Consider the following 115,343-nt stretch of genomic DNA (forward strand, 5'->3'; position numbering starts at 1 on the left):
TCGTGGTGGAAGCGCTTGCAGCCGCGGCACACGAGATCGCCGTAAACCGTGGAGCAGAGGCCGACGCAGGGGGTCTTGATGGCTTGGTTGGACATGGGCAGCAACACACAAATCAGCGAAACAGTGCGCCATGTTAGCCCTTTGTCTAAGGTTGATCACCCAGCAAACTTGGCGAGGTAACTTACCTTTAGATTTTTTTTGCCGTAGAATCATCCGGCCTTGTAAGGCGCCAATAATCCGCTGGAAGCTGTTTTCAAAGCGTCACGAGCACAGTCGTTCCTTCAGAACGGTGTTGGCGCAGGTTCGACCCGCCAGGTCAGAACCCGCGCCAACCCTCATCAGCTCCGTTCTGCAGGCGTAAAACTTTGAAAGCAGCTTCTGTAAGGAATGCCGGCAGCGCTGGCTTTGCGGCCCAAAAAGCCCCCGAGCGCATGCGTGCCGTTCATTTCTGGATGAGCGTCCCGTGGGACCACTGATGAGGGTAATAACTGTGCTTGAAGCCTACCGCAAACATATCGAAGAGCGCGCAGCACTGGGTATCGTTCCCCAGCCGCTTAACGCCGAACAAACCGCAGGCCTGGTCGAGCTGCTGAAAAATCCTCCGGCTGGCGAAGAAGAATTCCTCGTTGACCTGATCACCAACCGCATTCCACCAGGCGTTGACGAAGCTGCCTACGTCAAGGCCGGTTTCCTGTCTGCCCTGGCCAAGGGCGAAGCCACTTCCCCCCTGATCGACAAGAAACGCGCTGTTGAACTGCTCGGCACCATGCAGGGCGGCTATAACATCGTGACTTTGGTCGAGCTGCTGGACGACGCCGAACTGGCGCCTGTCGCGGCCGCCCAACTCAAGCACACCCTGCTGATGTTCGATGCGTTCCACGACGTCGCCGAAAAAGCCCGCAACGGCAACGAACACGCCAAAGGCGTGATCCAGTCCTGGGCTGACGGCGAGTGGTTCCGCAACCGCCCGACCCTGGCCGACAAGATCAGCCTGCGCGTGTTCAAGGTTACCGGCGAAACCAACACCGATGACCTGTCCCCTGCCCCGGACGCCTGGTCCCGCCCTGACATCCCGCTGCACGCCCTGGCCATGCTGAAAATGGCCCGCGAAGGCATCGTGCCGGACGAGCAAGGCAAGACCGGCCCGATGAAGCAGATCGAAGAAATGCGCGGCCAGGGCTTCCCGATCGCCTACGTCGGTGACGTGGTCGGTACCGGCTCTTCGCGTAAATCCGCGACCAACTCGGTACTGTGGTTCTTCGGCGACGACGTTCCTTACGTGCCGAACAAGCGCGCCGGCGGCTTCTGCTTCGGCAGCAAGATCGCGCCAATCTTCTACAACACCATGGAAGATGCCGGCGCACTGCCAATCGAATTCGACGTGACCAACATGAACATGGGCGACGTGATCGACCTGTACCCTCATGCTGGCAAAGTCTGCAAACACGGCACCGACGAAGTCCTGACCACCTTCGAAATGAAGACCCCGGTCCTGTTGGACGAAGTTCGCGCCGGCGGCCGTATCCCGCTGATCATCGGCCGTGGCCTGACCGACAAGGCTCGCGCCGAGCTGGGCCTGGGCCCTACCGACCTGTTCAAGCTGCCTGAAGCACCAGTCGACACTGGCAAGGGTTTCACCCTGGCCCAGAAAATGGTCGGCAAGGCCTGCGGCCTGCCGGAAGGCAAAGGCGTTCGCCCAGGTACTTACTGCGAACCGAAGATGACCACCGTGGGTTCCCAGGACACCACCGGTCCGATGACCCGTGACGAACTGAAAGACCTGGCGTGCCTGGGCTTCTCGACCGACCTGGTGATGCAGTCCTTCTGCCACACCGCGGCGTATCCAAAGCCGATCGACGTGACCACCCACCACACCCTGCCTGACTTCATCATGACCCGTGGCGGTGTATCGCTGCGTCCAGGCGACGGCATCATCCACAGCTGGCTGAACCGCATGCTGCTGCCGGATACCGTCGGCACCGGTGGTGACTCCCACACCCGTTTCCCGATGGGCATCTCGTTCCCGGCCGGCTCCGGCCTGGTCGCGTTCGCCGCAGCCACTGGCGTTATGCCTCTGGACATGCCGGAATCGATCCTGGTGCGCTTCAAAGGCAAAATGAAACCTGGCATCACCCTGCGTGACCTGGTTCATGCCATTCCTTACTACGCGATCCAGTCCGGCCTGCTGACCGTAGAGAAGAAAGGCAAGAAAAACGCCTTCTCCGGCCGCATCCTGGAAATCGAAGGCCTGAACGACCTGACGCTGGAGCAGGCTTTCGAGCTGTCCGACGCCTCGGCCGAACGTTCGGCTGCCGGTTGCACCATCAAGCTGTCGAAAGAATCCGTCACCGAGTACCTGAACTCCAACATCACCCTGCTGCGCTGGATGATCGGCGAAGGCTACGGCGATGCACGCACCCTGGAACGTCGTGCCCAAGCGATGGAAGCCTGGGTTGCCAACCCGGAACTGATGGAAGCCGATGCCGACGCGGAATACGCCGAAGTCATCGAGATCGACCTGGCCGAAATCAACGAGCCGATCCTCTGCGCACCGAACGACCCGGACGATGCCCGTCTGTTGTCCAGCGTTGCCGGCGAGAAGATCGACGAAGTGTTCATCGGTTCGTGCATGACCAACATCGGTCACTTCCGCGCTGCCGGTAAGCTGCTGGAGCAGGTCAAGGGTCAGCTGCCAACCCGTCTGTGGCTGTCGCCGCCGACCAAGATGGACGCTCACCAGTTGACCGAAGAAGGCTACTACGGCATCTACGGCAAGGCTGGCGCGCGCATGGAAATGCCGGGCTGCTCGCTGTGCATGGGTAACCAGGCACGTGTAGAGCCGAACTCGACCGTTGTATCGACCTCGACTCGTAACTTCCCGAACCGTCTGGGTGATGGCGCGAACGTCTACCTGGCTTCGGCTGAGCTGGCGGCAGTCGCCTCCACCCTGGGTCGCCTGCCGACCGTTGAAGAGTACATGGGCTACGCAGCGAAACTGGACACCATGGCCAGTGACGTCTACCGCTACCTGAACTTCGACCAGATCGCCGAGTTCCGCAAAATCGCAGCAAGCGCCAACATCCCGGTGATTCAAGCTTAACCGTGTGTTGATGTGAAAGACGCCGCGTATCGCAAGGTACGCGGCGTTTTTTATGCCTGGAATACAAACACATTCAGTTGATGCATCTGTCACTGACCCACCGCTATCGGGGGCAAGCCCCACGCGTTACGCTTTGCCCACTTCAAGCGCCAACTGCACCGCGCCATCGACGCTCAAGCCACTGAGCAGCACATGGGGCGCCAATGCTTCAGGCAACCCCTGCAACACCTCGCGGGCGTCATGCCGCACGCGAGCGAGCACCAGGCGCTTGCCCTCCCCGTGTACCTGGGCAAAAAACGCCGCCAGCGCTTCGATGCTGGTGCCGTCGAGGTCCGGCGATTCTTCCAGGCTCAACACCACCGCCTCGACCGGCGACTGACGCATCAAGCGCAAGGCCGCGCCAAGGATGCGCTCGGCATTTGCAAAAAACAGCGCCTCGCTGGGCCGTACGATCAATACCCCCGGCACGGCCAGCGCATCGACATGGTGCTGACGGTCGACAAAGTCATGGCTGTCACCCAGGCGGCCCAACACTTGAATGTCAGCTGACGACATCTGGCGCAGCATCAGCATCACACTGATAGCGACCGCGAGCAGCAAGCCATCCAGCACGCCGAGCACCAGCACTGCCGCCACCGCACAGATCACCAGCACGCGATCGCGCCGCCACAGGAAATAACGCCCCAGCGGCTGCACGCTCAAGCCTCGACCCAGGGCATAGATGACCACAGCCGCCAGCACCGGCTCCGGCGTGAGTGCCACATAGGGCAGCACCGTCAGCACAATCAGCAATATCACCAGCGCCGCGACAATCCCCGCCAGGCGCGAATAGGCGCCGGCCGCCTCATTGGCCGAGGTCGCCGAATACCCGGCACCCGCCGGCATGCCGTGGAACAGCCCGGAGACCAGGTTGGCCACACCCAGCGCCAGCAAGTCACGGTTGGAGGACACGCGGTCGCCATGCTTGAGCGCAAACGAACTGATAGAGCCGTAGGACTCTGCATAAAGGATCATCACTAGCGCAAACGCCAATTCCCCGAGGCGCAGCCAGTCGGCAAACGGCAATACCGGCAAATGCCCCAGCTCCAGGCGCAGGTCGATCATGCCGATCTGCGCCACACCATAGGCCTGCAGGTCCAGGTACTGCCCGGCAGCGATGCCGAGCACCACGACCACCAAGCCACCGGGCAGACGCGGGACGCGTGCGCACAGCCACAACACCAGCAACGCCAGCGCCGCCACCATTGCCGCAGGCCAGTTCCAGCGCGGTAGCTGCTCCAGCAACTGCGGCAGAAAACGGATCAGGTTGTTATCGGTCAGGTGCACGCCCACCACACTGGCCAATTGCTTGAGGATGATGGTCAGCGCCAGGCCGAAGGCAAAGCCACGCAACACCGGCTTGGCGATAAACGAGGTGACGCCGCCAAGCCTGAACAGGCCGGCCAGCAGGAAAAACACCCCGGTAAGCAACACCAGCCCGAAGGCCAGGGAAAGCCTCAGTGCCGGGTCATCCCCCGCCATGCTCGCCGTGGCTGCCGCTAACACCGCTGCCGACGACGAGGTGGCCGAGACAATCGCAAAGCGGCTGGTGCCGAACAGGCCGTAGCACACCAGCCCGGCAAACAATGCGATCACCCCGGCCTGGGGCGGCAGCGCGGCAATACTGGAATAGGCCACTGCCTCCGGCAGCAGCAAACCGGCAATGGATAAGCCGGCCAGCAGGTCTTGGCTGCGGTTCGACGGTACGGCAACGGGTGCATCGGTTTCAGTCTTCAATCGGCCCAACCCATCCTGGCAAAAAGCGTGCGTAAGCTTAGCCCTCATTGCCTGCAGGCGGTTGAGCCGCGTCAGCTTTTGCGCAGGCAAAAAAAAGCCGATTCGCGGTGTGCGCGAATCGGCCTGTCTGCGTGAGCCCTGAGGTCAGGACAACAACGAGTAAATCAATGCGGTAATCGCCACCAGGCCCACCGCCGTGACAAACACGTTGGACGCCTGCCCACGGTACTTGGCCATGGCCGGCACCTTGCGGATCGCGTACATCGGCATCAGGAACAGGATCGAGGCAATGATCGGCCCGCCCAGGGTCTCGATCATGCCGAGGATGCTGGGGTTCAGCGTGGCAACGATCCAGCACACCACCAGCATGAAGGCGGCGGTCATGCGGTCCAGGGTCTTGGCGGCCGGGCGGCGACCGCTTTTGAGCACCAGGCCCTTGAGGCCTTCGCTGGCGCCGATGTAGTGGCCCAGGAACGACTTGGCAATCGCCACGAACGCGATCAACGGCGCGGCAAACGCGATGGTCGGGTTATTGAAGTGGTTGGCCAGGTACGACAGGATCGACAGGTTCTGCGCTTTCGCCTCACCCAACTGCGCCGGCGACAGGGTCAGCACGCAGCTGAACACGAAGAACAGCACCATCACCACCATCAACAGGTGCGCGCGGGACAGGATCTGCGAACTGCGCTCATCGGCGTGTTCGCCGTACTGGCGCTTCTGGTCGACCGCAAACGCCGAGATGATCGGCGAGTGGTTGAACGAGAACACCATCACCGGAATCGCCAGCCACAGGGTATTGAGCAGGGCCGAAGGCGCCGGGATCTCACTCGCAGTGCGGAGGATGCCACCGTTCCAATGCGGGATCAGGTACACCGCGAGGAACAGCAAGGCGACGATAAACGGGTACACCATCATGCTCATGGCCTTGACGATCACCTGTTCACCGCAACGCACCACCGCCAGCAGGCCGAGGATCAGCACAAACGCCAGCAGTACCCGTGGTGGCGGCATGATGTGCAACTGGTGCTCCATGAAGCTGCTGACCGTGTTGGTCAGGGCCACGCTGTAGATCAACAGGATCGGGAAAATCGCGAAAAAGTACAGCAGCGTGATCAACGCACCGGCCCTGATGCCGAAATGCTCTTCGACCACATCGGTAATGTCGGAGCCCGCACGACCGGAGAGTACGAAACGCGTCAGGCCACGGTGGGCAAAGAACGTCATCGGAAACGCCAGCACCGCCAGGATCACCAGCGGCCAGAAGCCGCCCAGGCCCGCATTGATCGGCAGGAACAAGGTACCGGCGCCAATGGCGGTGCCGAACAGGCCAAGCATCCAGGTGGTGTCCTGTCGGCTCCAGCTTGTGAGGGTTGCAGGTGTCGTTGCATAGCGTTCGTCGACGCTATTGGCCTGATCATTCATCCGGTCGGATCTCCGCATTTACACGGCCGGGACGAGTCAGAAAAACCTGACAGGCAGCGCCCCAACCATAGAAGGGGCGCGATTGTCCGGGATTCTCTTGAATAAGCAAAGACTTAGCTGAGGAACGGTTATGCGGTGCAGACGCTCAATCGCGGCCCTGGGCAGTGGTTTCGGGGGAGTTGTCACTGGTTTCTCGAACGACGGCCAAGTTGCATTAATGAGTTCGGCCAAGTTTCTGATCATTACTTTTTAGAGAAGTTACCTACAGCAAAATCGGACTTCGTTTGCATTCAAATAAAATTCTAACCACAACACCCGTGCAATTGTTACACAACCTTACATTGCCATTGAGCAACCGCCAAACTGCAAACTAACATCACCCCGCAACATCCGAAAAACAGCACACTTATATAAAACCACAAGGATTCGAAAATGCGCAGACTCACTATTGTTTTTGCCGGTTTATTAATCACGGGGCTCTTCAATTCGTCCGAAAGTTACGCCAAACCCGCGGCACCTGAACCGGACGTTTTTGCACTGGCCTCTTCACCTCAATGGCTGACCACCAAAGTCTATATCGAAGGCGAGCCGGACAAGGACGTCAAGGCCAGTTACCCCGGTGTGGTAGGCCTATCGATGTGGGACCCGCAGCGCAATCGCTATGAGTTCTTCTACACCGATACAGGCCGCTCGAAATATGCCGATGGTGGCGGAGGTTATTTCCTGGTCACCGGCGACAAAAAGACCCACATCCTGGTGCCTGACGTCGGGCCGAACAGGTCCATTGTCAGAAGGCTCGAGAAACTCGACAACAGCGAGTTCACCTATTCTCGCGAAGTGCCGCGCGATATGGTCAGCACTAACCCGCCCGTTCGAATTTATGTGGTGCACGCGCCCTACACCGGCCCCATGAAGACAGCCATGTCGCACTGATTGAACATTCATGTTTATTAATAAAGTCCAATAACAAGCAAGGTACCTGATAATGAATATGCGCAAACTGTTAATGCCTGTATTACTCGCCGCGACCCTGTTACCCGGCGTGGTGATTGCACAAAACACAGCAGCACCTGTCGCCAAAAACGCTGCTGCCACGCCGGACGACACCGTCATGTTGACCGTATTTCTTAAACACGATCAATCGCGACCACTGGGCGAGTTGAAACAACAACTGGCCAAGCAGGAGTTTCACAAGGTATTCCCGCCTGCCGGTGTGGAGGTCGTCAGCTGGAACATAACCATGGGCATCGGACAGGTTGTCGTGCTGCGCCTGCCGGCGTCGCGCCTGGCAGAAGTCAACCTCGCAATCGAAAACACCGCATGGGGTGTCTACACCACGGAATTCTTTCCAACGTACAATTTCATGCCAATAGCACAAGCAGAGCAAAACAAGGCTCGACAGACGACACAGTAGTCAGGTCCTACGCCTCCAGCGCCCCGCCCCTGGCGGGGACGCGACGTTCCGATACGCTCTCAATTCCAGAATCCAGCTCATTGCCCTTAGGCTGTATGAAACATCCTATTGCCCGTTGACAGCCCTTCGCCTACCCCACCACCACGACCGCTGCCGGCGGGACGTGTGGATGCCCAATAGTGGTTGTAGGGAGCAGGTAAATCCAATTGACGACAATTCATTTACGTCAGGAACGAAAAATCCCCAACCACCCACCCAGAGGACGCTTTATCACAAAATCTGGAGATTCAACCATGATGACCTTATGCACGTACCTGTTCAACGCCAGCCATTTGGGCAATAGCGATCCTTCCTACGGCAACGATCAAATCGCTGCAAAAGATAAGACCAAGCCAGAGCAGACCAATACCTTCGCGTTCAACGGTAATGAATATCCTGCCGCGCCCAAACCTCCCGATACCATGATCCCCATTCCGCGGATTGGCTAAAGATCAGTGATTCACCTGGGCGATGGATCCATGCAATGGATTCATCGCCCTCTCACCGCGCCTTGACGCCCCTCACGCCACCATCACGGGAAATGTCGCATACTCTCTCTTCCATCCTGCCCCTTAGGAAGAGCCGCCTCATGCCCGCAACCGTTTTGGTCCTGGTTGAAACCATCAACGATTACCTGCCGATCATCGAGAGCAATGACTTTCATGTGATTCTGGCACCCACGCCTTCCGAGCGCGCCCAGGCCATCAAATCCCATGGTGGGCAGATCAAGGCCGTGCTCACCCGTGGCCCGCTGGGGCTGTATGCCGAAGAAATCGCCGCTCTGCCACTGCTGGAGATCATCTGTGTGATCGGCGCCGGCTATGAGCACGTGGACCTGCAGGCCGCGAGCAATCGCGGGATCGTCGTCACCAATGGCGCCGGGGTGAATGCGCCGTCGGTGGCCGACCACGCCATGGCACTGCTGCTGTCGCTGGTGCGCGGCATTCCCCAGACGGACGCTGCGGTGCGACGCAACGAATGGCCCAAGGTGATGCGCCCGTCCCTGGGCGGCAAGCAACTGGGCATCCTCGGGCTGGGTGCCGTGGGCCTCGAGATCGCCAAGCGCGCTGCCCTCGGCTTTGGCATGGAAGTGAGCTATCACAACCGCCAGCCCCGAGATGACGTGGACTACACCTACTGCGCCACCGCCGTGGAACTGGCGCGCACGTCGGACTTCCTGATCCTGGCCACCCCCGGCGGCGCCGGCACTCGCCACTTGATCGACCGCCACGCCCTGGACGCCCTCGGCCCGAACGGTTACCTGGTGAATATCGGCCGTGGCAGCGTGGTGGTCACCAACGACCTGGTCGCCGCCCTTGAGCAACGCCGTATCGGTGGCGCCGCGCTGGACGTGTTCGACGATGAACCCAAGGTGCCGGACGCCCTCAAGCGCCTGAGCAATACCGTGCTCACCTCCCACGTCGCCGGCCTGTCACCGGAAGCCGCCCACGACACCGTGCAGCGGGTGGCCGACAACCTGGTGGAGTACTTTGCCGGCCGTCCGGTGCTCACGCCGGTCGCCTTGCCCCCGCCCGTAAAATGACCAATCAGGCACGCTGATCACCCTTCAACACGCTAACCTATTAAGCCGCCCCGACCTTGTCGCTGGGTGGCTGCGCGCATTAGATTAGGAAATAGTCCGACGCCTTTAGAATAAGCAGAAGGGATAAGCATGGCGCTTAACGACCAATCGACCCAGATTCGCCCAGGCGAAGAACTTGATGCCAACCTGATCGATCCCTATCTCAAGGCCCATATCCCGGGCCTGAGCGGCACCCCCTCGATCAGCCAGTTCCCCGGTGGCGCATCCAACCTCACCTACCTGCTGGAATACCCCAGCCAGGAATTCGTGCTGCGCCGCCCGCCCTTTGGCCACAAAGCCAAGTCCGCCCACGACATGGGCCGCGAATACCGCATTCTCAACCAACTCAAGGACGGCTTCCCGTACTGCCCCAAGGCCTATGTACACTGCACCGACGCGTCGGTGATCGGCGCTGAATTCTATGTGATGGAACGGGTCAACGGCATTATCCTGCGCTCCGACCTGCCGACCGAGCTGGGCCTGGACGCGACCCAGACCGAGGCACTGTGCAAAAGCTTTATCGACAAGTTCGTCGAACTGCACCAGGTCGACTACAGGGCCTGCGGCCTGGCCGACCTGGGCAAGCCTGAAGGTTATGTGGCACGCCAGATCGGTGGCTGGAGCGATCGCTATGAAAAAGCCCTGACTCCCGATGCCCCCAAATGGGAGGCCGTCCGCGCCTGGCTCAACGACAAAATGCCCGCCGACCACCCTACGTCGAGCATCGTGCACAACGACTACCGCTTCGATAACGTGATCCTCGACCCGCACAACCCGATGCAGATTATCGGCGTGCTTGACTGGGAACTGACCACCCTCGGCGACCCGTTGATGGACCTGGGCAACACCCTCGCCTACTGGATCGAAGCCGGCGACCCGGCGCCGGTGCAACTGATGCGCCGCCAGCCGAGCAATGCCCCCGGCATGCTCACCCGCCGCGAGTTCGTCGACTACTACGCCGAACGTGCCGGGATCCAGATCGACAATTTCGACTTCTACTACACCTACGGCCTGTTCCGCCTGGCCGGCATCGTGCAGCAGATCTACTACCGCTTCTTCCACGGCCAGACCCAGGACAAACGCTTTGCGCAGTTCATCCAAATGAACAAGCTGCTGGAGCAGATGAGCCTGAATGTCATCGGTAAATCAGCCCTCTAAGGAATCGCTAATGTCCAAGACCCACCTGTTCGACCTCGACGGCAAGATTGCTTTTGTGTCCGGCGCCAGCCGTGGCATCGGCGAAGCCATCGCCAAGTTGCTGGCCCAGCAAGGCGCCCATGTGATCGTCTCGAGCCGCAAGCTCGAAGGCTGCCAGCACGTGGCGGACGCCATCATCGCCGACGGCGGCAAGGCCACGGCGGTTGCCTGCCATATCGGTGAAATGGAGCAGATCACCCAGGTGTTCGCCGGGATTCGCAAGCAGTTCGGCCGCCTGGACATCCTGGTCAACAATGCCGCGACCAACCCGCAGTTCTGCAACGTACTGGACACCGACCTCGGCGCCTTCCAGAAGACCGTTGACGTGAACATTCGCGGCTACTTCTTCATGTCGGTGGAAGCCGGCAAGCTGATGCGTGAGAACGGCGGCGGCAGCATCATCAACGTGGCGTCGATCAACGGCATATCGCCGGGGGTGTTCCAGGGCATCTACTCGGTGACCAAGGCCGCCGTGATCAACATGACCAAGGTGTTTGCCAAGGAATGCGCCGAGTTCGGCATCCGCTGTAACGCCCTGCTGCCGGGCCTGACCGACACCAAGTTCGCCTCGGCGCTGGTGAAAAACGATGCGATCCTGAAAATGGCCCTGGCGCAGATCCCACTCAAGCGCGTCGCCGACCCGAGCGAGATGGCCGGTGCGGTGCTGTACCTGGCCAGCGATGCGTCGAGCTACACCACCGGTGTGTCGCTGAATGTGGATGGCGGCTTCCTGTCCTGAGTGCACCTGGGTTTCTGCAGATCGATTTACGCGTAACCTTGACGCAGATCGATCTGTCTCAGGATGAAACATGGAACTCCACATCGTCATCAACGGGCGCAAGGACCTGGCTGCCCAGCTGTATCAGCAGTTGCGTGAAGCCATCGCCACCGGGCGCCTCTCGGCGGGCGCGCAACTGCCACCCAGCCGCCTGCTGGCCGAGCAACTGGGCGTATCGCGCAAGACCGTGTCCGACACCTACGCCACGTTGACCTATGAAGGCCTGCTGGTGGGCAAGATTGGCCGTGGCACTTTCGTCAACGCGTGGGCGCTACAGCCGAATCGCGTGCAAACCGCCACCGACCTGGCCTGCGCCGCCAACCTGGCGAAATGGCAGGCGCTGCCCTCGCCCATGCACCACCCCACACGCGACACCACGTTGCGCTACGAATTTATCGGCGGCGCCACCAGCCGCAACCAGTTCCCCCAGGATGAATGGCGGCGCTGCACCCAGGACGCGCTGCGGCGCATCGTCCAGAACAGCGGGTTCTACAGCCAGCCCGAAGGGTTGGCGGCACTGCGCAGTGCCATCGCCGGGCATATCGCGTTTTCCCGTGGGGTCAAATGCCGCGACAGCGACATCGTGGTCACCAACGGCGCGCAACAGGCCTTGGATCTCATCGCCCGTGTGGTGCTGGAACCCGGCAGCATCGTCGCCATGGAAGACCCCGGCTACAGCCCCGCGCGCCACTTGTTCACGGCGATGGGGGCCTTGGTCATCGGTGTTCCCGTCGATGAGCAAGGCATCCAGGTCGACCTGATCCCCGATGGCGCACGGCTGATCTACGTCACGCCCTCCCACCAGTTCCCCCTCGGCATGCCCATGAGCCTGCCACGTCGAGAGGCGCTGTTGGCGCGCGCCTTCGCGCTGGGCGCGATCATCATCGAGGACGACTACGACAGCGAGTTCCGCTACGAAGGCCGCCCCACCGATTCCCTGCAAAGCATGGACAGCCGTGGCGTGGTCACCTACGTCGGCACCTTCTCCAAAACCCTGCTGCCCGAGCTGCGCCTGGGCTATGCGGTGCTGCCACCGGCGATTTACGGCGCGGTGCTCAAGGCCAAGCAATTGACCGACCAGCACAGCTCCACGTTACCGCAATGGGCGCTGGCCAAGTTCATCAGCGAAGGCTATTTGCTCAAGCATATTCGCCGCTGCCACACCGTGTACGCAGGGCGCCGCGAGCGCATTTTGCAGCGCCTGGCGGCAGACCTGTCGCCGTGGTTCGAAGCGGTGCCCACCGTGGCCGGGTTCCATATGGCGGCGTTGTGCAAAGTACCGGTGAATATCCCGCTGCTGATGGAATTGGCGCGCCAGGTGGAAGTCGGCCTGTACCCGCTGGACGTGTTCTTCCACGACACGCCGGTGCGCCCGGGCCTGATCATCGGGTTTGGGGCCATCGAGACCCTCGACATAGACCCGGCGCTGGACAAGGTGCGCGATATTCTCCAGCAGATTGGCTAAGGGGGGGTTCCAGCGGATTGGTCATTGGTCGCTCCCGAGCCTCAGCGCCGTTGCCCACGAGCCCCTGTACAACCACGAACAGGTACTGACCCCTCTTCCACAATAATCAGCCGCCTCCCCAATCAAAAATGCGGCCGGGGGCTGCCCCCCTCTCACAGTTTTAACTGCGTTGGGTCAGCGGCTATGGGCGTTTGAATATGCGGCGCAGCGCTTCAATCTTTGGGCGGCATGCACACCCTTCAAGGTGATCATTGACCATCCCCATCGCCTGCATCAACGCATACATCGTGGTCGGCCCCACGAACGTCCAGCCACGTTTCTTCAAGGCTTTGGATAACCGCACCGAGGCCGGTGAAGTGGGATTGCCCGTCCAGTAAGCCAGGTCCACCGCTGCCGGGCGCTCTTCAGGGCCGGGTTCGAACGCCCACAACCACTGCGCCAGCGAGCCGGTCTCAGCCACCAGCTCACACGCCCGGCGCGCATTGTTGATGGTGGACACAATCTTCGCCCGATTACGCACGATGCCCGGGTCCTGCATCAACCGCGCGACGTCCGCCTCGCCGTACTGCGCCACGCGGCGAAAATCAAAGCCGTCGAACGCCGCCCTGAACTGCTCGCGCTTGCGCAGGATGGTGATCCAGGCCATGCCCGCCTGGAAGCCTTCCAGGCAAATTTTTTCGTACAGCTGAACATCATCCGCCACCGGCACGCCCCACTCGTGATCGTGATAACGGGGGTATTCCGGCGCGGCCGTGCGCCAGGTGCAGTGGGTCTGCCCTGCTTCGTCGGTGGTCAGTCCTGGTTTGTCCATTCATCACCTCATGTGCCTGGCGGCGGATGATAAGCGAAAAAATTTGCGCCCCGCCAACCGCTCAAGCATCAACCTTCGCGACCAACTGGTCAGACCGCGACCTGTCAACCGACGAAGAATGACTTGTTATTTCAAAAATACCTGGCCTAGACTGGCGACGCACTGGACTTACCGGTATGACCACAACAATTAAGCCCTGGAACCACCAGGGCACCGAATAGAGATCCCTCCCATGCTCAGATGGTGCTCGCGTTCGATTTTCCTGCAAGTCGTGATTGGCCTGATGCTCGGCATCGTCTGCGGCCTGGCCCTTCCCGAATTCTCCTCGCAACTCAAACCCCTGGGTGACGGCTTTATCAAGCTGATCAAGATGCTGATCGGCCTGATCGTGTTCTGCGTAGTGGTCAGTGGTATTTCCGGTGCCGGCGACTTGAAGAAGGTCGGGCGCATCGGCCTCAAGTCGGTGATCTACTTTGAAGTGCTCACCACCATCGCCCTGGTGATCGGCCTGATCATGGCCTTCAGCACCGGGATCGGCACCGGCGCCAATATTCACCTGGAACAACTGTCCTCCGCCGGTCTCAATGAACTGGCCGACAAGGGCCAACACATCAAGGGCACCAGCCAGTTCCTGATGGACCTGATCCCCAACTCGGTGATCGGCGCCTTTGCCGACAACAACGTCCTGCAAGTGCTGCTGTTTTCGGTGCTGTTCGGCAGCGCCTTGAACCTGGTGGGCGAAGCGGCGTCGGGCATCACTCGGCTGATCAATGAACTGAGCCATGTGATCTTTCGCATCATGGGCATGATCGTGCGCCTGGCGCCGATCGGCGTGTTTGGTGCAATCGCCTTCACCACCAGCACCTACGGGCTGGACTCCCTGCAACACTTGGGCAGCCTGGTGGGCCTGTTCTACCTGACCTGCTTTGCATTTGTCGCGCTGATCCTCGGCCTGGTGATGCGCCTGTCGGGCCTGCGCATGCTGCCGTTGCTCAAGTACCTGCGCGAAGAACTGCTGATCGTGATGGGCACCGCGTCCTCCGACGCCGTGCTGCCGCAGGTCATGCGCAAACTCGAACACCTGGGCATTGGCAGCTCCACCGTGGGCCTGGTGATTCCGACCGGGTACTCCTTCAACCTCGACGGTTTCTCGATCTACCTGACCCTGGCCATCGTGTTTATCGCCAACGCCACCGGCACGCCACTGTCGATGACCGACTTGCTGACCATCCTGCTGGTGTCGCTGATCACCTCCAAGGGCGCCCACGGGATTCCGGGGTCCGCGCTGGTGATCCTGGCGGCAACGCTTACGGCCATCCCGGCAATTCCGGTAGTCGGCTTGGTGCTGGTGTTGGCGGTGGACTGGTTCATGGGCATCGGTCGCGCATTGACCAACCTGATCGGCAACTGCGTCGCCACCGTAGCCATCGCCCGTTGGGAAAAAGACATCGATATACAGCGCGCCAACAAAGTGCTGGACGGCCAGCAAGGCTATGCCTTCCAGGCCAAGAAGCCGGTACTGCCGGCGCATCAGGAGTTCTAACGCTGTCTCATGGGCAACCCTGGCTAATGTGGGAGGGGGCTTGCCCCCGATGAGGACGGTCAGTTGATATATCTGTAACTGATCCACCGCCATCGCGGGCAAGCCCCCTCCCACATGACTGTATTAGCAACATTAAGGAAGTATCGACGTGATCAGCACCTCAACCGTCGTCAATTCAGTCGTAGAAAAACTCCGCGCCGCCCTGGCACGAGGCCAGTGGCGCCGCGGCGAAATGTTGCCCGGCCAGCGCGAACTGGCCGAACAGATGGGCATCAGCCGCCCCAGCCTGCGTGAAGCGGTGATCGTGCTCGAAACCCTCGGCCTGGTGCGCTCCATGCCCGGCAAAGGCGTGGTCGTGCTCGAAACCAGCATCAGCGAACCGCAATCATCCGACGCCGTGGCCGACGCCAGCCTCGAAGACATCCTGCAACTGCGCTACACCCTCGAACCCTTCATCGTCGGCCTGGTAGCCCAGTCCATCAGCAGCAAGGAAGTCGGCCAATTGCGCCTGACCCTGATGGACATGCGCGAAGCCCTGGATGCCGGGGACGCCGAAGCCGGCATGAACGCCTACCTCGACTTTCATGAAGAACTGTTCGCGCTCACCTCCAACCCGATCTTCCAGAACGTGGTGCAGCAAACCAGCAACGCCCTCAAGCAAAGCGCCCAGGTGCTGCGCAACTCCCCCGAGCACCTGGCGGAGCGCTTACAGGAAAATGAAGCGGTGGTACGCGCCATCCGCAACAAGAACAGCGCCCTGGCCAGCGCCGAGATGCGTCGGCATATCCTCCAGGAAGGCCTGCGCATGGGCATTCACTTGAACATCCCGGACGACCACCTGGGCAGTTGATTTTTTGGAGACCGGCCATGACCGCTCACGCCCTGCAATACGACCCCTTCCTGCCCACCCTGCGCCTGGTGGCCGGCAAAAAACCTTCGGTGGATGACATCTATCCACGGTTGTTCGACGCCATCCTCGAGCAACGCATCGCCCCGTCCAGCCGCTTTACCGAAGAAGGCCTGGGCGAAAGCTTTGGCGTGAGTCGCAGCGTGATCCGTCGGGTGCTGGCCAAGCTGTCCCACCAGCAAGTGGTCATTCTGCGCCCCAACCAGAGGGCCCAGGTGGCGGCGCCGGATGCCCAGCAGGCGCGGCAGATTCTGGAAGCACGGCGCATGACCGAGATCACGGTGGTCCAATTGGCCTGCGCCCAGGCAACATCCGCGCAGATACGCCAGTTGCGCGAGCTGATAGCACGGGAACGCGACTGTATAGAACGCAACCAGCGTGGGCCGGCGATTCGATTGTCCGGGGAGTTTCACCTGCAATTGGCGGCGATGGCAGGTAATGCGCCGTTGGCGCAGTTTCTCAACAGCCTGGTGCCGTTGACGTCGCTGATCATTGCCCAGTTTGAAGCGCAAGCCTGCACGTACTGTGCGTGGCAGGAGCATGCAGCGATTGTCGATGCGGTCGAACAGCGCGACGGGAACGGCGCGGTAAGCCTGATGACGCAACACCTGGATCACCTGGAAGCCAAGCTACTCAGTGGCGATGCGCGAAAGAGCACACGCTGACTATCTGCGATAAACAAGGCAATTTGCGAAATGGCCGACAATACCGATTGGCACTGAACTGCAAAATTCATTCAGTGCCGAGTTCGTTACAGACCACGGCCCTTTTTCCAAAAAGCTTTACACGCGGATGAATACATCTATGCAAGCCCCCGTCTTTACACTGTTCGCAGCCCTTTTTATTACCAGTGCACAGGTATCTGCCGAGTCAGTTGCCGAGACTCATATCATCACTCCAGCGCATCCTATCTGGCTGCTTGAACGACCCTACGCAGACGGCCCGATGCTGACCGCACGTACTTTTGGAGGGAGTGCTTACGGCGATTACCACGGGAAGGCCAACCTTGCGATCAGCTGTCACCCACAGAACCCAGAAGCCTACCTGACGCTGGAAATCAGCCCGCAATCGCTGGGCTTTGACATCGATCCATTTGAAGGCAAGGATGCCAGCGCCAATGGGCCACTGAGTATCACGACAGGACGACGCACCGCCGTCGATCACTCGGTAAATGGCGTCTGGAATGACGGTGGGGCTTTCCAGATAGATACGATCTTTGCGCTCAGCACCTTTGTCCCGCGAAATGAATTAGCCTACTGGGCCAGCGATGCCTCGCGCGGGCAAACACTGACACTCTCACTGGCGCCCGCGAAAGAGGGTGGCAAGCCATTGACTGCAACGTTCTCATTACCAGCAAACAATAGTGGGTTGAAAAAAGCCATCCAGCCTTGCCTGGGTGCTGCCAGCGCGTGAGAACACTCGGTCACCCTGTAGGAACTGGCTTGCCATTGATGATGCCGGTGGGTTCGCCGAAAGGCTAAGGGCTTCATCGCCGGCAAGCCGGCTCCTACAGGAATTCAGCGCACACAAAAAAGCCCCCGCATCTCACAATGTGGGGGCTTTCGTTTTACCAAGGCATCAAGCCGGTTGCAGCACCGACTGTCCACTCAACGCCAGGTCCAGCAACTCACGGTTGGCCACCGCGTACATGGCGTAGTCCGTGCCGACCGCAGCACGGATTTCCACCATCATTGCGACCCAACGATCGGCCATGTCCTTGTGCTGCTCAAGCCACAAGGCCACGCGGGCTTCCATGTCTTGCGGCGCGTCGGCCATTTGCAGGACGGAAATGGTGATCGCCCGTTGCTGCCAGTCCACATCGTCGCGGAACGCTTCGCGCGCCTGGGCCTGCCAGTTGTTGGCCACGGGCAGATCGCTGATCTGCTGCAGGTACCACGGCAAGTCCAGGGCGCTGCCGACGGCGAAGTAGGCCTTGGCCACTTCGGCGGCGTCATGCCCGGTGACGTCGGCGGCTTCGATGATCGGCAGCAAGGTGTACAGGTGGGTAGTGCCTGCAACCATGCGCGCCAACAACTCCGGCACGCCGGCTTCGGTGTAGGCCTGGTAGCGGGTCTGCCAGCCTTCGCGGGTCGGACCTTCCAGCAGTTCGTCGAGCTTGAGGCCCAACGCGGCCAGGTGCGGACCGAAGTGCGCGGTGTCACGGCCAGCGTCCTGCTCGTTGCGACGGCTGCGCAGGAACCAGCGCGTGGCGCGACGGCCCAGGCGCATCAGCTCATCCATCAACTGCAATTGCACGTCAGCGGAGACCTGGTGGTCCAGGGCTTCAATCTGGCGGAACCAATGCGGGAGGTGGAAAATGTCACGCACGATCACATAAGCACCGGCCACGTTCGCCGGGCTCATGCCCGTCGACTCCTTGAGTCGCTGAACGAAGGTGATGCCCATGTGGTTGACCAGGTCGTTGGCGATCTGGGTGCTGACGATCTCGCGCTTCAGGCGGTGGCGACGCATGGCCTCGCCGAACTTGGCGACCAGGCTCGGTGGGAACGCGGTCTCCATGTCACGGGTGAGGTATTCGTCATCCGGTACCAGCGACTTGAGCAGCGCTTCCTTGAGGTCGATCTTGCTGTAGGAGATCAGCACCGACAGCTCCGGACGGGTCAGGCCCTTGCCGGTCGCGGCGCGCTCGGTGAGCTGCTCCTCGGTCGGCAGGTACTCGATGGCGCGGTCCAGCTTGCCACGGCCTTCCAGGTCGCTCATCAGGCGTTTGTACTCGGCGGCACGCTCGTAGGCACGGCGCGCAGCCAGGGACAGGGCCTGGGTCTGCTTGTAGTTGTTGCCCAACACCAGGCTGCCGACTTCGTCGGTCATGCTCGCCAGCAACTGGTTGCGTTGCTTGTCGGTCATGTCACCGGCCTGCACCACTTCGTTGAGCAGGATCTTGATGTTCACTTCGTGGTCGGAGCAGTCCACACCACCGGCGTTGTCGATGAAGTCGGTGTTGGAACCGCCGCCATTGAGGCCGAACTCCACACGACCCAGCTGGGTCATGCCGAGGTTACCGCCCTCGCCCACCACTTTGCAGCGCAGCTCGTTGCCGTTGACACGCAGCGCGTCGTTGGCCTTGTCGCCCACATCGGCATGGCTTTCAGTGCTGGCCTTGACGTAGGTACCGATACCGCCGTTCCACAACAGGTCCACCGGCGCCTTGAGCAAGGCGTTCAGCAGTTCGGTCGGGGTCAGCTTGTCGGCCTTGATATCGAAGCGTTCTTTCATCTGTGGCGAGATGGCAATGCTCTTCGCGCTGCGCGAGAAGATACCGCCGCCTTCGGACATGATGCTGGTGTCGTAGTCGGTCCAGGCCGAACGCGGCAGCTCGAACATGCGCTGGCGCTCGACGAAGCTGGTGGCCGGGTTCGGGTTCGGGTCGATGAAGATATGCAGGTGATTGAAAGCCGCGACCAGTTGCAGCTTGTCGGACATCAACAGGCCGTTACCGAACACGTCACCGGCCATATCGCCGACGCCCACCACAGTGATGCTGTCTTCCTGCACGTTGATGCCGCGCTCACGGAAGTGACGCTGCACACCGACCCACGCGCCCTTGGCGGTGATGCCCATTTTCTTGTGGTCGTAACCGGCGGAACCGCCGGAGGCGAACGCATCGCCCAGCCAGAAGCCGTAGTCGATGGCGATGCCGTTGGCGATGTCGGAGAAGGTCGCAGTGCCCTTGTCCGCAGCGACTACCAGGTACGGGTCATCGTCGTCATGGCGCACGACGTTGGCCGGCGGCACCAGGGCGCCGTCCTTGAGGTTGTCGGTGATATCCAACAGGCCGGAAATGAAGATGCGATAGCAGGCGATGCCCTCGGCCGCGATCTCGTCACGGCTGCCGCCCAGTGGCAGGCGACGCGGCAGGAAGCCGCCCTTGGCGCCCACCGGCACGATCACCGAGTTCTTCACTTGCTGGGCTTTTACCAGGCCGAGCACTTCGGTCCGGAAGTCTTCTTCACGGTCGGACCAGCGCAGGCCGCCACGGGCAACGTTGCCAAAGCGCAGGTGCACGCCTTCGACACGCGGCGAGTAGACGAAGATTTCAAACTTCGGAACCGGCTTGGGCAGCTCAGGGATCGCGCGCGGGTCGAACTTGAAGCTGAAGTACGATTTGTTCTGGCCGTTGGCGTCGGTCTGGTAGAAGTTGGTGCGCAGGGTGGCCTTGATCAGGTCCAGGTAGCGACGCAGGATGCGGTCTTCGTTGAGCACCTGGACGTCGTCCAGCGCCGTGAGGATCGCTTGTTCCAGGCGTTGCTGCTTGTCTTCCAGGTCATCGGCGGTGAGCTTGCGCGCCAGGTAAAAGCGGGTCTTGAACAACCGGGTCAACTCGCGGGCGATGTCGGTGTGATTGTTCAGGGTGCTGGCGATGTAGCCGAGGTCGAAGCCCAGGCGGATTTGTTTCAGGTAACGGGCGTAGGCACGCAGCAGCGCGACGTCGCGCCATGGCAGGCCGGCGGTGAGTACCAAGCGGTTGAACGCATCGTTCTCGGCATCGCCATGCACGATGTGCACGAACGCGTCCTGCAGGGTGTCGTTGAGCTGCTGGATGTCCAGGTTCACGCCTTCGGCGGCGATGAACGCAAAATCGTGGATCCAGAACTCGCGGCCGTTGGCATGGCGCAGGCGGTACGGGAACTCACCGAGCACGCGCAGGCCAAGGTTTTCCAGGATCGGCAACACGTCGGACAGCGCCAGCGGGGTATCCGCGTGGTAGAGCTTGCAATGCAGCTCGCGCTGGCCGGAAACCTGGCCCAGCGGCTGATAGAAGCTCATCACCAGCGGGTTGGCTTCGGTGAGGCTGAGCAGGTGCTGCATATCGACCACGGCCGAGTGCGCAGCGAAACGCTCGCGGTAGCCGGCCGGGAAGCCTTTCGGAAAGTCGGCCAGCACGTTGGTGCCGTGGGCTTCGCCGAAGCTTTCCACAACGAGGCTGGAGTAGTCGTCCTGCCAGCTGCGGCAGGCCTGCACCACTTCTTTTTCCAGTTGCAGTGTGTCGATGTCCAGGCGGTTCTTCGGGTCGACCCGCAGAATCAGTTGCACGCGCGCCAGCACCGATTCGGAGAAGAAGGTCCAGAATTCGCAGTCCGAGGCCTTCAGGCGATCCATCAGCACTTGCTGGATCTTCTGGCGCACTTCGGTGGAATAGATGTCACGCGGCACGTAGGCCAGGCAGTAGCAGAAACGACCGTACGGGTCTTTGCGCAGGAACACGCGGATCTTGTTGCGCTCCTGGATCTGCACAATCGACATCACGGTGCTGAACAGCTCGTCGACCGGGGTCTGGAACAGGTCGTCACGGGGCAGCACTTCAACGACTTGAGCAAGCTCCTTGCCCAGGTGAGCCTTGGCCTGGAAGCCCGAACGGCGTTCTATTTCCGCAACCTTGCGACGGATATAAGGGATGACGCGCACGCTTTCGCCGTACACCGAAGAGGTGTAGAGGCCCATGAAGCGGCATTCCTTGATCACCTTGCCGTCGGCATCGATCTGGCGGATCGACACGTAGTCCGGGTAAGCCGGGCGGTGTACGCGGCTTGGGTGCGCGGCCTTGGCGAACGACAGCACGGTCGGCTCGCGCAGGTACGCCACGGCGTAGTCTTCGATGCGCAGGTCGTCGGCGGTCAGGCCGGCGCGCAGCAGTTTGGTCAGACCGAGGAACGAGCTGGCGTCATATTCGATATGACCGCCGTCCGCCTCGTCACGTACCACGAATTCTTCATAGCCAAGGAAGGTGAAGTGGTTACCCACCAGCCATTCCAGGAAGTTCTTGATCTCGGCTTTCTCTTCGCCGTCGATGCCGAACGGGCTGGCGTCGATACCGTCCAGCAGCTCCTGGACCTTGGCCTTCATCGGTTCGAAATCGGCCACGGCCACGCGCACTTCGCCCAGTACCTGCTCAAGCTCTTTGCTCAGCACGTTCAGTTCGGCGGCATTGGCGCAGCGGTCGATTTCCAGGTACATCAGCGATTCTTGCTGGATGCCTTCGGCCTGGGTGCCTTTGGGCAGGATTTCCAGCAACTCGCCCTTGCTGCCACGACGCACACTGAGCACGGTGGTTTGCAGGGTATGGATGCTGTAGCCACGGCGGTTCAGCTCGGTGCGTACCGAGTCCACCAGGAATGGCAGGTCATGGTGCAGCACTTCGACCGCAGTGTGGGTCGATTGCCAGCCATGACGCTCGTAATCGGGGTTGTAGACCCGCACTTGCGGTTGGGTGTGATCAAAGCGCTCAAGCAGGCGCCAGGCAGACAGGGTGCAACCGGCCAGGTCGGACAGGCGACGCTGGGTCAGTTCATCGAGGGAAATGATGCCGAAGAATTGTTCAGCGAACAGCGCCACTTGTGGCAGTGCCTGTTCACTGATGTGCTGCGCCAGTGCCGCTTGCAGTTGATGCTGGAAGTCGGCCTTGCTGGCTGCGGTGAAGAACGCCATCTGTGGTACTCCGCTTGGGCTTGTTATTGATGGAAGCGTCGCGTGTTATCCCCTTGCGGGGAGACCGTCAACTCTGTTCGCAGGTAACGAGTTAAGCACCATAAACGAATCAGAGTGACAGGTGGGTGAAGCTGGACAAGACAGTCAGGTCACATACAACTTCCATAAGATGCGCACCTTGCCGGGTGACGGTACGACGGGCAGGTCAGACGCTCGGCACAGGGCTCATCCGTTGCGCAGCTTAACGAGTGTAGGAAGACAGCTGCTTGCGATGCTGCGACATATTCGGTCATCGGCACGCAGGGTTGCGGTTGCGACTTGTGCAACCCGGAATTTTCGGTAGAAAAACCGACTATTTCCCACGCCACGAGTACCAAAAATGACTGGTATTGCCCGCCAGGTCATGCGTTGGGTCTGACACAGGATGCAGCACAAAATTCGCCGCAATGGCACAATTGCCTACGTAACGCCCTACCCCAGACAGGATTTCCCATGCTGCAACTGAAAACCGACGCATTGATGGCCACCCCGTGCGACGAAGAAGAAGACAACATGGCCATGCTTTGCTGCCACGGCAAGAACGGCGAGATGTTCATGCTCACCCGCTACCCCGACGAAGACGAAGTGGAGCTGACCTGGGACTACGAACCGTCGACCCTGGACGGGCTGAAAGTCACCCTGAGTGATACAACCCTGCGGGTGGAACTGGCCGCCGGTGATGCCGATGCCCTGGGTGGCAAGGACCATCTGCAAATCAGCCACGCCACGGCACCGGCAGATCTGTCAGAAGTGGAAGAAACCCTGCAAAACATCCTCAAGGGCACGGGCGTCTACATACGTGCCTGAATAGCTGCGGGCGCGGACACGACCGAACCTGGAACCGTTTGTCGCTACTGTTATTTCTAACAGTATCGGTACCGATGTTTTGCGCCTTAGCTGATCGAAGTCACAGTGACTGCACGGGTGTCTTCGATGAAACTCATCAGCAAGCTTCTGGCTATTGGCCTATTGGCCACCGCTTCATCGGTGCTGTCGGCACCCGTGGCCGACAGGGACTATTCACACTTGATCCTGCTGATCAAGGACGACGGATCCAGATCGCGAAACTTTCAGGACAATATCGACCCCTCAAGCACGTTCCAACACCGCGTGCCCAACATCAAGCCGCTGGTGCCCCCCACCATGGCCCGCACGCAAGAGAATGTTCAAGCCCTGCAACGGCATCGGCTGGACCGCTACTACATCATCGATACGCGCCACCTGGCTCCCGAACAGGCTCAAGCATTGGCCGCGCAACTCAAGCAAGACCCCGCCATAGAAGACGTCGACTTTGAACCGAGAGTGGACGGCATGCACAACGACAAGGCCGAACCCGTCGAACAAAGCCCGCGCAACAGTATTCCGGACTACACCCAACGCCAGAATTATCTGTTTGGGCCGCAAGCCGTAGCGCCCTACAAAATCGGCGGTGTAAATGCCGTACAAGCGTGGAAAGTGCCCGGCGGCAAGGGCGAGAATATGCGGGTGATCTCTTCGGAGATTGATCATTGGTCCTATGATCATGTGGACTTGCCCAAACCTTTTCTGGAAGTCAGCGACGATGCCATACCCGGCAGCCATGACACTGCCAGCGTCGGCACCATCAGTTCAAAGGCGAATGGGTTTGGCACCACCGGCATCGTACCTTCCGCACAACTGGGCTATATGCAATATGGCACTGAACGGTTGATGCAAACGGCCGAGCACCTCAGGGCGGGCGATGTGGTGCAATTAGGGGTGCACTTCGGGTACGCGACAATTCCCGGGGTAGGGTGCACTTTCGACTGTTTTATGCCCCTTGAGTACAGCCGGCCGGTACGCGACATCATTACCTACCTGACCGAAGAAAGAGGCGTGCACGTCGTACTGGCCGCAGCGAACGGCAATATCAATCTGGATCACCCCTTCTTTAACGGCTGGTTCGATCGGCATAAATTCGACTCCGGCAGTATTTATGCCGGAGCGGTTGAGCCCAAATCCGGGGTGAAAGCGTGGTTTTCCCAATTTGGCCGCCGCGTGGATCTGTTCAGTTGGGGCGGCTCCGTCAGCACGACCACCTGGAGCGCCGCCAACCCAACCACGGGTTATACCCACACGTACAGCGGCACCTCCTCGGCCAACCCAATCATTGCCGGGGTGATGGCGTCGTTACAAGGTGTCGCACGGGCCCACGGCCTGGGCAACATTGCGCCCAAGCGACTGCGCGAGATCCTGGTGGAAACAGGCTACCCACAGGCCGACGGCAATAGCACCCAAATCGGTGTGCAGCCAGACCTGGACGCCGCCATCAAGAAACTTCTCGCCGATGGCGTCGGCCAGCCGCCCACCGGCCGCCTTGCGCTTCCCGAGGAGGTGAAATCGGGAGAGGCCTTCAGCGCCCATGTCTACGCCGAGTCGCCCGCCCAGAAACCGCTGAGTTTTCTCTGGTGGGCACCCACCTTGAGCCCTCCGGAAGGGACTTCGCAAACCATGCAATTCAATACACAAGTCGTGCCCGTGGACACCCCGACCTCGATTTCCGTTGATGTGTCCGATGGCACGAACACCCTGCGCCTGACCGAAAGCCTCATCCTCAAGGCGCCTGATACCCCGCCGATCGGTGACTGCGCCGCGCCCTGGGTCGCGAGTAAAGCGTACGCCTCCGTCAGCGAAAAAGTGTCCTACAGCGACTACAACTACCGAGTGGCGCACTGGTCGCAAAACGCGCGACCCGATCTGAATTTTGTCGAAACAGGCGCCGCCAAACCCTGGTTGCGCCTGGGCACCTGCGGCGGCGGACAACTCGTCGCCAGGATCACAGGGCCATCCAGTGTCGAAGCCGGCAAGGGGGTGCTGTTGTCGGGGGTCTCGTCGAGCGGTCAAGGCCTGAGCTTTGCCTGGGCGGCCAATGGCTTCAACCCGTCTTCATCGCCTCAGGCATCCAGCACGTTCATTGCGCCGACTACCACCGGCATACGCAGTATTACGCTGACGGTGACAGACACGCATGGCGTGACGGCAACCACCAGCCACAGCCTGACGGTGACCGCTGGCACACCCACCAACCGCCCCCCCGTGGGCAACCTGCAGGGCAACGAGACGGTCGAATCGGGCAAAACCGTGAACTACATCGCCAGCGCCAGCGATCCGGATGGCGACCCCATGACCTACGCCTGGACGCTTGGAGACGGCCTCACCGCCGCCATCCGCAATACCCGCAGCGTCAGCGTGACCGCCGGCCCTGTCAGCAGCGACACCCGCACGACGATCAGTGTCGCGGTCAGTGACGGGCGCGGCGGTGTACTGCGCCGGGATAAACAGATCACCGTTAAAGCAGCGCCGGGCTCAGGCAATTGCGAGGGGATTGCGCCCTGGTCGGCCACAAAGATCTATTCGACCTACGCAGAGTCGGTCTCGTATAGCGGCAAGATCTACAAACAGAACTTCTACAACCTCAACAAACCGCCAGACGTCAACTCTGCCGCCTTCGGCAAGGAATGGCAGCAGGGGGTGCCTTGCCCTTGAAACGACGGGGGTGAGCGGTGCAGTCCGCTCACCCCATTTGTGCCTCCCAGACAAAATTCCTACAAGTTTTGCTAAAAATACCCCGCGCGCCGTTAGTCGCCACCCCCCGCCATGCATTAAAGTAGCTGCCCCAGACTGTCGTTTGTTACATGACGCACAGGCTTATCTCTCCAGGAACCGTCATCGATGGAACATCGTGAAGCGCTGCTTGCGCTGCGAACCTTTCTTTCTACGCAGATTCTCGGCCAGGAAAAACTTATCGATCGCCTGCTGATCGCCCTGCTCGCCGACGGCCATATGCTGGTCGAAGGCGCACCGGGCCTGGCCAAGACCAAGGCCATCAAAGAGCTGGCCGAAGGTATCGAAGCGCAGTTCCATCGTATTCAGTTCACCCCCGACCTGTTGCCCGCCGACATCACCGGCACCGAGATCTATCGCCCGGAAACCGGCAGCTTCGTGTTCCAGCAAGGGCCGATCTTCCACAACCTGGTGCTGGCGGACGAGATCAACCGCGCCCCGGCCAAGGTGCAATCGGCCCTGCTGGAGGCCATGGCCGAGCGCCAGGTCAGCGTTGGGCGCAGCACCTACGAACTGTCCCCACTGTTTTTAGTGATGGCCACGCAGAACCCCATCGAGCAGGAAGGCACTTACCCGCTGCCCGAGGCCCAGCTCGACCGTTTCCTGATGCACGTCAAGATCGGTTTCCCCGACGCTGCCGTCGAACGGCGCATCCTGCAACAGGCGCGTGGCGAAGCGTTGAATGGCGAAACCAAGCCCGAGCGCCGCGTCAGCCAGCAGGCGATCTTCGCCGCACGCAAGGAAATCCTCGGCCTGTACATGGCCGATGCGGTGGAGGAATACCTGGTGCAACTGGTGATGGCCACGCGCACCCCGGCCAAGTTCGATCCCGAGATGGCCGAGTGGATCGCCTACGGCGCCAGCCCACGTGGCTCCATCGCCCTCGACCGCTGCGCGCGTGCCCATGCCTGGTTGGCCGGGCGCGACTTTGTCAGCCCGGAAGACATCCAGGCCGTGCTGTTCGACGTGCTGCGCCATCGCATCATCCTGTCGTTCGAAGCCGAAGCGGCCGGGATTGACCAGGATCGCGTGGTGCAACGCATTCTCGACGTCGTTGCCGTCGCTTGAAGTCGATGAATGCCAGCGATGGTGTGCGCGTCACGCTCAGCGAATTGATTGAGATGCGCCACCGCGTGCGCGAAGTGCAGCTGTTTTCGACGCCCAGCCAGCGCAGCCCGCTGATCGGCCTGCACCATTCCAAGCTGCGCGGGCGCGGCGTCGACTTCGACCAGGTGCGCGTGTACCAGGCCGGCGACGATGTGCGCACCATCGACTGGCGCGTGACCGCGCGCACCCAGGAGCCGCACACCAAGCTGTTCCACGAAGAGCGCGAACGCCCGATCTTCATCATGGTGGAGCAAAGCTGCCGGCTGTTTTTCGGCTCGGGGCAGATGTTCAAGTCCGTGCTCGCGGCCCAGGCGGCGAGCCTGATCGGCTGGGCGGCCCTGGGGCATAACGACCGGGTCGGCGGGCTGGTGTTCGGTGACAGCGAGCACTACGAAATCAAACCCCGGCGCAGCAAACAAAGCCTGCTGCAACTGCTTAACCGCCTGGTGCGCGTCAACCAGAGCCTCGACACCGAAAGCCGCCCCGAAGCCGACGCCCTGGGCATGGCCCTGCGCCGTGGTCGCGAAGTGCTGCGCCCCGGCAGCCTGGTGATTGTGATCTGCGACGAGCGCGCCCTCACCGAAGGCGCCGAACAGCAACTGAGCCTGCTGTCACGCCACTGCGATTTGCTGCTGTTGCCGGTCTCCGACCCACTGGACCACGCCCTGCCCGCCGCCGGGCTGCTGCGTTTCGCGCAGCGCGGCGCGCAGTTGGAACTGGATACGCTGAACGTCGACTTGCGCCAAGCCTACAAGGCCCAGGCCGAAGCGCGCATCGCCCGCTGGGAACTGCTCGCACAAAAACTGCGGGTATTGCTGATGCCCTTGAGCACTCAGAGTGAGATGGTCGAGCAACTGCGCGAATACCTCAACCCGCAACGCCCGGCCAAAAAACAATGAGCAGCCTCGACCAACTGCAACCGCTGATCGCCCCGCCGACCATCGGCTTCTGGCCACCCGCGCCGGGCTGGTGGCTGTTGCTGCTGGTGATTCCGCTGATCGGTTGGGGGCTATGGTCACTTCGGCGCTTGCTGCCCACCCGACGCCCCCTGGCGCGCGCCGAACAACCGCTGGACCCACTGCGCATCGCCGCCCTGGCCGAATTGGCGCTGATGCCCAAACCCTACGACGGTGCGCCCGCCGGTGCCTGGCTGCAACAACTCAACGGCCTGCTCAAGCGCCTGTGCCGTAACGACTACCCCTACAGCCAGAGCCACACCCTCAATGGCCGCAAATGGCTGGCATTCCTCGACAACCGTTGCCCGGCTGCCGGCCTCACGCGCTGGATGGTGCTGGTGGAAGGTGCCTACAAACCCGAATGCAAACTCGACGACAAGGCCATCGCCGGCCTGACCCAAGCGGTCGACACCTGGATTCGCAAACATGTTTGAGTTCGCCTGGCCGTGGATCTTCGTCCTGTTGCCCTTGCCCTGGTTGATGCGCTTGATCCTGCCGGCGGCTGACAGCGGCGAGCCCGCCCTTAAAGTCAGCTACCTCGGCGATCTCGAAAGCCTTGCCCGCCGCCGTGCGCGGGTGAACCTGCCGGGCTGGCGCCAACAGGCGCCCTTCGTGGTGCTGTGGCTGCTGCTGTTGACCGCCGCCGCGCGCCCGGAATGGCTGGGCGAGCCACTGCCGATTGCCGCCAGTGGCCGCGACTTGCTGGTGGCGGTGGACGTGTCCGGCTCGATGGATTTTCCCGACATGCACTGGCAGGACGAAGACGTCAGCCGCCTGAACCTGGTCAAACACCTGCTCGGTGACTTCCTTGAAGGCCGCGAAGGCGACCGCGTGGGCTTGATCCTGTTCGGCAGCCAGGCCTACCTCCAGGCGCCGCTGACCTTTGACCGCCGTACCGTGCGCACCTGGCTGGATGAAGCGCGCATTGGCATTGCCGGCAAAAACACCGCGATTGGCGATGCCATTGGCCTGGCGCTCAAACGCCTGCGCCAGCGTCCTGCGCAAAGCCGCGTACTGATCCTGGTCACCGATGGCGCCAATAACGCCGGGCAGATCGACCCGCTGACCGCCGCGCGCCTGGCGGCCGAAGAAGGCGTGAAGATCTACCCCATCGGCATCGGTGCCGACCCTGAGCAAACCGGCTCCCTGGGCATCCTCGGCGTCAACCCGAGCCTGGACCTCGATGAGCCGGCGCTCAAGGCCATCGCTGAAGCCACCGGTGGCCAGTACTTCCGTGCCCGCGATGGCGAGGAGCTGGAAGCGATCAAGCAAACCCTGGACCAACTTGAGCCCGTCGAACAGCAACCCACCCAGGCGCGCCCGGCGCAGGCGCTGTACAGCGGACCACTGGCCCTGGCGCTGATCCTGAGCATGTTGCTGGTGATCCAGGAACGCTGGCCGAACAACGCCTTGCAACGCGGGTTCAACAAACTGTCGAGCAAGGGGATCTTCCTGCAACAGCACCCCGAATGGCGCCAGCGCCTTAAACGCCTGCGTTTGCGGAGGCGTCGATGATCGATCTCTGGCCGCACTGGTTCCGCCCCTGGTGGCTGTTGCTGCTGCCGCTGCTCGGCTGGTTGCTGTGGCAGCTGTGGCACCGGCAAAAACGCGCCGGACGCTGGCAGATGATCCTGCCGCCGGCCTTCCACGCCGTGCTGCTCAGCGGCGGCAACGGGCGCGAGAGCAAATCACCGTGGGTGTTGCTGGGCCTCGCCTGGCTGTTGGCGGTGCTGGCGTTGCTGGGTCCCAGCTGGCAGCGGGTTGAACAAACCAGCCAGAAACCCTCCGACCCGTTGGTGGTGCTGCTCGAACTGACCCCGCAAATGCTCGCCACCGACAGCCCGCCCAACCGCCTCGAACAGGCACGGCGCAAGCTCTATGACCTGTTGCAGGCGCGCACCGATGCGCAAACCGCCATCGTCGTGTATGCCGGCAGCGCCCACACCCTGGTGCCGCTGTCGGACGACCTGGCCACCAGCCGCAACCTGCTCGAAGCCCTGCGCCCCTCGATCATGCCCGAGCCCGGCCACCGCGCCGACCTGGCCGTGGAGAAAGCCCTGGACCTGCTCAAGCACGGCGGCCTGGGCCAGGGTCGCCTGCTGCTGGTCGGCTCATCGCTGTCCAAACAGGAACGCCAGGGCATTCGCCTGCTGCTGCAAAGCAACCAGGCGCCGAGCCTGTCAATCCTCGGCATCGGCAGCCGTGAAGGCACGCCGGTGACCCAGGAAAGCGGCGAATTCCTCAAGGATGAACAAGGCGCGATCCTCGTGCCACGCCTCGACAGCCCGACACTCAAGGCCTTCGCCAGCGAAATGGGCGGCCGTTACCGCGCCGCACGCCTGGACGATAAAGACCTGCGCCAGCTCGGCGTGCTGGACCCGCCGCAAGCGCTGCGCAACGACGGCCAGTTACTGCACCTCGACACTTGGGCCGACCAGGGTTACTGGTTGCTGCTGCCACTGTTGCTGCTCGCCGCCTGCGCCGGGCGGCGCGGCTGGTTGTTCTTTTTACCGCTGCTGCTGTTGGGCGCGCCGCAACCCAGCTACGCCTTTGAATTCCAGGATTTGTGGCTGCGGCCGGACCAGCAAGGCCAATACCTGCTGAAGAAAAAACGCCCCGCCGAAGCCGCCGAACATTTCGAGGATGCCCAATGGCAAGGCGTCGCCCTGTACGAGGCCGGCAACTATGCCGAGGCCATCAAGCGGTTTGCCCAGGGCAATGACGCCTATTCCCACTACAATCGCGGCAACGCCCTGGCCAAGTCCGGTGAACTCGAAGCGGCCATCGACGCCTACGAACAAGCCCTGGAAGCCCAGCCCGACCTGCAACCGGCGCTGAAAAACAAGGCCCTGTTAGAAGCCCTGATCCAGGAACAGGCCGAGCCTGAGCCTGAACAGCCGGCAAAAAACGAGGATGACGAAACCACCCAACCCGGCCAAACTGCGCAACCGGGCGCCACTGGGCAAAATGCCACAGGTGGCGAGCAGTCGTCCCAGGGCCAGGGCGAAGCCGGCAGCGGCGATGCCCAGGCCGGCACCCCGCCGCAAGCCGGCGGTAACGAAGTACCGGGCAGCGAATTGGGCGATGAGCAAACCACCACCCCGCCGCTGCGTCCCACCGACGCCAACCTCGACGGTGAACACCGCCAGGCCCTGGAACAATGGCTGCAGGAGATCCCGGACAACCCCGGCGAACTGCTGCGACGTAAATTCTGGTACGAACAGCAACAGCATCAGGACAAGACTCGATGAGCCGCCGCACCCCCCTTCTGCTTCTGCTCGCGTTGTCGGCAGGCCACGCCCAGGCGGCGAACCTGGTCGCCAGCGTCGACCGCAACCGCCTCAATTCCGGGGAAACGGTGGAACTGACGGTGGAATCCAGCGATGTCACCCAGTTCGGCAAGCCTGACCTGTCGCCCCTGGATGCGCAGTTCGAAGTCAGCGGCACGCGCCAACTCAACCAACTCACCACGCTGGGTGGCGATAACCACGCGACCACGCGCTGGATCATTACCCTGCTGCCCAAGGAAAACGGCACGGTGGTGATTCCGCCGCTGCAAGTGGGTGAGTACGCGACCCAGCCGATCAGCCTGCAAGTGCTGGAGACCACCAGCCAGGACACCAACGCCGAGCTGGCCCCGGTGTTTATCGAAGCCAACCTCGACCAGACCAGCGTGTACGTCCAGGCCCAGGCATTGTTGACCGTGCGCGTGTACCACTCGGTGTCGCTGTACGACGACAGCAGCTTGACGCCGTTACAGATCCCCGATGCCCGTGTCGAACAGTTGGGCGAGTCGCGCACTTATGAAAAGGTCATCAACAGCATCCGCCATGGCGTGATCGAAACCCGCTACGCGATCTATCCGCAACACAGTGGCCCGCTGGAGATTCCGACGCAGACGTTCAGCGCCACGCTGGTGGAGTCGCGCCCGCCCCAGGAAAACACGCTGCAAGGCACCAAGCCCGGCAAACTGATCCACGTGAGTTCGGCGGCGCTGCCACTGGTGGTCAAGCCCAAGCCGGCGCTGTACCCCGTCGATACCCCCTGGTTGCCGGCCCGTAGCCTCACCCTCACCGAGAGCTGGGCCCCGGAGCCTGAGCATGTACAAGTCGGCGACTCCCTGACCCGCAGCCTGACCGTCAAGGCCGAGGGGCTGTCCAGCGCCCAACTGCCAGCCCTGCCCAGCACCGACATCAACGGCCTGCGCCGCTACCCGGACCAGCCGGTGCTCGGCAACCAGACCAGCGACCGTGGCCTGATCGGCAGTCGCGAAGACCGCGAGGCGCTGGTGCCCAACCGGGTCGGCGCCCTGGAACTGCCTGCCGTTGAAGTGGTGTGGTGGAACACCCACGAGGACCATCTGGAACGCACCAGCCTACCCGCCCGCACCTTGCAAGTGGCCAACAACCCCAGCCTGGCGGTGGATACGCCCGCCACGCCGACCATCATCACCGCACCGGACGACAGTCGCCTGTGGCTGTGGCAACTCAGCACACTCATCCTCGCCTGCACCACCCTGCTGGGCTTCGGCCTGTGGTGGCGTGCCCGCTGGCAGCCGGCGGTCCTGCGTGCCGCGCAAACCGGTCCGAGCCCACGCACCCTGCTCGACGACCTCAAGCGCGCGACCCAGGCCAACGACCCCCAGGCCACCCGCCAGGCGCTGGATGCCTGGGCGCGGCAACAGCCGGAAACGTTGGCGGACATGGCGGCGCGGTTTGTGCCGTTGTCGGATGCGTTGGATGGGCTCAATGGCGCGCTGTACAGCGAGAGCGGTCAGTACTGGCTGGGTGAAGAGCTGTGGCGCGCGGTCAAAGCCATCCCGATGGCCGAGCGCGAGCAGGACCCGGCGACGGATACCACCAGCTTGCCGCCGCTGTATCCCAAGTAACCCCCGCTGCATCCCCGACACGCCACACATCAAAATGTGGGAGGGGCGGTGCGACGATTCGACTTGCCCCCAACGGCGGTGGGTCAGCCAGCTTATCTATAACTGCTCCGCCGCGATCGGGGCATAGGTATCAACACAACGTTGGCTCGACGCTGAATGCCCGGCAGGTAGGGCTGTTGTGGCCACAGGGAGATGGGTCAGGGTCTGCAAAGTTGTGTAGATACCCATGGCCATCGGGGGTAAGCCTCCTCCCACCTTGGATCTGCGTCGTCTGGAGCAGCGTGTTCGCAATACAGGTAAACTCCCCTCCTTTTCATCTTCTCCACGGAGTTCGCCTTGCGTCTGTTTCACACCTCCGACTGGCACTTGGGCCAAAACCTCCACGGCCAGGAACGCGACTTCGAACACGCCTGCTTCCTCGAGTGGCTGCTGCGCCAGATCGCTGCCCAGCAACCCGATGTGCTGTTGATCGCCGGCGACATCTTCGACACGGTCAACCCGCCGCTCAAGGCCCAGGAGCGGCTGTATGACTTCATCATCAGCGCCCACGAACAAAACCCGAAGCTGACCATCGTGATGATCGCCGGCAACCACGATTCCGGCTCACGGATCGAACTGCCCGCGCCGTTGATGCGCCGTTTGCGTACCCATGCGCTGGGCCGCGTACTGTGGCTGGACGATGGCCAACTGGATGCCGAGCGCCTGCTGATCCCACTGCCGGATGCCAAGGGCAAGGTCGCGGGCTGGTGCCTGGCGCTGCCGTTCCTGCGCCCGGCGGAAGTTACCGGTGCGCACCTGGGTGACGACTACCTGCACGGTATCGGCCAGGTCCATGAATGGCTGATCGCGGCGGCTAACGCCAAACGCAAAAAAGGCCAGGCGCTGATTGCTATCAGCCATGCACACATGGCCGGTGGCTCGGTGTCGGAAGACTCCGAGCGCAGCCTGATCATCGGCAACGCTGAGGCACTGCCGGCGAAACTGTTCGACAAAAGTGTCGGCTATGTGGCCCTCGGCCATTTGCACAAGCCGCAAAAGGTCAATGGCGAAGAGCGCATTCGCTACAGCGGCTCGCCGATTCCGCTGTCGTTTTCCGAAATCGGCTACAAGCACCAGATTCTCGACGTGACGTTCCAAGGCGAACGACTGGTCAGCGTCGAACCGCTGCTGATCCCGCGTTCAGTCAACCTGCAACGTCTGGAAGCCGCGCCCCTGGCCGACATCCTCAAGGCCCTGGCGGAGTTGCCCGACATCGACCTGCTCGCCGAAACCCAGCGCCACCCCTGGCTGGAAGTGCGCGTGCGCCTCGACGAGCCGCAACCCGACCTGCGCCAGCAGATCGAATCCGCCCTGCAAGGCAAGGCCGTGCGCCTGGTGCGCATCGCCGCCGAGTACGCGGGCAAACGCGGTGAAGACACTCACGATGAGCGCCTGATCGAACTCGACCAGCTCACGCCCCAGGAGCTGTTCAGCCGCGCCTGGCAGGACAGCTACGGCAGTGAAGTGGATGAACAGACCTTGAAGGATTTCGCCGTGCTGCTCCAGGAAGTGCAACAGGAGGGTGAACAGCCATGAAGATCCTCGCCATCCGCCTGAAAAACCTCGCGTCCCTGGCCGGCCCGTTCGAGATCGACTTCACCGCCGAACCCTTGGCCAGTGCCGGGCTGTTCGCGATTACCGGGCCGACCGGCGCCGGTAAGAGCACCCTGCTGGATGCCCTGTGCCTGGCGCTGTTTGGGGCGGTGCCACGCCTGGGCGATACCGGCCAGGCCAAGATGCCGGATGCCGACAGCGATATTTCCATCGGCGACCCACGCACCCTGATCCGTCGCGGCACCGGTGGCGGTTATGCCGAAGTGGATTTTGTCGGTGTCAGTGGCCGTCGCTACCGGGCGCGCTGGGAAGCCAATCGCGCCCGCGACAAGGTCAGCGGCAAGTTGCAGAACAGTCGGCAAAGCCTGATCGACCTGGACAGCGACCAACTGCTGGCCAGCCAGAAGACCGAATACAAGACCCAGCTGGAATTGGCCCTGGGCCTGAACTTCGAGCAGTTCACCCGCGCCGTGCTGCTGGCCCAGAGCGAGTTCAGCGCTTTTCTCAAGGCCAACGACAACGAACGCAGCGAACTGCTGGAAAAGCTCACCGACACCGCGCTCTACACCCAGCTAGGCCGCCGTGCGTTTGACAAGGCCAAGGACGCCAAGGACACGCACAAACACCTGCAGGACCAGGCCACCGGCGTGGTGCCCCTGGCCCCTGAAACGCGCGCCGAACTGGATCAGCAATTCGACGCGGCCCAGCAGCAGCTCAAGACCCAGCAGGCCCAGCTCAAGCAGTTGGAATTGCAGCACACCTGGCTCAAGGAACTGCGCGAGTGGCAGGACCGCCAGCGCAGTGCCACCGAGCAGCTCCAGCGTGCGCAAGCGGAGTGGGACCACCAGGCCACGCAGCGCCAGGACCTGAGCCGCCTCGACCAACTGGCACCGCAACGCCATCAGTTTGCACGCAGGGCGGAACTCCTCACCTTGCTGACGCCGCTGGCCGCGCAGATTCAGGCGCACATCGAGCAACAGGCCGAGTTGCATACCCGCCAGGCACAGGCCCAACAGCAGCAGGCAGCCGCCCAGGCCGCATTGGCCGAAGCCCTCAAGGCCCAGGGCGACGCCGTGCCGTTGCTGCGCCAGGCCTTCGAAGCGCAAAGCACCCTCGCTCACCTGACCAAAGACCTGGCCAAGCGCACCGAGGACAAACAGCAGCAAGAAAGCGCCTGCGCCGAAGGCCAGACGCTGCTCAAGGGCTTACAGGACAAGCACACCCACGTTGCCGAGCGCTTGCAACGGCTGGCCGCCGAGCTTGAGCGCAGCAGCGCCCTCGCCCCGCTCAGCGAGGCCTGGAGCGCCTACCGCGACCGCCTGCAACAGCTGATGCTGATCGGCAATCGCCTGAAGAAAGGCCAGGCCGAACTGCCACAACTGGAACAGCGCGCCACGACTGCCGCAGACAAGTTCGCCCAGCAACGTGACGCGCTGGACCTGCTGTATCAGGAAGCCGGTGCCGAGCCGCACGCCGTGGCCGAGCAGATCCAGCTGCTGGCCAGCCTGCTGCAAGACAATCGCAAGCAGCAACGCGCCTTCGAAGACCTGACTCGCCTGTGGGACAGCCAACAGCAGTTGGATCAGCAAGCCGCGGCCCTGACGCAAAAACTCGCCGACGCCCAGCAGCAGCGTGAACAACTGAACCAGACCGGCCTGCAAACCAAAGCTGAACTCACCGTTGCCGAACAGACCCTGGCGGTGACCAAGCAACTGCTGGAACGCCAGCGCCTGGCCCGCAGCGCCAGCGTCGAGGAATTGCGCGAACAATTGCAGGATGGCCAGCCCTGCCCGGTGTGCGGCAGCCATGAACACCCGTATCACCAGCCCGAAGCCCTGCTGCACAGCCTCGGTCGCCACGACGACAACGAAGAGGCCACGGCGCAGAAAGCCGTCGATACCCTCAAGGAAAAACTCACCGAGCTGCGCGGTGAAGTCGGCGGCCTGATCGCCCAGCAAAAAGAATTCCTGCAACAACAGGAACACCTGGTCATCCAACAGCAGGCGCTCCAGCCCAGCCTGGATGCGCACCCGCTGTCGGCCTCGTTGTTCAATCAGGACGCAACCAAACGCAGCCATTGGTTGGCCCAGCAACTCAACCAACTGACCCAAAGCATCAGCCAGGACGAACAACGCCAGGGCGCCCTGCTCAACCTGCAACAAAACGCCGGGCGCTTGCAGCAACAGCTGCAAGCCGCCCAGGACGCGAGCCATCAGGCGCGCCAATTGCTGGTGGACCAGCAGCGCGAGCTGTCCAACGACCGCGAACGTCTCGACGAAGAACTCAACGCCTTCGCCAGCCTGCTGCCCGCCGAGACCCTGGAAGGCTTGCGCAGCGAACCCGCCGCGACCTTTATGCAATTGGACCAGCAGGTCAGCCAGCGCCTTGAGCAGCTTGGCCATCAGCATGATGAGCTGGCCGAGCAGCAGGAACGCCAGCAGGCCATCGAGAAAGAACACACGCACCAGCAGCATCGCCAACAGCAGCTCGACGTGTTGCATCAGCAGGTCACCGAGTTGAGCGCCCAGCAGCAGGCCGCCCAGGCGACACTCACCGCGCTGTTGGGCGAGCACGCCAGCGCCGAACACTGGCAGCAGCAGCTGGAACAGGCCGTGGTGCAGTCACGCCAGAGCGAGGCAGACGCCAACCAGCAGTTGCAGGACATCCGCAACCAACTGATCCAATTGGCCGCCGACCTCAAGGCCCAGCAGGAGCGCCAGCAATCCTTCGAAGCCGAACAGCACACCCTCGATGCCCGCACCCACGAATGGCGCGCCCTGCACCCCGAGTTGGATGACGAGGGCCTGGCGCGTCTGCTGGCTTTCGATGACGCGCAGATCACCGCGCTGCGCCAGCATCTGCACAGCAGCGAAAAAGCCGTCGAGCAAGCCAAGGTGTTACTGCAAGAGCGCGAACAACGCCTCGCCGACCACCTGGCCCTGCACAACGGCAACCTGGACGCCGAACAACTCGATGACGCCCTGGCCGCGCTCAATCAACAATTGGCCGAAGGCGAGAAGCAATGCGCCGAACTGCGCGCGCGCCAGTCCGAGGACCAGCGTCGCCAGGACGCCAACAGTGCGCTGGCCGAGCAGATCGCCAAGGCCTATGAAGAGTGGCAACGCTGGGCGCGCCTGAACGCGCTGATCGGCTCGGCCACTGGCGATACTTTCCGCAAGATCGCCCAGGCCTACAACCTCGACCTGCTGGTGCACCACGCCAACGTGCAGTTGCGCCAACTGGTCCGCCGCTACCGCCTCAAGCGTGGCGGCAGCATGTTGGGGCTGTTGGTGATGGACACGGAAATGGGCGATGAACTGCGCTCGGTGCACTCGTTGTCCGGCGGCGAGACGTTCCTGGTGTCGTTGGCGCTGGCCCTGGGCCTGGCGTCGATGGCGTCGAGCACGCTGAAGATCGAATCGCTGTTTATCGACGAAGGTTTCGGCAGCCTCGACCCCGAGTCCCTGCAATTGGCAATGGACGCCCTCGACGGGTTGCAGGCCCAGGGGCGCAAAGTGGCGGTGATCTCCCACGTGCAGGAAATGCACGAACGCATCCCGGTGCAGATCCAGGTCAAGCGCCAGGGCAATGGCCTGAGCACCCTGGAGGTGAAGTGAGCGAGGCGCTGCTGTATTCGTTCAGGCGCTGCCCCTATGCAATGCGCGCACGCCTGGCGCTGCGCTACTCGGGGGTCGCGGTGCGCATCGTCGAGGTGAGCCTCAAGGCCAAGCCGGCCGAGATGCTGGCGCTGTCGCCCAAGGGGACGGTGCCGGTATTGAGTGTGGCGGGCGAGGTCATCGATGAGAGCCTGGCGATCATGCAATGGGCCTTGGCCCGGCACGACCCGGATGACTGGTTGTTGCAGGGCGATCCGTCGGTGCTGGCACTGATCGCCGAGAACGATTCAACCTTCAAACATCATTTGAATCGATACAAGTACGCCGAACGCTACCCCGAGCAGCCGATGGAACATTATCGGACGCAAGGCGAAGTGTTCTTGCAGAAGCTGGAAGGTTTGCTGGCAGAGAATGGCTACTTGCTGGCCGACCACTTGAGCCTGGCCGATATGGCACTGGCGCCGTTTGTGCGCCAGTTTGCCCATGTGAATCGCGAGTGGTTTGCTACGACGCCGTATCGGCGCTTGCATGTGTGGTTAGAGCAGTTTCTGGAGTCGCCGCTTTTTACCGCAGTGATGGCCAAACCCTGAGCCCTACGCAAATCACAATGTGGGAGGGGGCTTACCCCCGACGAGCATAGGTATCGACACGCCGTTGTAGCTGCCACCGCTAACCACGATGCGAAGCGAGCCGCCCTTGATCTTGCTTTTGATCTTGATCTTGATCTTGATCTCAGGCGCCCCGTTAACCACGCTGGCCGGAATTCGATAGTGATTTGGGGGGTAAACCGGCAGGGATGCCGGTTTAGCCGCCCCGCGCCATGGATGGCGCGTGGCGGCGGCCCCCCAAATCACTGTCGGATTACGGGCACACCGAGCCTGGGCGAGGTGCCGAGTGGTGGGGCGAAGCGTTTTTGGTTACTTTTGGCGCTCTTCCAAAAGTGACCCGCTGTAAGAGCGGAACCCTAAGTCGCCGTTACCGCAGCAACGGATATGTACTCGGTCTGATCCAAAAAAATGGTCGGCCCAGAGGCCGCCATCGGGGGCAAGCCCCCTCCCACATTAGATCTCCGGCATCTGTCGTTCATTGCTGGGTCTTGTGATCCAGTGCAGCGTAGAAGTTGGCGCTTTGTTGCAGGTATTTCTGGGTGTAGGCACTGGTGCTGGATTTTTTGCCGGTGACTTCCACACTGGCGGCGGCAGGCAAAGCCACGGTGGCGGAAACAGCGGAAGCAGCGATGACGGAGAAGAGATTCAAGTTCATGTCGGTAACCCTTGTGTTCGTTTGGTTGGGTGGCCGGGGAAGGCCTTGGAACCCAACTTACGCCCGAGGGTTGAACCTTAGAAATGCTTTGAAACAGTAGCCGCTATTAATACAATTAATACAAAGACTCAGGCCCCGCGTTGCGGGGCCTGTGGCTTATTGACGCACCAGGAACTTGAGGTCGCTGGGGGCATCGATCGGCAATTTCTGCACGGTTTTACCCAACAGGCCGGTCTTGGGGTCACGTTCGACCACCACAATTTCATTGCTCTTCTGGTTGGCGATCAGCAGGAACTTGCCGCTCGGGTCGAGGGCAAATTCACGCGGGTGGTCGCCTTCTACGGAGCGGCGCTGCACTTCCTTGAGGTGTGCAGTGGCCGGGTCGATGCTGAACACCACGAGCTGATTGGCCGTGCCTCGGTTGCTCACATACAGGTATTTGCCATCGCCGGAGGCATGCAGCGCCGCGCCGGCTTTATCCGACACCGGCTGCCCGGCGGCGTAGTCGACCAGCTGGGTCTGTGTCAGCGTGCCGTTTTTGTAGTCGAACACTGCCACCTGCGCACTCATCTCGGTGGTCAGCCAGGCATGTTTGCCATCAGCGCTGAACAGCAGATGACGCGGGCCGCTGCCCGCAGGCAATTGCACCGAGGCCGGCGTGGCCGGGGTCAGTGGCTGCTCGTGACTGACCTTGGGGTCGTAGTGGTAGGCGAACACCTTGTCCGCCCCCAGGTCCTGCACGAACACATACTTGCCATCCGGCGCCGACACCACCGAATGCACATGGTTGGAGGCCTGGCGCTCCGGGTTTACGCGGCTGGCGGGGTGCCCACTCAACTGCACCGGTGCCGACAGCTTGCCCTCGGCGTCCACCGGCAAAATGGCCAGGCTGCCACCCGGATCTTCCAGCACTGAATAGTTGGCGACGAACAGATAACGGCCGTCAGCGGCCACGCTGGAATGGGTCGGCTCATTGCCCAGGCTCTGGACCTGGTTGATCAGGGTGAGCTGATGATTGCGCGGGTCAATGCTGTAGCTGCTGACGCGCCCGACCGGGTCTTTCTGGCCGGGGCCGTTTTCATTGACCACAAACAGGTGCTTCTGGTCCTTGGAGACCGTCAACCACGAAGGGTTGGCTGCCTTGGCCGCCAGCACCGGCGAGCCTTGGAACTGACCGGTACGGCTGTCGAATTGCAGACGGTAGATACCTTCACTGCTGCCGGCTGTGTAGCTGCCCACCAACAGTTCGTAGGTGTCGGCCGGGGCGGCTTGCACCGACATCGAACCGACACTGCCCGCCATCAACAGGGGCCAGAATTTACGCATCATCATCGGCTTCATCCTCGTCGTTATTGTTGCCGGTGAAGGCGCTCATGCAGATCAGGCGGTGCTCGCCCGAATCACCGGTAAGGGTCCAGCTTTGCAAGGTGGTGTCGAATGTGGCCGCCTGCACCTGAGCCAGGCTGAATTCCCAGCGTTTTTCAGCACGGCCGTCCATGGCGGTGATCAGCAATTTCTGGGCATCGAGATGGAAGTCAAAGGCATGCAGGCCATCGATTTCAAGCATGTCGCTGGTGGCAAGTACAGCCGGCAGGGTCTTAGCAGTCATCAGGGTCATTCATTGGCAAGAAAGACGCTGATGATAGGCCAATCCTTCACGCCTTTCTTCCCTCGCGTTGCCCGGCCATAGCCGGCTACCGCCTGCGGCCCGCCCGCAGACACCATGCTTGGCTGAAATGACCTCGCCTGATCCAGGCGGCGTTCCCCAGAAAAGGACTTTTACACCCATGCCCTCTCCTGCCCTCCCTGAAAACCTGACGGCCCAGGTGGTGAGCCAGCAATTTGCTGGCCTCGCGCCCCTGGAAACAATCATCCGCCCTCTGCTCTTGCGTGCTATCAATGAACGCTACCCCTCATTGGCGATCGACCTGTCCCTTACCCAACTGGCCATTCCACAACCCTCCGGTGGCTGGAAACTCCAACCCTTGATAGACGTCGTCTACCAGTACCTGTGCAGCAATGGCCCGCTGGACTTCAGTGACGTCAATGACACCGCCTATTACCTGTCCGACGCTCCGCCCAAGCGCCTGAAGCTGCCGGGCACCACTGCGGAAAAGCTGGACATGAAGGTCATCGAGGACGTGATCCGGGAATTGCCCGCCACCCTGCCGATTGCCCTGCAGGACGCGTTGATCCACTTCTGGAATGAGGGCGCGGACAATAGTGTCAGCCGCTGGCGCTGGCTCAGCGACATGCTCAGGAGCACCTTGCAGGCCGCCGCCCTCGGCCAGCCGGCGCTGGATGAGACAGCCCGCCAAACCCTCGACCAGCTCACCACCACCCCAGACCGCGCCCAGCGCATGGCACGCCACGGTGAGCATGCCGTGATGGCCTACGGTATCGAGACCACACTGCACAACAAGGGCCAAAGTGCTCGCCTGCTCCCTGAGCACCTGCTGCTGACCCGCGTCATCAACGGCCAAGCGCCAGTACTGCTGTGTACACCCAGTGGCCGGGTTGAACATTTTACGTCCCAGGATGACTTCACCACCGCCTGGGAACAGCGCATCAGCGCGCAGTATCAAGCCCAGACAATCACCTGCAACCGCTACGAACCCGAGGGCTCGATCTTCGACCACCAGGCAGCGATCATCCTCAACCAACAACTGGAAAATCTTGCCGACCTGAACCTGCCACTGATTCAAAGCCCAGCGACATTGCAAGCGTTGTACCGCGAATTCACCGACCCAGGGCGGTACTTTATCGATGCCCCGCCAGACCGCCTGCCGCACCTCAGGACCGTGCGGGCGCTCATGCCCGACCCATTGCGCGATGCGCTCCCCGCCGATCGTTCCCGTTACCGGCAATACAGCCTGGCCCTGGCCAGCGCAAAGCAGCGGGCGCAAGGACGCACTTTCCTCAGTGACATTGACGACATCCACACCTACACGGTCCGCGCCTTGCAGCAAGCGTTGCAGCGCGAGGCCGCCAGGGCCGCAGCCCCCGCGCCCCAGGCCACATTGCATCCCGATGATGTGATGTTGACGTTCGTGGTGGCCGCCGGTTACCCCGGCGGCGCCGGTATCGTCGAGCACGTGAACATGAGCCTCACCGAACTGGCCATCAATAACCTGTCCGCCCGTCCCAGCGGCCAACTGTCGATTGCCCATCGCCACGGCACCATGCTGCCGGAGTGGTTGACGGCGGAGTACCTCACGGGCAGTGATGGCTTGATCGAACAAGTCGACATCGGCAAACACTACCCCCTGCGGCTTAAACAAGCACTGCTGAGCGACACACCTGACGCACAGCGACGCGAAGTCCTGTTTACCGATCAACAGCGAGTGCAGTTGCCGTTGCTGGCCTTGGAGCTGAGCCTCCAGGGCGCGGCCGGCGTAACGCCCCAAGGCGCCAGCATGGTCGACGCGTTGATGCAGCCCGAGAGTACAGACCAGCACGTCAACAACCATCCCGTGGCGATTCGTCACCTGGCATTCTTGCGTGCCCCAGGCGCCCCAGCGGATACGGTCAGCGCCATGTACCTCATCGAGTACCAAAATCTTGAGAGTGGCCCGCACCTCCTGTATCGACCGCTGTATGCCGAACCGCTGCGCGAGTTCGCCAACCGTGCTGCGCTGTTCGAGGCCATCGCCGAGCCCGGAGCGTTACAAACCAGCGTGCTGACCTGGCTGCCCGACAACGTGCGGCCAATCTACGACCGGGGCGGTTTTCGCCAACCCCATTACGTGCGCTTTGGCCAAGGCGACGAATTCGCGCCACTGCACACGCCGCAGCCGGCGACCCTCGCCCGCAATGGTCTCAACGATGAACTGCAGCAATGCCTGGTGACCGGGCAGTTGATGCGCTACCTGTTCAGCGACCACGCCCGGGCGCTGGTGGATCAGGCCGAACGCGCGTCGGTGTCCAACAACGAAAGCCGCTGGCAAGTGTTGATGGAAGGGGCAAGCTTGCTGTTCGGCAGCCTATTGGTGCCGGTACTGCGTGGCCCGGCGATGCTTACCGGATGGTTACTGACCATGTTCGCCAGCGTTACCCGCGATGTCCAAGCCCTCAGCAGCCAGAACCCCCTCGACCGGGAACAGGGCGCCATCGACTTGTTACTCAGCGTCGCGATGGCGTTGCTGGACTTCCCATCGGTGCAGGCACGACGACCACCGTTGGCCGCGGCCATCCGGCAACGGGCTTTGCACGCACCAGTACCTCGACGTGATGCCTCGCGCTGGCCGCCCCTGCCTTCCCCGCAGCACCGCCAAGGCACCGTGGCCCTGGCCGGAGAACTGCCGCGCGACAACCGCACGGCTCTGGATTTCAGTTTCGCCCAGGCGCGCCAGCGCCTCACACCGAGCCAGCGTATGCGCCTTACGGCATTTAAAGTCGCCACGCCCCCCACCTTGCCCCAGCCCGTGTTGAACGGCCCACGCAGAGGCTTGTACCTGATCGAAAACCACTGGTACGCCCAGATTGAGGGGGACCTGTTCCGGGTCGTTCTGGACGACGATGCCAGCGTGGTGATTGTCGACCGTGCCGATAGCAAGCGGCGCGGCCCCTACCTGCGTACCAACGCACAGGGTGTCTGGTCCGTCGATACCCGGCTGCGGCTACACGGGGGCATGCCGCCCAAACGGATTGCCGCCGAACGCCAGCGCAAGGCCCTGCGTATCAGTGAGTTGCAAGGCGACTATGAGCAGATGCTGGCAAACCAACAGGAACGGCAACGCACTGTGGACGCGGCCCAGGCCGCGATGGAAGACGCCGAACAGAATGCCCGATTCAGCGAGGTGCAACGGGCCAACGTGCGCAAGCACTTCGACGATGCCCTGAAAACCCAGACCCGCGATTACCTGAAGATCCTCAACAGCGCCCAAGAACGCAACGAGCTGAACATTCCACTGCCGCTCAAGAACACCCTGGTGCTTTTGGAGAACACCATCAATAACACCCGCAAACATGTGGTAATCGCAGAAGCAGACAGGCGAGCGCTCTACCGCGCCCACCCCCGGTTCACCCGTGAAGGTGCCGCCCTGTACCTGGCAGTGCTCAGCGAACCGATGGGTTATCGGCAGTTCCTCCATCAGATGCTGGACATCAATGACCGCAGCATCCGCGGGCTTGAGTCCACGGATCGTCATCTGGAGCAGTTGTTCAATCTCGGCTCCTCCGGTGCTGACGTGTTCAAACGCTTGACCCAGGGCCGACCGAACGAGATCAGTGCCCTGGCCATCAAGGATCTGCAAATTCGCTGCCTGAAACGGCTGATCGTCAAAGACATCCAGCATCCGCTGTTCATTGCGCTGGACACCATTGTCGAACCGCTGCAACAGCATGTGCGCACCCACAGTGAACTCAACAGCCTGGAGCTGTCGGCCAGTGATCGCCTGAGTGTGCTGGAGAGCCTGGTGGAGCATTATGGTCGCGCCCTCGATTCGTTGCAGGGCTTGGGCATCGTCGATGCCGGCGTGCTGGACCCGAGCTACAACAGCAAACTGTTCACCTTGCTCGATGAGCTCTACCAGGACGTCACGCGACGTTTGGCCAGCGAAGTCAAACCGCCTGCGCAAACCAGCCGACGGCCACCCCGGCGCCCTGTCGCGGTCACGGGAAGACCCGCGAAAAAGGTTATTCGGACCCGAAAAAAGGCCACGCTTATCGGCGAGGTGAAACCCGTTGGCAACGTGGAAATGGTCGAGGTGCGAGACGAAGCCAACGACCAACTGCTGGGAATGTACTCGCAGGACGGTGAGGACTGGGTCGAGTTCGTCGAAGCAACGCCTGCCCAATCGCCTGCTGCCCCGCGCGAGTTCGGCCTGGTCAAAGGCAAGGCGCGCAAGCTGCTGGCGATGGTTGAAGAGCACCTGCGTCGGGGCGACGACTACACCAAAATCTGCAAGCATCCGCAGGAGGTTGAGGAGATCCTGCAGTACGAAGCGGTCCGCTACGACAAGCTGGCCACGGAGCTGGACCGGCTGGTTCAGGCCCAGGCCGAAAGCGCCCGCACCGCCGCGGACCAGACGCTGGTGACCGACCTGCGCGAAGCCGGGCGACGCCTGAGCGCTCGCGGCAAGGCACTGCGCATCCAATTGAGCCTGGAACTGCCACCGACTCACGGCAACCTTGAATACCTGATCGGCGAAAAACAGGTCAGCGTGTCCAGGTGGAATGCACGGTTTCAACTAAAAGGCGAACGTCGGGACTTCATCCAGGAATACGCGGTGAATGACCAGCAAGGCAACCCGCTGTGGTTCGCGCACTTTCATTACCCGGCTGCCAATACACCCAAGGCTGGCTACACCGCCGCCCACTTGAAAACCCGTGCGCAACAAACGCAGAGCTACTACTCGTTACTGGCCCAGGCTCAAAGCCCGCAGACGGTGGTGGATGTACACCGTGGGCTGATCGGCAAGGCGTTGGCCGAGCGCTGGTTTTTGTCGCTCGAACCCTGAGGCCAGAACATCCCACTAACAGCGAGCGCGCATAAGCACTGGCATGCCTGGTCGTTACTACGCGCGCGGGGTTGATCCACCTCGCGCGCGTGGCCATAAAGCCTTCCGATAATATCGGGCTACCACATCGGGCGTGCTGTTGATCTTACTTTACGAAGGCATTCACTTATCCAACGTAAAGGAAGATGTCCATGCCTGTCATCCCGCCAAGTCCGGCCGAAAACCTGCTGAAAAAAGTCGTAGCTGCGCAATTTTCCACGCGGCCCTCACTGCGCTCAGTTGTTGCTCAAATGCTGGCCAGCAGGCTGGAAGAGTACTATCCGCCGCTGTTATCCATTCCCCTTTCAGGTCTTTGCCTGGCGCTACCTCGCGAAGGTAGCGGCCGAGGTCTGCATCCGCTACTGGATGTGGCGCTCCAACATCTTGCCGACGGCAGTTTTCCCGACCTGTCGTTTCGCTACGGACTGGACGCTTACCTGAGCGACACAACCGGTACCCGGCTCACCTTTCAAGCCAATGGCGAGCGCAACTATGACCTGCATGTCTTTGAAGACGCGATACGCGAGCTGCCCCTGATTCTGTTTGTCGGCGCGCAAGACGCGCTGGCCACTTACTGGGAGCAGGACAGCGATGCTGGCGGCAGCCGCTGGCAATGGTTGGCAAGTGTGCTGCGAGGCCGGCTGAGCACCTCGGCCGTACGCCAATCCGGTGATGATGCCCAGCAACTGCAAATACTCAGCACCCTGGCCGACTGTCCCAGCCGAGAAGCCAGGTCCGAACGGCCATGGCCCGATAACGCTATTCACGCGTACACCCTGGAAACCCAGCTGGTGCGGGGGAATACCACGCTGACGCTGCAGGCCAGCGATATCCTGGTGGTCAGCGGCAGCCGCGTGTTCTGGTGCGGCTTGTCAGGCCAGATCCTGTCCTATGCCGGCCTGGATGCTTTCGGTGAAGCCTGGGGCAAGCGCATGCAAGCGCAATGGATCGCCGATACGATCACCTGGCGGCAGTACGAACCCGACGGCGATATTTTCGAGGTGCAAGCCGCCCTGGTCTTGAATCAACAACTGGACGCGCTGGCTCGCATACGCCTGCCCGCCGACAGCACCGTCCAACGACTGGAGACGCAGTTTGACGCCCTTACTGATCCGGCCGAACTGTTTAGCCATGCGCCGCGCGTGCCCGGCCAAACACGCCTGCCGATCCAGGCCGCCCTTCCTGACTGGCTACGCGACGCCTCGTCTGCCGACCGCTTTGCCTTTCATCAACGCCTGCTCGAACAAGCCAACCTCAGGCGCCTGACACACGGCAAAGGCTACCTCGACGGGCTGGACGATATCCGCACCTACGCCACCCGGCACCTGGACCATCAACTGTGCCTGGACCGAAATGCCGCCCTGCATGGCGAGCGCACCTGCACGGACATTGCCCACTCGCCCTACACGGCCGACACCCTGCACCTGACCTTCCATGTGCCCGTGGGCACGTTGCAAAGTGGCTATATCGAGAACGTCCCGATGAGCCTGGTCGACCTGGCCCTGAAGAACCTCAGCGGAACACCCGCCGGGCGCATGACAGTGCAGCACACGGGAGGGCTGCCAATCGAACCCTGGCTGACCCCGGAATACCTGCTCCAACTGGTGCAACGCGTTGATGTCGGCCGCAATTACCCGGCTTACATTCAACAGGGCCTGCTCAGTGATGAAGCAGAGGCGCAACAACGCAAGCGCCTGTTCTGCCAGCAACGCCCCATCGACCTGAAAAGCCTGGCCCTGGAGCACAAAATAAAGGGCGAAGCCGGGCTGACGCTGAGCGGTTTGCGCTATGTCAACGCAGTGCTCGGCGCCCACAGTACAGAGCGTTGGGCGGGTGCCGATGAAGTCGTGATGCGCGTGCTGGCGTTTCAGCGCAAGCCCGGCGCCAGGGCGGATACGGTACAGAATATGTTCATCATCGAGCCCCGCAACGGGCAGCCGGGGCCGCGTCTGCTGTATCGCCCCGCATACCGCCAGTCGCTGATGGAATTCGTCGACCGGGAGAGCCTGCTGGCGGCCATCATCGAACCTGGGGCGCTCCAGGACAGCGTATTGGCCTGGTTGAAAGATGACGCCCGGTCTATCTACAGCAACGGTGGGTTCAAGGAGCCCCATTACGTGCGTGTCAGCGGGATCGGTTCAGAGTTCGATCCCTTGCCCAGGGTTCCGCCTCCCGCCACCCTTGCCCTGCCTGGAGATGAAAGCAACGATCGGATTCTGCAAGCCCTCAATGCCAACCAACTGATGGAGTACCTGTTTGAGTGCGAAGCGCGTCAGTTGCTGGACCAGGCCGACCGCGATTCAACCTCCAACGCTGAAAGCCGTTGGGCGTTAATCCTCGAAGGCATGCAACTGGGCTTCAATACGTTGTTGATGCTGGTACGCGGACCGTTGGCGGCCGTGGGCTGGTTCATGCAACTGGCACAAAGCCTCAAGCAAGACGTGCCGGCACTGGAGAGCGACGACCCGACTGCCAGGGAACTTGCCTGGGTCGACCTGTTGCTCAATACCAGCATGGTGTTGCTCCACTTCGGCTTGCCCACCCAGGCAGCAAAAAAGCCCGCCGTCGCCGATGAGCCGGCTCCACCGGCCCTTGAACAATGGCCATTGAGCCGCCCATCCACTCAAACGCCCCCCGCCTCTGCCGTGGTTCAGCGGGGCATCGTCGGCTTACCCTCCGAGCCCCCCGGTGGTGGCCGCACGCTGTTGGACATTGACCGCTCACTGGCCGGCGACAGTGCTTCGGCGCGCCTGCTGAAAAAACTGTTGGGGTTCAATATTCCCTGGCCTGAACCGGCCCCGGAACCCGTCGCGCTCGGCCCGCAACGGGGGCTGTTCAGGCTCAACCAGCGCTGGCATGCCTCGGTGGGTGGCCTGCTGTTTCGCGTCAGCATCGTCCCGGGCTTTGACGAGGTGTTCATTATTGACCCCGAAAAACCCGACCACCCTGGGATCAAGCTGCGAACCGATGGCTCCGGCCACTGGACCCTGGACCGCGGGCTGAAACTGACCGGCGGTGGCCCCAAGCGCGTGGCGGCTTTACGTGAAGCGAATCGGCTCCAAAGGGAGCAACTGCTGGGCCGCATTCAAGTGCTCAGTGTGGAGATCACCCCCACGATGCACGCGTTCAGGGCATTGCTCGATGGGCTAAACAGCGAGCGCAAAACCCTGCTTCAACACATCAGCACGTTGAAACTGGTATGGAACCTTCTGGATAAAGCCACCGACACGCAAAAACCGGCCCTTGAAGCTCGCCACGAGCAAGAGATATCAAGCTATTCAAAGGTACGCACACGCTATGAAATTGCTCTGGAAAAGGCGGAACAACAGTACGCACTGTTACTGCCCAAGCGTATTGAACTGTTCAAGGCGGGACAGGACCTGGAAAAGTACGCAGGCGCTCGTGGCCACGTGCAGGACCGGGCAGCTACCCTGAAAACACTCTGGGAGGACCAACTGCGCCTGCATATCCATCTGCAAAAATGGGCAGAGACGTTTCTATTCACCGATCGTGGCGAGCCCATGAGCCAACTGATTCAACGGATGTTGCCTGAGATGCAGAGCGGGCGCCCTTGGACGTACAAGGAACACGTGACCCGATCGATTGAACTGGCAGACGTCATCCACCGTATGGCCGCTCGCTCCCGCGAGATGGAAACCACCCTTGAGTTATTGGAACAGGACTCTGTAGCAGGACGTGTGATTCGTGAAGAGTTGCTGGCAAACATTGACACGCTCCAACACTTTTTTTCAGAGAACCTGGAGCTCCACGCGCTGATCCCGCTATCGTGGGCAGTGGTCAAATTATCAGCACTTGAGCCGCCGCCACTGGAGGCGCTGTACATCGAACATCTTGCCGATTCGAACCTGAGCCAAACCTTGCTTTCGCACACCGAAGTACGCAGCAGCACCGGCTACCCTCTCGATCAACAGCGCATGCTATATGACACGCTCCTCGGTAAATACCGCAGCTACGAGCGCGCCATTGAGGCCCTCACGTTTATCAATCCAGAACGCGTCCACCCTGTCTCCGAACGCCTCATGAATGGGCTCAGGCAGGCGCGGATGCTGGCCGAAAACGAGCTGGAAAGCGTGGTGCGCAGCCAAGAGGCACTGGAGGTCGAAGCGTTGTCTTCAAGCTTGCGCAGACCGAAAGCGCCTACAAAGCGCATATTCAAAACCCGCAAAAGAAACTACCTGGTCGGTGACCTGAAGCCTGCTGACAGCCAACACCCTCAGGAACGTCTGATCATCACCAACACCTTTACCGGTGAAACCGTGACCTCGTTCGAGCCCTATGATGCTGACAGCTGGGTAGAAACAGTCCAACAACCCCTAGCCACACCAGCGCCCGCCGCAAGTATGCGCCCCCTGGCAACGCTCAAGACTCAGGGCGAGAAACTGATCCGGCAACGCACAGAGATCGAACGGGTAATCACCGCACAACAACAGAAGCTGGAATCTCCCATTACCCGGCAAGACATCAACCCCGCGGACTGGGACGAGTTGCTCACCGGACAGGCGAAAAAACTCACCGACCTCGCCGATGAAGTCGCGCACGCTCACCACAACCAACCTTCAGCGCAGGACCTGATCGACACCTATCGGGCACACGCCAGGGATATGGAGCGCATGGCGCAGCGGGTGTGCAGTGAGGCCTATAAACGCCAGTGGCCAAGCCTGGAAAGCCTCGAGTATCTATGGGGGCAAAAACAAATCGATATCAACCTTACCAGCCGGGCAGATCCGCAGCGGCCCACCCTGGGCGGCGATTTCTTCACCGAATACGCCGTGTATGACAAAGCGCAAAAGCCGCCGGCGGTGCTCTGGTACGCCCACTTTCACTACGCCACCGCCGATGCACCGCCAGCCAGCTACACCCGGGCCCATCTGAAACTCGCCAGCCAGCGTAAATACACGCAAAAGGACCTGCTCAAAGAGCATGTACAAACACGATTACGCAACCAGCAGTCGCCTGGGGCCGAACCTATCGAGAAAATCCTGTATGTGTTGATCATGCCGCCTCAGGATCAGCTGTTTTTAGCCATCGCCCCTTCAGCCACCTGATCACCTACGCCCGATGATGCTGACATCGGGCGTCTCTGCGCAGCTGACGGAATCAGTGCGCAAACAACGAGTTGCCCTTCTGCCCCGCCAGCTTCTCGGGCTTGATCAGGAAACGCGCGAGTGCCGGCAGCAGCCACAGTGCACCGAACATGTTCCACAGGAGCATGAAGGTCAGCATCAGGCCCATGTCGGCCTGGAACTTGATGGCCGAGAAGATCCAGGTGCACACGCCGATCGCCAGGCACAAACCGGTGAACAGCACGGCTTTACCGGTGGACTTGAGGGTCTGGTAATAGGCTTCCTGCAACGGCAAACCGGCACGCAGGAAGCTTTCCAGGCGGCTGTAGATGTAGATGCCGTAGTCCACGCCGATGCCCACGCCCAGGGCTACCACCGGCAAGGTCGCGACCTTGACACCGATGCCCATGAACGCCATCAGCGCGTTGCCCAGCACCGAAGTCAGCACCAGTGGCAGCACGATGCACAGGGTCGCCGCCCAGGAACGGAAGGTGATCATGCACATGGTCGCCACACACAGGTACACCAGGACCAGGATGGTCAGCTCGGACTCCTTGATCACCTCGTTGGTGGCCGCCTCGATCCCGGCGTTACCGGCGGCAAGGATGAATTCCAGGCCGTCCTTGTTGTTGTCCTTGGCGAAGTCCTGCACCGCATGCACCGCGCGGTCGAGGGTTTCGGCCTTGTGGTCGTTAAGGAACACCAGCACCGGCGCCAGCGAGCAATTGTTGTTGTACAGGCCATCGGCGCGGGCGATGGAGTTGTTCAGCACATCGGGGTTACGCGACAGGGTTTCCCACTTGAGGTTGCCCTCGTTCATGCCCTTGATCATCTGCTTGGACACGGTCACCAACGAGATCGCCGACTGCACGCCCTCGGTGTTCTGCATCTTCCACATCAACTGGTCGATGGGCGCCATGGCTTCATAGCGCGAGCAGCCTTCGGCCTTGGTCTTGACCATCACCACCAGCACGTCGGAACTGGTGGAGTAGTTGCTGATGATGAAGTTGTTGTCTTTGTTGTAGCGCGAGTCCGGACGCAGTTCCGGCGCGCCCTGGTCGAGGTCACCGATCTTCAGGTTCTGGCTGTACCAGAGGCCGCCGCCGAAGGCGATCAGCGCGAGCAGGACCGATACCGGCGCGACTTTGGCGCTGGCGAATTTGGACAGCAGGCGCCAGAACGGATGTTCGCGGTGCGCGTCCTTCTTGCTCCGGGCGATGGCACGCTTGCTGATGCCCGCATACGAAATCGCCACCGGCAGCAGGATCAGGTTGGTGAACACGATCACCGCCACGCCGATGGACGCGCCGATGGCCAGCTCACGGATCACGCCGATGTCGATGATCAGCAGTGTGATAAAGCCCACGGCGTCCGCGAGGATCGCGATCATCCCCGGCAGGAACAGTTGCCGGAAAGTACGCCGCGCGGCCGTCAGCGCGTTGTCCGCCTCACTGGATTGCAGGGCGATACCGTTGATCTTCTGCACACCGTGGGAAATCCCGATGGCGAAGATCAGGAACGGCACCAGCATCGAGTACGGGTCCAGCCCGAAGCCGAAGAAGTGCATCAAGCCGAGCTGCCAGACCACCGCCACCAAGGTGGTGCTCAACACCGCAATGGTGCTGCGCAGGCAATTGGTGAACCACAGTAACAGGACCAGGGTGATGACGAACGCGACGCCGAAGAACAGCACCACCATCACCAGCCCGTCGATCAGGTCGCCGACCTTCTTGGCGAAGCCAACGATGTGGATCTTGACGTTGGGGTTCTGGGCTTCGAACTTGTCGCGGATCTTGTCTTCGAGTTCATGGGAAAACTTGCGGTAATCCAGGGCCAGCAACTTGCCCTGGTCCTGTGGGTCCGGGTAGGACTCCAGCAGCGGAATATCGACAATGCTTGATTTGAAGTCGTTGGCCACCAGACGCCCGACCTGGCCGGACTTGAGCACGTTGTTGCGCAGTTGATCGAGGCTTTGCGCCGAGCCGTTGTAGCTCTGCGGGATGACTTCACCGCCGGCAAAGCCCTCTTCGGTGACTTCGGTCCAGCGTACGCTGGGGCTCCACAGCGACTTGAGGCCCGAACGGTCGACGCCGGAGATGTAGAACACCTCGTCGTTGATCTGCCTCAGGGTCTCCATGTACTCCTTCGTGAAGATGTCACCGTCCTTGGCCTCCACCGAGATACGCACCGTGTTGCCCAGGTTGGCCAGGTCGTTGCGGTGCTCCATCATCTTTTCGATGAAGGGGTGCTTGAGCGGGATCATCTTTTCAAAGCTGGTGGACGGGCGAATCAACGTCGCCTGCCAGAACAGGAAAACACTCACCAGCAGGCAGATGACGATCACTGCCGGGCGGTTGTTGAAGATCAGGCGCTCAAGAAAGGTCGCTTTATCGTTGTGATGACTGCTCATTCTTTGCCCGCCTTCTTATTGTTTTGTCGGTTCAGCGCCGGTTGGCGCGGCCACACGAACACCGCCCTGCCCGACCAGAATCAAGTTGCCATTGCCTGCCGCCGTGACGGCCGACAACGAAATGCGGTCCGGGCGGTTGAACACGCTGAAGGTCTGGCCGTCGTCATGGCTGACCACCACGCTGCCGCCGTTACCGACGACCACGATGGCGCCGTCCTCCAGCAACGTCGCCCCCGACAAGCCGAACTCCAGGGCGCCGCGTGCGGCATTCAGTTCGACCTGTTCCCAGGTGCTGCCGAAATCCGTGGAACGGTAAAGGTTGCCGCGCAAGCCGTAGGCCAGCAGGGTCTGCGGTTGTGCGGTGCTGATCACGCCAAACAGCGAGCCCTCGTAGGGGCCTTCGAGTTTTTCCCAGGTCTGGCCGTCGTCGCTGGAGCGGAACATGCTGCCCTGCTCGCCGACGATAAACAGCCCGGCGTCCTTGATCTGGGCGATGGCGTTGAGGTGGAACTGGTCTTCGTTGTCGAGGCGGTCGCTGACGTCTTCCCAGGTCTTGCCGCCGTCGGTGGTTTCGATCAGCGCACCGTAGGCGCCGACGGCCAGGCCGTGGCTGGCGTCCTTGAACCAGATGTCGAGCAGCGGGGATTCGCGCTTGAGGTCCTGGTATTGCTGGGTCCAAGTGGCGCCGCCGTCGGAACTGGCGAGGATTTGCGCATCATGGCCGACCGCCCAACCGTGCTGGTCATCGACGAAATACACCGCCGTCAGCAGTTGCCGGGTGGGGACCTTGGCTTGAGTCCAGGTACTGCCCTGGTCATCGGAATAGAGGATGTGCCCGCGATCACCGACCGCCACCAGCCGCTTGCCGGCATGGACAACATCGATCATCAGGCCTTTGGCGGCCTTGGGGGATTCAATCGCAAAAGTGGTATCGCTGGCGGCCTGGACGACCGTCGGCAATGCGACAGCGCCAAACAGCGAGAGCGCTGCGGCCAGCAACGCAACCCTGCGTGCGGCGCGTGGGCGGCAAACAACCCAACCCATGACAGGCTCACTCATAGACCTTTCTCCCATTTATTATTGTTAGGTCGTCTCGCCTTCCCGGGCCCTGAAACCTGCAATCTAGAGCGCCTGGAGGAAGCAGGGGCCATCCTATCGGGCTTTCGAATCGTCTGACAATCGGTGCTACGTTATCTTTTGTTAACTGGCGGCGTTTAGCCATGCCTGAATAGCAGGGTATTAGCCAGGCTGATTAATGAATTTTTATTCCATATCTTGAATTATAGGAATTTTTATTCCATTAATAGCCTTCCTGAAAACAATAATCCAAAGGACCACGGCTATGCGTGAACTCGGAATCGGCTTGATCGGCACAGGCTTCATGGGCCGCGCCCATGCCTTGGCGTTCAACAATGCCCGGGCGGTATTTGAACTGCCGGTACACCTCAAGCTGGCCGCCCTGGCCGATGCCGACACCGAACGCGCCCAGCGCTGTGCCACGGCCTGGGGGTTTGCCAAGGCCCACGGCGACTGGCAAGCGTTGATCAACGACCCGTCGGTGGACGTCGTGGCCATCACCACTCCCAACCACCTGCACTACCCCATGGCGATGGCGGCGATTGCAGCGGGCAAGGCGGTGTATTGCGAAAAACCCCTGGCGGTCAGCCTCGAACAGGCCGACGCCATGCGCCGCGCCGCCAGTGCGGCCGGGGTGGTGACGCGGGTGGGCTACAACTATCAGCACAACCCGATGATCGGCCTCGCGCGGCAACTGATTGCCAAGGGCGACCTCGGCGAAATCATCAGTTTCCAGGGCGAGTTCAGCGAAGACTTCATGGCCGACCCGGCGTCACCGTGGTCGTGGCGCTGTGAAGTGGCACACGCCGGTGGCGCCCTGGCGGACCTGGGCAGCCACTTGCTGTCGATGGCGCGTTATCTGATGGGCGACGTGACCCGCGTGTGTGCCGACACCCAGACCGTCCACGCCCAGCGCCCGGCCGTCAACGGCAGTGCCGAGCTAAAAGCCATCGCCGTGGATGACCAGGTACATGCCTTGCTGCGCTTCGCCAACGGCGCGCGCGGCACGGTGAGCAGCAGTTGGCTCAAGCACGGTTACAAGAACCACCTGAGTTTCGAGATCAGCGGCACGAAGGGTACGTTGGCGTTCGATCAGGAACGCTTGAATGAACTGCGCCTGTGTCGTGTCGGCCAGGACGGTTTCCAGCGTTTGCTGGCCGGCCCTGCCCTGCCCGGCTACGCGGCCTTCAGCCCGGCTGCCGGGCATCAGTTGGGTTACAACGAACTGAAGACCCTGGAAGTGCAGGAATTGATCATGGCGCTGGCCGGCCAGGGCGCGGATGGCACCGACTTTGAAGCGGCGTGGGAGGTGGAGCGGTTGGCGACGGCGATTCGCGTGGCTGCCCGTGAAGAGCGCTGGGTCAACGTGAACTCGGTTTGAACATGTGAGAGGGAGGCCCCACTACCTCTGTGGCGAGCGGGCTTGTCCCGCGTTGGGGTGCGAAGCGCTCCTGATGAGGACGAATGCGGTGTATCAGGCGCTCCACTGCGGCTGGTTTTGGGGCTGCTCCGCAGCCCAACGCGGGACAAGCCCGCTCGCCACAGGGAGATTTGTCAGGGTCTGAAAAGTTGTGTGGATACCTATGCCCCGATGGCGGAGTGTCAACCAATGTATTTTTAACTGATGCACCGCTATCGGGACATCGCTATCTACACAACGTTGTAGCAGCCAACGGCAACCACGATGCGAAGCGAGCCGCCCTTGATCTTGATCTTAGGCGCCCCGTTAAACCACGCTGGCCGGAATTCGATAGTGATTTGGGGGGTAAACCGGCAGGGATGCCGGTTTAGCCGCCCCGCGCCATGGATGGCGCGTGGCGGCGGCCCCCCAAATCACTGTCGGATTACGGGCACACCGAGCCTAGGCGAGGTGCCGAGTGGTGGGGCAAGAGCCCTTTGCTTACTTTGGGGCTTTTCCAAAGTGAGCCGCCGTAAGGGCGGAACCCATAGCCGCCGTTACCGCAGCAACGGATATGTACTCGGTCTGATCCAAAAAAATGGTCGGCCCAGAGGCCGCCATCGGGGGCAAGCCCCCTCCCACATTTAGGTAGGTCACCTACACACATTTAAATCAGCGCAAGGCTCGGCGCAGTACCTTACCCACCGTAGTCTTGGGCAACTCGGTACTGCGAAACTCCACATACCTGGGCACCTTGTACCCCGTGAGGTACTCCCGACAGTGCGCAAGAATCTGTTCCTGGGTCAGCTTCGGGTCCTTGCGCACCACGATGATCTTGACCCTCTCGCCCGTCACGCCATCTTCCACCCCGATGGCCGCCACTTCGCCAACCCCCGGGTGCAGCGCCACCACGTCTTCGATTTCATTGGGGTAAACGTTGAAGCCCGAGACCAGGATCATGTCTTTCTTGCGGTCCACCAGGCGGATATAGCCGCGTTCGTCCATCACGCCGATGTCACCGGTCGACAGCCAGCCCTCGGCGTCAAGCACCTCGGCGGTTTCCTTCGGACGCTGCCAGTACCCCTGCATCACCTGCGGACCGCGCACTTGCAGTTCGCCCTGCTCGCCAATCTCGGCCAGTTCGCCGTCTTCACGCATGAACCGCACCCAGGTCGACGGCAACGGGACGCCGATGCTGCCGGTGAACTCCATTTCGCGCATGCGCGCAATGTTGATCGGGCTGATGCTCACCACTGGCGAGCACTCGGTAAGGCCGTAGCCTTCGATGATCGGCAGCCCGGTGACTTCCTTCCAGCGCTTGGCCACCGCAGTGTGCGTGGCCATGCCGCCGGCGATCACCATGCGCAGGTCGGAGAAGTCCCGCGCACAGAACTCCTTATTCTCCAGCAAGCCGTTGAACAGCGTATTAACCCCGGCGATGCCATTGAAGCGTTCCTTGCGCAGGATCATCTGCACCCGTTTCACATCCCGAGGGTTGGCGATAAGGATGTTGCGCCCGCCCAGGCACATGAACATCAGGCAATTCACCGTCAGCGAAAAGATGTGGTACAGCGGCAGCAGGGTGACGTTGGTTTCCTGTTTGTCCTGGTCCAACTGGTCGCCGACCCAAGCCTTGGCCTGCAACAGGTTGGCGATGATATTGCGATGGCTGAGCATCACGCCCTTGGCGTCCCCCGTGGTGCCGCCGGTGTATTGCAGGAAGGCCAGGTCGTCGAGGTGCATGTCCACCGGGAAGTGGTTGAGCGCGCGGCCCTGTTTCAGCACCTGGTTGAAGCGCACCGAGCCAGGCAGGTTGAAGGCCGGCACCTGCTTTTGCACGCGGCGCAGGATGAAGTTCATCGCCGCGCCCTTGAAGGTGCCGAGCAAGTCGCCGATGGCGGCCACCACCACGCGCTTGACGCTGCTGCCGGCGATGACTTTTTCCAGGGTGTGGGCGAAGTTTTCGAAGATCACCACGGTTTCCGCGCTGCTGTCCTTGAGCAGGTGCTTGAGCTCGTGGGAGGTGTACAACGGGTTGACATTCACCACCACCGCGCCGGCCAGGATGGTGCCGAGCAAACAGATCGGGTACTGCAAGCAGTTGGGCATCATCAGCGCCACGCGGTCGCCCTTCTTCACGCCCTGGCCCTGTAGCCAGCCGGCAAACGCAATGCCTTGCACCTGCCAGTCGGCGTAGGTCATTTCAGTGCCGATGCTGACGTAGGCGACCCGCTCGCGAAATTTCTCCAGATGCTCCAAGAACACCTCGCGCAGCGACGGGTAGTCCTCGATAGCGGCATCGATGTCTGCCGGGACGCCGGGCAGGTAAGCGTTCAACCAGACCCGTTCGGTGTGTTCCAGGCTGATAGCGTTCATGGCAGTCTCCTTATTGTTGTTTTTGATAGCGCTACTTTTCGACGATGGCGGTAATGCCCAGCCCGCCCGCCGCGCAGATGGAAATCAGGCCGCGACCGCCGCCCCGTTCGTGAATGGCCTTGGCCAGCGCCGCCAACTGCCGGCCACCGGTGGCGGCAAACGGGTGGCCGCAGCCGAGGGAGCCGCCATTGACGTTCATTTTGGCGCGGTCGATGGCCCCCAGCGGCGCGTCCAGACCCAGGCGCTCGCGACAGTAATCGGCGTCTTCCCAGGCCTTGAGCGTGCACAGCACCTGGGCAGCAAACGCTTCGTGGATCTCGAAGAAATCGAAGTCGGCGAAACTCAGCCCTTCGCGCTTGAGCATGCGCGGTACGGCGTAGGCCGGGGCCATCAGCAGGCCTTCGCTGCCGTCGACAAAATTCACCGCCGCCGTCTCGCCCGTGCGCAGGTAGGCCAACACCGGCCAGCCATTGGCGGTCGCCCATTCTTCGCTGGCCAGCAGCACCACCGAGGCGCCATCTGTCAGTGGCGTGGAGTTGCCCGCCGTGAGAGTGCCGTTCTGGCGGTCGTAGGCCGGGGACAGCCCGGCGAGTTTCTCCAGGCTGGCGTCGGCGCGCAGGTTGTTGTCCCGCGCCAGGCCGCGATGGGGGCTGATCAGGTCGTCGAAGAAACCGCGCTGATAAGCGGCATCCAGGCGCTGGTGGCTGGTGAGGGTCAGCTCATCCTGGGCCAGGCGCTTGATCTGCCAGCGCTGGGCCATTGCCTCGCAATGCTCGCCCATGGACAAGCCGGTGCGCGGCTCACCATTGCGCGGCAACAGTGGCTTGAACAACATCGACGGACGCACCTTCAGCAACGCCTTCAACGTGTCGCCCATGCCCTTGGCGCGGTTGGCCGCAAGCAAGGTGTGGCGCAGGGATTCATTGATGCCGATGGGCGCGTCGGAGGTGGTGTCGGCACCACCGGCGATGCCCACCTCGATCTGGCCGAGGGCGATTTTATTCGCCACCAGCAAGGCCGCTTCCAGGCCGGTGCCGCAGGCTTGCTGCACATCGTAGGCCGGGGTCTGCGGCGACAAGGTGGTCGACAACAGCGACTCACGCGCCAGGTTGAAATCCCGCGAATGCTTTATCACCGCGCCGGCGGCAAACTCGCCCAGACGCTGGCCGTGCAGGTTGTAACGGTCGACCAGGCCTTGCAGCGCCGCCACCAGCAGGTCCTGGTTGCTGTCGTGGGCGTACACCGTGTTGGAACGGGCAAACGGGATGCGGTTGCCGCCGATAATCGCCACGCGGCGGGTCGGGGACGGGTTGAAGCTGTAGTCACTCATGGATGGCTCTCATTCCAGACAAATAGCCCGCGCATATGCGGTTTGTCGCCGGCGAAATTGCGCACTTCGAATTCGCGGCGCGGGCCGCTCACGGGGTGCTGCCACAGAGCGACCTGGCCGGGCAAAAAGATCGGCAGTTTGAAGTCGCAATGGGCTTGGGCCTGATCCAGGCCACCGGGCGGTTGTTGAGCGGCCAATGCGCGGCCGAGGGTCCACATGCCATGGGCGATGGCGCGGCGAAAGCCGAAGAGCCTGGCGCCGATCAGTGAGGTGTGGATCGGGTTGAAGTCCCCCGAGACCTTGGCAAAACGCCGGCCCAGGTCGGCGGGCAGCATCCAGCGCTGGGTGCGCAACAGGCCCTCCTCCTGCAACGCCAGCGCGTCCTCCCACGGCTCGCCGACGGGACCTTTCACCTCGCGGCGCAGGTACAGGCTGTCGCTTTCCCACACCAGGGTGCCGCTGCTGTAGGCACGGGTGGCGATGCTCAGCGCCTGGCCCTTGGCATGGGCCACCCAGCGTTCGCAAAAGACTTCCAGGCGCAGCGCCTGGCCTTCATGCAGGCGCTGGTGCTGTCGGATACGGTTGGCCAGGTGCACCATGCCGCTGGCCGGGTACGGAAAACTCGGACGGGTCAGCAGCATCAGGTGCAGGGGGAACGCCAGCACATGGGGGTAGGACAGCGGCACGCCCTGCTCGCGGCGAAAGCCACAGGCACGGCCGTAAGCCGAAATGCCCGCAGCAGACAATTCCACCGCCGAGCGCACCAGGCGCTCCTTGGGCAACAGCGGTGCGCCCTCGAGCTTGGGTTTGCGCAGGCCACGCACGCCGTCCAGCAGCAGGCGCGTGCGCGATGGCGGTGGGTCGACGATCTGCGTCACGTAGTCCATGGACTCAGGCTCCCAGCAGGCTTTGGCCGCACACGCGCACGACCTGACCGTTGACCCCGCCCGATGCAGGGTGCGCCAGCCAGGCAATGGTTTCGGCCACATCGATCGGCTGCCCGCCTTGGGACATCGAGTTCATGCGCCGCCCCGCTTCGCGAATCATCAGCGGGATTCTTGCGGTCATCTGGGTCTCGATAAATCCCGGCGCCACCGCATTCACCGTGACCTGTGCCGCCGCCGCACGCGGCGCCAGGCCTTGCACCAGACCAATCACGCCGGCCTTGGAGGTGGCGTAGTTGCTTTGCCCGAGGTTGCCGGCAATGCCGGAGATCGACGACACACACACGATGCGCCCGCCGGGGTTCAGACCCTGGCATTCCAACAGGGCGTCGCTCAGGTGCAACGGAGCTTCGAGGTTGACCGCCAGCACACTGCGCCAGGCCGCTTCAGTCATCTTGGCAATGGTCTTGTCGCGGGTGATCCCGGCGTTGTGCACTACCACGTCGAAGGCGCCGTATTGGCTGACATGGGCTTGAAGCTGTGCAGCGGCATCCGCCGCCGTGATGTCCAATGGCAGCGCCGAACCGTCCACACTGGCGGCCGCCTGTTGCAGCGATGCCTGGGCCTGGGGCACGTCCACGCAGACCACATGGGCGCCATCGCGGGCGAGTACCTGGGCGATGGCTAGGCCGATGCCACGGGAAGCCCCGGTAACCAGCGCGCGTCGGCCGGCGAAGGGTTTATCCCAGTTGACGCTGGGGTGACCGTCCACCGGTTTTTCCACCCGCACCACCTGCCCGCAGACGTAGGCCGAGCGGCGCGACAGGAAGAAACGCAGGCTGCTGTCCAACGCCGCTTCGGCACCCGGCGCGACGTAGATCAACTGCACGGTGATCGCGCGGCGCAGCTCCTTGGCCAGCGAGCGCACCAGCCCTTCGAGGGCACGCTGGGCGATGGCCTGGGGCAAGTTCGCGCAGTGTTCGGGCGCCGTGCCCAACACCACCACGCGACCGTGCTGGCCGAGGCGTTTGGCGTTGGCGTGAAAGAATTCGTACAGCTCATCCAGCTGTTTCAGGTCGACCACAGCGCTGGCGTCGAACACCGCACCCTGCACCTTGACCGTGGACGGCGCCTTAGGCGTCGCCGGGGTGGCGGTGACCGTGTCGGTGGCGCTGAAAACCTGTTGCACCTGCGCAACCAGGCGCCCTGCCCCGGCGACAATCACCGGGTTGACCAGGCCTGGCTGGCCGCTGCGATGGCGCTGCAACGGCACGGGCTGAGGCAAGCCCACCGCCTGGGCCAGGCGACGGCCCCAGGGGGAATTGACGAACGATAGGTAGCTGTCACTCATATCCGCATTCACTCACAACACATTCTGACCTTGTAAACCCGATCCAATGTGGGAGGGGGCTTGCCCCCGATAGCGGTGATTCAGCCAATGAGCCGGCGACTGATGGATTGCTATCGGGAGCAAGCCCCCTCCCACACTGACCGCGTTTGTCCTAGTTGACCGAGGCGTTTTCACCTTGGGCGGTTCGGCGCTTGGGCGCCGGTTCCAACGCCTGTTTGCGCTGCTGCAACGCCTCCAGCAAACCGAAGTCCTGGGGGAAGTCATCCACCTGGATAGCGTGGTCGGCGTATTCCACATAGCGCGCCAGCAAGGCATCTTCGTCGTCGCTGATCAGGTCCAGCGCCCGTGCCTTGACGCGCCAGCCGGTAAAGGCCGTGGTGGAGATCGGCATCGGTTCGAGCAGGCCTTGCTTGATGGCCGGCTTGAGTCGAGCGTCGATCAGCTCCACCTGCGGCAACAGGCGAAAGCCCAATTCGCCGTAGGCCAGCTTGTCGATTTCCGGGCGTGGAATGTAGGAATTGGCCAGCAGGCGGTCGCGGGTTTCGCCGGGGGTCTGCACCACATCGGCCACCTGGGCCAGCAGGTGATCCGAGGGTTTGCGCAGCGGGATACCGAACGGGAACGTCAAACCTCGCAGCACCGCAGCCGCTGTTGTGGAGGGGTAGTTATCCAGCACTTCGGCGAGGGCTTCATGGGCACGCAGCAACGCGTCCTGTGCCGCCCAGTGCACCAGCGGCAGGTCTGCCTGGGGTCGGCCGTCGTCCTCAAAGCGCTTGAGCACGCAAGACAGGATGTACAGCTGCGACAGAATATCGCCCAAGCGCCCGGTGATACTTTCCTTGCGCTTGAGGGCACCGCCCAGCACGCCCATGGAAATATCCGAGACCAGCGCCAACACCACCGACAGACGATTGGCCTGGCGATAGTAGGACGCCAGCGCGGGGTCGGTCTTGGCCGGTACGGAAATCAGGCGCCCGCCGGTCAGAGAATGCACCGCCGCACGTACGGTGTTGGCCAGCACGAAACTCACATGGCCGAACATCGCGCTGTCGAACGCTTCCAGCGCCTTGCGCCGGTCCGGGTTGCGGGCGGCTTCCATTTCGCGGAATACATAGGGATGGCAGCGGATCAGGCCCTGGCCAAAGATGATCAGGCAGCGCGTCATGATGTTCGCGCCTTCCACCGTAATCGCGATGGGGCTTTGCTGGTAGGCGCGAGCCAGGAAGTTATTGGGGCCCATGCAGATGCCCTTGCCGGCAACAATGTCCATGCCGTCGTTGACGATCATCCGCGCGCGTTCGGTGACGTGGTACTTGGCGATGGCCGAGATCACCGAGGGTTTCTCACCGGCATCCAGGGACGCCACCGAGACCTTGCGCACCGCATCGCAGGCATACAGGTGCCCGGCCATACGCGCCAGCGGCGCCTGCACGCCTTCGAACTTGCCGATGGGCAGGCCGAACTGTTTACGCATCGCCGCGTAGGCCGTGGTACCGCGCACCGCGACCTTGCCGAGGCCGACGTTGGCCGATGGCAGCGAAATCGCCCGGCCGGCGGCCAGGCACTCCATCAACATGCGCCAGCCGTTGCCGACTTGCTCGCGGCCACCGATAACCCATTCCAGCGGGATAAACACATCCTTGCCGGTGGTCGGACCGTTCTGGAACACCGCGTTGAGCGGCCAGTGGCGACGGCCGCTGTTCACGCCGGGGTGGGAGGTAGGAATCAGGGCGCAGGTGATGCCGAGCGAACCTTTCGGCCCCAGCAAACCGTCCGGGTCTTCGGCACGAAACGCCAGGCCAAGCACGGTGGCGATCGGCCCCAGGGTGATATAGCGCTTGTCCCAGGTCACGCGAAACCCCAGCACTTCCTGGCCTTCATGGGTGCCTTTGCAGACGATGCCCAGATCTGGAATCGCCCCGGCATCAGAGCCGGCATACGGGCTGGTCAGGGCAAAGCACGGGATGTCTTCACCCCGCGCCAAACGCGGCAGGTAGTAATTGCGCTGGGCGTCGGTGCCGTAGTGCAGCAGCAGTTCGGCCGGGCCCAGGGAGTTGGGCACCATCACCGAAATCGCCGCCGCCGAGCAGCGCGTCGAGAGTTTCATCACCACCTGGGAATGGGCGTAGTGGGAGAAGCCTTTGCCGCCGTACTGCTTGGGAATGATCATGCCGAGAAAGCCGGCGTCCTTGGTGTACTGCCAGCCTTCGGGGGACATGTCCTGCCAGACCTGGGTGGTTTCCCAGTCGTTGGCGATGTCGCACAGGGTTTCCACTTCATTGTCGAGGAAGGCTTGCTCCTCGGCGCTCAGGCTCGCCGGGGCCGCTTGCAGCAGGCGCTGCCAGTCGGGTTGGCCGCTGAACAGCTCAGCGTCCCACCACACCGTGCCGGACTCGATAGCGGCGCGTTCGGTGTCGGACATCGCCGGCATGATCGTGCGAAACAGGTTGAGGGCCTTGCTGGTCAACAGCGTGCGGCGCAGCGGTTTAAGGGTCATCAACAGCGCCGGTAACACCACCAGCACTGCTGCGACGGTGGCGCCGAAAGCCACCACTACGTTGAACAGGTAACCAATCGCCAACCAGACCAAGCCAGCGCCCAACCACAAGGTGGCGGCGGCTTGTCGATACGCCAGGGCAATCGCAGCTGCGAAACCCACCAATAACCAGATAACCATGGGATACCTCTACTCGATTCAGGGCGTGGTTTACGTGCGGAAGGTCGGATTGACCTGCGGCGTAAAGCCACACTACAAACTTGGAAAGCTAAATTCAAATTTTGTTTTGAAATTTTTATTTAATGCTTTGGCGAAAAAATTGGCGGCTGAATGGGTCAGCCTGATGGGTTGATGGGATGAGAAAATCGGAACGGGTCGCGCGGGCAACCCGTCGATGCATGACCGGTGTGAAACCGTGCAGAAAGATGCGCTGACGGCAGGTTTACACCGGTATTGCGCTCGGCAGCGGCGCATCAGAACTCGTAGGTTAAGCCCAGGCTGACAACGTCCCCATAGGCATCGGCCTTGCCATCCAGGGTTGCCCCACCCAGGCGGTCCTGGTTATGCGTCTGCAGTTTGGCCTTCTCTACGAACTGGTGGGAGTACGACCCGTCGATACCCAGGCCTGGAATGGCGCGGATTTTGTAGCCAAACCCCAGGGACGTGAAGATCCGGTCTCCGTCCGGGATACGCGGATCGCGTGTGGAATTGCGCGTTGGCGTCTGGTCGGTGGCGACACCGGCACGCAGGGTAAAATCGTCGGTGAGCTTGTAGTCACCGCCGAGGGAGACCATCCAGGCGTCCTTGTAGTTATAAGGGATGGCAACAATGGTCGTGCCCTCAGATTTCAAGGTCAGGTTCTTGAACGATGACCACTGGGTCCAGGTGACGCTGGCACCGAGGGTGAATCGGTCGGTGAACTGGTGCACCCAGTCAACGGAGGCGTTAGCGGGAACGTCCAGTTGAGTGGTGGCTTTGGCTCCGTTGTTATTCAGTGTGAGCCCAGGATAGGCAGCCTCGACAAGACCGGAGTCGATCAGCCCCGAAGAAAGCGGGTCCGCGTAAATGCTGTATTTGCCCTCCAGCTTGTTCTTGATCTTGGCGTGGTAGTTAAGGCCAATAGTGTCTTGCGGCGTAGGCTTCCAGGCCAAGCCTGCGAACCAGCCTACCGAGGTATTGTCCACCTTCACGCGCATCAGCGTGTATCCCGCGCCAGAAGGAAAGGGAACACCTATGTTGGGCGACAGGGCCGCAGCGGCAAACAAGTCGACGTTCTGGCTGACGAAGCCTTTAGTGTGCTGGACGATGGCGCCGGCGCCGACAGAGAACTCATCATTGACCTTGAAGGACAGGGAACCGGTTACCCCCACCGTTTCGATCCGCGTGTCGACGGCGAAGTCACGGCCGATCCAATCGTCATCCCAAGTGGTGCGCGCGCCCATCGGCACGACCTGACTGAGACCGAAGGCAAAACGGTCACCCAGCGGCATCACCGCAAAACCGGTCGGCAACCAGGCAGTGAAACCACCCTGCCCTCCGTCACCTGTACGAGGTTCAGAGGAAACGGCACCCGTCAGTGGGTCAAGGGTGACTTTGGCTGGATCATTACCGGCGTAATCCTTGGCGGTGCCTTTGTACTTGATATTGATACGCGCGTAATCGATGTTGAATTGCGCAATGTTGTGATCAATGAACGCCATCGCCGCAGGGTTGTTGTAGGCCGCTGACGGGTCGTCTTTGAACATTGAACCACCGCCAAATGCACGCCCCCAACCTTCCGCGCCGAACGTAGGGGTAGCGAAGCCACCGGCTTGTACGGATCCGGCAGCGACCATCCCGCTGAGTACTGCCAGCCCCAATAATGTGCGAGCGTGTTGTTTTTTATTATTCATTTACCACTCCTTATTATTTTAAGCATCGGCATTACCGGAATGCCTTGTTCCGCGGCCTTTTCAGTTATGTCCACATCGAATAAACACTCATTACAGCAACGTTCTTTAAAGCCATCACAGAGATAGATATAGACAGCAGACGCCCTGTTATAGGCGCCTGCCCTTTAGCGGGTGATCAACCCTTAGTTCTTAAATAAACATCAAGGAACAACGGTGATAGGAGTGGAGGTGGCCGAGGTAACGGTCACGCTCAAGTTTTGCACTGTGCAGTTTGGAGCCAACGGTTGATTGGTTGCCGTCAGGACGTGTGAAGTGTTGTTATAACCGACTGTGATAGTCGAAGGACCACAAGCGGTTGCAGGCAACGGTGGAAGGGTAATGTTGTATCCAACACCGGTGACATTCCCGGCCGCAACGACACCCGACAGACTGGTAGCGCTCAAGACCCAAGGTGTGCCAGTAATCACTGGACGGTGGCACAGATCATTAGAGCCGCCGACCACGACACCGGTAATCTGACCTTTACCGACACCGTCGACATTCCCGGTAAAGGTCACATCACACGTAATCGCCGCTTGGAACGAAGTTGGAGATTTGACGGTAATCGTACCAGCAGCCGTGAACCCAGTGTTGAGTGGGCTGAGACTGACAGCATTCGCCATCGAAGCAGCACCCATGCAAACAGCCAAAGCAGACAACGATACGAGGGTTTTCAAACTTTTCATTGTTTTTCCTCACATGTTATGGCGAATTCATTTCGCCAGGGGTAATGGCCATGAACGAGAGGTCACGGTGAAACTGCAGAACTTCCCTTTCCAGCCAAATTTCAATTCAATTACCGCAGCACGTTATTCAACAACTTTGAAGTTCGGTGGCATCTTGATTGACACCGTCTTGATCTTGCAGTCTTCGCCAATCGGTACATTGGCCGCTTCCAACTTGCCGGTGGCGTTATCCCAGGTGCCATCGGCGGTAGAAGGCCCGCACTTGCCGCCCAGGCCGAAGGCGTGAACATCGACGCTGATCTTCGACATGGAACCGCTCTTGGTATCTTTGGCGACCAGTATCCACGGCAAGTTGATGGCTTCGACCCGGCTGCATTTGAGGCCGCCGTCGAAGTCGACTTTGTCGACATTGACCGAGGAACCATCCGCAGCGACCTTGCCGGCCACCTTGATGGTGCAATCGGCGCTGATCAGCGCGCCTTTGGAAAAGCTGATCGGGCCTTGGGCGGTAAAGGCGCTGCCGGCCGGTTCGATGCGTGCGGCCTGAGCCTGCTGATAGGCGATCAGGCCCAACGCGGCCAATACAATATGGGTGGTGAACTTGGCAGGTGTTTGCATGGTGTACGTCCTTCCCTTTAATTATTTTTGTTCGGGTCAAAGCACTTTCTCTGGGCGATAAAATCCTGCGCGGCAATCAGGCCCCGAGCACACAACAAAACTAAGTGTTACTTCAGATCAAAACGGCTTGGCACTGCCGCTGTACTTCTCCAGGTACTTCAAACGCTGTGAAGGTTGAAGATTGGTCAGGGTGATATCCCCGGCATAGTGATTAAGGACGCGATGGTCCATGCGCCGCCGCCACAAGTACGGCACATACGCCCAGACAATCATGCTCGCGTAGCCATAAGGCAGTTGCGGTGACTCCTCGAAGTGGCGCAATGACTGATAACTACGCGTGGGATTGGCATGGTGATCGGAGTGCCGCTGCAACTGGAACAGAAAGATATTGGTGACAATCCGGTTACTGTTCCAGGAGTGCCGAGGCGAACAACGCTCATAACGACCGTTAGGCAACTTCTGACGTTTAAGGCCGTAGTGCTCCACATAGTTCACCACTTCCAGCAACGAGAAGCCGTAAATGCCCTGGATAATCAGGAACGGAATCACCGCCGCCCCCAGCCAGGCAATCATCGCGCCCCACAACACCACGCTGTACATCCAGGCACTGAGTACAGCGTTTTTCCAATGCCAGGCCGGCAGGCCGAGTTTGCGCAGGCGCTCGCGCTCCAGGTTCCATGCCGAGCGTGCACTGAACCACACCGAACGCGGCAGGAAGGCCCAGAAACTCTCACCCAGGCGTGAGCTGGCCGGGTCTTCCGGCGTGGCGACGCGCACGTGATGGCCACGGTTGTGTTCGGTGTAGAAGTGCCCGTAGAACGTCGGTGCCAGCGTGACCTTGGCCAGGAACACTTCCAGGGCATTGGGCTTGTGCCCGAGTTCATGGGCGGTGTTGATGGCAATGCCGGTGGCGGCCCCCGTCGACATGGCCATGCCCAGGTAGGTAAACCAGCTCGGTTCGCCATGCAGTTGCGTACGGTCGGTGATGTAACCGGCGGCGTGGGCCAGCCAGCTGGAAGGCTCAAGGTTGGCGGTGGCGTGCAGCAGGCCACCCTGGATGATCCAGTCGATGCCGCCGGCGGCCAGCCAACCGGTAATGACCACCGACGAGATGACGAACAGCACGCCGGTGTAGACGATCCAGCGGTAGTAGCGTTGGGATTCAAGGTGGTTGACGGCAGATTCGGGCGGGTTGCTGACGTCTTCGCCGAGCAGGCCGTCGATCAGGGGGATCAGGCCAAAGATCACCAGTACACCCACCCACCACAGTTGCTGGATGCCGGTGGTAATGGCGAGCGCGCCGGACAACAGCGGGGTGGCCAATGGCATGATGCCCAACCACCACAGATGGCGCTTGCCGTCGGTCCAAACGCTGGGTGCTGCCAGAGTCTGGTTCATGGCAGCCTCCGGGGCAGGCAGGCGGAAAACAGGTTCAAGGAGCGCTGGATGCTCCGGGAAATCAACCATGCGATAAAAGACGTTTTTTTCATTGTTATTCGCTCTTAGGCATTTCAAAAATCATTTCAAAATAAATATTGAAATATTTTTTTTAAATAAATAACGCGGAATCGTTAGGTCGTCAACTACTTTTTCAAGGCCTTTTGGGCGTGACCGAGCAGTCTCTTTTTCAGCCGTTTAGTCAGGTCTCTAGGGCAAGCATTTGCGACGTTCGCCCCCACAATGAGGGCCACGATTATTTGTTCGCCAAGGCAAAGGGCGGATGCAGGACCGTGGCCGTTTCCACTGGGCGCACGCGCTTGGCCACGTGCAATACGGCCTCGACCACCCGCGCCGTGGCGGTAATCGGCAGCATGTGGCCGCGCCCTTCCACCACTTGCAGCTTGAGGCCTGGCACTTTGTCGGCGAGGGCCTGGCCATGCTGGCGAAAGTCCAGCACCTTGTCCCGCGCGCCATAGATAAGGCCGATGGGCAGGGTCAGTTGCGGGTAGCGCTTGACCATCCCAGGCAGGTAGTCGTTGACCAACACAATCTCGCTGGAGGCGGCGTAAAAGTTGTCGGGACGCATACCCAGCAAGCCGCCGCCCTGGGTGGCGAAGTCCTCGGGAGCGGGGTCCGGCGCAAACACGCCCTTGACCACCGAACGTCGGGTCAGCAGGCCAATGGGCACGGTGAGCGTGTGGGCTACAAAGCGTCGCAGCCAGGCCGGTCGCACCGCCAGCGACCAGAACACCAGCGGCAATGTGGGTTGGGGATGGGTCAACGGTGCCACCAGCACCAGGCCCGATACAGCCTCGGGATGATCGAGGGCCAGGGCCAGGGAAATCGCGCCGCCGAGGGAATGCCCCAGCACCACAGGCTTGTCCAGGCCAAGCGTGTTGATAAAGGCCGCGACTTGCCGCGCCTGGGCCGGCAAGTCCGCAGCCGTAGCTTTATGCCGCGTGGAATAACCCGACCCGGGACGGTCGAGGGTGATCACCCGAAAGTGCTCACGCAATTGGCCGGACAAGGCATAGGTCAGGTTGCGACTGCTGCCCATCAGCCCGTGAATCATCACCAGCGGCGGGCCCTTGCCCTCTTCGACATAATGAAAGCGCTCGCCCTCCACCTCCACGAAGCGCCCGTTGATGGGGACAGCGGCTTCGATGCGCCGCGTCATCCAGGTGCTGAAGCCCCACAACACGGCGCTCGCCCCCACCAGTACACCCGCCACAATCAACCATTGCACAGCCATAGCTCGGTCCTCAGCTTCCCTGTTGCCGGCGACCTGACCGGAATTGGTCAAGGCCTCGGCCAACGTCCACACCCTGGACCTGAACGGCGTGCGTACTACGCTCGTCCGTCGGACAAGTCGCACATAAGGAACAAGGTCCTAGCGTAGGCGATATTTTCAGGTAGATTATTTAAAATCTTTTTTAAAATAATTAATTCAATTTTCCTTTGCAATGGTGTTCTATCTAAAGACACAACAAAAACAGGAGCACATCCGATGCCCATGAAGGACCGCCTATGAATGCCCACACTGATTCCATCGACATCGCCATCATCGGCTCGGGCTTTGCCGGCCTGTGTATGGCCATCAAGCTCAAGGAAGCGGGGTTCAGCGACTTCTTTGTCGCCGAGCAGGCCGATACCCTCGGCGGCACCTGGCGGGACAATCACTACCCCGGTTGCGCCTGCGATGTGCAGTCTCATGTGTATTCGTTTTCCTTTGCGCCCAACCCGGACTGGACACGACAGTTCGCGCCGCAAGCGGAAATCCGCGCCTACCTGGAACACTGCGCGGCGCGCTTCGGGTTGGCGCCCTACCTGCGTTTCGGCATGGGCCTTGAGCGCGCGGTGTTCGATGGCCGGCAACAACGCTGGCAGTTGAGCTTCAGTAATGGTCGCCAAGTGAGCGCGCGGGTGCTGGTATCGGGCATGGGCGGGCTGTCGCGCCCGGCGCTGCCGGATATACCGGGGCTGGAGCACTTCAAGGGCAAGCGTTTCCACTCCCAGCAGTGGGACCACGACTATTCCTTGAAGGGCAAACGCGTGGCGGTGATCGGCACCGGTGCCAGTGCCATTCAATTCGTGCCGCAGATCGCGCCGCAGGTGGCCCACCTGGACCTGTTCCAACGTACCCCGCCGTGGATCATGCCCAAGCCCGACCGAGCCATTTCGTCCTTCGAACGCTGGATGTTCAAGCACCTGCCTTTCACCCAGCGCCTGGTGCGCGCTGCCTTTTATTGGGCCCTGGAAGGTCGCGTGGTGGGGTTTGCCCTGCACCCGCGACTGATGAAAATGGTGCAGAAAATCGCTCGACGCCATCTGCACAAGCAGGTGGCCCGCCCTTCCCTGCGCAAAACCCTGACGCCGGACTACACCATCGGCTGCAAGCGCGTGCTGATTTCCAACGACTACTACCCGGCGCTATCGCGCAGCAATGTCGAGGTGGTCACCGAGCCGGTGCTACGCATCGAAGCCGACGGCGTGATCACCACTGACGGTATCAAGCACCCGGCTGATTGCCTGATCTTCGGCACCGGCTTCCAGGCCACCGACCCACTGCCCCGGGACTGCATTATCGGGCGCGACGGGGTAGACCTGATGGACACCTGGCGCGAGGGTGCACACGCCTATAAAGGCACCACGGTGCCGGGCTATCCCAACCTGTTTCTGATCATCGGGCCCAACACCGGCCTGGGCCATAACTCGATGATTCTGATGATCGAGGCACAGGTGACCTACATCCTCGACGCGCTTGGGCAGATGCAGCGCCATCGCATCGCCACGGTGGACGTCAAACCGGCGGTGGAACAGGCCTACAACCGTCAGCTGCAAGACCAACTCAAGCGCACCATCTGGAGCACCGGCGGTTGCCAGAGCTGGTACCTCGACCCACGTACTGGCAAGAACACCACCCTGTGGCCCGATTCGACATGGCGCTTCAAGCGGGTCACCCGGCAGTTTGCCCTCAAGGACTATGTGGTCGACCTGTTGCCCCTCAATGCTCCACTCCGTCCGGCAACGGCGCCCCACTCCACCGCAGAAGGCAGCCTCTCATGAAGTCATTCAACGGTCGCGTGGCGGCCATTACCGGCGCGGCGTCCGGCATGGGCCGCGCACTGGCGCTGGCACTCGCACGCGAGGGTTGCCACCTGGCACTGGCGGACAAAAACGCCCAGGGCCTGGAGCAAACCCAGGTACTGATCAAAACCTCGACCCTGGCGCCGGTGACGATCACCACGCAAGTCCTGGATGTGTCCGACCGTCAGGCCATGGAAGCGTGGGCGGCCCGCTGCGTGGCCGAGCACGGCCAGGTCAACCTGGTGTTCAACAATGCCGGGGTGGCGTTGTCGAGCACCGTGGAAGGTGTGGACTATGCCGACCTGGAGTGGATCGTCGGCATCAACTTCTGGGGTGTGGTCCACGGCACCAAGGCGTTCCTGCCGCACCTCAAGGCCAGCGGTGACGGCCATGTGATCAACACGTCCAGTGTGTTCGGCCTGTTTGCCCAGCCCGGCATGAGCGGCTACAACGCGACCAAATTCGCCGTGCGCGGTTTTACCGAAGCCCTGCGCCAGGAGCTGGACCTGCAACGCTGCGGGGTCTCGGCCACCTGCGTGCACCCCGGCGGCATTCGTACCGACATCTGCCGCAGCAGCCGTATCGACGCGAACATGACCGGTTTCCTGATCCACAGCGAACAGCAGGCCCGCGCCGACTTCGAAAAACTCTTCATCACCGATGCCGACCAGGCCGCCAAGGTGATCCTGCAAGGCGTCCGCAAAAACAAGCGCCGTGTGCTGATTGGCCGCGACGCGTATTTCCTCGACCTGCTCGCCCGTTGCCTGCCGGCGGCCTATCAAGCGCTGGTGGTACTGGCCAGCAAGCGCATGGCCCCCAAGCAACGCCGGCCAGTGTTTGAAACCAACGACGAACCCCGTCTCTGAACAGGAGCACGAATCATGTTGCCGATCCGCCGCGACCTCCATTTTGCCCTGCCCGCCGAGCGCATCACCGACTGGCACGAACAGGGCCCGTTCATCACGCATTTCTTCAATGCCTTGTCGCTGCTGTTTCCCCAGGGCGAGCTGTTTTTCATGGACAGCGTGCGCCACTACCGTCAACGCATCGACAACCCGGAGCTAAAGAAACAGATCCAGGGGTTTATCGGCCAGGAGGCCATGCACAGCCGCGAACATGTGGCCTACAACGACCTGATGCAAGCCGCCGGACTTCCGGCGCACACCCTGGACCGTCGGCTTAAATTCATTCTCGACCTGCAGAAAAAACACTTCCCGCCCGCCTTCAACCTGGCGATCACCATCGCCCTTGAGCACTACACGGCGATGCTGGCCGAGATCCTGCTCAGTGACCCGTCACGCTTCGGCGATTCGCTCAAGGGTTACCAACAGATGTGGTATTGGCATGCCCTGGAAGAAACCGAACACAAAGCCGTGGCATTCGATGTGTGGAATGCAGTGATCGAGCCTGGGCCCAAACGCTACCTGCTGCGCACCGGCGCCATGCTCACCACCACGCTGCTCTTCTGGCTGGTGGTGCTGGATTTCCATGTACGTCTGTTGATTGCCGACCGCAAGGCGGGTGGGCACCTCAAGGGCTTCTGGCGCATGTTGAAATTTCTTTATGGCCCCAAGGGCGTCTTCCCACGCATGCTGCGGCCGTGGCTGCACTACTTCAAACCCGGCTTTCACCCCTGGGATCACGACAACCGTGCACGCCTGACGGGTATCGATAGCTTGGTCGAGGAGATCGAACAGGCCCAGCGCGGCTACTAGACCTGCGCCATGGCCGCACGCTGGCGCACAAAGCCTTCCAACTGATCGCCCGGCAGCGCCTTGCTGAAATACCAGCCCTGGATAATCAGCTCGGCGCCGGTGTTCAAGAAGGCCAACTGCTCGGCGGTCTCCACGCCCTCCACCACCACGCCCAGGTTCAGCGCTTCGCAGAAACGCAGCATGCCGGTCAGTACCTGGGCGCCCTTGGGATCGTGCTGCGCCACCACGAAACTGCGGTCGATCTTGATGAAGTCCACCGGGAACTGGTGCAGGTAACTCAAGGCCGAAAACCCGGTACCGAAATCATCGATATAGACCTTCGCGCCGATGGCCTGCAATTTCTGGATGGTCTGGCGCGTGGCCGGGATGTCGCTGACCAGCGCGTCTTCGGTGATCTCCACCGACACCTGGCCATGGGCCTGGGCGAGGATCTCCACCAGGCGTTCGCCGTAGGCGGCGTCGGTCAGGGTGGCGCTGGAAATATTGATGGTCATCGGCAGGGCAAAGCCGAGCTTCTGCCATTTCTGGTACTGGCGAATTGCCTGGGACGCCACCCACACATCCACGTCCGGCATCAACCGCGCCTGGGCCAACCACTGCAGGAACTCCCACGGTGAATGCACCGTACCCTGCGCATCGCGGGCGCGCATCAGCGCTTCGCAGCCAGTGCACAGCCCGGTGCGGGTCGAGACCTGCGGCTGGAATTCGAGATAGAACTCATAATCGCTGATCTGCTGGATACGGCTCAGTTCATTCGCCTGGCGCGCCAGGGTCTTGTGGGAGGCCAGTACCGGGTCCAGTTCGCGCAGTCGACCTTTTTCCTCCAGGCCGCGGAAGGTCATGTCCAGGGATTTGAGGTACACCGTGCCACCTTCGGCAGCCTGGCGATGAATCGCGCGCACATAGGGTGCGTACACCAACGTGCCCAGGCCCAGGAGCGTCACTTGCAGCGCGACTGCCGCCAGGTCGCCGTGGGTACTCAGGTAGGCATTGAGCAGCACCGGCGCGGTAAACGGCACGCTGGCCACCGCCGGGGATACCCAACCCAGTTGCACCACGGTAAGCGCCACCATTGCGTTTATCGCAGGCACCAGCAGAAACGGAATGAACAGGCGTGGGTTCAGGATGATCGGCAGGCCGAACAGCAGGACCTCACTGACGTTGAACAGCGAGAGCGGCAAGCTCGCCATGGCCACCAGGCGCATGGACTGGCTCTTGGAAAACAGCAGGACTGCCATCAACAAACACAACGCGCCGCCCGAGCCTCCGATAAAGGCAAAACTGCCCAGCAGGCCGCCGTTCAACACATACCTGATCGGCTCGCCCGCGGCCAACGCGGCGCCATTGAGCACCACCGCCTGGTCCAGCACATCAAACAGCGGTTGCATGGCATAGACGCCGTGAACCCCGAAAAACCACAACAGCGAGTTCATCAGGGTGACAAACAAACCACTGCCGTAGGGCGACTCCAGCGCATCGATTACCTGGGGGCCCTGCATCTGCGCCACATAGGGTATCTGCAACAGCAAGGACAGCACCGCCACCAGCGCCAGGGCGGTGATGGCCCCAGGCACGACCATATTGATCGTGCCTCGCAGGTTGTGCCCCAGCAAGTCTTCGTTGACCAGGCGCGTCCAGCGAAAACGGTGCAACCAGGCCAACGCCGGTACATTCAGCAGCGGCGAGGCAATAGCAATAAACAGCAGAAAAGTGGCCGACGCCCGGGGGTATTCCCGCAGGACAAACGTCGCCAATACCACATGGGCCAGGCACAGGAACGCCACCGGTAATTGCGGCAGGCGGTGCTGGACCGCCAGCATGTACCCAATGGATGCGGCCACCAGCAATGGAATCACCGAACTGATCTGGTTGTGCAGCCCCGCCAGGAAGGTCACCACCTGCGGGTCAAAGCCCAACACCCGAGCGCATTCGGACAGGATCAGAAAGACCGCCGACACCAACAGGCAGGGCAAGATCCACAGCAGCCCTTCGCGGATCGCTCGCAATGAATCGGTACTGGCCAACGCAGCCAGACGCTGGGTAAAGAAAAGTTTGAACAGCGTTTGCGCCATGCCCCATCCCTCTGCCCATCGCCCGCTGCCCTTGGAAGGCAGGGTCGGAAACATCGGGGCTAACGCTACACGTCCTGGCACCGGGAGCGAAAGTCTTTTGCCATGGGTATCGGTGAATTTTCAGCAATGGGTGACAGGGTAAAGCCCGTTTTTTTTCCAACAGCTGAATTTTCTGACCCAGGCCAATCCTGGAATCTGCTTCAATGTCTATTATCCGTGGGTCTTGCGCACACATGGCCCACCTCGGGCCAAAAACCGAGGTCTGATCCCCCATGATTTGGAGTACACCCTTGTCACCTCCCGGCGATAACCACCAGCTCGCGCTGGATCGATTCTTGAACGAACATCCTGATGTGGCTGCAGAACTGAACACCCTGAACCCGCTGGCCGCTCAGGCCAAGGGCGAAACCCTGCAGCAGTACCGCGCCGAGCGGCTGCATGAAGCCTTCGAGGCAGAAGCAGAGCGCCAGGGTTTGTTTGCCTGGGAGTTGACCCTCAAGCTGACCGCACAATCGGCCGCAGACTTCGAGACGCAGCGCCTGGAAGTCCATAAGGAAGTCGCCCAGATGGCCGGATTGAGTTGGACCGAATACTGCCAGTTGCATGATTTGGCCGGTTGACACGCCCACTAAACAAACCAGTGGCGCCGCAGTCCCTTCATCGCTTCGCACAACTCCTCGACGGAAATGGTTCGGCACTCAGGGTCCAGGGCCAGCGCAGAACGTAACGCCGGCCAGCACTGCCGAGGCAATTGCCAAGGCCTGGACAATCGCTTATCCAGCGGACACTCGCCGGGGCGGCGGCCCTGGGCCAGGTCATAGATCACGCAGGCGGCGCCATACAGGTCGGCCCTGGCGGATATATTCCCCCCGGCCACCAGTTCCGGCGCCGCATACGCAGGCGTCCAAGCGTTCAAACGGCTGCGACTCAAGGTCGGTAGCCCCGCAGCCTGCTGCGTCTCGGCATGACCCAAGCCGAAATCGAACAAGCGCACTCCCTGCTCGCCCACCATGATGTTGGCCGGTTTCACATCGCCATGCAGAACACCCTGCTTGTGCGCATGAGCCAGTGCATCCAACAGCTGCAAGGCAATCGGTTGCAGCTCCCGCCACGGCAATCCATCCGGGCACTCCAGGAGCAGGCGATCAAGGGTCATGCCCTGCAGCAACTCCATGGTGAAGAACGCAACCTGGTGCGGTGTATCGACCTCGAAAGCAAACGCCCTGACCACGTGATCGTGGCGCAGGCTGCGGGTCAGGGCGAACTCGCTATACAGCAATACATGGCCGTCGGGGGATTCGGCGAGCGTATCGCCCAACAGCTTCAGCGCCACCCACGCGTTGGGCTCGCCGAACGCCTCGTGCAACAGATCACGGGCTCGGTAGACCACTCCCATGCCGCCGCTACCCAATATCCGCTCAAGGTGATAGCGCCCAGCAAGCAGTTTCGGCGGGCCGGTGACCGCGCTCATGGCTGGACCACCACGGCCGTCAGGTCGTCCCGAGCCGGCCCCCGTAACACGTCGGCAAACAACCGATCCACTACCTGGCGAGGCCGCCCCACGCTCAGGGCACTGCCCAACTCGCCATGGCTGAGCCCCTGATACAAACCATCGCTGCACAACAAAAACACATCCCCAGGCTGGGTACTGAATTCCAGCACCGCCAGGCTCAATGGCTTGCGACCACCGATGGCACGAGTCAAGGCCCGCGCATCCGGGTGGGCCAGGGCCTGCTGCAGGCTCAACTGCTGCTTGTCCATCAGTTGCTGCCATAGGGAATGGTCCCGCGACAATTGGTACAAACGCTGTCCCCGCCAAAGATAGCAACGGCTATCCCCCACCCAAATACAGGCTGCGCGATTGCCTTCGAGCAGCAACGTAACCACGGTGCTGCCCATGATACCGTCGCTGGTTTGCTCAATTGTTTGCCCCATTTCACGGTCGAGCCATCGCAAACAGCGCCGTACGGCCTCGACCCGTTCGTCAAAGCTGCCCTGGTCGGGCAACGACGCGAGGCTGCTGATGACCCGATGGCTGGCCACATCCCCAGCCAGATGCCCACCCATTCCGTCGGCTACCGCCCAACAACCGCGCCGGGGGCAGTCGAGGAACGCATCCTCATTGCGCGTGCGTGTCTTGCCTTGCGCCGTTCGCCCGGCGCTGCACCCATCGGCATGCATCTGCCTCACAGCTGCTCCGGCAAGCGGAAGGTGCGCCAGTTCGCCATCTGAAACGGACCAGGGCTGCGGTGGCTGGTGAGCAGGAAGTTGGCACGCATGCCAGCGAGCTCGGCCTTGAGCAGCCGCGAATCCCGACCACTCGCAGGCTCACTTTGCATCAGCTCGAAAAACCGGAACAACGACCAGGGGCCAGCATTTTTTTCAATCCCCAGCGGCCGCTCCGCCCCCCGCTCCAGCACCAGGCTGCTTCGGCCATTGTCCGCCTCGCTTGGCCACTGGAACGCCATGGGCACAATTGGGCCATGACGGTATTCAAGGTGTTGGTCACCAATACTCAGGACCGCGCGGCTGACTGCCTGATCCAGGCTATAAGGCGCCAGCGTGAAGCGAACCGCCCACTCCCCCTGATCTTCAGTGAAAAACCCCTGGCGAATCACCTGGGCTTTCATCAGTTGGTCAAGCAGCGAACGCGACAGCGCCAGGCTACGGCCATCCAGGCCGCGTAGACGATAGCGACCGGACTCGGCGCTGACAAAGGGCCGCAGGTAGCGGTCATAAAAGCGCGCCATGCCACCCTGGGGCTTGAAGAACTCCTGGAAATCGCCAAGGGCGACATCACTGCCGGCATGAGCATTGAATGGATACCGACGTTGGATCGCCTTGACGTAAAAGCCATACACCTCACTGTGGTAACGCTGATTTATATACACATACGCGTCATCGAGCAGCAGCCGCCAACTGTCATCGGCAATGCCTTCAAACCACCCCTTGAGCGGCAACGGCAGGCGCGCGGCAGCATCCCGCAGATTCCCCAGCGACGGCTGCTGCCCTTCCATGCGTTGCTTGACCATCATGAATACCGCCTGCCCTGGCGTACTCTCGCGGTTAAGGGCCGCCAGTTGCAGATGCCATTCATCGAGCAGTCGCAAAGCCTGTGTCAGTTCAGCAGCGGGGTTCTGATCCGCATCGAGCAATTGGTGCAGGTGTTCGAACCGACGCTGCAGTGCGCGCCGGGCGGAATCAGGCGAGGTCTGCTCATGCAGTTGGCTGAGCAACATGCTGGAAGCCGTGGCCCCGAACTCGCCGGCCTGCTGGCTCACGGCCTCAAGGGGATCGTTGGTCGACAGCAAGCGTGTGTTTTCCCGAACCTGTCGCAACAGTTGCACCAACGGTGACTGCGCTGACGCCAGGCTGGCAAGCCCGTTCGCATGCTGACTCAGGCTGTCACTTTCCTGCAGGCGCACCTGTCCAATGGCTTGACTCCAGGCATCGGCGTACTCACTGAAGTAGCGCTGCTCCAGCTCCAGCATCAATTGGCGCAAATCCAGGCTGCTGAGGTCTGAGCCCTCCCCAAGTACCCAGTTATCCTGAGCAATGGCATTGACCAGCCGAGGGCCCTGCTTTTCGAAGTACTGCACATACCGTCTGGTATAGAAGCCGGGGATGGGCTGCTCGACGGCTGCGAATCCGCGCCCCTCGGCCAGGCGCAAGGGCTCAAGGCTGCGTGCTTGATCACGCAGCACCCGATAAACCACGCCCGCCAATGATTCCCCGCGCAGTTCCTGGCGAGCCTCGGCAACCAGCTCACCATTCAATGGCATCACGAAGGGGCGTTCAAGCAACCGTGCGAAGTGCGCGTTCAAGCGATTCTGCACCGATGCATCACCGGCATAACGCACAGACCAATGACCGGCCACGCGTTGCGCCAGCCAAGCGTTGTCGCGACGCTCGCGCAGACTGAGCATCAGGTAGGCCCGCAGGATGTCCAACAGTCCTTCGCGGTCGCCAAGGCCGGCCCGTACCTGTTCTTCAAGCATCGTGGACACCAGCGGCAGCAACTGCCGGTGCAGCAGATCCTCATAGGCACTGACCAGCAGCGGTCGACTCACCTCCCCTTGATACAAGCCGCCCCGCTCGACCGCGCGAGCATCCGCCAACGCCGGAAACACTTGGGTAGCGGCCAAGCGAGCGTCCAGCAGACGCAGGAGCACCAGGGTATCGTCCAAACCGGGTGAAGCGGGCGGCTGCGGTTTGAGCAGGTCCGCCAGTTGCGCCAGCCGCTGGTGATTGACCGAATAACTGTGTGCCCACAGCCCACCCGCCCCGACAAAAACAAGGGAGGCGGTCAACGCCAGCAACCCTTGGTGTCGACGAATACGTTGTCGTTCCGGAGTCTGCAGCCCCGCAAGGTTGGCCTCGGCAAAAATCACCCGGTTGAACAAGCCCTGGACGAAGTGCGAACGCCTGTCTGCGGTCTGCGCACACGTCAGGTAAAAGCCGCGCAATCCATTAATACGCTGAAAGCGATGAGAGGAGAACGCAGACTCCACGAACAGGCACAAACGTTCACCGATTTGCGCAGCCTGCCGAGGAAAATCGAGCATCAGCCCGCGACGTTCGATATTGCGCTCCTGATGCAAACGCGGAATCAACTCTGCTCCAAGGCGTTGCAGCAAGGCCTCGAACGCTTCGCGGACCTGGGTGATGTCGGTACCGGCCGGGCCCGCGACCACACGCTCTCCGAGCAGGGCTTCGGCGCTGTCGCCCTGGGACTCATCGAAGAACTCGACAAAGCCCGGCAACCGGTCAGCGTGGGTCAATACCAGATAGATCGGCACATCCACATGCAGCGTCTGCTGTATATCCTGCAACCGGGTATGCACGTGGCGTGCATGCAGGTCCAGGTCGCGGTCATTGCTGCCAAGCAGCGTCTCTACCGCCAGCGTCACCACCACGCCATTGAGCGGGCGTGCCCTGCGCCGCAATTTGAGCAGCTCCAGAAACGTCGCCCAACCCGCCCCATCCACTGCACTGTCGGGTTGGGCCAGGTAGCGCCCCGCGCTCTCGACAACGACAGCTTCGTCGGCGAGATACCAATCAAAATACTGGGTTACGCCCGGCGTCATCGCCTCTTCCCGATCAAGCGCAAAGTGCGATCCGCAGCCAGCCAGCAGGCGAGACTTGCCGCTGCCCTGCTGGCCGATCAACAGGTACCACGGCAAGTCGTTGCGCCAACGCTCATTGCGCTCACCATAGCGACGGGAGGTTTTCAGTGTGTGCAACGCCTCCTTGAAACGCCCCCGCACCTGCTTGCGCTCGTCGTCAATCAACCCCTTTCGTTGATGGCGCTCCTGGTGCTCGGGCTGATTCAATCGTGCGGTACGGCGCGAGCCGACCATGACCATCGCTAACCCCCACAGCAGGAATAACCCGCTGATGGTCAACAGACGAGCCGGAGCGCCTTGCCAGAACCGGTGATCGTCCACCGCCAGCAATGGCCCGAAAAACCACACCAGCAACGCGCTGGACAACACGATAAACAGGCTCCAGACCCAACTCATGCGCAGCACCGTGCCCACGCCCTTGAAGAATGCGTTCATTCATTGCTCCCAGCGTTACAACGGCGACCGTGTCTGATCCGACGCCAAAGATTGAAAGGGTTGCAGCACCGCCATGCGTTCATTGCCCAATACCCAGGCAAAGCCCAGGTACATGGCCAGCAAACAGGCGAGCGTGAAGACCACGACGCCGGTAGCGGAAAAGATGCGCAGCCGTGCACCGAGCGCCCGTGCTGCGGCAGCGGGCACAGACATCAGCGGGCGATCACCGCGCACATGTCGGATCTGTCGATACAGGCCATCTCGTACCGCTTCCAACTGCAGCCCTCCCCGCTCCATGACGCGGTATTTACCCTCAAACCCCAGTGACAGGCACAGGTACATAAGCTCCAGCATCGCCAGGTGCTTGACGGGGTCGCGGGACAAACGCTCCAGCAGTTGGAAGAACTTTTCGCCACCGAAGGTTTCGTTGTGAAAGCGGCTCAGCAGGCTGGACTTCGACCAGTCACTGCGACTGCCCCACGCGGTAGTGACCACGGCTTCGTCAATAACGCTGCACAGCACATAGCGCGCCGACATAACCTGTTTGTCCTCTGCGCCCTGGTGCAATGCATGCGTTTCAAACGCCGTGATCCCCGAGGACAACCGATCGTTGAGGGTTTGCAAGCTTTCCCGGCCGGAACTGCTCTTGAGCTGAACGACCTGCGACAAGAGTTCCCAGGCGGCGGCCACCAGGCTGTTGGGCCCTATATTGAAGTTCTGTGCCCCTTGCAGGCCGGCGGTGTAGATCATCCGGTCTTCGAGCTGTTCAAAGCGCGGCGGCGTTGGGAAGTCCGTCACCGGCGCCTGTGCGGGAGCGCGACCATCGAGGTCAAGCAGGATGGTTTTTTCGTCCTGCGGGTATTCGCTGTCCATGGTCATGGCATTCAGTTCCTGATGGCCCAGAAATTGAGTTTAAGTTCGGCAAACTCGCCGCTGGCGTGGAAGGCAAAACCGCCCGATTGCTCCAGTTGCGTGATGTCACGGGCACTGAGTTCGAGCATGAAATAGGTCTTGCCGGCATGGAACGGGATTTGTCGAGGCGCCACCGGCAGTGGCTTGACCTTGATGCCGGCCAGGTGCAGGTTGACCAGCTCGCGGATGCGTTCCACAGAGCCAATTTTCAGGTGTGCCGGAAGACGGTGGCGCAGCTCTTCCGAATCGCACTGGGCGGTTGCCGCCAGAATGAATGTTGCGCTACCCAGCAGTTTGAGGTCACTCACCGGACACACCAGCACCCCATACTGTCGCGGCTCCATTGGAAGCTCCATGGCATGCTGCTCCAGCACCAACGACAGCACCGTGCGAATGCCCTCCATCAACCCGCGAAAACTCGCACCCTGTTCACCATGCTGGTAATGAGTCTCCAGCTGCGCGCGCTTGTTGTCGGTGGCGAATGTCGACAACTCGCCCAGGATCGACACCAACTCCCGGTACAACGCCTCCGGGCGTACCTGGCTCTGGCTCAAGAAGTGACGCAATACCAGCTCACTACGATTGATCAGTTGCAGCATCAGAAAATCGCCGACCTGAGCGCCCTCCGACCCGCCACCACCGCAGACCCTCGCGGCAATCGCATCGCCTCGGGTGGCCAGCAGGCTCATCACCTCCTTGATACATGACGAGACATAGCCTGAGCTCTGCAGGTAGATAAACGTCGGGACAAAATCCGCGTCCAGCCGCACACCCCCCTCGCGAGTCGAATCCAGCACCTGGGCAACCTGGAGTTTCACATACAGCGCGTCACTGGGCTGCTCCCCTAAGAGCAATCGCAGATCCGGGCGTGCGCAGTTGATCCGGCAACGGGAGTCAACGCCGGCATTCGAATCAATGATCTCTGCTTCGCAGCTTACGTAGCGCGCCAGTACATCACTGTGCTCCTGCTGGCGCACTTCAACCTGATTGCCGATGGCCAACGGCAACGCGAGGTATACGGCTTGCCCACTGGTGTTGGCAGGGACCTGCAACACCAATGGTTCCATCACGCTGTTCAGCTCGAACAAGCTGCCATCGGGAAATACACCGCTGGCCTGGTTGACGACCACCTTACCCAAATTGAGGTGCTGCACATCGACGTCAAGGGTCAGGAACCCCCAACCATCAATGCCCAGCAAGCGCGTACGGTTGAGCTGCTGGCGGTAGTAACGGTCGTTGTGCTGCAAGTGTTGGGGACGCAGCAGCATGCCCTCCTGCCAGACGACTTTATGAACCTGCATCTCTATCCTCCGACCGTTGGGCTTGAGGGGCGACGACGCGAACCCCGGACTCGTCGAGCATCAGCTCGACACGCGTGAGTTGCTGCCGGGCCACGGGCAGCACAAGCCGCCATTGCACATGGGGCAAGTCCCGATAGGCAGCCAGCACGCCGACATAACGACTCTGTGGTTCGACACTGAGCTTCAACGCCAACTGCTCACCGGGGCGCAGCTCCAACTCCTCACTGTTGACCCAATCCTTGGGCAGCGCCTGCTCTGCGCGGCTATAGAGGGTGAAGAAGTCGGCGTTTTCGAACGCCACCGGGTGCCGCAGCTCAAGCAGGCGCACCACGACAGGAGATGGGCGGCCATGAAGATCAGGGTTGACGCCTTCGCTGGCGCTCAACGTCAGGTTCAGCTTGGTCAGGGTTGAATACGGTGACACGCTGGCACACCCGGCCAGCAGGCCGAGCGCAAGCAGCATTGATAGAACGGGGGCTCGATACATGACAGTCATCCCGGATAAGCCGCGTGCAGCGTGGCGACCAGGCGCACCTGCTCCGCGTAGGCGTTGGAAAATTCGTTACGCAACAGCTGCTCGCCCAGGGGATGCTCGTCGATAAGGCGTCGGTAATGGCGTTGGTAAGCCCGCCAATGGGATCCGTCGGTAGAGAACCTGGCCGGCAGGTTCTGGCGCTCGAAGCACAGCAGCAGATGGCTTGGTGCAAATGCCGCCACCGCGCCACGCATCGCGGCACGGCAGGCCACGACCAAGGCCAGTTGGTGGATCTGCATTTCCCGCAATGCCTGGGCGACCGCCACCTCGGCAGACAGCTGGCCCGGCTCAACGGGGCCCAACAGTGAGGTCAAGGCAGCCTGGGTATCGGTGCAATCTTTCAAGGGGTTGTGGTGCTTGAGCGCAGGTACGGTCCAACCGAGATTCAACTCGCCGTTCAGCTCATCGCGGGTACGCAGACTTTGCTGCAGCCCTTCGATGGTTTGCCTGAACAGGCCAGCCACCTTGATCGCCAGGGCCTCGCACGCCTGCGTATCGAGCGCATCCAGGGGCATGCCGATCGCCTGCGCGAACTGCGACCAGAATGGCGCACGGCTTGCTGCAGCAACCTGCACAGGTTGAGTAGAGGCCTCAGCCGTTACTGGCTCGGCCCATCTCGGCACGATCAAGTGATCCCGCTCTAAGAGGCCGTGAGAAAGTGCACAGGCCTCCCTCTCGGCTGAGGGGTTCAGCACTTCCAGATCCTCGGATGCCTCGCCATGCGCTTGCGCACTGTCGAGTGCACGCAAGGGGTCAAGCACCAAAAACGCATCATCCGGAATCGTATCGTTGCCGAAAAACACTGGTCGGCCATTTTGTGTCGCGCGTGCTATCAGGCGTGCACGTATGTCCACTGGCCCCAGTTGGTAGACATCGCCCTCGCTGATCAGTCGTGCCTGCCCCTTGCACAAACGCTCCGCGCTGCCCGACACGCCAATGCCGTTGCTGCTGATATCGGTAAAAAAGTACTCACCATCCCGGTAACTGACCAGGCCATGATGACTGGAGAGCAAGCGACTCGCGTCGGGAATGACCCAGTCACAGCCGGTCCCGCGGCCGATCACGCCGCCGACACCGTCAAATGTCTTACAGGATGCAGGCTCACTGCTTCCGGTATTACACACCTCAAACACTAATTGCATGACAAGGCTCCGCTGTTCAATCGCTGCGACGAGTCGCCTGGGGGTCACCCAGCGGACGGTAGTCGGCGTCATCAAAAACGTAATTGGCGTTGCAGCCGCTCAACAAACACAGGACGAGCCCCAAGGCTTTCCAAGTACGAAGTGGCATCAGGTATCTCCAATAAAAGTAAGGCCGGCGGCGAAGCGTGGAAGCCGTACGTGCACCATTCAGCGCTCCCCTCGGACATCGCCGCCGGGGATGTTCAAGCGTGTAAGGCGGTAAAGCAGCGTACGGCGTGCGACCCCTAACTCACGTGCCGTACGGGTCCGGTTGCCACGGTTCTTGTGCAGGCAGTCGATCAGGAATACCCGTTCAACCCGCTCCAGGCGCTGGCGCAACGTCGCGCCGACGTCAGCGCAGGTCGGGCCGGGCAGCAGCGACAGATGTTCAGGCAGCACCACTGCGTCGTCACAGAGCAGTACCGCGCGCTCCACCAGACATTTGAGTTCGCGGACATTGCCGGGAAAAGCGTGGCACGACAGTTGATCCAAGGCCGCAGCAGACCATTCCACCGGCGCCAGCCCCAGTGCAGCACAGGCCGATTGCGCGAACTGTCGCGCCAACAGCAGCACATCACCGTCGCGTTCACGCAAGGCCGGTAATTCAATCGGGAACTGCGCCAGCCGGTAGTACAGGTCCTCGCGAAAACTGCCATCCGCCACCATTGCAGCGAGGTCACGATGGGTCGCGGCAATAATCCGCACATCGACCTTATGGGCCGCAGAGGCTCCCAACGGGCGAACCTCGCCTTCCTGCAACACCCGTAGCAGCTTGGCCTGGAGCGATAGCGGCATATCGCCGATTTCGTCGAGGAGCAACGTGCCGCCATCGGCGGCGTCAAATAGCCCAACGTGGTGACGTTCTGCGCCTGTAAAAGCGCCCTTGCGATAACCGAACAACTCACTCTCCAGCAGCCCCTCGGGAAAGGCCGCACAGTTCTGCACCACAAAGGCTTTGCTACTGCGCGGTCCGGAAGCATGGATGGCCCGTGCCACCACCTCCTTGCCGGTTCCGGTCTCCCCGCGCAGAAGCACCGTGCAGGGGGCATTCAGCACCTTGCCGATCAGGCGGTAGGTTTCGTCCATGGCCGCGCTGTTGCCGATCAACCCATACGTCCTGCGCGCCGCGGGTAGGCGAGGCCTGGCCTGGGCGCCGTTGTGCGCAGGACGCACGCGTCGCAACAGCGCCAGGTGACTCAAGGCGAAGCTTGCCAGCTGGCTTAATGACGGGCCGTAGTCCTGGAGCAATTTCGACTGCTGGCTGGCGCACAGCAATAGACCGGCAACAGCCTTGTGTCGACCGAACAGCGGCAGGCACACCAATGAGCGCCAGGGGGTAGCTGTGGCGGGTAAAAAACCGCTCTCATACACACTGTCGGCCAGGTTCTCCACGCTCAGGTTGCAGCGATGGCCGAGGACGTAATGCAACAGCTGCTGATGCTGAAAGTCCGCGCCGCAAGCAAGGTCGCCGAGGGGCAATGCACCCGGCAAATGCTGGGCAACCAAGTCAAGTCGACCAGTCGCCTCGTCACGCCAGTACAACTGGCCAAGTTCGCATTGACTCAGTTGCGCAGCCGCTGCAACACACAGGTCTGGCAACGTTGTCTCGTCACTCTCGATCCCTATTCGGGTGAACCAGCCCAACAACGTCTCCGCGTAGGCCAGGGGTTGGGGTAACTGGGCAAGCACGCCGTTCATCATTGGCTGAACTCGCAGATTGGCAGCCCGTCAGCATCCAGGCCGGCATGGGCTCGCGACAGTGGCTCACCCGTCGCCATCGCCGCCAGCAGTCGATCGACCATCTGCGGCAACAGGTGGATCTCGATCCATTGGTCGATGTACCGCGCTCCGCTGTCGCTATGGGCGCACCGCTCGGCCATATGCGTGACCAGTTCGGTCGTATAGCTCAATGCCAGCTTGCGCGACTGCAACCTTCGCCCAAGACGGTCCAGCTTGAGCCTTGCCAGGTCATGCAACACAGCGCCCACGACCGGGTAATAGGGCACGACCCGCATCCGGGCGAGCAGTGCGGGCTTGAAATAGTCACGCAGCAGGGGGCGAATTGCATCTTGCAGCACCTGAGTATCAGGCCGTCGGCCGCCTGCACATAAGTCGACGATGCAATCGCTGCCCAGGTTGGAAGTCATCAGGATCAGCGTATTGCGAAAGTCGATTTCCCGACCTTCGCCATCATTGACCAACCCCTTGTCGAAGATCTGATAGAACAGGTTCAACACCTCCGGGTCGGCCTTTTCGACTTCGTCGAGCAGCACCACCGAATAGGGGCGTTGGCGCACGGCTTCCGTCAGCACCCCGCCCTCGCCATACCCGATATAACCGGGGGGTGCGCCAATCAGCCGAGACAGGGCGTGTTTTTCCTGAAACTCCGACATGTTGAGGGTGGTGACAAAACGCTCGCCGCCATACAGCAAATCCCCCAGGGCCAAGGCCGTCTCGGTCTTGCCCACGCCACTCGGACCCACCAACAGAAACACCCCGACCGGCGCGTCGGCCTGGTTCAGCCCGGCAGCCACCGCGCGCAGATTGCGGTCAAGCGCCTGTATGGCAGGTTCCTGGCCGAGAATGCGTGACCGCAGCGCATCGGCAATCCCCAGCACCGACTCACTGTGCTCCAGGGACAGCTGTTCAACGGGAATCCCCGTCCAAGCGCTGATAACCTGCGCCACCAGGCGCGGGCACACACGCACCGGCTCCGCCAGTGCGCGCTGTTCAAGCCAGCGCTGCTCCCGATGTTGACGCTCGCTCTCGACAGCCGCCAATCGCAGGTTCAACGCTTGTGCAGCCGGCTCATCCACCGGCAGCCCAGCGTCCCTGTCTCGATTCAGCGCCTTGCGCTGCCGCGAGCCTTCAGCCTGCTCAGTGCACAGGCGCTCCAATGCTTCGGGCACCGTTACCTGGTTGATGCGCGCACGTGCGCAGGCGGTGTCCAGCACATCCACCGCCTTGTCTGGCAGTTGACGCCCTGCCAGGTACCGAGCGCTCATCTGCGCCGCCGCGACGACGGCATCGTCACGTATATGCACGCCATGGCTGGATTCGTAGGCCGGAACCAGCCCGCGCAGGATTGAAATCGCCTGTTCCACGCTGGGCTCGCCGACCAGTACAGGCTGGAAACGCCGCGCCAGGGCAGGGTCTTTTTCAAAGTACTTCTTGTATTCGGACCACGTGGTGGCAGCGAGGGTCCGCAACTCACCCCGGGCCAGGGCCGGTTTGAGCAGGTTCGCGGCATCCCCGGCACCGGCCTGGGCACCTGCGCCCACCAGGGTATGCGCCTCATCGATAAACAGAATCACCGGTGTCGGCGCGGCATTCACCTCGTCGATCACGCCCTTGAGACGTCGTTCGAATTCGCCCTTGATGCTGGCACCGGCTTGCAGCAAGCCCATGTCCAGGGTCAGCACGCGCACACCCTTGAGTGGTTCCGGCACCTGCGAGCTGGCGATGCGCAGGGCAAGGCCCTCGACAACCGCGGTCTTGCCCACCCCGGCCTCGCCGACAAGGATCGGATTGTTCTTGCGCCGCCGCATAAGGATGTCGATCAGCTGACGGATCTCACCCTCGCGACACAGCACCGGGTCGATGCGCCCTTCATGGGCCTGGCGTGTCAGATCATGGGTAAAACGCCCCAGCATCGATTCGCCGCTTGCTGCCGGGGTGATGCCAGGCCCCTGGCCCAGCAGAAACCCGTGTACACGCTGTGCATCCAAACGGCTCAACAACGCGTGATAGCCACTGCCTGCGTGCTGCAACGGGTGACGCAACAGCGCCAGTAACAGGGCTCCGTGGTCCACGACGCTCTGGCGCAACTCCAGATGAGCAACCATCAGCGCCTGTTGCAACCATTGCACGAGGGCCTGGGCGAACACCGGATTGCGCGTGGCACTTGCCTGCCCCTTGGGTTGCAGCGTTGCTTGCAGCGTCTGCACCTCGACCCCCGCGTCGGCCAAGGCTCGTATCAAAAGACCATCGGGACATTCCAGCTGGGCCAGTAGCAGGTCTTCCACCAAGACTTCAGTGCCACCCCGTGTCACGCAACGTTCGGCCGAGCGCTCCAAGTCTTGACGGACCGCAGGCGTCAATGTCCGGATCAGTTGTTGCAGGTCTACATTCATCATAATCATCAGTCCCTAGTGAGCATTGCTGGCCACGATGACCACACCGTCGGCGCACTCGTGTGCCAGCCAACTGGTCCAACCCAGCCTGCAGACATTGTGTTCACCCACGTGCAACGGCCTGATCGCGTCCTTGGCCAACACCAGGCGCAGGTCATACTCCAGCGGGTCTCGTGCAGTCAGCCGCACCAACGAACACAGCAGCGGATAGTCCGACCCTGTCGGCAAAAAACCATGAAAGCGCTGCCAATCCAGGTCCCGTACATGCACCCTGAACTTACCGCTGCGGTCAGCGACCTGGCTTCCCACTACGTGGTCGACGCCCAGCACGCTGTTGGCACAGCCAAGCTGGTTCAACTGCGGGGGAGCAATGACAACCGTGCGTTCCACCCATTGCTCGATAAACAAGCGCTCGTGCCTGAAGTAGTAACGCAGCACCGTCTCGATCACCGCCGCCGAATGCGCCCGCAGGCCAAGCAACCCCAGGTAGGGCAACAGTCGCTTGCAGTCCAACTGCGCCGCCGTGCGAATGCGCTGGCCCTTCAACCCAATCAACGCAAACATCTGCTCGGAAAAAGCATCACGCGCCTGCGCCTGGAAACACGCCTGGTAGCGGTATTTGCGCCAGATCGGCAGCATCAGCCGTTGCAGACGATGGTGAAACAGGTCCAGGAAGTCCCGGGTCGCCTGGCCACCCGTCCCGTCGGTAAACGCCTGCTCGCTGTAAAAGGCTGGCAAGGGTGAACCTGCGCCACAGAGCCCCAGGACGTTGAGGCGAAGACGCGCGCGCAATTGATCGTGTTCAACAAAAAACTCCACCCGGTCAATATCGTGACCGGGAAAACCAAGACCTGGATTGGCCTGAAACTCCAACCTGTCATAGAGCGCGTTGTCATCCAGTGACGGATGGGCATCGCGCAGGCGCTTGACCACCTGCAAAATCGCCTGGAACAGCGAGTATTCGCGGATGGCACGGCACAGTTCCTTCAAAGCAGGGGCTGCTGCCCCATCTGAGGTGGCCATAGGTACACATCTCCTTGTGTGCTGATGACACGTAGCTCGTGGTAGGCATTCAGGCTGGCGTAAAGCGCGAAAAACTCGTTGAGCACCGAGGCGAACACAAACGCTTCGCCCTGCCCCAGGAACCCTTGGGAATCAATGGTCAGGTCGACCCGCAACCCTCGAAGCGGCATTCCCCGGTGCAAGCGGTCGACGGCCGTATGGCTGATGGATCGCAAGGCCCCCAACCGCCTCTGGCTGATTTTTTTCGCTTGCAGATCGTGGTAACGCGGCACGTCATAGGTTTCGAGGACCACCTTCAAGGCGCTGATGTCGCTCAATGACAAATAGTTGAGCGACATGTTGCTGATCAGTCGCCAGAGAAAATCCTGGTCCAGGGGGGGTGCAAAACTCGCGGTCGGCGCGCAGATGTTGCGAAATGACAAGCCCTCCGGCGTCTGCTCACAGGGCTGATTGATCTCCCCTGCCTGCAATTGCCGAGGCAGGTTGTGATTGGTGCATGTCAGCTCGATTGACAGCGTTTCCTGGGTATGCCCTTGAGCGTTCCCGAACCCCAGCCAGGTATCGAGCCCGGCATGGTGCGCCGACGCGCGCTGACGAATGCTGTAGCTGGTGGGGGCTGCCGATGCATCGATAACGCCATCATGCTCGAAGGATTCAAACGGTACGTACGCCTGGTACCCCAACCCGCCAGGGCGCCAGCCCGTGACCTTGTCGACGGAAAATACACAGGCGTTTGCGCGCGTGTATTCCCCAGGAATCAGCAGGTATTCGTCCTGCTTGCCGTCCAGGCGAATCGGCACCGCATCATGTTTGAACAGGTTGACGATGGGCGTGCAGTACAACTTCACGTTGTCCAGCGTGGGGCACCCGGTTGCCTGGCACCGGGCGCGTAGCTTGAAGCACAGGTTGACGCTGCAGACCTGCTTGAGTACGTCCTGGGGGAGCCGCTGCAGCGCATCCAGGCCAACCACATCGACGAACAGGTACTTTTCAGGAAAGGCGAAGTACTCCTGCAGATGGCGGTACCCACGAAAGGTATTCTGCGGATAGGGCATCAGCGCATGCTCCTCGGCGAACCCCACCGGCCTTACCTGATCGCCACCCAGTCGCAACAGCAGGGGCTGGCCGTCAGCGCCGCTGACAGCCAGCCCATCGCAACCCAATGGCAGCAACTCGATACCCTCAACCTCACGCAACAGGCTCAGGTACAACGCTTGACTGATGTAGCGGTCGCCCGACAGATGCAGGCGCAATTGATCGAACGCGCATTCGCTGAAATTGCCGTCGCCCACCATGTCCAGGCGCAGGCTCAGCAACGCCTGTTCTCCCTGGACGCAGTACTCCAGCGCGCTCAGTTGCAGCGGCAAGATACGTGTGGCGTAACAGGTGCGAAAACGGCAGCGCTCGCCGTTGATCGCCGCACTTTCGACCGGCGTATCCCGTGCGACCATCACACCGGGTCCCGCATGCCTCAACGGATCAAACTGCAAGATGCTGAACGCCGGTACGGGCCGCATGTAGTTGGGCCACAGCAAATGCATCAAGGAATGAGTCAGCTCAGGCAACTCGTCATCCAGCTTCTGGCGCAGGCGACCAGTAAGAAAAGCAAAGCCTTCCAGCAATCGCTCCACATCCGGATCCTGGCCGGCCTCGCCTAAAAAGGGCGCGAGAGCAGGATTGCGCTCGGAAAAGCGCCGTCCGAGCTGACGCAACGCACTGAGTTCGCTCTGGTAATACTGGTTAAAGGACATCAGGCAAGACCTCAACCTTTCCAGCATCCTGCAGGCTCGCGGAGAACACCACAGGCTGCGTCACACCGTCGACACAGAGCGTGGCCTCAATGACAAACGCCAGCACCAGAGGATCGTGACCACAGGGCAGCGCCCTCACACGCGCATCCTTCAAGCGTGGCTCATAGGCCCGGATAAAGCGTTCGATCAACAAGCGCGACTGGCTCAATGACTCATGCAGACTCTGGTTCATGTCATTGAGATCTGGCATACCGTAATCCGCCAGCGTCTGCACGCTGCCAGCGCGGATGCTGAGCATCTTTCCCAAATGAGCTGCGACGGACGTCACGGCACATGATGACTTTGCGGCCGGACGTTCAAGTCGCTCAAAGAGGCTTTGGTTACGGGTCATCCTTAGGTCCCTGCTCATTCTTTATCGAGCTTGCCAACCAGGGACAGGGTGAAATCCGCCCCCATGTATTTGAAGTGCGGTCGTACACTCAGGTTGACGCGGTACCAGCCAGGCTCGCCCTCGACATCGCTGACAACGATACGCGCCGCCCGCAATGGCCGCCGCCCACGCACTTCGGCACTGGGGTTTTCCTGGTCTGCCACGTACTGGCGAATCCACTTGTTGAGCTCCAGCTCCAGGTCGGTACGTTCCTTCCAGGAACCCAATTGCTCCCGCTGCAGAACCTTGAGGTAATGGGCCAGGCGGTTGACCACCATCATGTAGGGCAACTGAGTACCCAGGCGGTAATTCAGCTCAGCTTCCTTGCCCTCGGCACTGATACCGAAATGCTTGGGTTTTTGCACCGAACTGGCGGAGAAAAACGCGGCATTGTCACTGCCCTTGCGCATCGTCAAGGCAATGAAACCCTCTTGCGCCAGTTCGTACTCACGACGGTCGGATACCAGTACTTCAGTGGGAATCTTGGTTTCGATTTCGCCCATGCTGTGGAAGTGATGCAAGGGCAAGTCTTCCACTGCACCGCCGCTTTGCGGACCGATGATGTTCGGGCACCAACGAAACCGCGCAAAACTGTCGGTCAATCGCGTGGCAAAGGCGTAGGCGGTATTACCCCATAGATAGTGCTCGTGGCTGTTCACCACGGTTTCACGGTAGGCGAAGGTCTTGACCGGACACTCAAGGGGATCGTAGGGCGTGCGCAGCAGGAATCGCGGCACGGTCAGCCCGATATAACGGGCATCTTCGCTCTGGCGAAAGCTTTGCCATTTGGCGAACTGCGGACCTTCGAAATGATCCCTGAGATCCTTCAAGTCAGGGAGATCGGTGAAGCTTTCCAAGCCGAAAAAAGTCGGGCCGGCGGCCGCGATAAATGGGGCATGGGCCATGCAGGCAACATTGGATGCGTATTGCATCAGCTTCACATCGGGGGCGCTGGGAGATAGAAAGAAGTCAGCGATGATTGCGCCCACAGGTTGACCACCGAACTGGCCGTATTCCGCACTGTAGACATGCTTATAGAGCCCTGACTGGGTCACCTCGGGCGAGTCTTCGAAGTCATCCAGCAGATCTTGCCGCGAGACATTCAGCAGTTCGATCTTGATGTTTTCTCGAAAATTGGTGCGCTCGACCAACAACTGCAGGCCTTTCCATGAGGATTCCAGGGCCTGGAAGCGCGGGTGGTGCAGAATCTCATCCATTTGCCGACTGAGCTTCTCGTCAATCTCGGCAATCATCCGGTCAACCAGGCGCTTCTTGACCGGTTCCCCGTTGTTCTGCGGTTTGATCAGCTCTTCGATAAATGCCGAGACGCCACGCTTGGCAATGCCGTAGGCCTCATCGTCCGCACTCAGCAGAGTCTGGGCGATGATGTTGTCGAGGATGCTGTGCTCGTCAGCGGTGTGAACAGGCATCGGAGTGCGTTGAGTCGTCATGGCGTCAGTGTCCTTTTACTGAAAAATGTCAGGCGGTGTGGCCGCTCAGGCCCAGCTCCGCCAATACGCGGGCACGGGATTCATCATCGGCCAGGGCCTGTTCGATGGCTTTGCGAAAGCTCGGCGTGTTGCCCAGCGGTCCCTTGAGCGCCATCAGCGCTTCACGCAGGGCCATCAGCTTGTGCAACTCGGGGATCTGCTCGACCAGATTCGCCGGGTTGAAATCCCTCATCGAATTGATTCGTACCTGGATGGCCAGTTCTTCGACATCGGCACACGCCTGGAGGCGATTGGGTACATTCAGCGTCAGGCTCAGCGCCTGTTTGGCCAGCACCTCGTCGAGGGTGTTCTGGTTGATGGCGATGGGCTTGCGATCTTCAAGCTTGCGCAGGTCCTCACGCTGGGTGAAGTCCCCGAGCACGAGGAGTTTCAACGGAAGCTCGACTTCTTCCTGTGCACCGCCGATGGCGGGTTTGAAGGTGATATTGATGCGTTCCTTGGGTGCTACCGAACCTTCTTTGGCCATGGTAAATCTCCTTTTCAAATGGCTCGTAAGCCTATTCAAGTACCGCTTCCAGATCGAAGAGGCACAGTCTGCGGTGGGTGTCTTCCTTGCGCTCGCGCACGGCATGGTTTTGTGGCATCAGGTCGCAGCAGCGGTGCAAGAGGTGTGTCACTTGAAACGCCAGTTCCGGCTCCCAGCGCTCCAGGCCCGAGCATTGCAGTTCGAGATCCAGCTGTTCGAGCTGGATCTTCGCCAGTTCATGCTTGCCTGCGTATGCACACAAGCGCGCCAGGGCCAAGCGCCAATAAAAGCGCACGCGATCGCTGCGAGCGGCGTGCAGGCCTTGATTGAGTTCATGTACTGCGGTTTTGAGCCCATCCTTGCGCAGCCGGGGCAGCACAGCCTGCAAGGCGATCTCCCAGGGCTCGGCATCGACCGCCACGCGGGGCGCCTCAGGGGCTTGCAGGTGACGGGAAACATGCAGTGCGATCCAGTCGCGAGTGCCGCTGTCGGCAAAAGGAGCGCCCCCTTGAAAGCGAAACCCCGGCAAGTCCGGCAAGCGTTGCAGCAACAGGGCGAAGTTCACTTCCAGCTCGGTCATGGCCAGCTTCGCCTGCTGGGCGTCCAGGCATTGCCAGAGCATGTGCAGCCCATCGAACCAGAACATCGCACCGCAGAGGCTGGCCTCAAGTTCAAGCAGCAGGTCGGCGTGATGGCCTTGGACAAAACGCTCCTGATGGCGCTTGAGCTTGTCGGGCGCAGGCCCGCACAACGCGGTGACACGCTCACTGTTGGCGTCCGGATAGCGGACGATGGCCAGCCAGGCCAGCGTTCGACTCAGCTGCAAGGCCCGAAGGTCGGTAGCGTCCTGGCGTAACCACCAGGTACACAACGGACGGGCCTGTTCCTGCAAGGCACGCAGCAATTTATGCGCGTCTTTTTCGTTGTTTACCGTCGGTTCGACTTTTAACGATGGAGGGGCAGCGGGTTGCACTTGCGCAACGACGGCGTTCACCGCGACGACCGGGGGATGGCCTTGCGCAGCAAGCTCCAACCGCTGGACCAATTGCCTGCGAATCGGCAGCAACAGCGGCGCATCGCCTCCCAAATGTGCAGTCCAGAGTTCATCAAGCCGCGCAAGGTGTTCAAGCATGGACTGGAATAAGGGTTGCTGGTCCTGAAGCGAAAGGTTTTGAACCAGCAGTGTCTCAAGGCGCAGAACCAACCAACCGAACGCCGCGCCACGGGTGCGCAGCTTTTCCGGGTACACCACCGACCAGTGGTGTTCACACAGATGGCGCAGCAACCCGAGGCCAGCCAGCAGACCGGCAAAGGATTCGCGTTGGTACAGCGCCCAGGTCAGCCAGACGGCCACGCGCAAATCCTTGGACTGCTCACGCAACAGACATTCGCTGATTTCCAGGAGCCTTTGCCAGTCCGGCTGGCCAGCACCATGAATGGACTGCACCTTTCCCAGCTCGAACTCCAGGCTTTCATATTCACTCGAGTAGCGCATATCGCTGCCCGCAAAATTCGTTTGCAAACAGGGTAACCGGGCAAGTTCAAGATAATAAGCGCAGAGCTTTTCTGAATAGACCATTTAGGACCGCACGCGACTAATCAAGGTACGAGCGACAAACTAAGTGCATTTAAATTTCGCACCAGAATGCCATCTAAACTCCGCTTGAATTGCCGCGAAGTTCGCAAACCTTAGCCACGCCAATAACATTCAGCAAGCAATAGCCCCACACTTAAGACATTTCCTACGACTGCCGTAAACCAAGGCATGTGCAGACTTTTGCGCAGCTGCGGAGTTATATTCCACCGAATTTCAGCGAACAACCAACTACTGAGCGGTGTATTACGAGCGAGCAACTAGATGCGCACTTATGCGCAAACATTTCCCGCAAAATAACCATCAACGCCACAACACCCGCTTAAATCCAACGCCTATATCCACATCACGCCAAGCCTGTATTGGTTCCCGCACTTTTCGGCACGCTTCTTGTAATAGCCATATTTCCAACCGGCACAATTACCGATTGGAACTACCTCATCAATCAGGCAAGGAAAACCGTCATGCCAACACCCGCATATCTTTCCATCACCGGCGTCAAACAGGGTTTGATTACGGCAGGCACATTTACCCAGGACTCGGTAGGCAACATTTATCAGGAAGGCCATGAAGACCAGATTCTGGTCCAGGCCTTTGCTCACCAGGTGATCATTCCCCGCGACCCGCAGTCCGGTCAGCCGACGGGCCAGAGGGTCCACAAGCCCTTGATGATCAGCAAGGTCTTCGATAAGTCGTCACCATTGCTGTTCAGTGCGTTGACCAGCGGTGAAGAGGTCACGTGCCGACTGGAGTGGTTCCGTACGTCATCGGCCGGCACCCAGGAGCACTATTTCACGATCGAACTGGAAGGAGCGACGCTCGTGGACATCCAGTCCCGCATGCCCAATTGCCAGGACCCGGACAATGCTCACTTCACCCACCTGGAGGACGTGTACTTCACCTATCGCAAGATCGTTTGGACCCACGAAGTATCCGGCACATCCGGATCGGATGACTGGCGCAGCCCGGTAGCCGGTTAAGTCGGATCTGCGCAGGGACGGTGCCAGGGATGGCACCTTCCCTGCCAGCCAACTACACCATCGCCAGGGGATGCTTGCGCTTGGGTGCGCCGAACACCCGATCGATGGCATCGAGGTCGTGCTCATCCAGCACCACCTTGGCGGCGGCCGCATTGAGCCGTACATGCTCCGGGGTGACCGCCTTGGGGATGGCGATCACACCGTCCTGGCGCAACACCCAGGCCAGGGCAACCTGGGCGGGCGTGACCTCGTGGCGGCGGGCAATCTGCTTGAGGGTCTGGCTGGACAGCAACTCGCCACCCTGGGCAATCGGGCAGTACGCCATCAGCGGCAAATGGTGCTGTTGCCACCAGGGCAACAGGTCGAATTCGATCCCGCGCTCTTCAATGTTGTACAGCACCTGATTGGTCGCGCAGGCCGCAGATGCGAGTTCCTGCAGGTCGGCCACGTCAAAATTGGACACGCCCCAGCGGCCGATCTTGCCGGCCTCACGCAGGCGCTCGAAGGCTTCGACGGTTTCTTCAAGCGGGTACTGGCCACGCCAATGCAGCAGATACAGATCGATGTAGTCCGTGCCCAGGCGCTGGAGGCTGGCTTCACAGGCACGGGGTACGCCCTTGTGGCTGGCGTTGTGCGGGTAGACCTTGCTCACCAGGAACACCTGTTCACGCCTGCCGCGAATGGCTTCGCCGACGACCGTTTCGGCGCCACCCTCGCCATACATCTCGGCGGTATCGATCAGGGTCATGCCCTCATCGATCCCCAATTGCAATGCCGCGACTTCGGCGCGGTGCTGGTCTGGGTCTTCGCCCATGCGCCAGGTGCCCTGGCCGATGACAGGGACGGGAACGCCAGCCAGATCAATGGTGCGCATGACAACCTCCTGATGAATTCGCGGATTAACAGTGTGGCATTGGCCGGACAAAAGGGTTCAATCGAAGTATGGTTGCCCTTTGCCAAGTCGCCAGGAAGGACCTGCAATGCTGTTTGTCGTGATGCTCGGGGGCAAGCACCCACGGGCAAAAATTGAAGTTCACGATGTGGTGTTCGCCGTGGCGGACACATTGGAAGCCACCTACCCGCAATTGCGCGAGGGCTGGTTTGGCAGCCCCAAGGGTGTGCATATTGATTCGTGGATGGCGGTGGATGGCGTCGACGGCTGGAAGGTCGAGCTCAGCCAACTGGCCCCCGCTGCCGACGCCCACCACCTGTACTTCATCAACCTTGGCGGCTATGAAACCAACAGCTTTGGCGAAGCCCACCACTACCTGCTGGTGGTCGCCCGCAACAAACAGGAGGCGACCAGCAAGGGCAAGCAACAGATGCTGCGCCACTGGTCCCAGGCCCACACCGACGGCGTACTGGACATCGACGACTGCCTGCCCATCGACCTGGTGGACGGCCGCTACCTGCACCTGGTGCAAGGTGACCATCGGCCGATCGTTCAGCAGAACGACTACATCGTCTTGAATTGATGGGGACTTATTCGACCTGCTTAAGATGATTCCGGCAATGTCACACGTAACACTGCTGTTGCTCTGGCCCTGGCCCTGGCCCTGGCTCTGGCTCTGGCTCTGGCTCTGGCTTTTGATCTTGATCCTAGGCGCCCCGTCAAACACGCTGGCCGAACGCAGGCTTGAATCCGTGGGTAACCCGGCAGGACGCCGGGTTAGCCACGGATTCAAGCCTGCGTTCGGGCACACCGAGCCTAGGCGAGGTGCCGAGTGTTGGGGCAAGAGCCCTTTTGGTGGACTTTTAGGGCTCTTTTCCAAAAGTGACCCGCCGTAAGGGCGGAACCCTAAGTGGCCGTTACCGCAGCAATGGATATGTACTCGGTCTGATCTAACATCCTGGTCGGCTATCAGGCCGCCATCGGGAGCAAGTCGAATCGTCGCACCGCCCCTCCCACATTTGATCTCTATGCATCACGCCAATACCCAAGCCCATTGCCCCAACCTGAACCCCAGCGGAACTTTGCCAGGAAATAACCGCCTGAATCCGGTACGCTCACCGTTTTTACTCAAGGAGTTAATCCCCATGGCCAAAGCCACCGCCCGTCACATCCTCGTTGCCACTGAAGACAAGTGCAACGAACTCAAGGCCCAAATCGAAGGCGGCGCCGATTTCGCAGAAGTCGCCAAAGCCAACTCCAGCTGCCCATCCAGCCGCCAGGGCGGTGACTTGGGTTCTTTCGGTCCCGGCCAGATGGTTAAAGAATTCGACACCGTCGTCTTCAGCGCCCCGGTCAACACCGTGCAAGGCCCGGTAAAAACCCAGTTCGGCTACCACCTGCTGGAAGTCACCAGCCGCCAGGACTGATCCAGTCCGCGCTGCTGCTTGAAACAACGGCCCGCCTCTTGGTGGGCCGTTGTGCATGTGACGACTGGCGACGCTGATGCCGTTAGCGTACAAATCCTTATTCCTCTTCACCCGGCGTTCAAGGCTGACAATGCGATTGGCTTTTTCCAGACTGCTCAGTACCTCCCTGGCCTTGCTGCTGGCCAGCAGCGCCGTGATCGCGGCGCCCCAACCGTCCATGACCGTCTACGGCGAGCCGGCCAAGTACCCCGCCGGCTTCAACCATTTCGACTACGCTAACCCCAACGCCCCCAAGGGTGGCAGCCTGCGGCGCTCGGCGCTGGAGATCGGGCGTTTCGACCATGTGCTGCCGTATATCGACAAAGGCATCGGCGTCTCCCAGGTCGACGGCTGGCTGTATGCGCCCCTGGCCCTGCGCTCCCTGGACGAGCCCTATACGGTGTATGGCCTGGTTGCCGAGAAGATGGAGCGCGCGGACGACGGCCTGTCCCTGCGTTTCTTCCTCAACCCCAAGGCGCGTTTTGCCGACGGCAAGCCGATCACCGCCGAGGATGTGCGCTACAGCTACAACCTGCTGATGACCCAAGGCAGCCTGCGCTTTCGTACGCTGTTCGCCGACGTCAAGCACGTCGAAGTCGAGGGCCCGCGCCAGGTACGTTTTGATTTTTCCAGCAACGAAAACCGCACCCTGCCCCTGGATGTCGCCACCCTGCCGGTGTTCCCCGAGCACTGGTGGAAAACCCGCGACTTCGCCAACGGCGGCGGCTACGAGGCCCCACTGGGCAGCGGCCCGTACAAGGTCAGCAAGATCGATTCGGGCAGCACCATCACCTTTACCCGCGACCCCGACTGGTGGGGCAAGGACTTGCCCGTCAGCCGCGGCCTGTACAACTTCGATCACCTGAGCCTGGAGTACTTCGGCGACACCGAGGTGGCCCGCCAGGTACTGCGTGGTGGCGCCTACGACTTCAACCGTGAGTTTTCCGCTACCGGCTATTCCATCGGCTACAACGGCCCGGCCCTGGACGATGGCCGCCTGCAACGCGCGCACTTGGCCAAGGACATGCCGCAACCGGCCCAGGGTTATGTGTTCAACGTGCAAAAACCAATGTTCAAGGACCGTCGCGTGCGCCAGGCCCTGGCGATGCTGTGGGACTTCGAATGGGCCAACCGGCAGATGATGCGCAACCTGTACATCCGCCAGCAAAGCTACTTTTCCAATAGCCCATTGGCCGCCACCCAACTGCCCACCCCGCAAGAACTGGCGATTCTCGAACCCTTGCGCGGGCAGATTCCCGACGAGGTGTTCACCCAGGTGTTCAAGGCGCCGGTCACCGACGGCAGCGGCATGATCCGCGACAAGCAACTGCAAGCCCTGGCCCTGCTGGAAGACGCCGGCTGGAAGCCGGACGGCGACAAACTGGTCAACGCCGAGGGCGAGCCGCTGGAGTTCACCTTCCTCAATGCCCAGAACGGGCTGGAGCGCCTGTTGTTGCCGTACAAACGCAACCTGGCGCAGATCGGCATCACCCTGAATATCCGCCGCATCGACTCTTCGCAATACGTCAACCGCTTGATGGCCCGCGACTACGACATGATCGTGACGGGCTTCCCGGTCACCACCTCGCCCGGCATGGAGCTGTACAACTACTTCGGCTCCGCCGCCGCGTTCGATCCGGGCGCCAACAACTACATGGTGCTCAAGGACCCGGCCGTCGACAGCCTGATCAAGGGCCTGGTCAAGGCCGACACCCAGGCGCAGATGCTGACCTATGCCCATGCCCTGGACCGGGTGCTGCAATGGAATTACCTGTGGATCCCCAATTACTACCCGCCCGGCACATCCGCCGCCTGGTGGAACCGCTTCGGCCGTCCGGCCATCGAGGCCAGGAATGACGAAGCCCTGGAAACCTGGTGGGAAATCAGCCCTACCCCGCTGACGAATGAACAAATGAATGCCGAACTGAAAAAACGCGCAGGAGCTCGCTGATGTTTGCCTATATCGTGCGACGCCTGCTGCTGATCATCCCGACGCTGGTGATCATCCTGCTGGTGAATTTCGTGATCGTCCAGGCCGCACCCGGAGGGCCGGTGGAGCAAGCCATCGCCCACTTGCAGGGTATCGGTGGCGGCGCGGTCGGCGGCTCATCCGGCGACGGTGTCAGCAGCGGCTCCCGCGCCAGCCGTGGCCTGGACCCGAAACTGATCAAGGACATCGAAAAACAATACGGCTTCGACAAGCCCGCACCGGAACGCCTGTGGCTGATGCTCAAGAGCTACGCCCAGCTGGATTTCGGCAACAGCTTCTTTCGTGGCGCCACGGTGATCGACCTGATCCTGGAAAAGATGCCGGTCACCATTTCCCTCGGCCTCTGGGCCACGCTGATCACCTACCTGGTGTCGATCCCCCTGGGCATTCGCAAGGCGGTGCGCCATGGCAGCAGTTTTGATGTATGGAGCAGCACCGCCATCGTGATTGGCTACGCGATGCCGGCGTTCCTGTTCGCAATGTTCCTGATCGTGGTGTTCGCCGGTGGCACCTCATTGAACTGGTTCCCGGTGCGCGGGCTGGTCTCGGAAAACTTCGCCGAGCTGAGCACCGTGGGCAAGATCGCCGACTACTTCTGGCACCTGGTGCTGCCGGTCAGCGCACTGGTGATCGGCGGGTTCGCCACCCTGACCATCCTGACCAAAAACTCGTTCCTCAATGAAATCACGCGCCAGTACGTCGTGACCGCCCGCGCCAAGGGTTTGAGCGAACGACGGGTGCTGTACGGCCATGTGTTTCGCAACGCCATGCTGCTGGTGATCTCGGGGATTCCCCAGGCGTTCATCAGCGTGTTCTTTGCCGGTTCGCTGTTGATCGAGGTGATATTTTCCCTCGATGGCCTCGGCCGCATGAGCTACGAAGCCGCCGTGTCCCGGGATTACCCGGTGGTGTTTGGCTCGCTGTTTATCTTTACCTTGTTTGGCCTGTTGATAAAACTAATCGGCGACCTTTGCTACACCCTGGTGGACCCGCGTATCGACTTCGCCGCGAGGAACGCCTGATGCTTAACCTGTCTCCCGTGGCCCGTCGGCGTTTCGAACGCTTCAAGAAAAACCGTCGCGGCTGGTGGTCGCTGTGGCTGTTTATCGGCCTCTTTATCCTGACCCTGGGCGGCGAGTTGATCGCCAACGACAAACCCCTGGTGCTCAGCTACAAGAACGAGCTGTATTTCCCGGCGTTCAAGCGCTACACCGAGCGGCAGTTCGGCGGGCAACTGCCGTTCCAGGCCGATTACCGCAGTGACTACGTGCAAAAGCTGATCAAGCAGGACGGCGGCTGGATGCTGTTCCCGCCGATCCCGTTCAGCGACGACACGCCCAACTACGAATTGACCCGCCCGGCCCCCAGCCCGCCCTCGACGGTGAACTGGCTGGGCACCGATGACCAGTCGCGGGATGTGCTGGCGCGGGTGATCTTCGGTGCGCGGGTGTCGATCCTGTTTGCCTTGGCACTCACCGCGATCAGCGCCGCCATCGGCATCGCCGCCGGGGCCTTGCAAGGCTATTACGGTGGCTGGGTGGATCTGCTCGGCCAACGCATCCTCGAGGTGTGGTCCGGGCTGCCGGTGCTGTACCTGCTGATTATCCTGTCGGGGTTTGTCGAGCCGAACTTCTGGTGGCTGCTGGGCATCATGGCGCTGTTTTCCTGGCTGGCCCTGGTGGATGTGGTGCGCGCCGAGTTCCTGCGCGGGCGCAACCTGGAGTACGTCAAGGCCGCACGGGCGCTGGGCCTGGGTGACGGCAAGATCATTCGTCGGCATATCCTGCCCAATGCGATGACCGCCACCTTGAGCTACCTGCCGTTCATTCTGACCGGTGCGATTTCCACCCTGAGCGCCCTGGATTTCCTCGGTTTCGGCATGCCGGCCGGCAGTGCGTCACTGGGCGAGTTGATTGCCCAGGGCAAGCAGAACCTGCAAGCGCCGTGGCTGGGCTTGACGGCGTTTTTCACCTTGGCGCTGATCCTGTCACTGCTGGTCTTTATCGGCGAGGCATTACGTGATGCCTTCGACCCACGTTCATGAGTGACTGCATATGAACCTGATCGAAATCCGCGACCTCTGCGTCGCTTTCAGCGGCCAGACCGTGGTGCACAACCTGAGCCTGGACGTACGCCCCGGCGAGTGCCTGGCGTTGGTGGGCGAGTCCGGCTCCGGCAAATCGGTGACGGCCCATTCGATTTTGCAACTGCTGCCCGAGGCCGGCACCGACACCCGCGGCTCCGTGAAGTATCACGGCCAGGAACTGATCGGCGCCTCGGCGTCGACCTTGCAGAAACTGCGCGGCAACCGCATTGCGATGATCTTCCAGGAGCCGATGACCTCGCTTAACCCGCTGCACAGCATCGAAAAACAGATCGGCGAAACCTTGCTGCTGCATAAGGGCCTGGGCGGCAAGGCGGCGCAGGCACGCATCCTCGAATTACTACAGCTGGTGGGTATCCAGAAACCCCAGGAACGCCTCAAGGCCTATCCACACCAACTCTCGGGGGGCCAGCGCCAACGGGTGATGATCGCCATGGCCCTGGCCTGTGAGCCGCAATTGCTGATCGCCGACGAACCGACCACCGCCCTCGACGTGACCGTGCAGCGCAAGATCCTGCTGCTGCTCAAGTCCCTGCAACAACGCCTGGGCATGTCGCTGCTGTTGATCAGCCATGACCTCAACCTGGTGCGCAGCATTGCCCAACGCGTGTGCGTGATGCATGCCGGCGAGATTGTCGAGCAGGCAGACTGCGAGACCTTGTTCACGGCGCCACAACATCCCTATAGCCGCCTGTTGCTGGACGCCGAACCGTCCGGCGATGTGCTGTGCAGCGAGCCACGGGAGACCGTGCTGGAAGTGAACGACCTGAGCGTGCAATTCCCCCTTGGCGGCGGCCTGTTCCAGCGCAAGACCTACCTGCGCGCAGTGGATGGCATCAGCCTCAGCGTGCAGCGCGGCAAGACCCTGGGGATTGTCGGCGAGTCCGGTTCGGGCAAGTCCACCCTCGGCCAGGCGATCCTGCGTCTGCTGGATTCCACCGGCAGCATCCGCTTCCAGGGCGAGGCCCTCGACCCGCTCAACCACAAACAGATGCGCCCGTGGCGCAAGCAGATGCAAGTGGTGTTCCAGGATCCCTACGGCAGCCTCAGCCCGCGCATGTCGGTGCAGCAGATCATCAGCGAAGGCCTGGAGGTGCATGCGCCGTGCAGCGTGGCCGACCGCGACGCGCAAGTGATCCAGGTGCTCAAGGACGTGGGCCTCGACCCCGCCAGTCGCCATCGCTTCCCCCATGAATTCTCCGGCGGCCAGCGCCAACGCATCGCTATCGCCCGCGCGCTGGTGCTCAAGCCGGCGCTGATGCTGCTGGACGAACCCACCTCCGCCCTTGACCGCACGGTACAGAAGCAGGTCGTAGCGTTGCTGCGCGAGTTGCAGGAAAAGTACGGCCTGACCTACCTGTTTATCAGCCATGACCTCGCCGTGGTGCGCGCCATGGCCCATGACATGATTGTGATCAAGGACGGCAAGGTAGTGGAACACGGGCCGAGCCATGACGTGTTCGAAGCGCCGCAGCACCCGTATACCAAAGAACTGCTGGCGGCGGCCGGCGGGCTGTCGTCATGAGTACCAGCCTCAAGGACTACCAACAGGTTCGTGGCCTGGCGATCCAGTCGCTGTTCGAGATCATCGAGCAGTCCAGCGAAGGCACGGTGATTGTCGACCGCGACGCCAATATCGTCTGGATGAACGAGCGCTACGCCAAGCGCTTCGGCCTCAACAGCGCCGATGAAGCCATCGGCCAGCCGTGCGAGCGGGTGATTTCCAACAGCCTGTTGCGCCAGGTGGTGCGCACCGACCGGCCGATTCTGCTGGACATCCAGGACACCCCCAAAGGCCCGCTGGTGGTGATGCGCCTGCCGATCCACAACGATGCCGGGGCGGTGATCGGGGCGATTGGTTTTGCCTTGTTCGATGAGCTGCGCAACCTGTCGCCGCTGATCGAACGCTACCTGAGCATGCAGCAGGAACTGGCCTCCACCCGCTCGTTGCTGCGCTCACGCCAGAGCAAGTACAACTTCGCGCACTTTATTGGCACCAGCGCCGCCAGCCTCGAAGTCAAACGCCGTGCGCGGCGCAGCGCGAGCGCCGAGTCGCCAGTGCTGCTGCTGGGCGAAACCGGCACCGGCAAGGAGCTGTTGGCCCAAGCGATTCACGGTGCTTCGCCGCGTGCGCACAAAGCCTTTGTCAGCATCAACAGTGCCGCGATTCCCCATGACCTGCTGGAAGCCGAATTCTTCGGCACCGCGCCGGGGGCCTTTACCGGTGCCGATCGCAAGGGCCGTCCGGGTAAATTCCAGATTGCCCAGGGTGGCACGCTGTTCCTCGATGAAATCGGCGATATGCCGCTGCCGCTGCAAAGCAAGCTGCTGCGGGTGTTGCAGGAAAAGGAATTCGAACCGGTGGGTTCCAACGAGATGCTGCACAGCGACGTGCGGGTGATCGCGGCGACGTCCATGGACCTGGAAGCGGCGATCAAACGCGGCGAGTTCCGTGCGGACTTGTATTACCGCCTGAATGTGCTGCCGATCCAAGTGCCACCGCTGCGTGAGCGGCTGGAGGATATTCCGGCACTGAGCGAAGCGATCCTCGAAGAGCTGCGCAGCCAACATGAACTGGACCGCGAGGCACTGGCGTTGCTGGCGCAACATGCGTGGCCAGGGAATATCCGCGAGCTGCGCAACGTGCTGGAGCGGGCGGCGTTACTGAGCGATGACCTTGTGTTGAACGCCAGCGAAATTCGTGCGGCGATTGGCACGTTCAGCCCGGTGGAACGCGGTGCGGTGGACACGGTTGAGGGGGAGACGTTTGCAGCGGCGCGGGCGCGGTTTGATCGGCAGGTGATTGCGGCGGCGCTCGAGGCGTGTGGTGGGAATGTGGTGGAGGCGGCCAGGCGCCTGGGGCTGGGGCGGTCGACGCTGTACAAGAAGATGGTGGCGCTGGGGATCGCCTAATCTTCAAACAGAGACAAAATTCTCCATACAAAGACACTCCCTGTGGGAGGGGGCTTGCTCCCGATAGCATCAGATCAGTCAACACATCTGCAGGCTGATGCACCGCTATCGAGGGCAAGCCCCCTCCCACATTTGATCCGTGCTTGTCTCCATATTGAGACAATACTCAAAATCCATCAAAAGAAATCATAAAATATTCATATATTTCAACAGCTTGAAAACATGGCACACATCTCGCTAGAGCCTTCCCAAAGCTTCACCCACAAAAATAACAATCCGATGGAGACACACCATGAGTGTGATCATTGCCCTGGCCGCGCTTGCGCTGCTGATGCTGGCTGCCTACCGTGGCTATAGCGTTATCCTGTTTGCCCCCATCGCCGCCCTCGGCGCCGTGCTGCTCACCGACCCATCCGCCGTCGCCCCTGCCTTTACCGGGGTGTTCATGGAGAAAATGGTCGGCTTCATCAAACTGTATTTCCCGGTGTTCCTGCTCGGTGCGGTGTTCGGCAAGCTGATCGAGCTGTCGGGCTTCTCGCGTTCTATCGTGGCCGCAGCGATCCGCCTGCTCGGCACCCGCCAGGCGATGCTGGTGATCGTGCTGGTCTGCGCCCTGCTCACCTACGGCGGCGTGTCGCTGTTTGTGGTGGTGTTCGCGGTGTACCCGTTCGCGGCGGAGATGTTCCGCCAGAGCAATATCCCCAAGCGCCTGATCCCGGCGACCATCGCCCTCGGTGCGTTTTCGTTCACCATGGACGCCCTGCCCGGCACGCCGCAGATCCAGAACATCATCCCCAGCACCTTCTTCAACACCACTGCCTGGGCGGCGCCGTGGTTGGGCCTGATCGGCACGATCTTCGTGTTCTGCGCCGGCATGCTCTACCTGGCGCGCCAGCGCAACAAGGCCCAGCGCGCGGGTGAAGGCTATGGCACCGAGTTGCGCAACGAGCCTGAGACCGCCGAGAACATTGCCCTGCCCAACCCCTGGATCGCGCTGTCGCCGCTGCTCCTGGTGGGCGTGATGAACCTGCTGTTCACCCACTGGATCCCGCAGTGGTACGGCAAGACCCACAGCCTCAGCCTGCCGGGCATGAGCGCGCCGGTCACCACTGAAATCGCCAAGCTCACCGCGATCTGGGCAGTGCAGGCGGCGTTGCTGGTGGGCATCATCATGGTGCTGGTGTTTGGCTGGGCGGCGATCAAAAGCAAGCTCGCCGAGGGCAGCAAAAGCGCAGTCAGCGGCGCGTTGCTGGCGGCGATGAACACCGCTTCCGAATATGGCTTTGGTGCAGTCATCGCCTCGCTGCCGGGTTTTCTGGTACTGGCGGACTGGCTCAAGGGCATCCCCAACCCGCTGGTCAACGAAGCGATCACCGTGACCCTGCTGGCCGGTATCACCGGCTCTGCGTCCGGTGGCATGAGCATCGCCCTGGCGGCCATGTCCGAGAGCTTTATTGCGGCGGCCCATGCGGCCAATATCCCCCTTGAAGTGCTGCACCGGGTCGCCGCCATGGCCAGCGGCGGCATGGACACCCTGCCCCACAACGGCGCGGTGATCACGCTGCTGGCGGTGACTGGCCTGACCCACCGCGAAGCCTACAAGGACATTTTCGGCATCACGATTATCAAGACCCTCGCGGTGTTCGTGGTGATCGGTACTTTCTACGCCACCGGCATTGTGTGAGGTTTTCATGACGACTTTGAACGGCAAGACCGCCCTGGTTACCGGCTCTACCAGCGGCATTGGCCTGGGCATCGCCCTGAGCCTGGCCAAGGCGGGCGCCAACCTGATCCTCAACGGCTTCGGCGACGCCAGCGCGGTGGTCGCCCAGGTGCAGGCGTTCGGCGGCAAGGTCGGCCACCACCCGGCGGACGTCAGCGACCCGGCGCAGATAGCGGACATGTTCGCCTACGCCGAGCGTGAGTTCGGCGGTGTCGACATTCTGGTCAACAACGCCGGCATCCAGCATGTGGCGGCGGTGGAGGACTTTCCGGTAGAACGTTGGGACGCGATCATCGCCATCAACCTATCGTCGGTGTTCCACAGTACGCGCTTGAGCCTGCCAGGCATGAAGGCCAAGGGGTGGGGGCGTATCGTCAACATCGCCTCGGTGCACGGCCAGGTCGGCTCGGTGGGCAAGGCCGCGTATGTGGCGGCCAAGCACGGCGTGATCGGCTTGACCAAGGTGGTGGGCCTGGAGACCGCCACCAGTAACGTCACCTGCAATGCGATCTGCCCCGGCTGGGTGTTGACGCCGCTGGTGCAGAAGCAGATTGATGATCGCGTGGCCAACGGCGTCGATCCGCAGCAGGCGCAGCATGATCTGCTGGCGGAGAAACAGCCGTCGCTGGAGTTTGTGACGCCGTCGCAGTTGGGTGAGCTGGTACTGTTCTTGTGCAGCGAGGCCGGTGCCCAGGTGCGGGGCGCGGCGTGGAACATTGATGGCGGCTGGCTGGCCCAATAAATCAAACACAGAAAATCAATCTGTTGATTGTTAGATTCATACAAAAGAATAAGAGACCTTGCTGATGTCCGAGATTCTCTGGCAACCCTCCCCGGAACGCATCCACAACACACGGATGGACCAGTTCCGGCGCTTTATCAATGATCGCCACGGCGTGCAGCTCAGCGACTACCCGGCCCTGCATCAGTGGAGCATCGACCAGCGTCCGGACTTCTGGCAGGCGATCGTCACGTTCTTTGATGTGCAGTTTCGCAGCCCGCCCAGCGCGGTGTTGATTGAAGACGCCGAGATGCCCAGCGCCCAGTGGTTTCCGGGCGCGACCCTGAATTTTGCCGAACACCTGCTGCGTCGACGCGACGATCACCCGGCCGTGGTCGCGATCAGCGAAGACGGCCAGCGCGAACAACTCACCTATGCCGAGCTGGCCGCCCATGTCGCCGGCCTGCAAGACAGCCTGCGGGCGGCCGGGGTCGGCAGCGGCGACCGGGTGGCCGCCTGCATGCCCAACACCTGGCAAACCCTGGTCGGCATGCTCGCCACCACCAGCCTGGGCGCGATCTGGTCGTGCTCCTCACCAGACTTCGGCACCCAAGGCGTCATCGACCGTTTTGGCCAGATCGAGCCCAAGGTGCTGATCACCTGCGCCGGGTACCGCTACGCCGGCAAAACCATCGACCAAAGCGCCAAGCTCAATGAGATCCTAGAACGCCTGCCGTCCCTGGAGCAATTGATCATCGTCCCGTATGCACGGCCCCAGGCCTGCGTCGAGGACTATCAGACCCCGGCCCGCGTTGCGCTGTGGAATGACTTCTACCAACCCGGCGGCGAGCCTGCGTTCGTCGCGGTGCCGTTCGATCACCCGCTGTACATCCTCTATTCCAGCGGCACCACCGGCGTGCCCAAATGCATCATCCATGGCTCCGGCGGCGTGCTGCTCACCCACCTCAAGGAACACGGCCTGCACGCGGACATAGCCCGCGAGGACTGCCTGTTCTACTACACCACCTGCGGCTGGATGATGTGGAACTGGCTGGTCTCGGTGCTGGCGATCGGGGCCACGGCGGTGCTGTATGACGGCTCGCCGTTTCATCCCGGCCCGGAACGCTTGATCGACCTGATCGACGCGGAAAAGATCAGCGTGTTCGGCACCAGCCCCAAGTTCCTCGCCACCCTGGAAAAGGCCGGGCTGCAACCGCGCCTGAGCCACGACCTGAGCAGCCTCAAAGGCCTGATTTCGACCGGCTCGCCCCTGTCGCCCCAGAGTTACGACTACGTGTACCGCGAGATCAAGGCCGAGCTGTGCCTGTCATCGATGTCTGGCGGCACCGACATCGTCTCCTGCTTTGTGATCGGCAACCCGGTGCTGCCGGTGCGGCGCGGTGAAATGCAATGCAAGAGCCTGGCGATGGCTATCGAGGTGTGGGACGACCGGGGCCAACCGTTGCTCGGGGAAAAAGGTGAACTGGTGTGCACCCGCCACTTCCCGGCGATGCCCATCGGTTTGTGGCACGACCCCGGCCAGAAGAAGCTGCGCGCCTCGTATTTCAGCCAGTTTCCCGGCGTGTGGGCCCAGGGCGACTACGCCGAGCTACGCCCCAACGGCAGCCTGCTGATTCACGGCCGCTCCGACGCGGTGCTCAACCCCGGCGGCGTGCGCATCGGCACTGCAGAGATTTATCGCCAGGTGGAAAAAGTCCCGCAGGTGCTGGAGAGCCTGGCCATCGGCCAGCGCTGGCAGGACGATGTGCGCGTGGTGCTGTTTGTGCGTCTCGATGACGGGATCGAACTGGACGAAGCCCTGGAGCACCAGATCCGCCAGGTCATACGCGCCAACACCACGCCGCGCCATGTGCCGGCGAAGATCCTCGCCGTCAGCGATATTCCCCGCACCATCAGCGGCAAGATCGTCGAACTGGCGGTGCGCAACGTGGTGCACGGCGAGCCGGTGAAAAATACCGACGCGCTAGCCAATCCGGAGGCCCTGGCGCAGTTTCGCGACCGCCCTGAGCTGGCGTGAAGATGAAAGGTTTCAGCCTTAAAGCACTCATTTGAAGACAACCCCCCAATGCATGCTATTTTTCGAGGGTAGTCACCCATAGGTTTCCCACGGGATAATGGGTGTTGTCATTTTTCAAAGCGTTACGCTCAGGGCTTTTTATGAAGGGAACAACCACCGGTAGCGAAGCCGCTGCATTGATTGCGCGGCTGGACTGGGCACACAGCCCCCTCGGTGAGGCCAATGATTGGCCGCAAAGCCTGCGCACAGCCGTGGACATCGTCATCCACTCACCGATGCCGATGCTCCTGCTGTGGGGCAACCAACTCACCCAACTCTACAACGACGGCTTCGCCCTGCTGGCGGGCAACAAGCACCCCGAGGCCATGGGCCAGCCGGCGCACCAGACCTGGCCGGAACTCGAAAGCTTCACCGCGCCGATCTACGACGCCGTACTGACCGGCCAGGTGCGTACGTTCAGCGAGCAGCGTTTCGTCCTGCAACGCAACAATCGCGACACTGAAATCTGGCTGGACCTGACCTACAGCCCGATCCGCGATGAAAGTGGCAGCGTGGCTGGCATCCTGGTCACGGCCATCGAAACCAACGAGCGCCGCAAGGCCCAACACAACACCGAACAACGCCTGCAACTGGCCCTGGCCGCCACCGACGCGGTGGGCACCTGGGATTGGGATATTGGCGAAGACCGCTTTATCGCCGACGCGCACTTCGCCTACCTCCACGGCGTCGACCCGAGCGAGTCCGACCAGTTGCCAATCAGCGATTACCTGCTGGGCGTGCATCCCGAAGACCGGGGCACAGTGACGCGCAGCATCAAGCACTGCATCACCCACGGCACCGAATACGCCGAGGAATACCGCCTGCAACAAGCCGACGGCCAGGTGCGCTGGGTGTTCGCGCGCGGACGTTGCTACAAGGATCACCAGGGCCGCCCGGCGCGCTTCCTCGGCGCGGCACTCGACCTCACCGAGCGCAAGCACACCGAGCAGGCCCTGCGCCAGAGCCAGACAGAGCTGCAGTTGATCATCAACGCCATGCCGGTACTGATCGGCTACGTCGACCATGAGCAGCGCTTTCGCCTGAACAACAGCGCCTACCTTGACTGGTACGGCATGACGCCCCAGGAGCTGTACGGCAAGACCATCCGCGAGGTGCTCGGCGACGAGGTGTATGCCGGGCGCGAAGACAAGATCGCCGCCGCGCTCAAGGGCAAGTCCTGCAGCTTCATGACCATTACCCCCCATCGCGATGGCCGGCCGCGCCACGCGTTGATGAAATACCTGCCACGCTTCAGCAACGACGGTTCGGTCAACGGTTTCTACATCTTTGTGATCGATGAAACCGAACGCAAACTCACCGAAGAAGCCCTGCGCCACCTCAACGAGAACCTCGAAGAACGCGTGGCCCAGCGCACCCAGGCGCTGGCCGAAGCCAACGAACGCCTGCAAAACGAGATGTTCGAGCGTGAGCGCGCCGAAGACGCCCTACGCCATGCGCAGAAGATGGAAGCGGTGGGCCAGCTCACCGGCGGTATCGCCCATGACTTCAACAATATGCTTACCGGCATCATCGGCAGCCTGGACCTGATGCAGCGCTACATCGCCGCCGGGCGCAGCGAGGAGATCGGCCGGTTTACCGATGCCGCCGTGTCCTCGGCCCATCGCGCGGCCGCCCTCACCCACCGGCTGCTGGCGTTCTCGCGGCGCCAGTCGCTGGACCTTCGCCCGTTGGATCCCAACCAGTTGGTGGCGTCCCTGGAGGAGCTGTTCCAACGCACCAAGGGCGCGCATATCACCCTCAAGGTACAACTGGGCCACGATATCTGGCCGGTCAACACCGACGCCAGCCAACTGGAAAACGCCCTGCTCAACCTGGTGATCAACGCACGCGACGCCATGCCCGACGGCGGCGAACTGCTGATCGAAACCGCCAACAGTTACCTGGACGGTACCGACATCACCACCCTCGAACCGGTCAGGGCCGGCGACTACGTGATGCTCGGCGTGTGTGACAACGGCAGCGGCATGGCACCGAAGATTCTCGCCAAGGCGTTCGACCCCTTCTTCACCACCAAACCCATCGGCCAGGGCACGGGCCTGGGGCTGTCGATGATCTATGGGTTTGCCCAGCAGTCCGGTGGCCACGTGACCATCCAGAGCGAACCGGGCCAGGGCACCTGCGTGCGCCTGTACCTGCCGCGCCTGCACGGCACCTCCCTGGAGAGCAACCTGCCCACGCATCTGGGCGAAGCGCCGGTAGCCCTTGCCGGTGAGGCGGTGGTGGTGGTCGAGGACGACCCGGCGGTGCGCATGCTGGTGGTCAACGTACTCGACGAGTTGGGCTACACCGCGCACCAGGCCGCGGATGCGCGGGCGGCGCTGCCGTTGCTGGAGTCGGATTTGCGCGTGGACCTGCTGGTGACCGACGTCGGCCTGCCCGGCATGAACGGCCGCCAGTTGGCGGAGATCGCCCGCCAGCATCGGCCGGGCCTCAAAGTGCTGTTCATGACCGGCTACGCGGAAAAAGCCGCCGAGCGCCAGGGCTTCCTGGAGGACGGCATGGACATGGTCGCCAAGCCATTTTCCATCGACGTGCTGGCGACCAAAATCCGCAGCATGATCAGCGTCGACGGTTCAGTTCAGGCATAATCGCGCGCCGTCGCACACCTGGTAGAGATCAATGAAAGCCCAAGCCCGCCATATCCTGGTGAAAACCAGCGAAGAAGCCGAACAACTCAAGCAGCGCATTGCCAAGGGCGAAGCCTTTGATGTGCTGGCCAAGAAGTACTCCACTTGCCCGTCCGGCAAGCGCGGCGGCGATTTGGGTGAAGTGCGGCCTGGGCAGATGGTCGGGGCGATTGATGCAGTGATCTTCAAGAAGCCGGTGAAGGTGGTTCACGGGCCGATCAAGAGCAAGTTTGGCTATCACCTGGTGCAGGTGTTTTATCGCGATTGAGGCGTTGACTTAAGACTGCTATCGGGAGCAAGCCCCCTCCCACACTTGACCGCATTTCATCTGGACGAATGCGGTCAACTGTGGGAGGGGCGGTGCGACGATTCGACTTGCTCCCGATCCGCCGCAGGCGGCCATTCACCTACTCCCTGGGGATCAGCGCACCCGGCACCTGAATGACACGGCTCGCCAACCGATGTCCGGCCAACGCCGCCTCCTGCGGCGAACCGCCCTTGAGCCGACTGGCCAGGTACGCCGCACTGAACGAATCCCCCGCCGCCGTGGTGTCCACCACCTTCTCCACCTTCAGCGCCGGCACAACAAAGCGCTCACCGTCGCAACGGATCAAACACGCATCCGCACCGCGCTTGAGCACCACTTCCGCAATCGCCGGATAGGCCGCAAATACCTGTTCACTGTTGGCATAGCCAAAGAGCGCACGCTCGTCGTCCTCGGTCAGCAAGGCGATATCCACCTCGGCCAGTACGGCGCGATAAGCCTCACGGGCAACGTCCACCGTGGCCCACAGCCGTGGCCGGTAGTTGTTGTCGAACACCACTTTGCCGCCACGCCGGCGTGTTTCGATCAGGGCCTTAAGCAAACGCGCGCGCCCACTTTCACCGAGTACCGCCAGGGTAATGCCGCTGAAATACACCACGTCGTACCCCGGCAATGCCGCCAGGATCGGTTCGGCTGCCGGCGTGGTAAAGCAGTCGCGCACGGCCGCTTCGTTGCGCCAGTAGAGAAATTTGCGCTCGCCGTTGGCATCGGTCTGTATGCAGTACAAACCGGGCAGACGCCCAGGCAGGCGCTGGACCCTCTCCAGCCCAAGACCCTCTTCTTGCCATTGCTGGCACATGGCATCGCTGAAGCTGTCATCGCCCAGGGCGGTGACGTAGTCGACGGTGCCGACATCGCCCAGCTCACGGCGCAGGTACACCGCCGCGTTCAAGGTGTCGCCGCCGAAGCTTTGTTGCAGGCTGCCGTCGGCGCGGTGTTGCAGTTCGATCATGCATTCGCCGATCAGGGCGATGCGTGGAGAGGCGGTGGTCATTGTTTACACTCAGAAACGGGTTTCCAGGGACTCGATCACCTGCAACTGCTCATCCACCAGGCAGCCCACCTGCCATTTGTCGAAGGTCAGGCAAGGGTGCGAGGTGCCAAAGGAAATGATGTCGCCAAT

General features: G+C 61.4%; 83 protein-coding genes (2 of these 83 cut by a window edge). 43 read left to right on the forward strand and 40 right to left on the reverse strand.

What is annotated here, in order from left to right; translation table 11 throughout:
• A protein-coding gene (locus AB1462_RS06890) for a DUF1289 domain-containing protein (protein ID WP_315337878.1) crosses the window boundary here: on the reverse strand, window positions 1-95 show its beginning. Its footprint begins 376 nt before the window's first position; 95 of the gene's 471 nt are visible here — the first part of the coding sequence; its start codon is at window positions 93-95; its stop codon lies beyond the left edge, outside the window.
• A gap of 395 nt (window positions 96-490) precedes the next feature.
• Here AB1462_RS06890 and acnB point away from each other — a divergent pair, with 395 nt between their 5' ends.
• Window positions 491-3,100, forward strand: a complete 2,610-nt coding sequence (gene acnB, locus AB1462_RS06895; RefSeq protein WP_090403504.1) for a bifunctional aconitate hydratase 2/2-methylisocitrate dehydratase — start codon at window positions 491-493, stop codon at window positions 3,098-3,100.
• A gap of 126 nt (window positions 3,101-3,226) precedes the next feature.
• Here acnB and AB1462_RS06900 read toward each other — a convergent pair whose 3' ends face one another.
• Both AB1462_RS06900 and AB1462_RS06905 read right to left on the reverse strand, forming a co-directional pair.
• A complete protein-coding gene (locus tag AB1462_RS06900) occupies window positions 3,227-4,876 on the reverse strand; it encodes a SulP family inorganic anion transporter (protein ID WP_367246430.1) in 1,650 nt (549 codons plus the stop codon).
• A gap of 144 nt (window positions 4,877-5,020) precedes the next feature.
• Window positions 5,021-6,298, reverse strand: coding sequence for a serine/threonine transporter (locus AB1462_RS06905; RefSeq protein WP_090403500.1), 1,278 nt, complete (start codon window positions 6,296-6,298; stop codon window positions 5,021-5,023).
• 432 nt (window positions 6,299-6,730) lie between these two features.
• On the opposite strand from AB1462_RS06905, the gene AB1462_RS06910 reads away from it, so the two are divergent.
• From AB1462_RS06910 to AB1462_RS06940, 7 genes are all read left to right on the forward strand, one after another.
• Entirely contained in the window at window positions 6,731-7,231 is a 501-nt protein-coding gene (locus AB1462_RS06910) for a DUF4822 domain-containing protein (protein ID WP_259193054.1), read from the forward strand.
• Between the two features lie 73 nt (window positions 7,232-7,304).
• Window positions 7,305-7,712: a hypothetical protein gene (locus AB1462_RS06915; protein ID WP_259193194.1), complete on the forward strand. Its 408-nt coding sequence runs from the start codon at window positions 7,305-7,307 to the stop codon at window positions 7,710-7,712.
• 293 nt (window positions 7,713-8,005) lie between these two features.
• Window positions 8,006-8,200 (forward strand): hypothetical protein, encoded by a 195-nt coding sequence (locus tag AB1462_RS06920; RefSeq protein WP_259193056.1) that lies wholly within the window; start codon window positions 8,006-8,008, stop codon window positions 8,198-8,200.
• Between the two features lie 140 nt (window positions 8,201-8,340).
• The gene (locus tag AB1462_RS06925) at window positions 8,341-9,294 is read left to right on the forward strand and encodes a 2-hydroxyacid dehydrogenase (RefSeq protein WP_367246431.1); all 954 of its coding nucleotides are present in this window, start codon (window positions 8,341-8,343) and stop codon (window positions 9,292-9,294) included.
• Window positions 9,295-9,423: 129 nt separating this feature from the next.
• The gene (locus AB1462_RS06930) at window positions 9,424-10,491 is read left to right on the forward strand and encodes a phosphotransferase family protein (protein ID WP_259193059.1); all 1,068 of its coding nucleotides are present in this window, start codon (window positions 9,424-9,426) and stop codon (window positions 10,489-10,491) included.
• 10 nt (window positions 10,492-10,501) lie between these two features.
• A complete protein-coding gene (locus tag AB1462_RS06935; protein WP_259193060.1) occupies window positions 10,502-11,269 on the forward strand; it encodes an SDR family oxidoreductase in 768 nt (255 codons plus the stop codon).
• Between the two features lie 70 nt (window positions 11,270-11,339).
• Window positions 11,340-12,773, forward strand: coding sequence for a PLP-dependent aminotransferase family protein (locus tag AB1462_RS06940; RefSeq protein ID WP_367246433.1), 1,434 nt, complete (start codon window positions 11,340-11,342; stop codon window positions 12,771-12,773).
• Between the two features lie 181 nt (window positions 12,774-12,954).
• Here the strand turns inward: AB1462_RS06940 and AB1462_RS06945 are convergent, their stop codons facing one another.
• Complete coding sequence (locus tag AB1462_RS06945) at window positions 12,955-13,584, reverse strand: DNA-3-methyladenine glycosylase I (protein ID WP_315337873.1); 630 nt, start codon at window positions 13,582-13,584, stop codon at window positions 12,955-12,957.
• A 217-nt stretch (window positions 13,585-13,801) separates the two neighbouring features.
• Here AB1462_RS06945 and AB1462_RS06950 point away from each other — a divergent pair, with 217 nt between their 5' ends.
• The 4 genes from AB1462_RS06950 (at window position 13,802) to AB1462_RS06965 (ending at window position 17,447) form a co-directional block, all read left to right on the forward strand.
• On the forward strand, window positions 13,802-15,127 hold the full coding sequence (locus AB1462_RS06950; RefSeq protein ID WP_186731549.1) for a C4-dicarboxylate transporter DctA: 1,326 nt from the start codon (window positions 13,802-13,804) through the stop codon (window positions 15,125-15,127).
• 148 nt (window positions 15,128-15,275) lie between these two features.
• Window positions 15,276-15,977, forward strand: coding sequence for a FadR/GntR family transcriptional regulator (locus AB1462_RS06955; protein WP_090403485.1), 702 nt, complete (start codon window positions 15,276-15,278; stop codon window positions 15,975-15,977).
• A 17-nt stretch (window positions 15,978-15,994) separates the two neighbouring features.
• Window positions 15,995-16,699, forward strand: a complete 705-nt coding sequence (locus tag AB1462_RS06960) for a GntR family transcriptional regulator (protein WP_090403483.1) — start codon at window positions 15,995-15,997, stop codon at window positions 16,697-16,699.
• Between the two features lie 139 nt (window positions 16,700-16,838).
• Window positions 16,839-17,447, forward strand: a complete 609-nt coding sequence (locus AB1462_RS06965) for a hypothetical protein (protein ID WP_367246435.1) — start codon at window positions 16,839-16,841, stop codon at window positions 17,445-17,447.
• Window positions 17,448-17,612: 165 nt separating this feature from the next.
• Here the strand turns inward: AB1462_RS06965 and AB1462_RS06970 are convergent, their stop codons facing one another.
• Window positions 17,613-22,481 (reverse strand): NAD-glutamate dehydrogenase, encoded by a 4,869-nt coding sequence (locus AB1462_RS06970; RefSeq protein WP_259193065.1) that lies wholly within the window; start codon window positions 22,479-22,481, stop codon window positions 17,613-17,615.
• A 492-nt stretch (window positions 22,482-22,973) separates the two neighbouring features.
• Between AB1462_RS06970 and AB1462_RS06975 the strand changes: the two genes are divergently transcribed.
• From AB1462_RS06975 to AB1462_RS07025, 11 genes are all read left to right on the forward strand, one after another.
• A complete protein-coding gene (locus tag AB1462_RS06975; RefSeq protein WP_090403477.1) occupies window positions 22,974-23,327 on the forward strand; it encodes a hypothetical protein in 354 nt (117 codons plus the stop codon).
• A 126-nt stretch (window positions 23,328-23,453) separates the two neighbouring features.
• The gene (locus AB1462_RS06980) at window positions 23,454-26,024 is read left to right on the forward strand and encodes a PKD domain-containing protein (RefSeq protein ID WP_367246437.1); all 2,571 of its coding nucleotides are present in this window, start codon (window positions 23,454-23,456) and stop codon (window positions 26,022-26,024) included.
• A gap of 186 nt (window positions 26,025-26,210) precedes the next feature.
• The gene (locus tag AB1462_RS06985) at window positions 26,211-27,170 is read left to right on the forward strand and encodes a MoxR family ATPase (RefSeq protein ID WP_017739127.1); all 960 of its coding nucleotides are present in this window, start codon (window positions 26,211-26,213) and stop codon (window positions 27,168-27,170) included.
• Between the two features lie 5 nt (window positions 27,171-27,175).
• Window positions 27,176-28,108: a DUF58 domain-containing protein gene (locus tag AB1462_RS06990; RefSeq protein ID WP_090403473.1), complete on the forward strand. Its 933-nt coding sequence runs from the start codon at window positions 27,176-27,178 to the stop codon at window positions 28,106-28,108.
• Entirely contained in the window at window positions 28,105-28,599 is a 495-nt protein-coding gene (locus AB1462_RS06995) for a DUF4381 domain-containing protein (protein ID WP_090403471.1), read from the forward strand. Before AB1462_RS06990 ends, AB1462_RS06995 begins: the two co-directional genes overlap by 4 nt.
• On the forward strand, window positions 28,592-29,680 hold the full coding sequence (locus AB1462_RS07000; protein ID WP_090403469.1) for a VWA domain-containing protein: 1,089 nt from the start codon (window positions 28,592-28,594) through the stop codon (window positions 29,678-29,680). The genes AB1462_RS06995 and AB1462_RS07000 overlap by 8 nt, the downstream gene beginning before the upstream one ends.
• Window positions 29,677-31,416: a tetratricopeptide repeat protein gene (locus AB1462_RS07005; RefSeq protein WP_259193070.1), complete on the forward strand. Its 1,740-nt coding sequence runs from the start codon at window positions 29,677-29,679 to the stop codon at window positions 31,414-31,416. Before AB1462_RS07000 ends, AB1462_RS07005 begins: the two co-directional genes overlap by 4 nt.
• Window positions 31,413-33,053 carry a BatD family protein gene (locus AB1462_RS07010; RefSeq protein WP_367246438.1) on the forward strand — a complete coding sequence of 547 codons (1,641 nt, stop codon included), beginning with the start codon at window positions 31,413-31,415 and terminating at the stop codon, window positions 33,051-33,053. The genes AB1462_RS07005 and AB1462_RS07010 overlap by 4 nt, the downstream gene beginning before the upstream one ends.
• Before the next feature lie 336 nt (window positions 33,054-33,389).
• Complete coding sequence (locus AB1462_RS07015) at window positions 33,390-34,628, forward strand: exonuclease SbcCD subunit D C-terminal domain-containing protein (protein ID WP_367246439.1); 1,239 nt, start codon at window positions 33,390-33,392, stop codon at window positions 34,626-34,628.
• Window positions 34,625-38,263: an AAA family ATPase gene (locus tag AB1462_RS07020; protein WP_367246440.1), complete on the forward strand. Its 3,639-nt coding sequence runs from the start codon at window positions 34,625-34,627 to the stop codon at window positions 38,261-38,263. Before AB1462_RS07015 ends, AB1462_RS07020 begins: the two co-directional genes overlap by 4 nt.
• Window positions 38,260-38,853 (forward strand): glutathione S-transferase, encoded by a 594-nt coding sequence (locus AB1462_RS07025; protein WP_367246441.1) that lies wholly within the window; start codon window positions 38,260-38,262, stop codon window positions 38,851-38,853. The genes AB1462_RS07020 and AB1462_RS07025 overlap by 4 nt, the downstream gene beginning before the upstream one ends.
• Before the next feature lie 493 nt (window positions 38,854-39,346).
• Here AB1462_RS07025 and AB1462_RS07030 read toward each other — a convergent pair whose 3' ends face one another.
• The 3 genes from AB1462_RS07030 to AB1462_RS07040 all read right to left on the reverse strand — a co-directional run bounded on the left by AB1462_RS07030 (window position 39,347) and on the right by AB1462_RS07040 (window position 41,135).
• Window positions 39,347-39,526, reverse strand: a complete 180-nt coding sequence (locus AB1462_RS07030; RefSeq protein ID WP_090403456.1) for a hypothetical protein — start codon at window positions 39,524-39,526, stop codon at window positions 39,347-39,349.
• A gap of 156 nt (window positions 39,527-39,682) precedes the next feature.
• Window positions 39,683-40,858 carry a lactonase family protein gene (locus AB1462_RS07035; protein ID WP_315337864.1) on the reverse strand — a complete coding sequence of 392 codons (1,176 nt, stop codon included), beginning with the start codon at window positions 40,856-40,858 and terminating at the stop codon, window positions 39,683-39,685.
• Window positions 40,845-41,135 (reverse strand): DUF5629 family protein, encoded by a 291-nt coding sequence (locus tag AB1462_RS07040; protein ID WP_090409933.1) that lies wholly within the window; start codon window positions 41,133-41,135, stop codon window positions 40,845-40,847. The genes AB1462_RS07035 and AB1462_RS07040 overlap by 14 nt, the downstream gene beginning before the upstream one ends.
• 178 nt (window positions 41,136-41,313) lie before the next feature.
• Between AB1462_RS07040 and AB1462_RS07045 the strand changes: the two genes are divergently transcribed.
• Entirely contained in the window at window positions 41,314-45,987 is a 4,674-nt protein-coding gene (locus tag AB1462_RS07045) for a hypothetical protein (protein WP_367246443.1), read from the forward strand.
• Between the two features lie 191 nt (window positions 45,988-46,178).
• Complete coding sequence (locus AB1462_RS07050; RefSeq protein WP_367246444.1) at window positions 46,179-51,092, forward strand: hypothetical protein; 4,914 nt, start codon at window positions 46,179-46,181, stop codon at window positions 51,090-51,092.
• Window positions 51,093-51,144: 52 nt separating this feature from the next.
• On the opposite strand, the gene AB1462_RS07055 is transcribed toward AB1462_RS07050, so the two are convergent.
• Together AB1462_RS07055 and AB1462_RS07060 are read right to left on the reverse strand one after the other, a co-directional pair.
• The gene (locus tag AB1462_RS07055) at window positions 51,145-53,520 is read right to left on the reverse strand and encodes an RND family transporter (protein ID WP_367246446.1); all 2,376 of its coding nucleotides are present in this window, start codon (window positions 53,518-53,520) and stop codon (window positions 51,145-51,147) included.
• Window positions 53,521-53,535: 15 nt separating this feature from the next.
• A complete protein-coding gene (locus tag AB1462_RS07060) occupies window positions 53,536-54,564 on the reverse strand; it encodes a WD40/YVTN/BNR-like repeat-containing protein (RefSeq protein ID WP_367246564.1) in 1,029 nt (342 codons plus the stop codon).
• A gap of 298 nt (window positions 54,565-54,862) precedes the next feature.
• Here AB1462_RS07060 and AB1462_RS07065 point away from each other — a divergent pair, with 298 nt between their 5' ends.
• Window positions 54,863-55,978 carry a Gfo/Idh/MocA family protein gene (locus AB1462_RS07065; protein WP_259193080.1) on the forward strand — a complete coding sequence of 372 codons (1,116 nt, stop codon included), beginning with the start codon at window positions 54,863-54,865 and terminating at the stop codon, window positions 55,976-55,978.
• Between the two features lie 690 nt (window positions 55,979-56,668).
• Here the strand turns inward: AB1462_RS07065 and AB1462_RS07070 are convergent.
• From AB1462_RS07070 to AB1462_RS07115, 10 genes are all read right to left on the reverse strand, one after another.
• A complete protein-coding gene (locus tag AB1462_RS07070) occupies window positions 56,669-58,372 on the reverse strand; it encodes an AMP-binding protein (RefSeq protein WP_259193082.1) in 1,704 nt (567 codons plus the stop codon).
• A 31-nt stretch (window positions 58,373-58,403) separates the two neighbouring features.
• Entirely contained in the window at window positions 58,404-59,702 is a 1,299-nt protein-coding gene (locus AB1462_RS07075; protein WP_367246448.1) for an acetyl-CoA C-acetyltransferase, read from the reverse strand.
• Window positions 59,699-60,589, reverse strand: coding sequence for a MaoC/PaaZ C-terminal domain-containing protein (locus tag AB1462_RS07080; RefSeq protein WP_259193084.1), 891 nt, complete (start codon window positions 60,587-60,589; stop codon window positions 59,699-59,701). Before AB1462_RS07080 ends, AB1462_RS07075 begins: the two co-directional genes overlap by 4 nt.
• A 4-nt stretch (window positions 60,590-60,593) precedes the next feature.
• Window positions 60,594-61,937: a 3-oxoacyl-ACP reductase gene (locus AB1462_RS07085; protein ID WP_367246449.1), complete on the reverse strand. Its 1,344-nt coding sequence runs from the start codon at window positions 61,935-61,937 to the stop codon at window positions 60,594-60,596.
• Window positions 61,938-62,088: 151 nt separating this feature from the next.
• Entirely contained in the window at window positions 62,089-64,614 is a 2,526-nt protein-coding gene (locus AB1462_RS07090) for an acyl-CoA dehydrogenase (protein ID WP_090403433.1), read from the reverse strand.
• Between the two features lie 293 nt (window positions 64,615-64,907).
• Window positions 64,908-66,326, reverse strand: a complete 1,419-nt coding sequence (locus AB1462_RS07095; RefSeq protein WP_315338450.1) for an outer membrane protein transport protein — start codon at window positions 66,324-66,326, stop codon at window positions 64,908-64,910.
• 200 nt (window positions 66,327-66,526) lie between these two features.
• Window positions 66,527-67,051 carry an alkane oxidation protein activator PraB gene (praB, locus tag AB1462_RS07100; RefSeq protein ID WP_259193087.1) on the reverse strand — a complete coding sequence of 175 codons (525 nt, stop codon included), beginning with the start codon at window positions 67,049-67,051 and terminating at the stop codon, window positions 66,527-66,529.
• Between the two features lie 123 nt (window positions 67,052-67,174).
• A complete protein-coding gene (gene praA / locus AB1462_RS07105; protein WP_090403428.1) occupies window positions 67,175-67,669 on the reverse strand; it encodes an alkane oxidation protein activator PraA in 495 nt (164 codons plus the stop codon).
• Window positions 67,670-67,786: 117 nt separating this feature from the next.
• The gene (locus AB1462_RS07110) at window positions 67,787-69,067 is read right to left on the reverse strand and encodes an alkane 1-monooxygenase (RefSeq protein WP_259193088.1); all 1,281 of its coding nucleotides are present in this window, start codon (window positions 69,065-69,067) and stop codon (window positions 67,787-67,789) included.
• A 295-nt stretch (window positions 69,068-69,362) separates the two neighbouring features.
• The gene (locus tag AB1462_RS07115) at window positions 69,363-70,361 is read right to left on the reverse strand and encodes an alpha/beta fold hydrolase (protein ID WP_367246452.1); all 999 of its coding nucleotides are present in this window, start codon (window positions 70,359-70,361) and stop codon (window positions 69,363-69,365) included.
• Window positions 70,362-70,636: 275 nt separating this feature from the next.
• Here AB1462_RS07115 and AB1462_RS07120 point away from each other — a divergent pair, with 275 nt between their 5' ends.
• The 3 genes from AB1462_RS07120 to AB1462_RS07130 are packed head-to-tail and all read left to right on the forward strand — an operon-like array spanning window position 70,637 to window position 73,911.
• A complete protein-coding gene (locus AB1462_RS07120; protein ID WP_367246454.1) occupies window positions 70,637-72,175 on the forward strand; it encodes a flavin-containing monooxygenase in 1,539 nt (512 codons plus the stop codon).
• On the forward strand, window positions 72,172-73,062 hold the full coding sequence (locus tag AB1462_RS07125) for an SDR family oxidoreductase (protein ID WP_259193091.1): 891 nt from the start codon (window positions 72,172-72,174) through the stop codon (window positions 73,060-73,062). Before AB1462_RS07120 ends, AB1462_RS07125 begins: the two co-directional genes overlap by 4 nt.
• A 15-nt stretch (window positions 73,063-73,077) precedes the next feature.
• Complete coding sequence (locus AB1462_RS07130) at window positions 73,078-73,911, forward strand: metal-dependent hydrolase (RefSeq protein WP_090403417.1); 834 nt, start codon at window positions 73,078-73,080, stop codon at window positions 73,909-73,911.
• Here the strand turns inward: AB1462_RS07130 and AB1462_RS07135 are convergent.
• Window positions 73,908-75,983 carry an EAL domain-containing protein gene (locus AB1462_RS07135; RefSeq protein WP_259193092.1) on the reverse strand — a complete coding sequence of 692 codons (2,076 nt, stop codon included), beginning with the start codon at window positions 75,981-75,983 and terminating at the stop codon, window positions 73,908-73,910. The genes AB1462_RS07130 and AB1462_RS07135 overlap by 4 nt on opposite strands.
• A 290-nt stretch (window positions 75,984-76,273) precedes the next feature.
• Between AB1462_RS07135 and AB1462_RS07140 the strand changes: the two genes are divergently transcribed.
• A complete protein-coding gene (locus tag AB1462_RS07140; protein ID WP_090403413.1) occupies window positions 76,274-76,603 on the forward strand; it encodes a DUF6388 family protein in 330 nt (109 codons plus the stop codon).
• Window positions 76,604-76,611: 8 nt separating this feature from the next.
• Here AB1462_RS07140 and AB1462_RS07145 read toward each other — a convergent pair whose 3' ends face one another.
• From AB1462_RS07145 to tssA, 16 genes are read right to left on the reverse strand one after another with little or no spacing between them, the layout of a single operon-like run.
• Window positions 76,612-77,454 carry a serine/threonine-protein kinase gene (locus AB1462_RS07145; protein WP_367246456.1) on the reverse strand — a complete coding sequence of 281 codons (843 nt, stop codon included), beginning with the start codon at window positions 77,452-77,454 and terminating at the stop codon, window positions 76,612-76,614.
• The gene (locus AB1462_RS07150) at window positions 77,451-78,164 is read right to left on the reverse strand and encodes a PP2C family serine/threonine-protein phosphatase (protein WP_090403408.1); all 714 of its coding nucleotides are present in this window, start codon (window positions 78,162-78,164) and stop codon (window positions 77,451-77,453) included. The genes AB1462_RS07145 and AB1462_RS07150 overlap by 4 nt, the downstream gene beginning before the upstream one ends.
• Window positions 78,165-78,169: 5 nt before the next feature.
• Window positions 78,170-81,544 carry a type VI secretion system membrane subunit TssM gene (tssM, locus tag AB1462_RS07155; RefSeq protein ID WP_367246458.1) on the reverse strand — a complete coding sequence of 1,125 codons (3,375 nt, stop codon included), beginning with the start codon at window positions 81,542-81,544 and terminating at the stop codon, window positions 78,170-78,172.
• A 15-nt stretch (window positions 81,545-81,559) separates the two neighbouring features.
• Entirely contained in the window at window positions 81,560-82,423 is an 864-nt protein-coding gene (gene icmH, locus AB1462_RS07160; RefSeq protein WP_259193094.1) for a type IVB secretion system protein IcmH/DotU, read from the reverse strand.
• A gap of 5 nt (window positions 82,424-82,428) precedes the next feature.
• Window positions 82,429-83,757 carry a type VI secretion system baseplate subunit TssK gene (gene tssK, locus AB1462_RS07165; RefSeq protein WP_367246460.1) on the reverse strand — a complete coding sequence of 443 codons (1,329 nt, stop codon included), beginning with the start codon at window positions 83,755-83,757 and terminating at the stop codon, window positions 82,429-82,431.
• On the reverse strand, window positions 83,744-84,244 hold the full coding sequence (gene tssJ, locus AB1462_RS07170; protein ID WP_259193098.1) for a type VI secretion system lipoprotein TssJ: 501 nt from the start codon (window positions 84,242-84,244) through the stop codon (window positions 83,744-83,746). Before tssJ ends, tssK begins: the two co-directional genes overlap by 14 nt.
• A gap of 5 nt (window positions 84,245-84,249) precedes the next feature.
• Window positions 84,250-85,434 carry a type VI secretion system-associated FHA domain protein TagH gene (gene tagH / locus AB1462_RS07175; RefSeq protein ID WP_259193099.1) on the reverse strand — a complete coding sequence of 395 codons (1,185 nt, stop codon included), beginning with the start codon at window positions 85,432-85,434 and terminating at the stop codon, window positions 84,250-84,252.
• A 16-nt stretch (window positions 85,435-85,450) separates the two neighbouring features.
• On the reverse strand, window positions 85,451-85,582 hold the full coding sequence (locus tag AB1462_RS07180; RefSeq protein WP_081797692.1) for a type VI secretion protein: 132 nt from the start codon (window positions 85,580-85,582) through the stop codon (window positions 85,451-85,453).
• A 59-nt stretch (window positions 85,583-85,641) separates the two neighbouring features.
• Window positions 85,642-87,174, reverse strand: a complete 1,533-nt coding sequence (locus tag AB1462_RS07185) for a sigma-54 interaction domain-containing protein (RefSeq protein ID WP_367246461.1) — start codon at window positions 87,172-87,174, stop codon at window positions 85,642-85,644.
• Window positions 87,171-89,609 (reverse strand): AAA family ATPase, encoded by a 2,439-nt coding sequence (locus AB1462_RS07190; protein ID WP_367246462.1) that lies wholly within the window; start codon window positions 89,607-89,609, stop codon window positions 87,171-87,173. Before AB1462_RS07190 ends, AB1462_RS07185 begins: the two co-directional genes overlap by 4 nt.
• A gap of 12 nt (window positions 89,610-89,621) precedes the next feature.
• Window positions 89,622-90,629 carry a type VI secretion system baseplate subunit TssG gene (tssG, locus tag AB1462_RS07195; protein ID WP_367246463.1) on the reverse strand — a complete coding sequence of 336 codons (1,008 nt, stop codon included), beginning with the start codon at window positions 90,627-90,629 and terminating at the stop codon, window positions 89,622-89,624.
• A complete protein-coding gene (gene tssF / locus AB1462_RS07200; protein ID WP_367246464.1) occupies window positions 90,593-92,380 on the reverse strand; it encodes a type VI secretion system baseplate subunit TssF in 1,788 nt (595 codons plus the stop codon). Before tssF ends, tssG begins: the two co-directional genes overlap by 37 nt.
• Window positions 92,370-92,771, reverse strand: coding sequence for a type VI secretion system baseplate subunit TssE (tssE, locus tag AB1462_RS07205; protein ID WP_315338471.1), 402 nt, complete (start codon window positions 92,769-92,771; stop codon window positions 92,370-92,372). The genes tssF and tssE overlap by 11 nt, the downstream gene beginning before the upstream one ends.
• 14 nt (window positions 92,772-92,785) lie before the next feature.
• Complete coding sequence (tssC, locus tag AB1462_RS07210) at window positions 92,786-94,261, reverse strand: type VI secretion system contractile sheath large subunit (protein ID WP_367246465.1); 1,476 nt, start codon at window positions 94,259-94,261, stop codon at window positions 92,786-92,788.
• A gap of 28 nt (window positions 94,262-94,289) precedes the next feature.
• Window positions 94,290-94,787 carry a type VI secretion system contractile sheath small subunit gene (gene tssB, locus AB1462_RS07215; RefSeq protein ID WP_090403385.1) on the reverse strand — a complete coding sequence of 166 codons (498 nt, stop codon included), beginning with the start codon at window positions 94,785-94,787 and terminating at the stop codon, window positions 94,290-94,292.
• Window positions 94,788-94,818: 31 nt separating this feature from the next.
• A complete protein-coding gene (gene tssA, locus AB1462_RS07220) occupies window positions 94,819-96,366 on the reverse strand; it encodes a type VI secretion system protein TssA (protein ID WP_315338475.1) in 1,548 nt (515 codons plus the stop codon).
• Between the two features lie 479 nt (window positions 96,367-96,845).
• On the opposite strand from tssA, the gene AB1462_RS07225 reads away from it, so the two are divergent.
• Window positions 96,846-97,361, forward strand: a complete 516-nt coding sequence (locus AB1462_RS07225; protein ID WP_090403381.1) for an Hcp family type VI secretion system effector — start codon at window positions 96,846-96,848, stop codon at window positions 97,359-97,361.
• A 52-nt stretch (window positions 97,362-97,413) separates the two neighbouring features.
• Here the strand turns inward: AB1462_RS07225 and AB1462_RS07230 are convergent, their stop codons facing one another.
• Window positions 97,414-98,235 (reverse strand): aldo/keto reductase, encoded by an 822-nt coding sequence (locus AB1462_RS07230; protein ID WP_090403379.1) that lies wholly within the window; start codon window positions 98,233-98,235, stop codon window positions 97,414-97,416.
• Between the two features lie 106 nt (window positions 98,236-98,341).
• On the opposite strand from AB1462_RS07230, the gene AB1462_RS07235 reads away from it, so the two are divergent.
• The 12 genes from AB1462_RS07235 to AB1462_RS07290 all read left to right on the forward strand — a co-directional run bounded on the left by AB1462_RS07235 (window position 98,342) and on the right by AB1462_RS07290 (window position 114,163).
• Window positions 98,342-98,836, forward strand: a complete 495-nt coding sequence (locus AB1462_RS07235) for a DUF1543 domain-containing protein (RefSeq protein ID WP_090403377.1) — start codon at window positions 98,342-98,344, stop codon at window positions 98,834-98,836.
• A gap of 562 nt (window positions 98,837-99,398) precedes the next feature.
• Window positions 99,399-99,680, forward strand: coding sequence for a peptidylprolyl isomerase (locus AB1462_RS07240; RefSeq protein WP_003208024.1), 282 nt, complete (start codon window positions 99,399-99,401; stop codon window positions 99,678-99,680).
• Window positions 99,681-99,810: 130 nt separating this feature from the next.
• Entirely contained in the window at window positions 99,811-101,670 is a 1,860-nt protein-coding gene (locus tag AB1462_RS07245) for an extracellular solute-binding protein (protein WP_090403373.1), read from the forward strand.
• The gene (locus AB1462_RS07250) at window positions 101,670-102,731 is read left to right on the forward strand and encodes a microcin C ABC transporter permease YejB (RefSeq protein WP_027608619.1); all 1,062 of its coding nucleotides are present in this window, start codon (window positions 101,670-101,672) and stop codon (window positions 102,729-102,731) included. Before AB1462_RS07245 ends, AB1462_RS07250 begins: the two co-directional genes overlap by 1 nt.
• Entirely contained in the window at window positions 102,731-103,753 is a 1,023-nt protein-coding gene (locus tag AB1462_RS07255) for an ABC transporter permease (protein ID WP_259193107.1), read from the forward strand. Before AB1462_RS07250 ends, AB1462_RS07255 begins: the two co-directional genes overlap by 1 nt.
• A gap of 10 nt (window positions 103,754-103,763) precedes the next feature.
• Window positions 103,764-105,338, forward strand: a complete 1,575-nt coding sequence (locus tag AB1462_RS07260; RefSeq protein ID WP_315338477.1) for an ABC transporter ATP-binding protein — start codon at window positions 103,764-103,766, stop codon at window positions 105,336-105,338.
• Entirely contained in the window at window positions 105,335-106,726 is a 1,392-nt protein-coding gene (locus AB1462_RS07265) for a sigma-54 interaction domain-containing protein (protein ID WP_367246466.1), read from the forward strand. The genes AB1462_RS07260 and AB1462_RS07265 overlap by 4 nt, the downstream gene beginning before the upstream one ends.
• A gap of 292 nt (window positions 106,727-107,018) precedes the next feature.
• On the forward strand, window positions 107,019-108,410 hold the full coding sequence (locus tag AB1462_RS07270; protein WP_090403368.1) for a GntP family permease: 1,392 nt from the start codon (window positions 107,019-107,021) through the stop codon (window positions 108,408-108,410).
• 7 nt (window positions 108,411-108,417) lie between these two features.
• Window positions 108,418-109,191 carry a 3-hydroxybutyrate dehydrogenase gene (locus tag AB1462_RS07275; protein WP_367246467.1) on the forward strand — a complete coding sequence of 258 codons (774 nt, stop codon included), beginning with the start codon at window positions 108,418-108,420 and terminating at the stop codon, window positions 109,189-109,191.
• Between the two features lie 64 nt (window positions 109,192-109,255).
• A complete protein-coding gene (locus AB1462_RS07280) occupies window positions 109,256-111,208 on the forward strand; it encodes an acetoacetate--CoA ligase (RefSeq protein ID WP_367246468.1) in 1,953 nt (650 codons plus the stop codon).
• A 140-nt stretch (window positions 111,209-111,348) separates the two neighbouring features.
• A complete protein-coding gene (locus AB1462_RS07285) occupies window positions 111,349-113,856 on the forward strand; it encodes a PAS domain-containing sensor histidine kinase (protein ID WP_090403362.1) in 2,508 nt (835 codons plus the stop codon).
• A 31-nt stretch (window positions 113,857-113,887) separates the two neighbouring features.
• Complete coding sequence (locus tag AB1462_RS07290) at window positions 113,888-114,163, forward strand: peptidylprolyl isomerase (RefSeq protein WP_003174397.1); 276 nt, start codon at window positions 113,888-113,890, stop codon at window positions 114,161-114,163.
• Window positions 114,164-114,302: 139 nt separating this feature from the next.
• Here AB1462_RS07290 and AB1462_RS07295 read toward each other — a convergent pair whose 3' ends face one another.
• Both AB1462_RS07295 and AB1462_RS07300 read right to left on the reverse strand, forming a co-directional pair.
• A complete protein-coding gene (locus AB1462_RS07295) occupies window positions 114,303-115,214 on the reverse strand; it encodes a sugar kinase (RefSeq protein ID WP_367246469.1) in 912 nt (303 codons plus the stop codon).
• 9 nt (window positions 115,215-115,223) lie between these two features.
• On the reverse strand, window positions 115,224-115,343 hold the final stretch of the coding sequence (locus tag AB1462_RS07300) for an amino acid deaminase (protein WP_367246470.1). It continues 1,089 nt past the right edge of the window; 120 of the gene's 1,209 nt are visible here — the last part of the coding sequence; its start codon lies off the right edge, out of view; its stop codon occupies window positions 115,224-115,226.

The organism is Pseudomonas sp. SB113, from assembly GCF_040754745.1.
GTDB lineage: Bacteria > Pseudomonadota > Gammaproteobacteria > Pseudomonadales > Pseudomonadaceae > Aquipseudomonas > Aquipseudomonas grimontii.

Excerpts from the sequence above, each read along its gene's own strand:
- AB1462_RS07020 (WP_367246440.1), top strand. The coding sequence starts at position 34,625 with ATGAAGATCCTCGCCATCCGCCTGAAAAACCTCGCGTCCCTGGCCGGC.
- AB1462_RS07050 (WP_367246444.1), top strand. The coding sequence starts at position 46,179 with ATGCCTGTCATCCCGCCAAGTCCGGCCGAAAACCTGCTGAAAAAAGTC.
- AB1462_RS06905 (WP_090403500.1), bottom strand. The coding sequence starts at position 6,298 with ATGAATGATCAGGCCAATAGCGTCGACGAACGCTATGCAACGACACCT.
- AB1462_RS07055 (WP_367246446.1), bottom strand. The coding sequence starts at position 53,520 with ATGAGCAGTCATCACAACGATAAAGCGACCTTTCTTGAGCGCCTGATC.
- AB1462_RS06940 (WP_367246433.1), top strand. The coding sequence starts at position 11,340 with ATGGAACTCCACATCGTCATCAACGGGCGCAAGGACCTGGCTGCCCAG.
- tssA (WP_315338475.1), bottom strand. The coding sequence starts at position 96,366 with ATGGTCTATTCAGAAAAGCTCTGCGCTTATTATCTTGAACTTGCCCGG.
- AB1462_RS07115 (WP_367246452.1), bottom strand. The coding sequence starts at position 70,361 with ATGGCTGTGCAATGGTTGATTGTGGCGGGTGTACTGGTGGGGGCGAGC.
- AB1462_RS07190 (WP_367246462.1), bottom strand. The coding sequence starts at position 89,609 with ATGATGAATGTAGACCTGCAACAACTGATCCGGACATTGACGCCTGCG.
- AB1462_RS06915 (WP_259193194.1), top strand. The coding sequence starts at position 7,305 with ATGCCTGTATTACTCGCCGCGACCCTGTTACCCGGCGTGGTGATTGCA.
- AB1462_RS07110 (WP_259193088.1), bottom strand. The coding sequence starts at position 69,067 with ATGAACCAGACTCTGGCAGCACCCAGCGTTTGGACCGACGGCAAGCGC.
- tssB (WP_090403385.1), bottom strand. The coding sequence starts at position 94,787 with ATGGCCAAAGAAGGTTCGGTAGCACCCAAGGAACGCATCAATATCACC.
- AB1462_RS07235 (WP_090403377.1), top strand. The coding sequence starts at position 98,342 with ATGCTGTTTGTCGTGATGCTCGGGGGCAAGCACCCACGGGCAAAAATT.
- tssK (WP_367246460.1), bottom strand. The coding sequence starts at position 83,757 with ATGCAGGTTCATAAAGTCGTCTGGCAGGAGGGCATGCTGCTGCGTCCC.
- AB1462_RS07045 (WP_367246443.1), top strand. The coding sequence starts at position 41,314 with ATGCCCTCTCCTGCCCTCCCTGAAAACCTGACGGCCCAGGTGGTGAGC.
- AB1462_RS06930 (WP_259193059.1), top strand. The coding sequence starts at position 9,424 with ATGGCGCTTAACGACCAATCGACCCAGATTCGCCCAGGCGAAGAACTT.
- AB1462_RS07185 (WP_367246461.1), bottom strand. The coding sequence starts at position 87,174 with ATGATGAACGGCGTGCTTGCCCAGTTACCCCAACCCCTGGCCTACGCG.
- AB1462_RS07255 (WP_259193107.1), top strand. The coding sequence starts at position 102,731 with ATGCTTAACCTGTCTCCCGTGGCCCGTCGGCGTTTCGAACGCTTCAAG.
- AB1462_RS07130 (WP_090403417.1), top strand. The coding sequence starts at position 73,078 with ATGTTGCCGATCCGCCGCGACCTCCATTTTGCCCTGCCCGCCGAGCGC.
- AB1462_RS07030 (WP_090403456.1), bottom strand. The coding sequence starts at position 39,526 with ATGAACTTGAATCTCTTCTCCGTCATCGCTGCTTCCGCTGTTTCCGCC.
- AB1462_RS07120 (WP_367246454.1), top strand. The coding sequence starts at position 70,637 with ATGAATGCCCACACTGATTCCATCGACATCGCCATCATCGGCTCGGGC.
- AB1462_RS07060 (WP_367246564.1), bottom strand. The coding sequence starts at position 54,564 with ATGGGTTGGGTTGTTTGCCGCCCACGCGCCGCACGCAGGGTTGCGTTG.
- AB1462_RS07075 (WP_367246448.1), bottom strand. The coding sequence starts at position 59,702 with ATGAGTGACTACAGCTTCAACCCGTCCCCGACCCGCCGCGTGGCGATT.
- AB1462_RS07040 (WP_090409933.1), bottom strand. The coding sequence starts at position 41,135 with ATGACTGCTAAGACCCTGCCGGCTGTACTTGCCACCAGCGACATGCTT.
- AB1462_RS07275 (WP_367246467.1), top strand. The coding sequence starts at position 108,418 with ATGACGACTTTGAACGGCAAGACCGCCCTGGTTACCGGCTCTACCAGC.
- AB1462_RS07265 (WP_367246466.1), top strand. The coding sequence starts at position 105,335 with ATGAGTACCAGCCTCAAGGACTACCAACAGGTTCGTGGCCTGGCGATC.
- AB1462_RS07010 (WP_367246438.1), top strand. The coding sequence starts at position 31,413 with ATGAGCCGCCGCACCCCCCTTCTGCTTCTGCTCGCGTTGTCGGCAGGC.
- AB1462_RS06960 (WP_090403483.1), top strand. The coding sequence starts at position 15,995 with ATGACCGCTCACGCCCTGCAATACGACCCCTTCCTGCCCACCCTGCGC.
- AB1462_RS07285 (WP_090403362.1), top strand. The coding sequence starts at position 111,349 with ATGAAGGGAACAACCACCGGTAGCGAAGCCGCTGCATTGATTGCGCGG.
- AB1462_RS07245 (WP_090403373.1), top strand. The coding sequence starts at position 99,811 with ATGCGATTGGCTTTTTCCAGACTGCTCAGTACCTCCCTGGCCTTGCTG.
- AB1462_RS06995 (WP_090403471.1), top strand. The coding sequence starts at position 28,105 with ATGAGCAGCCTCGACCAACTGCAACCGCTGATCGCCCCGCCGACCATC.
- AB1462_RS07240 (WP_003208024.1), top strand. The coding sequence starts at position 99,399 with ATGGCCAAAGCCACCGCCCGTCACATCCTCGTTGCCACTGAAGACAAG.
- AB1462_RS06970 (WP_259193065.1), bottom strand. The coding sequence starts at position 22,481 with ATGGCGTTCTTCACCGCAGCCAGCAAGGCCGACTTCCAGCATCAACTG.
- AB1462_RS07135 (WP_259193092.1), bottom strand. The coding sequence starts at position 75,983 with ATGGCGCAAACGCTGTTCAAACTTTTCTTTACCCAGCGTCTGGCTGCG.
- AB1462_RS07080 (WP_259193084.1), bottom strand. The coding sequence starts at position 60,589 with ATGGACTACGTGACGCAGATCGTCGACCCACCGCCATCGCGCACGCGC.
- AB1462_RS07090 (WP_090403433.1), bottom strand. The coding sequence starts at position 64,614 with ATGGTTATCTGGTTATTGGTGGGTTTCGCAGCTGCGATTGCCCTGGCG.
- tssJ (WP_259193098.1), bottom strand. The coding sequence starts at position 84,244 with ATGTATCGAGCCCCCGTTCTATCAATGCTGCTTGCGCTCGGCCTGCTG.
- praA (WP_090403428.1), bottom strand. The coding sequence starts at position 67,669 with ATGCAAACACCTGCCAAGTTCACCACCCATATTGTATTGGCCGCGTTG.
- AB1462_RS07005 (WP_259193070.1), top strand. The coding sequence starts at position 29,677 with ATGATCGATCTCTGGCCGCACTGGTTCCGCCCCTGGTGGCTGTTGCTG.
- AB1462_RS06980 (WP_367246437.1), top strand. The coding sequence starts at position 23,454 with ATGAAACTCATCAGCAAGCTTCTGGCTATTGGCCTATTGGCCACCGCT.
- AB1462_RS07250 (WP_027608619.1), top strand. The coding sequence starts at position 101,670 with ATGTTTGCCTATATCGTGCGACGCCTGCTGCTGATCATCCCGACGCTG.
- tssM (WP_367246458.1), bottom strand. The coding sequence starts at position 81,544 with ATGAACGCATTCTTCAAGGGCGTGGGCACGGTGCTGCGCATGAGTTGG.
- tagH (WP_259193099.1), bottom strand. The coding sequence starts at position 85,434 with ATGCAATTAGTGTTTGAGGTGTGTAATACCGGAAGCAGTGAGCCTGCA.
- AB1462_RS07270 (WP_090403368.1), top strand. The coding sequence starts at position 107,019 with ATGAGTGTGATCATTGCCCTGGCCGCGCTTGCGCTGCTGATGCTGGCT.
- AB1462_RS06910 (WP_259193054.1), top strand. The coding sequence starts at position 6,731 with ATGCGCAGACTCACTATTGTTTTTGCCGGTTTATTAATCACGGGGCTC.
- AB1462_RS07260 (WP_315338477.1), top strand. The coding sequence starts at position 103,764 with ATGAACCTGATCGAAATCCGCGACCTCTGCGTCGCTTTCAGCGGCCAG.
- tssE (WP_315338471.1), bottom strand. The coding sequence starts at position 92,771 with ATGACCCGTAACCAAAGCCTCTTTGAGCGACTTGAACGTCCGGCCGCA.
- AB1462_RS06920 (WP_259193056.1), top strand. The coding sequence starts at position 8,006 with ATGATGACCTTATGCACGTACCTGTTCAACGCCAGCCATTTGGGCAAT.
- AB1462_RS07070 (WP_259193082.1), bottom strand. The coding sequence starts at position 58,372 with ATGAACGCTATCAGCCTGGAACACACCGAACGGGTCTGGTTGAACGCT.
- AB1462_RS06925 (WP_367246431.1), top strand. The coding sequence starts at position 8,341 with ATGCCCGCAACCGTTTTGGTCCTGGTTGAAACCATCAACGATTACCTG.
- AB1462_RS07295 (WP_367246469.1), bottom strand. The coding sequence starts at position 115,214 with ATGACCACCGCCTCTCCACGCATCGCCCTGATCGGCGAATGCATGATC.
- praB (WP_259193087.1), bottom strand. The coding sequence starts at position 67,051 with ATGAAAAGTTTGAAAACCCTCGTATCGTTGTCTGCTTTGGCTGTTTGC.
- AB1462_RS07230 (WP_090403379.1), bottom strand. The coding sequence starts at position 98,235 with ATGCGCACCATTGATCTGGCTGGCGTTCCCGTCCCTGTCATCGGCCAG.
- tssG (WP_367246463.1), bottom strand. The coding sequence starts at position 90,629 with ATGGCCACCTCAGATGGGGCAGCAGCCCCTGCTTTGAAGGAACTGTGC.
- AB1462_RS07035 (WP_315337864.1), bottom strand. The coding sequence starts at position 40,858 with ATGATGATGCGTAAATTCTGGCCCCTGTTGATGGCGGGCAGTGTCGGT.
- AB1462_RS06985 (WP_017739127.1), top strand. The coding sequence starts at position 26,211 with ATGGAACATCGTGAAGCGCTGCTTGCGCTGCGAACCTTTCTTTCTACG.
- AB1462_RS06945 (WP_315337873.1), bottom strand. The coding sequence starts at position 13,584 with ATGGACAAACCAGGACTGACCACCGACGAAGCAGGGCAGACCCACTGC.
- AB1462_RS07145 (WP_367246456.1), bottom strand. The coding sequence starts at position 77,454 with ATGAGCGCGGTCACCGGCCCGCCGAAACTGCTTGCTGGGCGCTATCAC.
- AB1462_RS07150 (WP_090403408.1), bottom strand. The coding sequence starts at position 78,164 with ATGCATGCCGATGGGTGCAGCGCCGGGCGAACGGCGCAAGGCAAGACA.
- AB1462_RS07125 (WP_259193091.1), top strand. The coding sequence starts at position 72,172 with ATGAAGTCATTCAACGGTCGCGTGGCGGCCATTACCGGCGCGGCGTCC.
- icmH (WP_259193094.1), bottom strand. The coding sequence starts at position 82,423 with ATGACCATGGACAGCGAATACCCGCAGGACGAAAAAACCATCCTGCTT.
- AB1462_RS07225 (WP_090403381.1), top strand. The coding sequence starts at position 96,846 with ATGCCAACACCCGCATATCTTTCCATCACCGGCGTCAAACAGGGTTTG.
- AB1462_RS06975 (WP_090403477.1), top strand. The coding sequence starts at position 22,974 with ATGCTGCAACTGAAAACCGACGCATTGATGGCCACCCCGTGCGACGAA.
- AB1462_RS07065 (WP_259193080.1), top strand. The coding sequence starts at position 54,863 with ATGCGTGAACTCGGAATCGGCTTGATCGGCACAGGCTTCATGGGCCGC.
- AB1462_RS07085 (WP_367246449.1), bottom strand. The coding sequence starts at position 61,937 with ATGAGTGACAGCTACCTATCGTTCGTCAATTCCCCCTGGGGCCGTCGC.
- AB1462_RS07280 (WP_367246468.1), top strand. The coding sequence starts at position 109,256 with ATGTCCGAGATTCTCTGGCAACCCTCCCCGGAACGCATCCACAACACA.
- AB1462_RS06935 (WP_259193060.1), top strand. The coding sequence starts at position 10,502 with ATGTCCAAGACCCACCTGTTCGACCTCGACGGCAAGATTGCTTTTGTG.
- AB1462_RS07180 (WP_081797692.1), bottom strand. The coding sequence starts at position 85,582 with ATGCCACTTCGTACTTGGAAAGCCTTGGGGCTCGTCCTGTGTTTGTTG.
- AB1462_RS06965 (WP_367246435.1), top strand. The coding sequence starts at position 16,839 with ATGCAAGCCCCCGTCTTTACACTGTTCGCAGCCCTTTTTATTACCAGT.
- AB1462_RS06990 (WP_090403473.1), top strand. The coding sequence starts at position 27,176 with ATGAATGCCAGCGATGGTGTGCGCGTCACGCTCAGCGAATTGATTGAG.
- AB1462_RS07290 (WP_003174397.1), top strand. The coding sequence starts at position 113,888 with ATGAAAGCCCAAGCCCGCCATATCCTGGTGAAAACCAGCGAAGAAGCC.
- tssC (WP_367246465.1), bottom strand. The coding sequence starts at position 94,261 with ATGACGACTCAACGCACTCCGATGCCTGTTCACACCGCTGACGAGCAC.
- AB1462_RS07000 (WP_090403469.1), top strand. The coding sequence starts at position 28,592 with ATGTTTGAGTTCGCCTGGCCGTGGATCTTCGTCCTGTTGCCCTTGCCC.
- tssF (WP_367246464.1), bottom strand. The coding sequence starts at position 92,380 with ATGTCCTTTAACCAGTATTACCAGAGCGAACTCAGTGCGTTGCGTCAG.
- AB1462_RS07095 (WP_315338450.1), bottom strand. The coding sequence starts at position 66,326 with ATGAATAATAAAAAACAACACGCTCGCACATTATTGGGGCTGGCAGTA.